The 115,343-nt window shown below is 55.8% G+C and carries 104 protein-coding genes and 1 tRNA gene (2 of these 105 running past the window's edge); 47 read left to right on the plus strand and 58 right to left on the minus strand.

Features of this window, described 5'->3' with window-relative positions; all coding sequences use genetic code 11:
* The 36 genes from RB2501_RS13715 to RB2501_RS13880 form a co-directional block, all read right to left on the minus strand.
* Window positions 1-1,719, minus strand: partial view of a hypothetical protein gene (locus RB2501_RS13715; protein WP_015755453.1) — the 5' portion only. 429 nt of this gene lie to the left of the window's left edge; 1,719 of the gene's 2,148 nt are visible here — the first part of the coding sequence; it begins with the start codon at window positions 1,717-1,719; its stop codon lies beyond the left edge, outside the window.
* Entirely contained in the window at window positions 1,716-2,267 is a 552-nt protein-coding gene (locus tag RB2501_RS13720) for a hypothetical protein (protein WP_015755454.1), read from the minus strand. Before RB2501_RS13720 ends, RB2501_RS13715 begins: the two co-directional genes overlap by 4 nt.
* Window positions 2,264-3,862, minus strand: a complete 1,599-nt coding sequence (locus RB2501_RS13725) for a hypothetical protein (RefSeq protein WP_015755455.1) — start codon at window positions 3,860-3,862, stop codon at window positions 2,264-2,266. The genes RB2501_RS13720 and RB2501_RS13725 overlap by 4 nt, the downstream gene beginning before the upstream one ends.
* A 2-nt stretch (window positions 3,863-3,864) precedes the next feature.
* Window positions 3,865-4,182, minus strand: coding sequence for a hypothetical protein (locus RB2501_RS13730; RefSeq protein WP_015755456.1), 318 nt, complete (start codon window positions 4,180-4,182; stop codon window positions 3,865-3,867).
* Window positions 4,183-4,438: 256 nt separating this feature from the next.
* On the minus strand, window positions 4,439-6,610 hold the full coding sequence (locus tag RB2501_RS13735; protein ID WP_015755457.1) for a hypothetical protein: 2,172 nt from the start codon (window positions 6,608-6,610) through the stop codon (window positions 4,439-4,441).
* 4 nt (window positions 6,611-6,614) lie between these two features.
* Window positions 6,615-8,777 (minus strand): hypothetical protein, encoded by a 2,163-nt coding sequence (locus RB2501_RS13740; protein WP_015755458.1) that lies wholly within the window; start codon window positions 8,775-8,777, stop codon window positions 6,615-6,617.
* Window positions 8,777-11,647, minus strand: a complete 2,871-nt coding sequence (locus RB2501_RS13745) for a coiled-coil domain-containing protein (protein WP_015755459.1) — start codon at window positions 11,645-11,647, stop codon at window positions 8,777-8,779. Before RB2501_RS13745 ends, RB2501_RS13740 begins: the two co-directional genes overlap by 1 nt.
* A complete protein-coding gene (locus RB2501_RS13750) occupies window positions 11,640-12,230 on the minus strand; it encodes a hypothetical protein (RefSeq protein ID WP_015755460.1) in 591 nt (196 codons plus the stop codon). Before RB2501_RS13750 ends, RB2501_RS13745 begins: the two co-directional genes overlap by 8 nt.
* A complete protein-coding gene (locus RB2501_RS13755) occupies window positions 12,196-12,657 on the minus strand; it encodes a hypothetical protein (RefSeq protein WP_015755461.1) in 462 nt (153 codons plus the stop codon). Before RB2501_RS13755 ends, RB2501_RS13750 begins: the two co-directional genes overlap by 35 nt.
* Window positions 12,611-12,826 (minus strand): hypothetical protein, encoded by a 216-nt coding sequence (locus RB2501_RS16305; RefSeq protein WP_015755462.1) that lies wholly within the window; start codon window positions 12,824-12,826, stop codon window positions 12,611-12,613. Before RB2501_RS16305 ends, RB2501_RS13755 begins: the two co-directional genes overlap by 47 nt.
* Window positions 12,827-12,836: 10 nt before the next feature.
* Window positions 12,837-13,739 (minus strand): hypothetical protein, encoded by a 903-nt coding sequence (locus RB2501_RS13765; protein WP_015755463.1) that lies wholly within the window; start codon window positions 13,737-13,739, stop codon window positions 12,837-12,839.
* 18 nt (window positions 13,740-13,757) lie between these two features.
* On the minus strand, window positions 13,758-14,291 hold the full coding sequence (locus RB2501_RS13770; RefSeq protein ID WP_015755464.1) for a hypothetical protein: 534 nt from the start codon (window positions 14,289-14,291) through the stop codon (window positions 13,758-13,760).
* Complete coding sequence (locus RB2501_RS13775) at window positions 14,291-14,854, minus strand: hypothetical protein (protein ID WP_015755465.1); 564 nt, start codon at window positions 14,852-14,854, stop codon at window positions 14,291-14,293. Before RB2501_RS13775 ends, RB2501_RS13770 begins: the two co-directional genes overlap by 1 nt.
* Entirely contained in the window at window positions 14,854-15,882 is a 1,029-nt protein-coding gene (locus tag RB2501_RS13780; protein WP_015755466.1) for a hypothetical protein, read from the minus strand. Before RB2501_RS13780 ends, RB2501_RS13775 begins: the two co-directional genes overlap by 1 nt.
* Before the next feature lie 11 nt (window positions 15,883-15,893).
* Window positions 15,894-16,670: a hypothetical protein gene (locus RB2501_RS13785; RefSeq protein WP_041327287.1), complete on the minus strand. Its 777-nt coding sequence runs from the start codon at window positions 16,668-16,670 to the stop codon at window positions 15,894-15,896.
* 367 nt (window positions 16,671-17,037) lie between these two features.
* Entirely contained in the window at window positions 17,038-17,328 is a 291-nt protein-coding gene (locus RB2501_RS13790; RefSeq protein ID WP_015755468.1) for a hypothetical protein, read from the minus strand.
* Complete coding sequence (locus RB2501_RS13795; RefSeq protein WP_148214387.1) at window positions 17,315-18,856, minus strand: CCHC-type zinc finger protein; 1,542 nt, start codon at window positions 18,854-18,856, stop codon at window positions 17,315-17,317. Before RB2501_RS13795 ends, RB2501_RS13790 begins: the two co-directional genes overlap by 14 nt.
* Window positions 18,857-19,151: 295 nt before the next feature.
* On the minus strand, window positions 19,152-19,481 hold the full coding sequence (locus RB2501_RS13800; protein ID WP_015755470.1) for a hypothetical protein: 330 nt from the start codon (window positions 19,479-19,481) through the stop codon (window positions 19,152-19,154).
* Window positions 19,478-20,923, minus strand: a complete 1,446-nt coding sequence (locus RB2501_RS13805; RefSeq protein ID WP_015755471.1) for a phage terminase large subunit — start codon at window positions 20,921-20,923, stop codon at window positions 19,478-19,480. The genes RB2501_RS13800 and RB2501_RS13805 overlap by 4 nt, the downstream gene beginning before the upstream one ends.
* Window positions 20,907-21,434: a DNA-packaging protein gene (locus RB2501_RS13810; protein WP_015755472.1), complete on the minus strand. Its 528-nt coding sequence runs from the start codon at window positions 21,432-21,434 to the stop codon at window positions 20,907-20,909. The genes RB2501_RS13805 and RB2501_RS13810 overlap by 17 nt, the downstream gene beginning before the upstream one ends.
* A gap of 173 nt (window positions 21,435-21,607) precedes the next feature.
* A complete protein-coding gene (locus tag RB2501_RS13815; protein ID WP_015755474.1) occupies window positions 21,608-21,799 on the minus strand; it encodes a hypothetical protein in 192 nt (63 codons plus the stop codon).
* Window positions 21,800-21,801: 2 nt separating this feature from the next.
* Window positions 21,802-22,155 (minus strand): hypothetical protein, encoded by a 354-nt coding sequence (locus RB2501_RS13820; RefSeq protein WP_015755475.1) that lies wholly within the window; start codon window positions 22,153-22,155, stop codon window positions 21,802-21,804.
* Window positions 22,152-22,988, minus strand: coding sequence for a DNA adenine methylase (locus RB2501_RS13825; RefSeq protein WP_049764870.1), 837 nt, complete (start codon window positions 22,986-22,988; stop codon window positions 22,152-22,154). The genes RB2501_RS13820 and RB2501_RS13825 overlap by 4 nt, the downstream gene beginning before the upstream one ends.
* 504 nt (window positions 22,989-23,492) lie before the next feature.
* Window positions 23,493-23,849, minus strand: coding sequence for a VRR-NUC domain-containing protein (locus tag RB2501_RS16515; RefSeq protein ID WP_041327289.1), 357 nt, complete (start codon window positions 23,847-23,849; stop codon window positions 23,493-23,495).
* Between the two features lie 2 nt (window positions 23,850-23,851).
* Window positions 23,852-25,342, minus strand: coding sequence for a DEAD/DEAH box helicase (locus RB2501_RS13840; RefSeq protein ID WP_015755479.1), 1,491 nt, complete (start codon window positions 25,340-25,342; stop codon window positions 23,852-23,854).
* Window positions 25,336-25,503 carry a hypothetical protein gene (locus RB2501_RS16310; protein WP_015755480.1) on the minus strand — a complete coding sequence of 56 codons (168 nt, stop codon included), beginning with the start codon at window positions 25,501-25,503 and terminating at the stop codon, window positions 25,336-25,338. The genes RB2501_RS13840 and RB2501_RS16310 overlap by 7 nt, the downstream gene beginning before the upstream one ends.
* A gap of 260 nt (window positions 25,504-25,763) precedes the next feature.
* Window positions 25,764-28,028 carry a VapE domain-containing protein gene (locus RB2501_RS13845; RefSeq protein WP_015755481.1) on the minus strand — a complete coding sequence of 755 codons (2,265 nt, stop codon included), beginning with the start codon at window positions 28,026-28,028 and terminating at the stop codon, window positions 25,764-25,766.
* Window positions 28,029-28,046: 18 nt separating this feature from the next.
* Complete coding sequence (locus tag RB2501_RS13850) at window positions 28,047-28,805, minus strand: PD-(D/E)XK nuclease family protein (protein ID WP_083760733.1); 759 nt, start codon at window positions 28,803-28,805, stop codon at window positions 28,047-28,049.
* A 65-nt stretch (window positions 28,806-28,870) separates the two neighbouring features.
* Window positions 28,871-29,548, minus strand: a complete 678-nt coding sequence (locus RB2501_RS13855) for a hypothetical protein (protein WP_148214388.1) — start codon at window positions 29,546-29,548, stop codon at window positions 28,871-28,873.
* Window positions 29,549-29,634: 86 nt separating this feature from the next.
* Window positions 29,635-29,895: a hypothetical protein gene (locus tag RB2501_RS16150; protein ID WP_148214389.1), complete on the minus strand. Its 261-nt coding sequence runs from the start codon at window positions 29,893-29,895 to the stop codon at window positions 29,635-29,637.
* Window positions 29,892-30,131, minus strand: a complete 240-nt coding sequence (locus RB2501_RS13860; protein ID WP_148214390.1) for a hypothetical protein — start codon at window positions 30,129-30,131, stop codon at window positions 29,892-29,894. The genes RB2501_RS16150 and RB2501_RS13860 overlap by 4 nt, the downstream gene beginning before the upstream one ends.
* Before the next feature lie 219 nt (window positions 30,132-30,350).
* Window positions 30,351-30,569 carry a hypothetical protein gene (locus RB2501_RS16155; protein ID WP_148214391.1) on the minus strand — a complete coding sequence of 73 codons (219 nt, stop codon included), beginning with the start codon at window positions 30,567-30,569 and terminating at the stop codon, window positions 30,351-30,353.
* Window positions 30,569-30,808, minus strand: coding sequence for a hypothetical protein (locus tag RB2501_RS13870; RefSeq protein ID WP_015755485.1), 240 nt, complete (start codon window positions 30,806-30,808; stop codon window positions 30,569-30,571). Before RB2501_RS13870 ends, RB2501_RS16155 begins: the two co-directional genes overlap by 1 nt.
* 252 nt (window positions 30,809-31,060) lie before the next feature.
* Window positions 31,061-31,198, minus strand: coding sequence for a hypothetical protein (locus RB2501_RS16315; RefSeq protein WP_015755487.1), 138 nt, complete (start codon window positions 31,196-31,198; stop codon window positions 31,061-31,063).
* A complete protein-coding gene (locus RB2501_RS13875; RefSeq protein WP_015755488.1) occupies window positions 31,195-31,446 on the minus strand; it encodes a hypothetical protein in 252 nt (83 codons plus the stop codon). Before RB2501_RS13875 ends, RB2501_RS16315 begins: the two co-directional genes overlap by 4 nt.
* Complete coding sequence (locus RB2501_RS13880) at window positions 31,443-31,802, minus strand: hypothetical protein (protein ID WP_015755489.1); 360 nt, start codon at window positions 31,800-31,802, stop codon at window positions 31,443-31,445. The genes RB2501_RS13875 and RB2501_RS13880 overlap by 4 nt, the downstream gene beginning before the upstream one ends.
* A gap of 90 nt (window positions 31,803-31,892) precedes the next feature.
* On the opposite strand from RB2501_RS13880, the gene RB2501_RS13885 reads away from it, so the two are divergent.
* Window positions 31,893-32,270 (plus strand): helix-turn-helix domain-containing protein, encoded by a 378-nt coding sequence (locus RB2501_RS13885; protein ID WP_015755490.1) that lies wholly within the window; start codon window positions 31,893-31,895, stop codon window positions 32,268-32,270.
* Here the strand turns inward: RB2501_RS13885 and RB2501_RS13890 are convergent.
* The 3 genes from RB2501_RS13890 to RB2501_RS13900 all read right to left on the minus strand — a co-directional run bounded on the left by RB2501_RS13890 (window position 32,256) and on the right by RB2501_RS13900 (window position 33,892).
* Window positions 32,256-32,444, minus strand: coding sequence for a hypothetical protein (locus RB2501_RS13890; protein WP_015755491.1), 189 nt, complete (start codon window positions 32,442-32,444; stop codon window positions 32,256-32,258). The genes RB2501_RS13885 and RB2501_RS13890 overlap by 15 nt on opposite strands.
* On the minus strand, window positions 32,434-33,012 hold the full coding sequence (locus RB2501_RS13895; protein WP_015755492.1) for a hypothetical protein: 579 nt from the start codon (window positions 33,010-33,012) through the stop codon (window positions 32,434-32,436). The genes RB2501_RS13890 and RB2501_RS13895 overlap by 11 nt, the downstream gene beginning before the upstream one ends.
* A 259-nt stretch (window positions 33,013-33,271) precedes the next feature.
* Entirely contained in the window at window positions 33,272-33,892 is a 621-nt protein-coding gene (locus RB2501_RS13900) for a hypothetical protein (protein ID WP_148214392.1), read from the minus strand.
* A gap of 183 nt (window positions 33,893-34,075) precedes the next feature.
* Here RB2501_RS13900 and RB2501_RS16520 point away from each other — a divergent pair, with 183 nt between their 5' ends.
* Both RB2501_RS16520 and RB2501_RS13905 read left to right on the plus strand, forming a co-directional pair.
* On the plus strand, window positions 34,076-34,240 hold the full coding sequence (locus RB2501_RS16520) for a ribbon-helix-helix protein, CopG family (RefSeq protein WP_083760734.1): 165 nt from the start codon (window positions 34,076-34,078) through the stop codon (window positions 34,238-34,240).
* A gap of 42 nt (window positions 34,241-34,282) precedes the next feature.
* Window positions 34,283-34,355, plus strand: a tRNA-Ala gene (locus RB2501_RS13905).
* 146 nt (window positions 34,356-34,501) lie between these two features.
* On the opposite strand, the gene RB2501_RS13910 is transcribed toward RB2501_RS13905, so the two are convergent.
* The 4 genes from RB2501_RS13910 to RB2501_RS13925 form a co-directional block, all read right to left on the minus strand.
* Window positions 34,502-35,743: a site-specific integrase gene (locus tag RB2501_RS13910; RefSeq protein ID WP_238528122.1), complete on the minus strand. Its 1,242-nt coding sequence runs from the start codon at window positions 35,741-35,743 to the stop codon at window positions 34,502-34,504.
* Between the two features lie 408 nt (window positions 35,744-36,151).
* A complete protein-coding gene (locus RB2501_RS13915; RefSeq protein ID WP_015755495.1) occupies window positions 36,152-38,821 on the minus strand; it encodes a DUF7133 domain-containing protein in 2,670 nt (889 codons plus the stop codon).
* Window positions 38,822-38,829: 8 nt separating this feature from the next.
* Entirely contained in the window at window positions 38,830-40,167 is a 1,338-nt protein-coding gene (locus tag RB2501_RS13920; RefSeq protein WP_015755497.1) for a GntP family permease, read from the minus strand.
* A gap of 30 nt (window positions 40,168-40,197) precedes the next feature.
* Entirely contained in the window at window positions 40,198-41,949 is a 1,752-nt protein-coding gene (locus tag RB2501_RS13925; RefSeq protein ID WP_015755498.1) for an IlvD/Edd family dehydratase, read from the minus strand.
* Between the two features lie 190 nt (window positions 41,950-42,139).
* Between RB2501_RS13925 and RB2501_RS13930 the strand changes: the two genes are divergently transcribed.
* Genes RB2501_RS13930 through RB2501_RS13940 form a run of 3 tightly spaced genes read left to right on the plus strand, consistent with a single transcriptional unit; the run spans window position 42,140 to window position 44,830 of the window.
* On the plus strand, window positions 42,140-42,886 hold the full coding sequence (locus tag RB2501_RS13930; protein ID WP_041327293.1) for an SDR family NAD(P)-dependent oxidoreductase: 747 nt from the start codon (window positions 42,140-42,142) through the stop codon (window positions 42,884-42,886).
* A gap of 44 nt (window positions 42,887-42,930) precedes the next feature.
* Entirely contained in the window at window positions 42,931-43,998 is a 1,068-nt protein-coding gene (locus RB2501_RS13935; RefSeq protein ID WP_041327294.1) for a sugar phosphate isomerase/epimerase family protein, read from the plus strand.
* Window positions 43,999-44,044: 46 nt separating this feature from the next.
* On the plus strand, window positions 44,045-44,830 hold the full coding sequence (locus tag RB2501_RS13940; RefSeq protein ID WP_015755501.1) for an SDR family NAD(P)-dependent oxidoreductase: 786 nt from the start codon (window positions 44,045-44,047) through the stop codon (window positions 44,828-44,830).
* A gap of 132 nt (window positions 44,831-44,962) precedes the next feature.
* Here RB2501_RS13940 and RB2501_RS13945 read toward each other — a convergent pair whose 3' ends face one another.
* Window positions 44,963-53,482 (minus strand): T9SS type B sorting domain-containing protein, encoded by an 8,520-nt coding sequence (locus RB2501_RS13945; protein WP_015755503.1) that lies wholly within the window; start codon window positions 53,480-53,482, stop codon window positions 44,963-44,965.
* A gap of 127 nt (window positions 53,483-53,609) precedes the next feature.
* Here RB2501_RS13945 and RB2501_RS13950 point away from each other — a divergent pair, with 127 nt between their 5' ends.
* A complete protein-coding gene (locus RB2501_RS13950) occupies window positions 53,610-54,728 on the plus strand; it encodes a PQQ-dependent sugar dehydrogenase (protein WP_041327296.1) in 1,119 nt (372 codons plus the stop codon).
* 9 nt (window positions 54,729-54,737) lie between these two features.
* Here RB2501_RS13950 and RB2501_RS13955 read toward each other — a convergent pair whose 3' ends face one another.
* Both RB2501_RS13955 and RB2501_RS13960 read right to left on the minus strand, forming a co-directional pair.
* A complete protein-coding gene (locus RB2501_RS13955) occupies window positions 54,738-55,550 on the minus strand; it encodes an N-acetylmuramic acid 6-phosphate etherase (RefSeq protein ID WP_015755505.1) in 813 nt (270 codons plus the stop codon).
* A gap of 32 nt (window positions 55,551-55,582) precedes the next feature.
* Window positions 55,583-56,332 (minus strand): DeoR/GlpR family DNA-binding transcription regulator, encoded by a 750-nt coding sequence (locus tag RB2501_RS13960; RefSeq protein ID WP_041327886.1) that lies wholly within the window; start codon window positions 56,330-56,332, stop codon window positions 55,583-55,585.
* A 169-nt stretch (window positions 56,333-56,501) separates the two neighbouring features.
* On the opposite strand from RB2501_RS13960, the gene nagB reads away from it, so the two are divergent.
* The 4 genes from nagB (at window position 56,502) to RB2501_RS13980 (ending at window position 62,566) form a co-directional block, all read left to right on the plus strand.
* The gene (gene nagB / locus RB2501_RS13965; RefSeq protein ID WP_015755507.1) at window positions 56,502-58,445 is read left to right on the plus strand and encodes a glucosamine-6-phosphate deaminase; all 1,944 of its coding nucleotides are present in this window, start codon (window positions 56,502-56,504) and stop codon (window positions 58,443-58,445) included.
* Window positions 58,446-58,548: 103 nt separating this feature from the next.
* Window positions 58,549-59,814, plus strand: a complete 1,266-nt coding sequence (locus RB2501_RS13970; protein ID WP_015755508.1) for an AmpG family muropeptide MFS transporter — start codon at window positions 58,549-58,551, stop codon at window positions 59,812-59,814.
* Window positions 59,807-61,411: a glycoside hydrolase family 3 protein gene (locus RB2501_RS13975; RefSeq protein WP_015755509.1), complete on the plus strand. Its 1,605-nt coding sequence runs from the start codon at window positions 59,807-59,809 to the stop codon at window positions 61,409-61,411. Before RB2501_RS13970 ends, RB2501_RS13975 begins: the two co-directional genes overlap by 8 nt.
* Window positions 61,412-61,444: 33 nt before the next feature.
* A complete protein-coding gene (locus RB2501_RS13980) occupies window positions 61,445-62,566 on the plus strand; it encodes an anhydro-N-acetylmuramic acid kinase (protein ID WP_049764871.1) in 1,122 nt (373 codons plus the stop codon).
* Here RB2501_RS13980 and RB2501_RS13985 read toward each other — a convergent pair.
* The 3 genes from RB2501_RS13985 to RB2501_RS13995 are packed head-to-tail and all read right to left on the minus strand — an operon-like array spanning window position 62,563 to window position 66,043.
* Window positions 62,563-64,104, minus strand: coding sequence for an acyl-CoA carboxylase subunit beta (locus RB2501_RS13985; protein WP_015755511.1), 1,542 nt, complete (start codon window positions 64,102-64,104; stop codon window positions 62,563-62,565). The two genes, RB2501_RS13980 and RB2501_RS13985, sit on opposite strands and share 4 nt — an antisense overlap.
* Window positions 64,105-64,107: 3 nt before the next feature.
* Window positions 64,108-65,550, minus strand: a complete 1,443-nt coding sequence (gene accC / locus RB2501_RS13990; RefSeq protein ID WP_015755512.1) for an acetyl-CoA carboxylase biotin carboxylase subunit — start codon at window positions 65,548-65,550, stop codon at window positions 64,108-64,110.
* Window positions 65,551-65,557: 7 nt separating this feature from the next.
* Window positions 65,558-66,043 carry an acetyl-CoA carboxylase biotin carboxyl carrier protein subunit gene (locus RB2501_RS13995; protein ID WP_015755513.1) on the minus strand — a complete coding sequence of 162 codons (486 nt, stop codon included), beginning with the start codon at window positions 66,041-66,043 and terminating at the stop codon, window positions 65,558-65,560.
* A 171-nt stretch (window positions 66,044-66,214) separates the two neighbouring features.
* Between RB2501_RS13995 and udk the strand changes: the two genes are divergently transcribed.
* The 11 genes from udk (at window position 66,215) to RB2501_RS14050 (ending at window position 76,652) form a co-directional block, all read left to right on the plus strand.
* The gene (gene udk, locus RB2501_RS14000; protein ID WP_015755514.1) at window positions 66,215-66,829 is read left to right on the plus strand and encodes a uridine kinase; all 615 of its coding nucleotides are present in this window, start codon (window positions 66,215-66,217) and stop codon (window positions 66,827-66,829) included.
* A complete protein-coding gene (locus tag RB2501_RS14005; RefSeq protein ID WP_015755515.1) occupies window positions 66,826-67,158 on the plus strand; it encodes an FtsB family cell division protein in 333 nt (110 codons plus the stop codon). The genes udk and RB2501_RS14005 overlap by 4 nt, the downstream gene beginning before the upstream one ends.
* Complete coding sequence (locus tag RB2501_RS14010) at window positions 67,148-68,515, plus strand: methylmalonyl-CoA mutase family protein (RefSeq protein WP_015755516.1); 1,368 nt, start codon at window positions 67,148-67,150, stop codon at window positions 68,513-68,515. Before RB2501_RS14005 ends, RB2501_RS14010 begins: the two co-directional genes overlap by 11 nt.
* The gene (gene scpA / locus RB2501_RS14015) at window positions 68,502-70,733 is read left to right on the plus strand and encodes a methylmalonyl-CoA mutase (protein ID WP_015755517.1); all 2,232 of its coding nucleotides are present in this window, start codon (window positions 68,502-68,504) and stop codon (window positions 70,731-70,733) included. The genes RB2501_RS14010 and scpA overlap by 14 nt, the downstream gene beginning before the upstream one ends.
* A 150-nt stretch (window positions 70,734-70,883) precedes the next feature.
* Window positions 70,884-71,657: a ParA family protein gene (locus RB2501_RS14020; RefSeq protein ID WP_015755518.1), complete on the plus strand. Its 774-nt coding sequence runs from the start codon at window positions 70,884-70,886 to the stop codon at window positions 71,655-71,657.
* On the plus strand, window positions 71,657-72,553 hold the full coding sequence (locus RB2501_RS14025; protein ID WP_015755519.1) for a ParB/RepB/Spo0J family partition protein: 897 nt from the start codon (window positions 71,657-71,659) through the stop codon (window positions 72,551-72,553). Before RB2501_RS14020 ends, RB2501_RS14025 begins: the two co-directional genes overlap by 1 nt.
* Window positions 72,546-73,235, plus strand: coding sequence for a DUF5683 domain-containing protein (locus RB2501_RS14030; protein ID WP_015755520.1), 690 nt, complete (start codon window positions 72,546-72,548; stop codon window positions 73,233-73,235). The genes RB2501_RS14025 and RB2501_RS14030 overlap by 8 nt, the downstream gene beginning before the upstream one ends.
* Window positions 73,236-73,239: 4 nt before the next feature.
* The gene (gene dapB / locus RB2501_RS14035) at window positions 73,240-73,941 is read left to right on the plus strand and encodes a 4-hydroxy-tetrahydrodipicolinate reductase (protein WP_015755521.1); all 702 of its coding nucleotides are present in this window, start codon (window positions 73,240-73,242) and stop codon (window positions 73,939-73,941) included.
* Between the two features lie 52 nt (window positions 73,942-73,993).
* Window positions 73,994-75,703 (plus strand): signal peptidase I, encoded by a 1,710-nt coding sequence (gene lepB, locus RB2501_RS14040; protein ID WP_015755522.1) that lies wholly within the window; start codon window positions 73,994-73,996, stop codon window positions 75,701-75,703.
* Window positions 75,704-75,709: 6 nt separating this feature from the next.
* Complete coding sequence (locus RB2501_RS14045) at window positions 75,710-76,330, plus strand: WbqC family protein (protein WP_015755523.1); 621 nt, start codon at window positions 75,710-75,712, stop codon at window positions 76,328-76,330.
* Between the two features lies 1 nt (window position 76,331).
* Window positions 76,332-76,652, plus strand: coding sequence for a DUF6122 family protein (locus RB2501_RS14050; RefSeq protein ID WP_015755524.1), 321 nt, complete (start codon window positions 76,332-76,334; stop codon window positions 76,650-76,652).
* On the opposite strand, the gene RB2501_RS15895 is transcribed toward RB2501_RS14050, so the two are convergent.
* The 7 genes from RB2501_RS15895 to RB2501_RS14085 form a co-directional block, all read right to left on the minus strand.
* Complete coding sequence (locus tag RB2501_RS15895) at window positions 76,632-77,630, minus strand: endonuclease/exonuclease/phosphatase family protein (RefSeq protein ID WP_015755525.1); 999 nt, start codon at window positions 77,628-77,630, stop codon at window positions 76,632-76,634. The two genes, RB2501_RS14050 and RB2501_RS15895, sit on opposite strands and share 21 nt — an antisense overlap.
* A gap of 1 nt (window position 77,631) precedes the next feature.
* Complete coding sequence (locus tag RB2501_RS14060) at window positions 77,632-78,507, minus strand: rhomboid family protein (RefSeq protein ID WP_015755526.1); 876 nt, start codon at window positions 78,505-78,507, stop codon at window positions 77,632-77,634.
* Window positions 78,508-79,260, minus strand: coding sequence for a rhomboid family intramembrane serine protease (locus tag RB2501_RS14065; RefSeq protein ID WP_015755527.1), 753 nt, complete (start codon window positions 79,258-79,260; stop codon window positions 78,508-78,510).
* Window positions 79,261-81,132: a DNA mismatch repair endonuclease MutL gene (gene mutL / locus RB2501_RS14070; protein WP_015755528.1), complete on the minus strand. Its 1,872-nt coding sequence runs from the start codon at window positions 81,130-81,132 to the stop codon at window positions 79,261-79,263. It lies immediately after the preceding gene.
* Window positions 81,129-81,422, minus strand: a complete 294-nt coding sequence (locus RB2501_RS14075; RefSeq protein ID WP_041327893.1) for a hypothetical protein — start codon at window positions 81,420-81,422, stop codon at window positions 81,129-81,131. Before RB2501_RS14075 ends, mutL begins: the two co-directional genes overlap by 4 nt.
* 96 nt (window positions 81,423-81,518) lie before the next feature.
* On the minus strand, window positions 81,519-81,995 hold the full coding sequence (gene ribH / locus RB2501_RS14080; RefSeq protein ID WP_015755530.1) for a 6,7-dimethyl-8-ribityllumazine synthase: 477 nt from the start codon (window positions 81,993-81,995) through the stop codon (window positions 81,519-81,521).
* A gap of 1 nt (window position 81,996) precedes the next feature.
* Window positions 81,997-82,764 carry a tetratricopeptide repeat protein gene (locus RB2501_RS14085; RefSeq protein WP_015755531.1) on the minus strand — a complete coding sequence of 256 codons (768 nt, stop codon included), beginning with the start codon at window positions 82,762-82,764 and terminating at the stop codon, window positions 81,997-81,999.
* Window positions 82,765-82,881: 117 nt separating this feature from the next.
* Between RB2501_RS14085 and recF the strand changes: the two genes are divergently transcribed.
* Genes recF through RB2501_RS14100 form a run of 3 tightly spaced genes read left to right on the plus strand, consistent with a single transcriptional unit; the run spans window position 82,882 to window position 84,755 of the window.
* On the plus strand, window positions 82,882-83,961 hold the full coding sequence (recF, locus tag RB2501_RS14090; protein ID WP_015755533.1) for a DNA replication/repair protein RecF: 1,080 nt from the start codon (window positions 82,882-82,884) through the stop codon (window positions 83,959-83,961).
* Window positions 83,942-84,475: a hypothetical protein gene (locus RB2501_RS14095; protein WP_148214393.1), complete on the plus strand. Its 534-nt coding sequence runs from the start codon at window positions 83,942-83,944 to the stop codon at window positions 84,473-84,475. The genes recF and RB2501_RS14095 overlap by 20 nt, the downstream gene beginning before the upstream one ends.
* Window positions 84,462-84,755, plus strand: a complete 294-nt coding sequence (locus RB2501_RS14100; protein WP_015755535.1) for a DUF721 domain-containing protein — start codon at window positions 84,462-84,464, stop codon at window positions 84,753-84,755. The genes RB2501_RS14095 and RB2501_RS14100 overlap by 14 nt, the downstream gene beginning before the upstream one ends.
* Before the next feature lie 297 nt (window positions 84,756-85,052).
* Here the strand turns inward: RB2501_RS14100 and RB2501_RS14105 are convergent, their stop codons facing one another.
* Window positions 85,053-85,475: a nucleoside-diphosphate kinase gene (locus RB2501_RS14105; RefSeq protein WP_041327298.1), complete on the minus strand. Its 423-nt coding sequence runs from the start codon at window positions 85,473-85,475 to the stop codon at window positions 85,053-85,055.
* Window positions 85,476-85,578: 103 nt separating this feature from the next.
* Here RB2501_RS14105 and RB2501_RS14110 point away from each other — a divergent pair, with 103 nt between their 5' ends.
* From RB2501_RS14110 to RB2501_RS14120, 3 genes are read left to right on the plus strand one after another with little or no spacing between them, the layout of a single operon-like run.
* Window positions 85,579-86,598 (plus strand): DHH family phosphoesterase, encoded by a 1,020-nt coding sequence (locus RB2501_RS14110; protein WP_015755538.1) that lies wholly within the window; start codon window positions 85,579-85,581, stop codon window positions 86,596-86,598.
* Window positions 86,595-87,155: a gliding motility-associated peptidyl-prolyl isomerase GldI gene (gldI, locus tag RB2501_RS14115; RefSeq protein WP_015755539.1), complete on the plus strand. Its 561-nt coding sequence runs from the start codon at window positions 86,595-86,597 to the stop codon at window positions 87,153-87,155. Before RB2501_RS14110 ends, gldI begins: the two co-directional genes overlap by 4 nt.
* Window positions 87,156-87,159: 4 nt before the next feature.
* Window positions 87,160-88,281 (plus strand): peptidylprolyl isomerase, encoded by a 1,122-nt coding sequence (locus tag RB2501_RS14120; protein ID WP_015755540.1) that lies wholly within the window; start codon window positions 87,160-87,162, stop codon window positions 88,279-88,281.
* A gap of 48 nt (window positions 88,282-88,329) precedes the next feature.
* On the opposite strand, the gene RB2501_RS14125 is transcribed toward RB2501_RS14120, so the two are convergent.
* Window positions 88,330-89,793, minus strand: coding sequence for an aminoacyl-histidine dipeptidase (locus RB2501_RS14125; RefSeq protein ID WP_015755541.1), 1,464 nt, complete (start codon window positions 89,791-89,793; stop codon window positions 88,330-88,332).
* A 32-nt stretch (window positions 89,794-89,825) separates the two neighbouring features.
* Here RB2501_RS14125 and RB2501_RS14130 point away from each other — a divergent pair, with 32 nt between their 5' ends.
* From RB2501_RS14130 to RB2501_RS14220, 19 genes are all read left to right on the plus strand, one after another.
* Entirely contained in the window at window positions 89,826-90,977 is a 1,152-nt protein-coding gene (locus RB2501_RS14130) for a DUF3810 domain-containing protein (RefSeq protein WP_148214394.1), read from the plus strand.
* Between the two features lie 140 nt (window positions 90,978-91,117).
* Window positions 91,118-94,066, plus strand: a complete 2,949-nt coding sequence (locus tag RB2501_RS14135; protein WP_015755543.1) for an amidohydrolase family protein — start codon at window positions 91,118-91,120, stop codon at window positions 94,064-94,066.
* Window positions 94,067-94,091: 25 nt separating this feature from the next.
* Window positions 94,092-95,378 (plus strand): amidohydrolase family protein, encoded by a 1,287-nt coding sequence (locus RB2501_RS14140; protein WP_015755544.1) that lies wholly within the window; start codon window positions 94,092-94,094, stop codon window positions 95,376-95,378.
* A gap of 140 nt (window positions 95,379-95,518) precedes the next feature.
* Complete coding sequence (locus RB2501_RS14145) at window positions 95,519-96,340, plus strand: TrmH family RNA methyltransferase (RefSeq protein ID WP_015755545.1); 822 nt, start codon at window positions 95,519-95,521, stop codon at window positions 96,338-96,340.
* A 23-nt stretch (window positions 96,341-96,363) separates the two neighbouring features.
* On the plus strand, window positions 96,364-97,611 hold the full coding sequence (locus tag RB2501_RS14150; protein ID WP_015755546.1) for a M48 family metallopeptidase: 1,248 nt from the start codon (window positions 96,364-96,366) through the stop codon (window positions 97,609-97,611).
* A gap of 237 nt (window positions 97,612-97,848) precedes the next feature.
* On the plus strand, window positions 97,849-99,387 hold the full coding sequence (locus RB2501_RS14155; protein WP_015755547.1) for a bifunctional GNAT family N-acetyltransferase/carbon-nitrogen hydrolase family protein: 1,539 nt from the start codon (window positions 97,849-97,851) through the stop codon (window positions 99,385-99,387).
* 81 nt (window positions 99,388-99,468) lie between these two features.
* Window positions 99,469-100,830 (plus strand): ADP-ribosylglycohydrolase family protein, encoded by a 1,362-nt coding sequence (locus tag RB2501_RS14160; RefSeq protein WP_015755548.1) that lies wholly within the window; start codon window positions 99,469-99,471, stop codon window positions 100,828-100,830.
* Between the two features lie 32 nt (window positions 100,831-100,862).
* The gene (locus RB2501_RS14165; protein WP_015755549.1) at window positions 100,863-101,363 is read left to right on the plus strand and encodes a GyrI-like domain-containing protein; all 501 of its coding nucleotides are present in this window, start codon (window positions 100,863-100,865) and stop codon (window positions 101,361-101,363) included.
* 40 nt (window positions 101,364-101,403) lie between these two features.
* A complete protein-coding gene (locus RB2501_RS14170) occupies window positions 101,404-101,811 on the plus strand; it encodes a PH domain-containing protein (RefSeq protein WP_015755550.1) in 408 nt (135 codons plus the stop codon).
* Between the two features lie 149 nt (window positions 101,812-101,960).
* Complete coding sequence (locus RB2501_RS14175; RefSeq protein WP_015755551.1) at window positions 101,961-104,168, plus strand: RelA/SpoT family protein; 2,208 nt, start codon at window positions 101,961-101,963, stop codon at window positions 104,166-104,168.
* A gap of 86 nt (window positions 104,169-104,254) precedes the next feature.
* Complete coding sequence (locus RB2501_RS14180; protein WP_015755552.1) at window positions 104,255-104,713, plus strand: Fur family transcriptional regulator; 459 nt, start codon at window positions 104,255-104,257, stop codon at window positions 104,711-104,713.
* A 7-nt stretch (window positions 104,714-104,720) separates the two neighbouring features.
* Entirely contained in the window at window positions 104,721-105,992 is a 1,272-nt protein-coding gene (locus tag RB2501_RS14185) for an adenylosuccinate synthase (RefSeq protein WP_015755553.1), read from the plus strand.
* 40 nt (window positions 105,993-106,032) lie between these two features.
* A complete protein-coding gene (locus tag RB2501_RS14190) occupies window positions 106,033-107,724 on the plus strand; it encodes an OstA-like protein (RefSeq protein ID WP_041327299.1) in 1,692 nt (563 codons plus the stop codon).
* Window positions 107,725-107,727: 3 nt separating this feature from the next.
* Window positions 107,728-108,921 carry an aspartate aminotransferase family protein gene (locus tag RB2501_RS14195; protein WP_015755555.1) on the plus strand — a complete coding sequence of 398 codons (1,194 nt, stop codon included), beginning with the start codon at window positions 107,728-107,730 and terminating at the stop codon, window positions 108,919-108,921.
* Window positions 108,922-109,007: 86 nt separating this feature from the next.
* Entirely contained in the window at window positions 109,008-110,408 is a 1,401-nt protein-coding gene (locus RB2501_RS14200; protein ID WP_015755556.1) for a tetratricopeptide repeat protein, read from the plus strand.
* A 27-nt stretch (window positions 110,409-110,435) separates the two neighbouring features.
* Window positions 110,436-111,365, plus strand: coding sequence for a DUF368 domain-containing protein (locus RB2501_RS14205; protein ID WP_041327301.1), 930 nt, complete (start codon window positions 110,436-110,438; stop codon window positions 111,363-111,365).
* Complete coding sequence (locus RB2501_RS14210) at window positions 111,365-112,384, plus strand: DUF368 domain-containing protein (RefSeq protein WP_015755558.1); 1,020 nt, start codon at window positions 111,365-111,367, stop codon at window positions 112,382-112,384. The genes RB2501_RS14205 and RB2501_RS14210 overlap by 1 nt, the downstream gene beginning before the upstream one ends.
* The gene (locus RB2501_RS14215) at window positions 112,377-113,129 is read left to right on the plus strand and encodes a shikimate dehydrogenase family protein (RefSeq protein WP_015755559.1); all 753 of its coding nucleotides are present in this window, start codon (window positions 112,377-112,379) and stop codon (window positions 113,127-113,129) included. Before RB2501_RS14210 ends, RB2501_RS14215 begins: the two co-directional genes overlap by 8 nt.
* Window positions 113,130-113,217: 88 nt before the next feature.
* Window positions 113,218-115,343, plus strand: the 5' portion of a protein-coding gene (locus tag RB2501_RS14220) for a DUF349 domain-containing protein (protein ID WP_015755560.1). It continues 31 nt past the right edge of the window; the window shows 2,126 of its 2,157 coding nt (coding positions 1-2,126); it begins with the start codon at window positions 113,218-113,220; its stop codon lies beyond the right edge, outside the window.

Here is a 115,343-nt window from a genome sequence, read left to right on the forward strand (position 1 = left end):
TTGTTCGATCACATAGGCCTCCGGGTGGTTGGTGCTTCCCGAGGTGGGAACAAAAAGGTTTGCAAATACTTTGGTCAGGTCGATGTTCCCGGAGGCAAACGGCCGGGCAATAATTTTCGTCCCTCCGTTATTTGTTTGGCTTGATTTGGTACCTGTCGTGTTGTGGTTGGTCCAGAATCTCACAAGAGCGTTCTCACCCCGATCTTCGCAGCTTTCATCGAGTTGCATCGACCAAATTTTATTGAAAAACCGGGTTTCCTCATTGCCGTTAGGAAACGAGTTGGTGGGCTTTGAAACGTCCATAACCGCCCATCCTTCGTTTAAATAGTGTTGCGCTCCGATATGGGATATTTCTGCGGCATTGGCTATCTGAGAAACCATGTCAATATGAACACCCGCCTTTGGTCCTTCTATGGGGATCATAATTACGTCCCCGCCTTTTCTTCCAATGATTACGCAATTTCCCTGGATTGATATCCCCAAATCAGCATGCCCCATATAGTCTGATGGCGATGTGCCGCCAGCTGTGGATCCTTCAAAATTTCCTAGGTAAGCCCCATCAGAAACCCGATAAACATGGATAGCAGCCCCAGAACCCGAACCCTGGTCGTTATTAAACATCACGTGATCGCCTTTGGGGCAGACATCAAACTGTCCGTTTCCAATAATAAATCCAGTTGGCGGCGTAAAGGTTCGCTCTACCACGTTATCAACCAAATCGTATAGAACACCTAGAGGTTGGTGATTATACGGGTCATTTGCTCCAGAGGAATATGTTTCAAATGCCACATACCGCATATCCCAAGAGAATCGGTTCTCGCCAGTCCTGGTAATTCCTCCTGTTCCGTTCCCGGCTACTCTCGGAGAAGAAGTGTAAATCGAAGTCGCTGATCCGTTGTTGTACCGTTCAAAATTCGGAGAAGGCGAAGTGCCGTAAGTGTCGTAGAAAACCGTATCGGACGGGGTTAAGAGTTCAGTGGGCAGATACACATCGAAAAAGGTGTTATTAATTACACTATAAGAATCATCATCCACTCGCAAAACCACTTTGCCGTCCTGCTCGTGGGGGCGAATAAACTCGTAGCCGTCTGTCATTCTCGCTACTCGCAATTGTTTGGGGTATCCCATTGAAATGCGGCGGTCGTTGCCGTCCCTGGTCCTGGACGTTATCCGCCTTTGGCGGGTTCCCCAGTAGTTTGTGAACCAGTTAAAATCCCCTGGGTCGGAAATCTGAATATCTGCCCAGTTGGTCAGTTCGTAGGTGGTTGTCTCAATCGGATAAAGCCCTGTCCGTACAGGTAGTTGGTAGGAATAGGTGGTGTTGTATGCGGTATTTGTCGCTCCGTTGGCGTGGATACGAATACGGTACCTGGTATCTGCGGTGAGCCCGTAAATAACGGCTGTGGTTCCGGTGATGCACACCTTTGGCGTAGTCGACCCGCCTGCCGGGGTGTCGTTGGTGCAGTCAACCGTAGGAGAAGAAAACCCTGTCGTGTTTGAACTGGGCAGATAGTACCCGAAAGTGTCGGCTACAGATTTTATCTCAACCTCATAGCTAGTAGCACCGGCCACCGATTCCCAGGCAATTTCCACGTGGTTTAGCCGCTCGGCTGTTCTGCGAAGCTGGCTCCATGGACCCGTGTAGACTTTCCCGGTATATCCGCTGCTTTGGGCGGCTGCCGAGAAGGATAAAAGCAATATGGGAACGAGGTACTTCAATTATTTTTTGTTAAAACGATGTTGTCAATTCCGATTTGGTCGTTCAAATTCGCTGCGCTGAGTAATGCCACCCTTAGTTCGGGGTTGTCTACGGTTGCGGTCGCTCGAAGCGAGGTGTCCGTTATCCACCCTCCGCTCGACGTGTTGAAGTTGTCGGTTACGTCCCACCCTAAACCGCTGGGCAGGGCGATGGTAAAGGCGTTGCCAACTATTTCGTTGTAATCAATTGACACTGTGATGTCGTCCCCGGTTAAAACTCCCACTAAAGTGATGGAGGCGTTTTCGGTCCCCAGTCCGCTGGCTGTATTTTTATTGAACAGGAGGTAGTAGGTTCCGTTTGTGGGTGTGGGAGAGGTTTCACTTGTCACTGTCACATCCCCCCCGGCGTTTCCGGTATTGGCCGTTCCGTTGACCTCGTTCACGGGATCGGCGGCGTTCTGTCCGTCAAAAATTGCGGTAGGTGCCCCTTGTTGCAATGAAGCCAAAAGCATCTTGGACTGGCCGGATGCAGTCAAACAGGTAAACAGCAATATGAAAAATATTCTCATCGCTCGAAATAGAAATAGTCAACGGTGGTACCGTCGTGTGAAACTTCAAAGTATATGGCCATCTGAGTGGCCGCCGCGAATGCCGTGGTGTTCGGAAGCTGGTTAAACGTCAACCCGGTTCCGGCCAGGGTCGGAGCGGATGCCCGGTTGATATAAACGGTCAAAGTTTCCCCTGGTTCGCAATCTGACAGGGTGATCGTTGCGGCGTCCGCGGTCTCATCATTATACATTTTCCAGCCGTCCATTGCGATGGTGGCAGAGGTCACAACGGTTGCGGGTATTGGGTTGTCAATAGCGGCCAAAGTGCCCGCTCCAAAAGTTTGACCTGCTGCATTTTGCCTGGAAATCCCGATAATATTTGTTATAACATAGGAACCAGGCGGCTCGCCTGTAATGTCGGAGTTGATTTTTCGTTCCATTTCAGGAAAAAGGTCGCCCTTGCGGACTACTCCGTCATTATTCTCATAGCCCGCCCCATAAACTTCGCCGGGGACTGTGGGTGTGTTTGTGGGAAAGTCAATCCCCCCGGACCCGTCAATGGTCATGGCTGCTACCCCGTTGGCATCAATGTCAAGCTGACCCGAAGCGTCGATGTCAATTGTCCGAACAGCTGCCGGCAGGTTCTGGTCACCGCTGGCCAAGTTCGTGGTGGGAAGCGCGGACACATCCACCCCGTCTACTGTTCCTGGGGTGATTATGTTGCCAAAAATCTCCATGTTCCCGTTGTCCCGATCTAACCGCATGGCATAGCTGGAGAGGTCGCTGGCCCGGCTCCACGAAAACCAATTGTTGGTTCCATCCGCATAACCGCCAAACCAAAATCCAACCGGAGTTCCTGTGGGGTTGTCGGCAAGCATTTGAAGGCGCACATCTTGCCCTGTTTGCTCGTTTTCAAAACGGGCGGCGGCTACGAGTTCCGATGTGGTCTGAAAGGTTTTTTCACCGGTCACATCCTGAGATCCGGCAATCGTAACGTCGTTCGTGCCGTCGGTGTCCAGGTTGGGGTAAAGGGTTGATAGTTGAGCGGAAAGCGAAGCCCAGGTAAATCCGCCACCGGCATCATAGGTTAAATTATATCCTGCTGTTGGTACATTTGTGACACTTAGCCTGTTTTCCAGAATAGCCCCAGGCGTGATGTCCGTGTTTTGAATAGACCCATCTAAAACGTCGGTCCCGGTAATACTGCCGTCCGCTATCTTGGCGCTGTTCACAGCCCCATCCTGGATGTCATTTCCGACAATAGTACCGTCTGCTATCTTGACGGAAGTAACGGCGTCATTGGCTATATTCCCATTCGCTACAGCTCCAGCATCCAGCGTCGCGTTATCCGCATCCACCACGGTAAACGGCCCTACGTCCCGGGCAGTTCCGAGGCCGTCCCCAACATTCACCCATCCAACCGTCACCGGATCCCAGGTGACGTGATTCCCTTTGGTGCGGTCGTAGTAGAGAGAACCGCGGACCTTAATGCTAGAGGGAAGCGCATTGAGTTCTGCGGTTGTCAGGGTGTCCAACAATACAGCGGTTCGCTTTACCACCTGAGCCGAAACTCCCAGGGTAAACAAAAATGCGAGTACAAACAAAATTTTCTTCATGGCTATACAGGTGCAGGTGAATCTTTTGCGTAGCGGTCAAACTTGGTAATGTCGTCGATGTGGCCAGCTCCAGGATCGAAGGGAACCGCGATGACCTCGCCCACCACGTAAAGTTTGGCAGACGTGATGTCGATGATCTGGTCGCCAACCTCCCAGGCCGAGTAATTCGTGCCAGCCCCTTTGCGTACCCGGTAGCCGTCGATTATTGGGTAAAGGGCGTTTTCAAGCTCCTTTCTTTGTGCTCCGGTCAGGTCCGCCGGTGATTTGGCATTCTCGTAGATGCCATTGACCAGCACCGTTAAACTTGCAACATCTGACATTTTCTTAACTTATTGTTTCAAATATAACTATTTGTTCCATACGTCACACTATTTTCCGTGTGGTTTTCAGTTCTTTAGCGTACCTTGTGTCCCTATGGGAATCGTACTTGTCATCCTATTTCTGGCCGTTTGCGGGGCCGCCGGGTATTTTCTCTTTACCGGGATATTTGATGCCGTGGCCGGCAAGCCCAATCCCCCGTACATCGATCGGTCTGTGCATCATCATTATCACGATGAGAGGTCCGTCCACTACCACCTACCCGACGGCGAGGAACGCACCATCCGTAAAGCGCACGAACGTACCATCGGAAAGTCTGAGTAGACTCACCGTGGTTCCCGTGGGTATCTTTCCGGTTCCCCCGCCTCCTACTGTTCCTGTGCTCGGGTTCAGTACCGCCTCACTCGACACTTCATTCAGTCCATCCCCGGTATAGGCGAATTCGCATTCAACGTTTGAATAGTTGGAATCCCCGAGTTCCTCGGCTTCAATTCCACCGAGCCGGACCAGCTCCATATCTTCAATGAGCAAAGTGCCGCCTTCGGCCATTGCCGATACCAATCCAAACTTCACCCACTGTTTGGGGGTCATAAGCGGAATACTCGCTCTTTGATCCGTTCGTTGCTTTTGGGAGAGGGAATACACTTCATCGGTCCCGTCGAAGGTTTTGGATTCCCCGAAAGGTGTAGGCCGGATGCGGCCTTTTACCCACATAATCCCCTGGTAGCCGTCCACAAAGACCATATCCCCCAGGTTTTTAAAGCCGGACCACTGAATTTTCAGGTATTTACTGGTGTCTGTAATCCTTCGGATGGCCTCGGATTGGTAGGTGACCTCAATTTCACTCGAAGAATACCCGGCCTCAATCCTCAGAAAAGCCCTGTTTGATACCTTACTCATCGGGAAATCCACCCGGAACAGGTTGTAGTCGTGCCGGTTGTAGGTGGCCTGAACCGTGTCATCTGCTGCCGCCGCGATACTCGCATCCACGGTAAAGTAGAGAACCCCCAAATCCGTGTCGTAGCCGATTGATTTGATTTCTTTGGTGCCCAATGCCCCGAGGCTCACAAACTGCCCCACCTCGGCCCATGAGGGTAGCCCCGAGCTGTACGGGCTGTCCCCGACTACCGTAAGCGTTCCAGGCTCGTAGAGGTCGCCTCCAATGAAATACACCCCAGTCACCCCCGTTGAAACCGGATAGGTCCGGCAATCCACTTTCTCAGCCACCCCGATATTCTGCTGGATTTCCAGAAAGTTCAAATCCTCTTTGGTGCCGTCGCATTTGAACAGGGTGACCTGGTGGAACGGGAAACTTGACTTGAACTGAGTTTGTATCTGGTCCTCGGCGGTGAAATCGAAAAACACTTTTTTCGGCAACCCCACGGCTTCCTCGAAAGACAAAGCAGTGTCGTAGTTCTTCCGACCGGAGCTGCGCCGGGAGAATGACAACGAATTGAAATCCGATATCCGAAAGTATTTCAGCGTGGAGCCGTTCGCCGCATCCGCATAGCCCACAACCGTGACTGTCTTGGAGATTTCGCAGCCATACACATCCCGGATCCACAGCTTGTAAGTGCCGTCCAGGACCCCTGGGAATACATTGGAGGTTTGATAGGTTCCAGCTGCAACCGCGTCCGAGGCAGTAAGTGAATACTCAATTGGGGTCACACCTGCCACAGGAGCCGGCCAGTTTACTGTCAGGTCCGCAGATCCCGCCGCTGGGGTAAGCACTGTTTCAAAATTCGCAGGGGAGAGTTTTCGCGGCACGTTGACTTTACCGTTGGATTCGACCGTGGGCTGCGATAAATTCCCGTCATTGTCTACAATCCAAATCTTCGCCACGCTATCCCGGGCCAGTGCAATGGTAGTGGTGTTTCCGTTCCACCCGGGTATCTGCTCCACTCCATTGACCACCAATGAGTACGGAGCAACCCCTGCGGTAGCCGTCACGTTGTAGTTGATCACCGAACAGTACCCGGTGCCTTCTTTCACCACGGAGATTACCGGAGTAACCGGGTCAGCAGTATTACTCGGCGGGTCGATATCCACAATAAGAACGTTCCCGTTGTAGATGGACCCGGCCAGGAACGTACCCGTCTGGGCGGTCAGGGTCACCTCATTTCCCACAACACTTGCCTGGATGTTTGCCTGCTGCAACCCGCCGGTGAGCTGAACACCTGTAAAAGACCAATCCCTGTTAAAGGCGTTTGCGTAATTGACGGCCTGCCCGTAGTTGGTTGAACTCTCCAATCCAACCTGGTAAGGAACCTCCTGGAACTTGTAAGCAGATGGCGCTCCCTGCACCAGGTCCTCGAACATATCCACCACCTGGCCTCCTGCGGTTTGAAATTTGATATTCACCCGTCCCCTGGTAAGCGGAGAGAAGTCAAGCTCCTGTACTGTAAACCGTATTTTGATCGTTCCTGCCATTGCTTTATGCTATTCGGGCCTGCACCAGCTGCCACTTGCCCTCGTTATTTGTATTCACGCTCACCAAACGCCCGTACTCCACCCCGTCTTTGGTCAGGTAGGCCACCTGTCCTTCCAGTCTTTCATCGCTTAGTAGCTGTTCGATGATTTCCTGACTCACCGGATGCTCAAACTCTACAGACATCGGGTAGGTAGTTGATTTTGACAGCCGAGAATGCGGTATGTTCTGCCCTTCCTGCAGGGCGTCCTCCCCGGCTTTTTTGGTGATCAGGGATTTGTTGCAATTCGATGCCGCGAATTTTAGAGACTCCGAAAAATATTTCGGCTGGGTCCAGGCCGTGGCAATCTTCCAGGCGTGGCGCTCCAGTATTCGAGCGGGGGTAAATGCCCAGTTGTAATTCGTGGCCGCGGAATAAACGTTCACCGGCAGAGACTCGTAGTAATCACTCCAGTCTTTCAGGGCAAACAGGGACCCGGAGGGTTTGGCATCAAACAAAAACCAGTCTTCGTCATACTCGGCATCTACTCCCGGGTTGTCCTCGTACTGTTTGGAACGTTGCAGTTCGGCATCCTCAGCTCCGGTTCGAATATCGGTAAGGGCCTCATACGGGGAATCACTCCTTTTGTTAATGGTATTCCAGGTGGCATTCCCACAGATACTCACCAGGTTGTTAACCTCCCCGTAGTCGTTTCCGGTCTTATTCGATCCCAGCTGAACCTTGCCGTAGTAATTATCCCCGATCACCTTGCGTACCACCTTACCCACTTGGGTCAGCTCGAAGGTCTCCCGGGTCTCCCCGATGCGCACCCGGACCTCATTGTTTTGGGTTTCAAGCTCTGGGCCCACGTAGAACCTTTGGGTAAGCCCGTCGAGTACTTGTTTGTACCGCATGGGTTCCAGGATAGAGTGCATGGCCTCGAACAGGTTTTTGAGCGACATCTTCGCCTGTATCTCCTGCTGGTCGTCCTCGCCTTCGTTAATGATTTTGGGCATATTCCTAAGCCAGGTGCCGTGCGCAATCAGTATATCGTACCAATCCCCGCTACTTTGGAAGGCCGGGCCGGTGAATAACCCTGGGGTACCGGTAAACCTTGCGATCAGTCGGTCAAATAGATCCCCTAAACGCATGGCCCGGGTGGTGGTGGGCCGGAATAGTTCGTCCTGCTCAATAAAAAGGTGGCTGTCGTTTATGATCTCAGTCAGGATTCCCGCCCCTGGGGAAGTCAGGATTGAAATACAAAGTGTCTCTCCTTCGGCTAAGAATAAGGGTTCATTATTCCAGGTGTAGGTCATGGTGTTTCCGACGCTCGCTGCGGTTGAATCGAGTTGAACCTTGCGGTCGTACACCAGGTCCTCCCCGTCTTTGAAAATTGATATATCCAAAGAAAGCGGGCCGCCTCCAAGGACCACTCCTTTCACCCGGACGGTTATCTGCCCGCGAAGGATGTAATCCGTGTTCTGCTTTACGTTAAAAATGATCGGGGCACCTGAGAATTGCAGGTCCGCATAGTCTCCACCAGAGGAGTTCATAACCGGGCTGACAACCGAAGTGACTTCCGTTTCTGATCGGTAATCAACCTGGAAAGGAATCGCTCGTGCAGTAAGCCCCCCTCCTGAAGTCGGAATAAGTAGTTCGGTTCCGTCTTCAACTTCGAGCCGGGACCTCCTGAATATCTGCCGGGGGGTAAGAGTCAGGGTTTTTGTGTTCAACTCCCCAATCGATTCCCCGTCCAAAGACACATCCGGCATGATATCGATCTCATCATCCCACCGCTTTTCAATGAGTTCCAATAGCCCCCCGGTGATCACCCCTGCATCTACTGTCTGCTCATCGTCATTGAAGTCCAATGTTGCCAGGTCAATCCCTACATTGGAAATGGTCAGAAGTTCCTCCGCGCTGGAGCGGTCGTTTTTCTCCTTGATGATCAGCCGTACATCCGCGTTCACGCCTTCGATGGCGTTGACCTCCCGTAAGTACTCATACCCTTCCCGAAACAAAGTCACCTTCCCGGCCTTTTTGCGTGAGAAGTATTTGCCCTTGTCTTTTTCACGGGAAATGACATCCTTATTCCCGGCCTCGTAATCTTTCAGAGGCGGGATCTCGGTCAGGCCGGAATCACCTTCGCGGAACAGATAGAATCGTATGTTGTCGTTGCGTCCGAGCATCAGTACCTGGTTACACGCGGTTGCGGATCGATTTTATTGATGATGTTGATTTGGTGTTTCACCCCCCGGAAGCCTTTTCTCAGGCCTCGGTCGATAGAATTCTCCAAATTGCGCACATTGTACCCCGGGACGGTGGCCACCCGTTCCCGTCCGGCGGTGTCCTGTTTCCAAGCCCCAGCCACCCGTTTGAACACCTCGGAGTTCGGGTTGTCCATCTGCTGCCGAAACAGCGGGATATTGCGCAGGATCAGGTCATCCTTCTTGACATAGGTGGGCGTGGTGGTATCCGGGGAAACTTCCACCCGGCCGTCTTTCGATACCCGGACCTCTCGGCCGCGCTCCCCCCAAGTGGCCAGACCCTCGTAATCATCCATCAACCCTTTACCGGTAAAGAATGCGGGGAGGGATTGGGCCAGTACCGTTGCCAAGGCGATTCCGGTCTGGGTGGAGATAATTGCCATAGCCCTCGGCAAGTAGGATGGGTCTAATGACAGTGGAAATATATAACTGCTGGCGGTGGCGTTTGCCCTGGCCTGAGCATCAGCTAAGAAGATTCGCGCCACTTCAATAGCCTGCTGCAATAAAAACTCTTGTTTCTGTCTTTTTTCCCTTTCTTGCTGACGCTTCTTTTCATTCTCAGCCCGCTTCTTTTCAGCGATTTCGATTTGCTCCTCAGTGGCGTTCTTGGAGTTGATTATGGCATCAAACGCCTCGTTTTGGAGTTCTACCTCCCGCTCGGCGCGTTGCTCGGCAATCTCAAAAAGTGAGGAACCTAAATCGGATATTCCGCTTAAAGCATCTTGAGCCAATTCAAGCCTAGCCTCTTTTTCTTCTTGAGCTATTTCTATTTTGGCTTTTGAGAATCGAAGGAAGGCTTGGAAATCCTGCTCATACCCCTGCTCGAACTGAGCGTTTAATTCATCCTGATCCTCTTTTAATAACTCGGCCAGGTTTTCCATACCTTGGCGAATGCCCTCGGTGTTTAAAAACTGATCTACGTCCGCAGCTATTTGCGGCAACTGGTCATCATCTGCCTGATCGAAAAAGTCAAACACCTCGGAGAGCTGTATCTTCTCCGGGTTGGCAATAAAGCTGTCTTCAAAGGCACCCTGCAGTTCCAGAATCTTGGCCTTGCCGATTTCGATTTGACGGTTGAACGCTGCAAATTCTTCTGCGGTCGTGGCCGTGGCGTCCCGGAGTTGCTCCTGACGGCTGACAAAATCCTGATAGAACCCAATAGATCCTTGCAGGTTTTTAAGGCGGCGTTCCTCAGTCTCCACAATTCCCAGGGTGGCATTGAGTTCGTCCTCCTTCGCTTTGATCTGATCCTGAATCGCCTGGGCCGATGCCCGGTCGCCGACGGCTACCTTGTCCAGGTCCTCCTGGAGGCCTTTGATTTCTTCTCGCAGGTCGGCCACGGTCTGCGAGGCTGCGTTGTTGAACAGGATAGACCCTCCCCCACCGGAAAGCACTTCGTCCTGCCCGGCGGGGCCGATTTCATCCTTCAACCGTCGGTAGGCTTTTATTTGGGCCTGGATTTCTTTTTCTACCTGCCCCCGAAGCCTGATTTCTTCTGCAAGAATGAAATTGTTTACTTGGCCCTGACCAGAAGCTAGATTGAAGACTGAAATAAATTTCTGCCATGTACTCACATTGCTTGCGGTAATGGTTTGGAGGTTTTGAAGTGCAAAATTTGAGGCTTCAATTTGTCCTACCGTAGAATCAAGTCCTTTGATCTGGTTGACCAATTGACCCACGGTGACTGTCAAATCCTCCATTGCAGCATTGAAACGGTCCCCTCCATTGGCAGCATCGTCAAGAATTCCCCCGGCCTGACCAAGTTCCCGACGAGCAATGTTTGCTACCGCTTGCACGAAATCGGGTGTTTGAGCAAGCTCCTGGTTTAATTCCTGAGCCGATATCCCTAAGTTGTCAATTCGGAGCTTGGATTCCTTGGAAAGTCCCTCCACCAACGAATCCCTGAGTTTGTCAATATTCTGTCCGGTTTGCGCTGCCCGGACTGCTAAGAATTCAAAAAGCGTGGCGCTTTCCTCCAACGAAATGTTGAAGTTGTCGAACTCAACCAGGGAGCGTTTAATTTCCAGGTTCGACACAAGCCCACGAGTTGCAGCCTGAACTTTTTCAAAAGCTTGCTCGCCCGAATCACCAAGCCGCTCAAAGGCAAACTGAACTCCTCTTGCCTGACGTTCAACCGCTGCTGCATCGCGAAGAAAGCGGAATCCAATTCGTATTCCTTCTATCAACCCCAAACCGCCAACCAATTGTCGAATAGTAGGAAGCAACCCGGCAATCCCCGACTTATAATTCCCAACATTCCTTTGGAAATCCCCCACGGCCTGATCCGCTCCCCGAACCCTACGCTGCAGGACCTCAATCTCCCGGGCCAGCTTGCGCCCCTCGGCGGTGCTCTGCCGCTCCTCTACCGCTAAATCCTTGTACCGCTCTTTGAGGATGTTTAGCTGGGCAGATTGCTGCCGGTACGCTCCTACAATCGCATTGCGGGCGGTTTCCTCGCGTTTCAGGTTCCTTGTGGTGGCCTGAATCTCTACCCGCTGTTTAATGATTTCCCGGTTGGTCTGGGAGGTGGTCTGCCGGTTGCGCTCCTGCAGGCGAATAAGGGCCCTTTCCAGACGCTCCCGCTCCCGGATGATTTCATTGGCCTGGGAATTTACCTGGTTAGCCTGGCGGGACTGCTCATTGAGCTGGCCGGTGTTGAAAGCCCCTTTGGCCGCACCTTCGATGTTGTTCAGTTGTAAAATGAGTTTGCCCAGGGCCTCGTCGAGTTTCGAGATCCGGGCGAATACATCATCCGCAATCAGTTCGGGTCCGGTAATTTGTCCTTCAGCCATTTTCTTTAGCTTCTTTTTGAGCGTCCAGGCGTTTGCGGGCTACTGAATTGATAGCTTCATAGCGCCCCAGGGGAATGGTTTTGTAATCCTCGACATGAAACCCCATCAGTTCTAGGGAGGCCATAGACCGGTCGTAATCGTCCATGGTGAACTTCGGTTCTTCTCCTTCTTCCTCTGGTTTCTCCAAAGCCTCTAGTTGCCGCTTTGCTTTTTTGACAAGCTCCTTGTGCTTGTTTAGGAGTTTTTTGAGTTGCTGTCCCCGGGCTTTTTTGTCATCACTCCACGAAATCCGCAGCGCCTCAAATAGTTCCTTTTGTTTGTCCTCGGGGGCGGAAGTCACCCAGCGAATGAGGAGTTGCACTTTGCCGTGCTTGCAGGATTCCAGTAGGTACCTCCTGCGGGCTTCCAGAAGTTGGTCGCCTTTTTCATCTTCGCGACTCGCCAGCCAGCGCTCTTTGATTCGCCTCCATGCTCCGGCCCCTACCACCCGGTGTGCTACCGCTTCGTCCCGCTGCAAAAGCCTGATAAACAGGTGCGCCGGGATGGTCTCATAGTTGTAGCCTTTTTCGGATTTCCTCGGCAAAGGCGGGGTAGATTCTTGTCTGAACCGCTTCTGCGAGGTGCTCCGGCGTAAGGCCGAAAATATCGCCGTACTTCTCAACGAGTAAGGGTGTTTTAGAATCTGTGCTTGTGAACGTTGCGGTATTGTTTTCCACGACGAGCCGCATCCCGTCAAACAGACCACCGGTCCATTGAAAATTGTAAGGCTCCCCCTCGACTTTGGGTCGGATCGGGCGGGGGCCGTCTCCGAGTAATGCCTCTATCTCAGTAGCCCGGGAATAGGTCCCGAGCAGTTCGTTTCGGATGTTCCTGCCCGCTTCGAGCTGGATAAGGTTGAAGTCTATGAGATACGCCTCGAATCGTTTAACGACCTCGAATAGTATCCCATAGACAACTTCCTTGCTATTTAGAGCCTGAACCCTTTGACGTACTTGCAGCAGATTTGCCACTTTCCTCCAATTTTTCAGCGCCCTCGTCCTTCCCGTAGTGTTTCTCCACCAAGGAACTCACGTCCTTTTCGGAAAGCTTCGGGTAGCGGTCCTTCACAAAGGTTTTGAAATCCCCCGCGCTCTTTTTGAGGACCGACTTTCCAAATTGGTATTTGCTTGTGTCACTCATGTCTCAAAAATTACGTGGTTGAAATTCTCACCTGGTCCAGATAGTACAGGACTCCCGCACTGGCCACATCGATAATGCCGGTAAATCGGACATAGGCAAGCGTCAACGCCGTGGTGATGTTGATGGTGTACACTCCGGAGCTGTATGTCAGCGAGGCGATGGTGAGGGTGTTTCCATCCTCATCGTAGGCCTCCATGTTCCCAGCTACAATACCGGTCAGCACTTCGCTTCCGCAGTCCTTGGTGATGGTCAGCTCGGCGGTCAGGGTGGATCCGTTGGTGGATTCATTCCCTACCGTTGCCACCGCTGAATACACCTGGTCCACCTCGGAGAACAAAAAGTCCACTTTCACCTCGGCCGGGTTCTTTTCATCCCCCTCGTTGTCGGAGAAGGTGAAGTCAACTGCTGTGTACTCCACCGGGGTTTCCGTGGTGGGCACGCTGCGGTTGCCGACAAAAATTTGTGAAAGGGCCCGGCCCCGGATGGCACCATCGTCCATCGAGCGACCAATCACGAAACCGTTTTTGGTGCGGATAAACAGGCGACCGGTCTTCCCGGACATCTTTTTCACCTCGGCATGGGAACAGGCGCAAATCACACTCTCGGATCGTATCACCTTGGTTGCAGCCGTGGTTTCCTCGCGGATGTCCAGGGCCTGGTCCTCAAAGAACTGGGCCTCGGCAGACTGGTCGGAGAATTTCCCCTTGCCCAGGTAGATGAGATTGCCGGCCGCTACACCTGCATCCCAGTTGGCCTGGTCCTTGAGTGCCGCCGGTGAGGCGAACTCAAAGCCGTCTGCTGCCCAGAATAGTTCAGAATACGCCCCGGTGATCCCTTTTTTATCGATCCCACCAGTTGCGACGATGCTGCTGTTTACAGCGGAATCCCCGCAGGCGTCAGTATATTTACTCATTTTGTTTTCGTATTAACGTTAACATTCATTATTGATCACGCCGTAGCGCACCTTGAGGCGGACAGCAAAAACATGGTAGGGGTGTATGTCTCCGGCCTTGAAGTTGGCAAACACGGAACCTCCGACAACTATTTTTTTAAGGTTGTCAAGCCCGTATTCAATTCCCTCAATGTCTTCCAGGTTTACAACCTTGGAGATTTCGGAGACAAGGTCTAAATGGACCTCCTCATCACTTCGATGCGTTCGGGCCTTGACCTGGTCCAGGTTCAGAGCTGCAACAACCCAAAGGCTGTTTTCCGCCTCCCCTAACACCACCTTCGGGCTTTGACCTTGAACGAAGAACAGCTTATTGCCTTCGCTGAACATCAAATCTTCATACTCCCCTTCCCCAATGTATCTTTGCAGGCTAAACCCGTCGTGGTCCTGATTTCGGTAAACCCGATCATAAAGGTCTATTACTCCCCAGCTAGCAGTAAGCGGATCGTAGATATTCCTTTGAATCTGGTCCACCACCAAATCAATTCCGGTTGGATTTGTTCTGCGGTAATTCATCAGCTTAGGGTGTCATAAACATGGCCCAAATAATTGCCGTATGCCCCGGCTGTAACGGTGGGGATTCTTTCCTGCTTAAAAAGCAACTTTTGAACCCTCTCCACTTCCTTCCAGTAGGTGGCCTTGACCCCCGCCTGTTTGGCGTTCACATCGACAAAAAGCTGCTCAACAAATGCTTTTGTGAGCTTCTCAATGCGGTTGGAACGTGTGGAGGTGATAATGAGTTCTGAAACCCGTATCACCATGCGAAGGGATATTGCGTTGTCAAAAATCCCCACGTTACAGTTGATCTCGCGATCGGTCACATTGTTCTCGGCTCCAAACACATCAGCCAAGACCTGGAGGATTGCCGCTCCCCGAAGCTCAGTCAGATACGTATTAAAATCCGCATCGTTCATATCGCTATCAGGCTGGCAAGCCAGGATGTTCTCCAGCGTTACGGCGCTGTGCTCATCCTGAAAGTAACGGCCGCTTTCCGTGGTCTTGTTGGCCACGGTAAGGGTTCCATTATCACGCCAGTTGACGCGTTGATCCAATATGTCCTTAGCCTCTGCGAAAGTCATTACGAGGCGAGTTGACCAAATGCGACAATCGGGCTTGCATTTGCCGTGGAGTCATACCCGTGGTCTTCTGCGAAGATGATCGCGGCTTCGTACTCGTCCACTACATCCTGCTCGTGACCATTGGCCCCCGAGGTATCCGCGATACCGCGCTTGACGTGCAGATCGTAGATAATCCCGAGTGCAGGATCCTGAACGGTTGTGAACAGACCTTGGTTGTCTCCGACGTCTCCTTCTCCGCGCCGGTTGATCGGCTCGTTCCAGAAGGTCATGCCCGCGAGACCGGACTGCATCCCGTAGCCGTATCCTCCGTTGGCATAAGCCGCCGGAGTGGCCAGGGTTTCTTCTTCCAGAATGGTGACGTTTCCAAACTGAAAGCCCAGGTTCGTGGAGTTTCCACCTCCTTGGGCCTCGCTCTTGGTGAGTTGGGCGTACAGGAGCTGGTCAGCCAGGAACTGGTAAGGACCTGCGTAGTTGTTCTTACGCAGCGCAGCCTTGAAGTTCATCATGGCGTTGTCCTTCTGAGCCAGGGGGTTTTCAAAGGCGTCATTGGTCACCTCGTCAAAGGCGATGATGGAGTCCGTTGCCACCTGCGTTTTTTTGGCCGCAAGTTGGGCCAGTAGGTAGGCATTGACATCCTGACGCAGGTTTTGCAGGGCGTTCTGCATCCCGTGCATCATCTGCTCATCGTACCCGAACTGGTTGTTCTCCGCGATCTTGTAGGAGACTTTCCAGGTTTGGGTCCGGCGCACATAGGTAATGGCTTTCACGAATGAATCCTCGAACCCGGCAGCTGCGTGAGCGGCAGCCTTCGCGGTTCCGGACGCCCGGTAATTGCGCGCCAGGACAACCGCCTCGGTGGGCTGTTTATCGCTGGCCTTCAAGGCTTTTACATTGCGGAAAACCTGGGATTCATTGGCGAGCATCAGCCGCAGGGTAGAATTTTGCCCCTCCCGCATTTCATTGGCTCCCCATGATCCATTGGCTTTTGCAATGGCCTTGAGAATCTGTGTATTGCTGTAATTCGGCATTTTTTACGTTTTTAATCGTTGAAAAACTCGGGGTTGTCCTTGGCATAATCAGCCATGAGCTTATTTGCCTCGGCAGACCCCACTTGAATTTTCTTCGACTCGCAGTACTGCACAAAATCGTCATAGGTTTTCGGGGTTCCTCCCTGGTAAGTGGGTTGCGGGCCGCGGCCGGTAGGCTTGGCGTTCCATCCCCGCTTTTCGGAAAAATCCTTGATCACCTGATCGAATTTCATGGGATTCTGCAAATCGTCTCGCAGAACCTCGCCGTTTTGGTAAACCTCCCCGTCCTTCAACTCAAAGTTGTTGGATACAATCAGGGTGGCGTCTTCCCGGGTCAGCCCGGCCGGCAACTCAGCAGGTAAGTGCTTTGCGATTTCAGTAAGGGTTCGCATTTTTGTGATCTGACTTTCCAGTCCACTTGTTTTGCTTTCCCATTCCCCTTTATCGGCATTGTACTTCTCCTGGAGTGCTTTTAGGGCTTGCTCCTTTTCGGCGATTTTCTTGCTTGGCTCCAACTTTGCCTCATCCAGAACAGACTTTTTGAATTCCTCCAAAAAGGAATCTTTGTCTTTCCCTTCAAAAACATCTTTTAGAGCCTTGGATTTGCCTTCGTCGTACTTTCTCTTTCCGTGATTGTCCAGGAGTTGTTCTTCCTGTTCCTTGGAAAGAAATCGCCCCTCGGGCAGTTCCAATTCTTTTTCCTGTTCATCGGAAATTGCTTGTGCCAGTGCATCGGCTTTGACACCGCTCATTGCAGCGAGGGCGTCCAGTGTTTTTTTTGATAGCATATTTTTATCTTAACATATTAACTCCAACTGAGTACGTTATTGAGTCCGCGTCGGCATGTGTCGCTACGACCCTCCAATTAATAGGTATCCCGTTATTTGCCGAGACATTGGCCGTTGCGGCCGCTCCTGGCATAATGGTCAAAACAACTGTTGACACACTTGTAATGGCCGCACTTGCGAGCAATTCATACCATTTCCCGCTTGCCGGATCCTTACCTTGTACGCTAAAGGTCACGGAAGGGGTAAGGGTGACGGCGGTTACGTCAATAATTACTTGCGCTCCTCTGTGAAATGGGTTTTCCACCTCCAGGGGTGTCGGGCTGGCGGTTCGCGCCTCACTAGGATACAGTATCTTTGTAAACATTTTTTATCGGTTGGATTCAATCCATTCGGATACAATTGCTTTCACATCGTCTTTTTTTGTGGCCTCACCCAGGTCGATGGAGTTTTCTTCGGCATAGGCTTTCAAGTCGTCCAGCTTTGCCGTTTTGACGTTGAATTCTTCCTTTTTGGTCTCAACGGGCTCATATTTGATCCCCGTGCGCTTACTATCCATATTCAGGACTTCGGCGTTTTCTTCGGTGATGGTGACGGTACGAACCTTCTCCCATTCTCCCCGGCGGTTTTTCTCCAGCCGGTCATACTTACTGTAACTCATTGCTTAACTGTTTTTGTTGAACATATTGCCGCAGATCGTCGGTAAGCTCCGACACATCCATCAGCATTATTTTGGCATTGTCAAGGGTCAGGGCCCACTGAGAATGGTATATTTTCATAAGTAGCTCCTCACCGGTGATTCCAAGCTCGCGCACCTCCTGGGCCGTGAGGTCTGGAAACGGATCGGTTTTGAGCATTTTCAGCCTCTTGGTAAGCTCAATCGGGTCGTTTGCATACTCAGCCTGGTAATACTTCATCTGCAGGTCGCCGATGATGGCAGAACTGATTTGCTTGTCCGTAGCGTCGATGATTGTTTTAAGCAGAACCTCCGGGCTTTCGTCGTTGTATTTGGTCCCGTAGCTTACTGATGATTCATAGGACGGCGAGGACAGCGCAATTTTTCCATAGCAGTCCAGGATGAACTTATGGAGTCTGCCAAAGTTTTTTGAAAGGTCTTTGCGCCGGGCATTTTTGATCTGGGAATTGACAAAGGTTTCCGTTGCCGTCTTCTCAGCTTGTGGATCGCGAGAGAAATACGATCCCCAAAGGCATTCGTACATATAGTCCCCGATTTCCTTAATGTCCTCCTTGTACTGCTTCCAGATTTCGATAGAAGGGTTGACATACCCTGCAGGAGGATCCAGCTTGTTTTCACCCTCCCGGGGAATCGGCAGCAGCATCATGTCGGATGCGTCTTTGCGCGTCTTGGTGCCGGATCCGTTGCAGGTATAACAAGCGTAGGTTTCAGTTGTCTGTTCGTCGCCGTCCGCACAGTTGCGTTTCAGCTCGCCGGTGCCTCCACACGTAGTGCAATTCTCTGGATATGACCAGTATTTTGCATAGCCGTGGGCCAGCTTGTGGACCAGATGGGTGTTGACATCGTGCAGTCGGTCCTTGGCATCCTCCAAGACTTCATCGAGAAAGGAGACAAAGATTGGTTTGTTTAAGTCGTAGATATCACCCACAACCTGGGCAGGAACAAACCCAAAATAATTCGGAAGCATTTCATCCTCCAGGAGTTCGATAGAATCGCCGTTCTTTGCGTAGATGTTATCCGACTTATCGTCAATTACCCGGAAAAACTGGCGGTCATCGTTTTGGTCCTCCGACTTGAACGGCTCAAAGATGATGGCCTCCACCTGGTTGCCGCGCCGAGCATACCAGTAGACTTGCTCAGTCCCGTAGAAGCTGGTTTGCAGCATTCCATCCCGGTCGATATCCACCATGATAAGTCCATTGGGGTCAGCCACATACTTCTTGAATACCCGTTTACGTAGAAAATCCTTGATGTTCAGCCCTTCGCTGACATCAGATACTTCTGTCTTGATGCGGGTAATTTGGGAGTCTGAGGCGTTGTACTGGATGCTCCCTCCATTTGCTGAAAAGACCTGGTCTGCCGGGCGAAGAAGAAAAGAAATAAGGGATTTGTTGGACTTAAGGAGCTTCTCTTTGAGTTGACGCTGGGCCTCGTTTTCGTAGTTGTCGAGCTTCTCCAGGTAGTCTTTAGCGCCTTCACCAGTAAGATGCATGGTGATTTCTTTGGCTTTTTTGCGAGCCAGAATAAGCCAATCCGGAGTTCCGGACTCGATAATTTCTTTGACTTGAAACGGCAGTAGCTCCATGAAAAAACCCCTTATCTGGGGGACAAGGGGCCTGTTCAATCAACCTGGAAAAGCCCATCATCCCGAATTACAGGATGATGAACGAGACAATATTAGTCAATTATTGTTTCATTTACAACAAAATGTTATAATTTTACAGCGCAGCCCAACTCCGGGCTGATTAAATATTTGTAGCTATGCGGAGTTTTCAGTAGACACCGTCTCAGAAATGGGGCGGTGTTTTTGATTCCTGCATGGCCGCACGGATTAACTCCTTCTGCTCCTCCCACCCGTAAATAGATTTAAGCTTCAGCATAGGCATGGGCTGGTAGCTGTGAAGCGGGCCGGGAGGCTCATCACTCACTCCGTTGTAGGTGTCGGCATATAGTACGGTTCCCGAATCAGGGCAATAGACTCGCAAAACGCAATGATCGACATTGTACAAAATCTCTCCCCCGAACTCGGATTGCAACAGTAAGGCGGCCAGATAACATTGCATGTCTGGGAATTCTTCCAGAAGCAGGCTGAGCTTGTTTTCCAGGCGATTTTTCATACCCTCCCCCTCGCCTGGCTTCCCAAGGCTTTTCTTGGCCGGTCGTTCCAGGCCATGTGCCCGTACCTTCCGGCGGTGAAAATGTGATCGTATCCGTCAATGGGCTGATTTATAAGAATCCCGTTGACCTCTTTGAACTTGTAGTTCTCCTGCTCCTTTTTGACTTCTTTGAAAAGGTGATTCTTTACAACGTGAATCTTCTTTTTCTTCATGGATAGAATCCAAAACATGATTCCCTTTTTCTTGGAAACTTTAAAGGCGTTGCGGTAGCCCCGGTCCTGGAGGCCTTGGACCATTTCAACAGTTCCCTTATTCTCACCAGTGTACTTGTCCGAAGAATCGCAGGGGATGGGCTTTCGCTTCTCAACCCCTAAAGCTTCAAATGCTGCTGCTAGTTCGTCTGGGGTTTCAATGGGTTTGTAAATCAGTGGCTCAATGTAGATATTGTTGGCATCCTCTGAATACCTTACCAGTGCATTAGGGTCTGCGGTAAACCCGAAGTCGTTGGCGTAAATGTAATCCATGTTTGGAAACGCATCGATCCAGGTTATATTCGGGAAGATGGTTCCTTTCATCGCTCCACGAAGGCCTAAGCCGTAAACCTTCCAGTTAAACTCATCAGCCGTCCCTTGCTCTACATTGCGGATGTGTGGCGGCGGCTGGTTGGTTTCTGTAATTGGTTTGCCTTTGTAGAACACACCTTCCTCGGTTACTTGGTAGGTTCCGGGCTCCCAAGGTTCGTACGACAGTATTTTGTTCAACTCGCTTGGAGAAATGAACGGATTGTCTTTGAACGTGGTGCGAAGAAAGGCTGTATCTGAACGAGGCACCACCGAATCAAATACCCAGTGATCGGTGAAAGAAGGGTTGTAATCGCACCACCAAAATATGCGACAGCGCATCTCCACCTGATCAAAAACTTCCCGGCGCTGCATCATTATCTCATTGAAGAACGCGTAATCACAGCCGCCGCCATGCTTGCCGTCTCCAAGGAAGAAAATTCGGGATTTGCCGATTTTAAAGCTTTTGACCTCTTTGGCATCGTGAAAGGGATTTGGCAGGTCAAAATCATCGAGTCGCCTTTTAAAGTCGTCGTAGAGGGTTGTCTTGAACTCATTGTAAGTCTCCCGGTAAATGTTTATCGTGCAGCCGTCTTCTTTGTGGTGGTCTGTTGCAAGCCAGATTATAAAGTCTATTCCCGACCATGTTTTTCTTGACCGGCTGGATCCCTCCAGGACTACCCCGGCATATCCCGATTTTAGATAGGGCTGCCCTTTTTCATTGTAGCCCCAATCCTGCGAGTTCAGAGCATCGTGAAGCAGTTTGTAATTGGGTGAAGTATCCGGCCCGGGATCGGCCAGGGATTCGTGAAGCTCCAGAATTTTGAGCCTTGCCTTTAGCTGCCTGTATCTACGAAGCTTATGTTCAAGACTCGTCTGCAATTTCCTTCTTGATTTGAGCCAGTTCTTGCCGGAGTTCTTCCGCAGTCATGGCGTCGTCGTCCCTTCCAACCTTTTGGTGATCTGCCAGACCTAATTTGCGGGCTATAATGCTGGGGTTCAGGAATCCAGAAGCCGCGCCCTCAAATTGTTGATTGTCGATTATTTGTCGGGCCCGCGTTGTGACCCACGAAAAATCTTTTCTTTTCTCGTAATCCTTAAAGGTTGAAACCCCGATGTCAATGTAGTTGCAAAGTCCCTCCAGGGTAAACGGCCGCATCTTTGGAACCTCGACCATCTCATGGTTCTTTGTGACCTTTACCACCTCCCCGTCCCGCTCATCTTCTTCAATAACGCGCCCTTTGATCACCTGGGCTTCCATGAGAGGGTTGAGTAAACACCATTGGAAATATTCGTTGATTTGCTCGGCCATATCTTCCGGCGAGTCAAATATCCGATCACGCCCGTCTTTCGACCTGAGCAAATAATATTGATTTCCAACCGGTGCAGCCATCACAAAATATTTTTCTTCCAAATGATAATGACCTGTCGCATCATGGGGTTGTCAAGATTTGACATTGGTATAGAATCAACGTAATCCCAGCCCTGATCTACCCGCTCCTGCAGACCCATTACAGAATGGTTCTCAATGTTGTGAACTGATGAAACAATCTGAACTGGCATATCTTATCCATTATAGTCCTTGATGTAATCGGAGATGATCATCCTTGCCTGGTCCTCGGGCCGGCGGAATTCTTTCTCGCAGATTCTTTTGAAAGCATCTGCCTCATGTTCTGTCAACCTGAGCCGGATCTTGGTTGGGTCCAGGTCGAGCACTGGGTAGAACTTCGGTTCGGGCTTACTCCACGGCCATCTCATATTCAAAAATATAACATTTTGTTGGATTTGCAACTAATCAGTAGTGTCATCTTGTTTATTAATATTAGGGCGTAGGTGAGCCCCGCCGACTTGCGAAGGGTGTCAAGATCCTGCCACTCGTGGGTCAGATGCTGTTTTAAGGCATTCGGGTTGCTTCGGCGTTTCTTCTTCGGCCTCTGAGCTTTTGGATTTTCCGGCACCGAAACGTCCAACCCGGGGAAATGCTCCACTTGCGGCCCCCGCGCCTTCAAGAGCGCATCGGCTATGTCATACGCCCGCTCTGCTATCCAATCTGCATCCACGGCAGTAGATGCCATTGCCCCCGCTACCTGGGTGGCTATTTCGTCTCTGGTCATAGTGCAATTGCTGTTTGTAGGTTTGGTTTCATTCGGTTGGTCCACAGCACTTCCATTCGGGCTTTCGCCCCGTCTGCAAAAGCTTTTCGGTAGTATTTATGCCATCCGGTGAGCAAATCATTGTATATCTCATTGTCGTATCCGGAAACAACCACCGCTCCCTGTAGTCCCTGAATTGCCTGGCAAAGATTTTCGTGATCCTGGTCCATCATTTCCTCGGCATAAATCCGTGTGCTCTGACCTTTGAATCGGGTGTTTAGCACGTAAGGGGGATCTATATAGTGGAGAGTATCCGGGGTGTCGTGCTGGCTAATAACATCCAAAGCGTCCCGGTTTTCAATCACCACTCCCTGGAGCCTTTCAATTATCCCTTCCAGGGCATCCGGATAATTCACCCAATCGCGAGCTGGCGTGGTACCAGATCGATTGGAACAGCTTCTGAATCCGGTTCGCTGATGACTTTGGAGTCCGGATGCAAAACCCATAAAAGAGCGGATTACCGTACGTCTGGCTTGTTCTATCGGATCAACGGAGGTGTTATAAGAAAGGTTGAATTCATCCCGGGAAAACGGTGTCATGCGTAAGACATCCAAAAGATCCCGGCCGCAGTCACGGACCACACGAAAAAGATTCACCACCTCCCCGTCCAGGTCATTGTACACCTCCGAATAGGATCTAGACTTCTGCAGCAATACCGAAGCAGCTCCCCCGAATGGTTCTACATATATCCGATGCCTGGGAAAGTGTGAGATAATCCATTGAGCTAACAACCACTTTCCCCCGTGGTATCGGAGAATAGGCCTTGAAACATTTTTTGATTCAACCCGGTTCATCTACATACTCTTTTTTTCATCCCCGCAGCGAGTGCAGCGCCAGGTGGGGATGCGGTTCAACTATTCCTAAAAACTTCAAACTCCCCCTCACTCATCTCCCGGACCTCCCCGGTAATCAGTGATCGTACCCGGTCCGTCGTCTCCCAGCCAGGCCACCCCAAGCATGTTCGACCAACCCAGATGTAAGCAGCTCCTGATTTTCGAGTGAAGACTAGGTTTTCTGAGATCCAGCTTTCTCTTCCACAGGGGTCTTTTTGGATCCACCCTCCGGCCACTCGCTTATAAGATGGTTGGCGTCCCGGGCTATCACCTGCCTGATCCTTTGCCGCATTTGATATTCCAAGTTGAAGTCTTTCCATTTTATTTGTTTGTTCCCGTCATCTTTGGTTTCGATGACGCATTCCGATTCAATTCCCGTTTTGGTTATAAATACCCATGTGTTGGCCCGATGCAGTGACGGAAGTAGGTATCCCTCTCCGACCTGGACAGCTTCTGGGTAATACTCTACCCTGTTTTCCATCCACATATTTCCTTCATTTCATCCAACGACCTAACCACGTAATACCGATATCCGTTTGCAACTACTCGGGCCTGCCAGGCGACTTGCTTGGGTGATTGGGTGCCGCGCATAGTTTTGATCTCAATCAGAAGTGGCCTCCCGCCGGGTTTTAGGTAAATCATGTCCGACACGCCCGGCACCATGCCCATGGTCTTCAATCTTGCCCCGTTGATCCGGCTGCTGGCTGAGTTGTGCACCATGAAAAGAAGCCCTCGCTCATTGGGGTAAGTATTCCAGTGATGCGTGAAGATTTCTTGCTGCAGTCTATTCTCAGATACTGCCCTAGTCACTCGCTGCCCCATATTTATCCAACCTTTATCATTCGACTTCCGTTACTGACTTCTTCCAGGTAGTGGTCTTTCCACCAGAACCTTTCATAGTTGTAGCTGAACCAGTACGGGGACCAGCCCATGCCGCTTACGAATCGCTTTACTTCTTCCCAGGCATCCTCCCCGCCTCCTGATCGCCCGAGCTGATGGATTACCCAGAAAGGTTTTACCAGCCCTTTTTTCGCCATTTCAATCTTGCCTTCCATGGTCATCACCTCCGCCCTACGGCGAAGCTCCCGGGGATCGAGTAATTGCAGCCTGGCAAATTGTTGCTCCTCTTTTTCCTTCACGTCCTCGTACCCACAATGCGGACAGATCACGGTGGCGGTGGGGATAAATGCCTCGCACTGTTTACAGTTTTTGAGCACCGCCTCTCCAATCTGCCTATCCTGCATGGGCATCACCTCCAGGGACCAGGGCCGCACATCATGCCAGAATCCATGCCGGGCAATGTTGCCCCCGAAGTCCAGGATGTTAAAACTTGTCTTCCCATGTGCCATCCGCGATCCGCGCCCACACATTTGCAGGTATAGCGGCACCGACTTGGTGGCCCGGTAGAGGATGACGGTACGGATGTCAGGCTGATCAAAACCTTTGGTAAGAATCCCGACGTTGCAGAGCACCGCTCCCGGGGTCCGGTCGAACCAGGCAAGTGTATTCCGCCTATCCAGATCCGACACGGTTGCATCCAAGTGCCGGGCATCTACCCCTTGCTGCGTGAACTCCGTGATCAGCTCCTGGCTGCTGGCAATATTGGATGCAAAAACTAGTGTCTTCTCCCCGGGGCTTATCCGCTTCCAGTTTTCCACCACGCCGCGGTATAGCTTGGTCTTACTAAATCGGTCGGCTACCTCATTGGCGTCATACTCGCCCCGCACAGTGCGGACCCCAGATAAATCCGATTCCACCCCGTAATAGTTTGGCTCGGCCAGAAATCCGTTATCCACCAGGTATTCGATCTCGACCCCCACTTCCAGGTGATGGTAGTATTCGCCCAGTTGATTCTTGCGACCCATCCGCCTGGGGGTTGCCGTGAATCCCAATACCCGGGCATCTGCGGAGAAGTATGGGAAGAGTTTGTCAAAGCTCCTCATGTGTGCCTCATCAATGATCACCACCTGCATCTTCTGGAGGAAGTGTTGGTAGTCTTTCTTTTTTACGCGCCGGGCCAGCGTTTCCACCATAGCGGTGTAAAGCACTCCGCCCAAGTAAGGCTTGCGGCCGGCTTTAATTTCAATCGGATCCAGGCCATACACTTGCAAGGCCCCTCCGGCCTGCCGCAGCAGTTCAATCCGGTCCGTCAGTATAAGAACACGCCTACCCTTGTCCACAGCGCCCTTTACGATATGGGTGAAGGTGAAAGTCTTTCCTCCCCCCGTGGGTAGCACCGCAATGATGCGGCGGTTGCCCTGGCGGATGGCCAGGCGAAGGCGGGAGATTAAATCTTTTTGGTAGGATCTTAGCATGGTTTCCTTTTTGGATCGTTAATCCATTTTTCTTTTCCTCCTCGATGCACCTCAATAACTTTTTTGATGTCCTCCAAAAATTCTAATTCAAATGGATATAGAGCGGTGTTTTCAAATTCGCTTAACTGCTCCTCCAGCTTCTTAATCATGTATTCCAGCATATCAACACTTTTTCGTGGTCAACCACATAGTCACTTGATTTCAGAGATCGACCACACTCCAATCCCTTTATCTTAAAGGCCTTCAACTGCTTTTGTGGTACTGTGGTCACTTATTTCTTTTATAAGTATTATTTATATATAGAAAGGGAGGCACCTGACGCCGCCCACCAGGGAGACCTGTGGCCTGTAAAAGAGATACAAAGTTTGAGGACACCCAAGTGACCACACTTTTTGTTAACCTATTTTTATGCTTAAACATCCTAAAAATCAAGTGTTTGCGAATCTAAATTTGTGGTCGGACTCTCATCGACCACATTAGGCGCAGAAGTATATTTTTCAATTACCAGCCACTTTTTGCTAGTCGTGCCTCCATCTCGAACAGATCGTTTTTCAAATCCAAGGGCTTTAAGGGCAGCGCCCAGTTTGTGGATAATTAACCTCTCTTTTGTTTTCTCATCTAAGTAAATTTTGATTTCGGTGGTGGTTCTGGGGATGCAATTGCCGCCAAGGGAGTCTGTTGGCTCGAAATATTTTTGAACCATGTCCATCTCAAAGTTTTCCGACTCATGAATCCCAGTGCATTTATTGAGGTAGATGCGTTCTTTTTTACCAAGCATCCACTTGTCACCCAGGTCGCGCCACATCCAGTAGAGTTCCATGAACAGCTCCGTTTTATCAATCTCTGCCATGCGGTCGTGATCAATACTGCGGATCTTAACGGGAATTATCCTGCGGTTCCCGGTCATGTCGTACAGCACTCGGTCGTCGTTTGACGTTCCGCAGAGGACAGCATATCGGGTGAGGTCTTCCCAAACTTTACCGTAAGGCTTTCTTACTGAAAACTTCTCCTTCGATACCAGTTCTTTAAATTCGTCGGCCTGCCTCTTATTTTTCCCTGAAAACTCATCGTCGCAAATAATCAACTTCTTGGTCATCAGCGGGGCTATATCATTTTCCTTGTTAAGCTTGTTTTCCGTTTGATAAGAGGACAGTGACTCAGGCAGAAGGTTTCTAAAAAACTTTGTTTTACCGGTCCCTTGTTCTCCGGTAAGTACAAGGACTAGTAGGGAAAAAGTGCCATTCATTGCAGAGATGATACCGAGCAGCCAACGGGTGAGGAATACCTCCAGATAATCGGCCGCCTCCTCGTCCTCAGTAAGGGCCACCCCATCCAGGTCCGGCTTCTCGTAGTCGAAACAAGCCAGCAATTCCTCCAGGCATCCCGTTGGTTTCAGGTGCTTATTGTCTCGGAAGAAACTCGTGAACGGGTTGTATGAAGTAATCAGGTCAGAGTCCATAAGCGCGAACAGCTTGGATTGGGAGACATTGAAGCCAACTGCGTGCATTGCTTTTCGGTACAGGCTATTGTAATCTCGGTCCTCCAGCTGTTCCCCTTCCCCACTCTCGTAGTACCGCGTTATTTCATTGAACCGCAAGCCCAAGGACTTAATGAAAGTCTCCAGCTCCAAAACCTTATCATTGACCTGGACCGTTTGAAACTGGTGAACGGGGATGTCCTTTATTTTCTCCAAAGCTTCCCGGGTTCGCTCTGGCTCTACACCGCGCATCTGCAAATATTCTTCGGTGCTACGAATAGCTTCTTTGCGATCTATCCCGGGTTCAGACTTTAGGCGCTGAGCGTAGTAAATTTCAGCCTCGATAGTGGCGGGTGTGCGGGTCTCAATTCCCGCTTGCTGGCAGTAGTAAAAAAATGTGCCTATCCCGACGCCCCCGGTGTGATCCCGGCGTAGGGCTATGTCGTATTGTTTATCGCATTTTCCCCGTTCGTATTTGCTGGACTGAGCGGAAACGATATGGAAATAATCCCGACCCCCTTCTCCAAATTCGGATGCTAAGGCAAAACTGGTATGAAGCCAGGAGTGATAGTCCTCCGCGATGTTCACCCCCCGATTCTGGATCTGCTCCAGGATATGCCTGATGTCTTCGTCATGATAAGCAATAGCCCTGGCCGGAGCCTCCCGAAACTCTCGCTGCTTTTTATTGAGGTACTTGGACCACTTCTTACTGCCTCGATTCAGGTAAAGATGCGGGTCGTACGAGATAAACCGTAGCCGGGATACATCTTTCCCGGAAGGATCTACCACAACACCGTACTGGTTTGCCAAATATCGTTCGATAGCCTGAAAAGCCTCCAGGTGCTTCTCTGGCGAAACTTTTACGTACCACACCAGGCCAAACCCCCTGATGGATGTGTGGCAGGCATAGCAATGCGGGTCTTGCTCCAGGCGGGCCCTGTTTGCTAGCAGATCCGCGTTATCCTCTGCATCCAAGTCGATCCCTATTATTCCGGAGTGTTCAGCCAGGTTGTCCCGCCTGCGGCGATCCTCAAAGCGCCCTGAGACAGTAACAGAAGGGACGCCGGTTTTATCCGACTTCCCGTTGCGAACCGCCAAAACCTTGTCTTGCCAGCGGCCGTCACGGACGTATTCGAGGTAATCATCCAGTTCAACATCTCCACCTACTTTGCTGAACTCTCCGGAATTGAAATAAGAAATTTTGGTCATGCTGCTTTTTAGGGGCGTTTAAACTTCGGCTAGCTGCTCTTGCGGCTGGATGCTAATTGTGTTCGGATAACTCAGGTTCTTCGGTGCATAATTGGGGTTTTCACAATCCCATAGCGCCCGGGTATGGTAATAGAGCTGCAGGTTGTACTCATGGCTATCGGTGAACTCCTTGAGTTGCCAGTCTACGCCTTGAAACTGTCGCTTGGTCCGATGATTTGAATTGAGCCAAAGGATGCCATACCGATCAATCTTCGGTGAATTATGTTCATCCCACATTTCTTTGTATGCGGCCAGCTGAATCTCATGCGTCTTATACAGCCCATTAGAGGTCTTGAAATCGATCATCCAGGTCTCCCCGTTGATCTTAGCAACCATATCGCAAGTCCCCCCGAGTTTCATTTTCTTACTGAATAATTGGGTTTCTGTAGCCACTTGCTCTCCGGACTGGATGTAGTCCTGATAAAATTCCATGAACCGGCAAATCATTTGCCATTCATCCAGGGAGTAATGCTGCTTTCCTTCTGTGATCCATTGCAATTCACGGCCGAGCAGGATCTGCTCAATGGCATTGTGAACGTTGCTTCCTCGGTCGGCGGCCTCCCGGAGGATACGCTCGGCTTCGCCTCCGACATTTTTGAGCCATTCCTGGAAGCCATACCCCTTTGGATATGCGGAGAGTACGGTGGTCACTGAAGGGTAGTATTCATCCCCCACCTGGTAGAATCTTTCATCGAGCACGTCGATCCGGTTCAAATTCTCGTGTGCAAATATTTTCATGTTATTGGTGGTTTTAAACCCCCAACCGAAGCCGGGGGTGTTTTGATTGGACTAAGTTTCGGGGCCTAAAAGTCATCCTGCGGCCCGGCAGTTGCGGGGGCGGGTTCAGGCGCTGCCTGGGGTTGGGGATCGGGCTGCTCCTGGTCGCCATCCGAAAACAAAGAGCAAAACTCCAGGAACTTCTTTTCCAGGAAAGCAAGCTGCTTGGTGTTGTCCCAGGTCTCTTTTCCCTTAAATGTCACCTTCTCCAGCGGAGGGACCCCGCCCGGGTTCTTCTTGGTTCCGTAAGCCCAAGGCAATTGCTCCCCGTGCTGGATGATGGAAAGCCCAGTGGCATCCCGGCCCTTCTTCTTGGAGAAATACTGATACGGCTCAAATTCCACCGGGCTGTCAAGCTCGATGCCAGGAGCGGCGTACAGGAAACCCCGGCCGTATGCAGAATCGAAAGGCACCTGCAAAACGCACTGTGCACCATTTTCCGCCTCGATACGGAACTCCATGGTCTTGCCGTACTCGGGGTGCTCATCCGGCGGCAACTTCAAGTCGGCTCCTTTGATGAAGCCCCGGAGGTAATCCAGCTGCAGCTCGTAGACCCGGTCCCCGTTTTTGTTGATGCGGGTAGTGACCCCTTCCATTTCGGCGGGCTCTTCCTTGCCCAGGGATTTGACCACTTTTCCCATGGTCACGTTAAAGTAGTGGCCCACGCGCTCGCGCTTACCACCAAAATCATTTACATTCGACATAACTATTTATTTGTGTTTCACTTTTTTGTCCAACTGAGTCAGGGGTTGGACTTCCCCGTTTTCTAACCGGCCCAGGCAGCACCCCACTACCGCCTGGGGGATCCGGTTGCTTCTTCTTTGGATACTCCGTGTATCCGTTTGTATTCTTCCCTAAGGGATGAAAGGATGTACTTGCCGTGCACCTTTGAGGGGCGTATGCGCGATTCGGGGTGACGCAGCAGCTCTTTGAAATAGGATTCGCTGATCTCCAAAAACTCCAGAGCTTCTGAGCGGGTGCAGATTCCTTTTCGAGAATGGTGGCTGCTGAGTAGCATTTCAAGGGCCCCTACCGTGATTGTGTGGCTCATATCTGGACGGCTTTTCTCGCCCGGCGGCTGGACTTCTCCTGCTCGGCCAGGGCATCGTCAAATATCTCAACCACTATCGGCTGTTTTTCCTCGGGCATTCTCTCCCCCCAGAGGTAGACGTTTTTGAATGTCTTTTGGTCAACCCCACAGGCTGTGGCCGAAGCCTCGACGACTTGCTTTCGCGTCTTGGAGGTCATCTCGTCCCACATCGTTCGGATAAATTCCATTGTTTCCATTACTTCATCCTTTTTTGGTGAGCAAGCCTACGCTTGCGTTTTGCTTTTTGTGATCGAGTGGGGAAATACATCGGGCTTCCCATTCCGGGGTATCTGTATTTCCGTATTGGGTTTTCTAATTTCATTGTCACATCCGAATGCTCTCCAGAGTTGCCCACCTCACCCATCATTGCTGCAGCCATCATAGCTAAGTGTCTCATTCCTTTCATTACTCTCCTTTTAATCAATAAATCCGTTAACTGTTAATGTTCCCGGACTGCAAAGCAAATTTCCTTTGTCGGTGTACACCCGAATTTTTCCTTTTATTGGCTTCTCATGGGAGTAGGTGCGCCCAATCAATCCGCTCTTGGTAGTAACCAAAGTCCCGGCTCTTTTTGAAGGGCTGCCTGCCAGACGTTGGGCGCACTCAAATTCCCATTGCATTTCCTCGGCAGTCATCACTCTCCTTTTAGTAGTTCACACACTTCCTTACACGGTGTTTCCAGTTTGCTGCAATCGGTGTTTAAATCGATGTAGCAGTTTTCTGTTTTGCGTTGGATTTTGTTATTGGCGCCATAGAGGTATTCGTCCATTGTGGGCTTCTCGCAGGAGGCCGCTATGAGCATGGCCAGGGTCAGCACAAAGAAGAACAGGGCCGCTCTTAGGTTCCATTTTGGGTTTTGGTATTCTGAGTTCATAACAGTTTTATTTGGTTTCTTATCCACTCTAAAAAGAGTTCCAGGTATCCCCTAAAGGGGCTGTGGTAGATCATTACAAGGCCAATAGCGCAGCCCAGTAGAAAGCATCCTAATAGCCAAACCGGGTTCATATCCTGGGATATTCTTCGTCCATTTTTTCAAGCATCCTCTTGTATGCTCGATCGTACCGCTCGGCTTCAATGCATTTCTTTTCGTCGGCGATATATTCTTCGCGGGTATAAATGGGCTGTTTCATGTCTTGTCGTTAAGAAATTCGTCAATCGTTTTTGTTGGTTTCCCGGTTGCGTCTGCGAAATCGTCGCATATTTCAGCAAAGGCATATCCTATGTTCGCAAACAGCTCTGCTAGTGTTTGGTGTTGATCTTTCATATCGCCAGGAGTTTTCCGGGGGACTTTGTAAGAAGTACACCCCAACGGGCCTCGGCATCTGCTATCAGTCTTTTCATGGCCTCGCAGACCCCTTCATCTTCCCAGATAACCGCGACCGTGAAGTCCGCTTTTATCCACTCCCCGGAAGGGAGGCACACCTCGAAGTATGCGTAGATGAACTTGTCTTTTTCCTCAGTACGGATGCGCCAGTCAGTCTGGCCACGGAAGTTGTTGGCTATTAGTTTCATGGTATATAATTAGGTGCGTTAGTATAAGGGTGGTAAGGCTCCTCCCATTCTTCCAGTTCCTCGGCTTTCAGCAGGGCTTCTACAAGCTCGGCCTCTCGGTTGAGCTTCTCCCGCAGGATTTGCTTTTGGGCATCGGTAAGGGTGGGTTCAAACCACTTGCCCCGAACTCGTGCCGATATGTCAAATATGTACTCCCCGTCTTCGGTAAGACGCAGGCCCATTTCCAGGTTCCTGCTTATGTAGTCCAATCCAATATCCAGGTCCAGCGCAGTGGTCCGGCGTAGTTTTAAAACCGCCTCGCAGAATTGGCTCGCCGGGAGGGTTGGTGATTCCTGTAAATTTGCTACCTTGTTCATCGCTTGATTGTTTTGTACAAGACAAATATCGAAGTTTAGTTTGTATTATCCAAAGCAAATGTGTTAAATTTACGAAGTTTTCTTTGCTATATGAATAAAATCGGCCAACGATTTGAGGAGATAATGAACGACAATAGCCTGAATTACAGGACTTTTGCGGAAGTTTTGGGCGTTTCAGATGTTGCTGTGAGAAATATTATAAAAGGGAAGTCAAATCCTAAGTTTGATTTGCTTAGTGCCTTGGTTGGTAAATATCCGAAGATCAATTCGCATTGGCTTTTAACCGGCAAAGGGGAGAAATACACCACAATTAAAGGGCACACCCTGTCTAATGCCTCGGTGCAAGAACTGGCAGAGTACGTGGTGGGAAATCAAAAGATATTTTTAGAAGACCCGCTATTTAATCAGTTCGTGGAAAAGCTGACATATAAACGGATGTGGGAAATCGATAAGTCAGATAAGCAATGAAAGCAAAGGTTTTCCTGACTTTTTACGCAGATCGTTTATTTTCTCGATGAAGCTATTGGTTTCAGCCTCCTCTTTTTCAAATAACTCTTTATACAACTTATCATTGGCCGGGGAGCTTACCAGATCCCGCCCCTTCAGTTTGTCCAATATTTCTTTCTTTCTATCAGAGTTCATCCGCAACTTCATTTAGGACAGGCCACATAACTTCGTCATAATACACCTCGACATCCTTAACGTGATTCGGCGTCTCAAGTATAATAGTATTGTTGAGTCGACGTATGATTCTTTTTAGCGAACTTATATGATTTGTAAAGAATTTCCTAAGTTTAGTTTGTACGAAAACTGCTACTATAGCAAAGCAAATAGAGAATGCTATTTCCACGTTGTCTCCGAAGATTGAAGCATCAATGAAGATCCAGAACATAAAAAAGAAACCTACTCCTTGGATTGCCCATCCGAAAAATCGAAACGGATTAACCGCATCTTTAGTCATAAAATTTGTTGAGTAATTGATGACCATTCCCACAGTTATAAAGGCTATTTCAATCCCGAAAGAATACAAAAACGAGGATAGCCACCTAAAGCCCATGAAGTCGCCCTCGATGTCCCTATCCCCGTTGTATAAAATGTAGCCAACCCTGGCAATTATAGCTATAGCAGCCGCACCACTAACCGTTGCCGCCGTTATCCCCGGGCGGGTCGATTTTATCTTTGTCAGGACTCTGGATATGAAGATCATCATTTCCTACTGTTGTCTCAGGATCGCAGGAGTAGAAAGAACTTAAACCCACGATAATCATCAAAGCAAATAAAACTTTTTTCATTGTGAAATAATTTTAAGGTTACAGCCTTAAATTAATCCGCAATGACCTGGAATCTAGGAAATCGGGGGAAGAATTATTCAATACTTTTTAACGACCCAGGACTGGCAATATACGAATTTTACTTTGGATTCAAATTGCATATAACCCGTATTATTTCTATGGGAAATATTGTTAAAATCACCAATCATCATCTGAATGGTCTTGCTTCATGTAGGCTAAAAGTGATTGGTTTATCTTTTCAATTTGCACTGTAATTGGAATAACCATCGACCTGCCGTACTTCTGAATGTTAGTGTACAGTTCATCATACTTGCGGTCATTTTCGATTAGCCTTGTCATAGACTTCAATTCCGCCCCACTTTCTGGACCATAATGTCTCCGCAAGTGATTTCGGTATTCCTCCTTACCTAAAAAATAATCTTGGAGCCTATCCGGGTACGATGGATGCTGTTCCAGAGCAACGTCTGTTATATCAATTTTGTATCTACCTTCTTTAAATTGAACATTGAGCGTGTAATTTATTCGACGACCTTGCGTGAATTCTTTACCATTAATAGTTTGAATAGCTGGAACCTCAAAAGACCCTTTGGTTAATATTTGGTCGTCGTCATTAATGCGGGTAACGTAATTCGAGTTATTATATGTTTTCGCCGCCCATTCGGTCGCCCACTTCTGTAGATCACTTCTGGATCCATTGACTTCATGGACCTGGCTTAATGAAAAATTACCTTTTCCATCGAATTCCACTTGCCCCCAGGCCACCCCGCAGCACATCAAAAAAACCAGTAACGTCCTCATAATTTGAATTTTCCCCAATGTAAGAAATAACTCCTGTTCCCCGCAAGGTAGTTCATCGAGGGAATACGGCGGGTTGTCGGTTGATAACTGGTTGATAAATACGGGCGGCCCGCCTACCATCGCCCACCCATATTTTGTACTTTTATCGGTAGGGAACACCCCACAAACTAAAAACACGATGTTATGAACGCTAAATCCAAAAATCTGAGTGAAAGGAGAACTATTCGGCTAAACCCCAAAGTCGCAAAATCGATTGACGAACTGGCAGAAAAAGACAATCGATCGTTCAGCAATATGCTGGAAACCATGTTAATCAGACAATTAGAACAACATGGAAGGTTTGTATAATACTAAAGCCCTCCGGGTAGGGAGGGCTTTTAAACTTACGGTGGCCATGTGGTAGAATGGTAAATACTCTTCCTTGGCAAGGGATGATTTTCGGGTTCGATTCCCGACATGGCCTCTGAGACTGGGTCGGCGAAAGCCGGCCCTTTCTCTTTACCGTTAACTCAATATAAAGCAAATATATTGTATTTCCTAGTGCTATTCCTAGTGCTCATGCTGATTTAACACCACTTTTTGATGCTCCCTGTGGTGCTGGAAGTATTGTTAAACGTCCTCCTGGAGCACCTGTTGCAGAACCTGATCGACGATTCTATTGGGCACGCGCCCCTGGTACTTAAAAGTTTCTTCCTTTGGTTTATGGCCTTGAATCTGCATTGTATGGATGATATTGGCCCCTGAATCTCCCGCCCACGTCCTGAAAATATACCTTGGACTTTTGGTTTTAAGTGGCGGGGTAATTTCCAGCTTTTCAGACATCTGCTTTAAAGCCTTCCAGTAATACCGGCGGTAGTATTCATACTGCTCGGTTCCATGTGGCGGAATGAAGGAAAACACCCTCTTTGCCTTTGGCGTTCCGTGCCTATTTATGATATCCTGAGCCTGGGGCAATAGAATGTTGTCAACCTGAACCGGAACCCCGCGCTTTATTTTCTTCCGCATAAATGAAACCCGGCCGCCAGACACATCATCCCAGGTAAGTCCGGCGACATCTACCAGGTCATGCCCTCCAATGTAAATCTGAAACAAGAAAATTGCGATCCTTTGCTCGATGGCTTTTCCGCGAGCCGCCCCCGCATATTTGCTGGGCGAATAATTGGCAATTCGCAGCAAGTCAGATTTTGACAAACGCACTTTTTTCTTCCGGCTTACCGACTGAGGGATAAGTCCATTGAATGGCTTTTGATCTTCAATGAGTTTGCGCCGGGCCGCAGCATAATAAACCGTTCGGATGGTCACCAGGTAAAAGTGTACCCCTGGATCCCCGCAACCTTCCGAATATTTGAAGGCTTTGAACCCCTCTATCCACCCGGGAGTGATATCGGATATCGGAATGTCATCGGTGAATTTGCGTATTTGGGAGAGGGTTTGATCAAATGCTCGGGTAGATTTGGAGGCGAGCTTACGCTCATGTGTGATTTGCTGCCAAAAATCAAATAGACTTACCGTGGGTTGTCCCCGAAGCTCCCGCAGTCGTTTTTCCAACATTTCGATTTCGTCCTGGGGACTGGACTTCCCTTTGATGTATTGGACCGCTTCCCTCAGGGTGTATCCGTGCTCATTGCAATAATTGAGCTGTTGCTGTAATTCAAATTCACGCCTTTTAATCCACGTGCTCAGGTGGCTATAGTTAGGATGCTTTCTAGTAACACCATCCCTCCAATGCTCCTGCATAGAAAAATACCCGGTGGAAATATATTTTTTACTTCCATTCCCCGAGATGTATATCTTTATAGGATGACCCTTTTTACCCTTACTGCGAGTGTCGAGTAGTATTTTTCCTTGCACCAATTTTGCGAAAATTTAGCCCTAAATGGGTCTAAATATAGCCAAATAAACCTATTCGCAAAACAAGTTTAAGGCCTGGTAATTCGCTGCAATCCCCCGGAGGGCCGGTATTGTAAGGTAAAATTGGAAAGTTCTTTGGAGGTGGGTGAATATGAACCCCATGCGTGTATTCTACCAGGCTGAACTACATCCCGGACCGGGGCCGAGCGAAAAGAAAAAGTCCAGTGGACATTTTCCGCGAGGAGCCAGCCGGCGCGCGGCCTTTGGCTTCTCAAAAACTCAGACCTCGTTGGTAAAAAACGAAAGAAAACCAGCCTGGGATTTCTTTCGGCTTGCAAATATAAAATAATCTTAAGATTTCCCCGGCGTAATCCGGGGTAAAAATATGCGCGCCACATGCGGCCCGCTTCAATCGGAAAGGGAAAATTGCAAGGTGTCCAGTTCCCCGGCCGTCCAGGGCCGGATCTTCCCCTGGGTCCGGAAGCGGATCCCGGTGACCCTCCCCCGGCTGACAGGTTGGTTACTGTGTCCCCAGGCATTGCGGATATAGGTGGCGATTGCCGCGATATCCCGGTCCTGAAGGGTGGAAAAAGAAGGCATACTCGGGAGGATGTCCGGGATGTCATATCGTTTGCCGCCTACCTCAACGGGCCCCTCCATCCCGTGCAACAGGATCATGGCCAATTTATAATCCTCCCCGTTGACCCATTCGGAATCCTTCAGGGGCGGCGCAAACCGGCGCATCCCCTCCCCTTTGGTCCCGTGGCAATTGGCGCACAGGTTCAGGTATTGTTGCCGGCCCAGGGCCATTTGCTCCGGGTCGATTTCAAAGGAAGCGCCGGAGGGTTCGGGTTCAATATCCGGTTTCCCGGGCCAGGTAAACCGATGCTGTAAGGCGGCCACCAGTGGGTCGGTATCCGCGGCTTCAAACAGGGTCGGTTTTTCTGGCAGGGCGATGGCCGGCAGGGAATCGTGCTCCCGGGCATTGAGCATCCCCTGGACCACGGTGCTGCGGAGCCAGTCTCCGGGGGCATCGCGGGCAACGGCCAGCAAATGTCGGATATCCCGGGTTTTTCGGGAATTGACGATTGCGGTGACCAGCATTTCGGCAAATATCTCCTCGTGCTGGACCCCCGGGGAATCGCCCTGGTTGGCGAGCAGTTGTTCGTACAATTCCATTTCCCTTCCTTCCAGGCTGCTCATGGCGACATCCCGGGCCACCGGCAGCTCCCCGTAGTCCTCCAGGAAATGGCGGGTGGCCGGCAGCGCCACATCCGCGGCAAGCGCATCGCCTGCCAGGACCATCTGCATTTGAACGAGGGGCGAAGCCCCGGCGAATTCGGATTGGACAAATCGCCCGACCGCCTCCCGGACGGTGCGGTCTTCCCGGCAAATCGGTTCCAGGATTCGCAGGGCAGCCTGTACCACCACCGGGTGGTTCGAATTAAGCGCCTCCAGGTACACCTCCGGATCGCGCCAGCCCATCCCTTCCAGCGTCCAGAGGGCGTGCAGTTGCCCCAGGGATGACCCCTGATTGGCCATCTCCCTGAGAGCCGTTGCAACCGGGGTTGCGCCTTCAGATAATTTCTTATTCCCGCCACGGGCCTGATTGGCTCCATCCCCGCCCCCGGGAGAATGACCCCAGGCCACCAGCAGCCGCTGGGCCGTATCGCGGGTCCAGCCGTCCGGGCTGTCCAGCATGCCCACCAGGGCAACGGGATCCAGTTGATCCAGCGGAACTTTCGCCCGATTGATTCCCGCGGCACTTTCCCATTCGCTGCCACCCCCGGAATTTTCGCGGGTTATCCGCCAGATCCTGCCCATGTGGATGGGTTGGTCCAGTTTCCGATCCAGGGTGACTTCCCGCAGGTACTCCGTCATATAGGGCCCGTGCTGGATAATCCCCTTGTACATATCCACGACGTACAGGGCACCGTCCGGGCCCGGGGCCAGGGAAATGGGCCGGAACCGCTCGTCCGTGGAGGCCAGGAATTCCCGGTCCGGATAGGTGGGCTGCGCCTCCAGCATAAAGCCGTTTTGGACGATATCATTTTGTTTGATCAGGTTGGCCGTGGGTTCGCAAACAAAGGCATCCCCCCGGTAGGATTCCGGGAGTGCATCCCCCCGGTAGATCAGCGGGCCGCAGGCCGAGGCAAATTCCAGCAGCCTGCCTTCCGCGTCCAGCGTCCCGGGCACATAGCCCCTGTTTACCGCCGTATTGCTCCGGATCGGGAAAATGGTCCGGTCCAGGGTCAGGCCGTGGTCGATGCCGCTGCCCGGTATGTGGTTCGGGTTGTCGTCCAGGCTGTTGGGCGGTACCAGGTCTGCGTGCAGTTGCGACCAGTTGTAATTATATACCAGGCGGCCCGCATTGTCGTGGGCAATGCCCCATTGCCCGCGGAATTCCGTTTCGTCCTTGATCCACTCCCCGCCTTCGCGGCGGTAGCGGTACTGGGATTTTGCGTTGTAGATCCAGTTATCCATACCGCGCCACAACCCGTTGGCGGAGTGTTCGGGCATGCCGCTCCCCCCATAGGCGGAATCCACCAGGGTTTTCCGGTCGGCCACAAAATCCCCATCCAAATCCTCTGCAAACCACAGGGGGATGCTTTCGGCAACCAGTACGCCACCGTCTACCAGGCCCACCGCCCGGGGCAGTACCAGGCTGTCCAGGAATATCGTCCGCCGGTCCATCTGCCCGTCCCTGTCGTCATCGAATAGCACGGATACGCGTCCCACCGGGTCCTGCTCCCCCGTTCCTTCAATATCCTGCATAAAACCCAGCATTTCCACCACCCAGAGGCGGCCCCCGGCGTCGAAGGTGATGGCTACCGGATCCTGCACCAGGGGCTCCGAGGCCACCAGCTCCACGCGGAGCCCCGGGTCTGCGAGCTCAAAGCTTTCCATGGCCTCTTCGGGGCTGAGCGGGGGCGATGGTTCCACCCCCTCCGGATCCGAAGCGCAGGATGTCATTGCCAGGAAAATGCAGGCGCCCGCCAAAACCCACCCGGTTGCCCGGCCCCGGGAGGTGGGCGGGAATTTTACGAGTCGGCTTCCGGGCGGGTTACAAGGCATCATCCATCGGGTTATAAAATAAAAGAAGCTGCAAATACGAGCAGGGCCGCAAAAGTCCCTACCACCAGGGTTCCGAATGTGTACACCCGGTAACCGGTCTTTACGTCAATGCCGGAGAACTGGGTGAGGATCCAGAACCCGCTGTCGTTGGCATGGGACACCACCATGGCACCCGCCCCGATGGCGGAGACCACAAGCGCCTTGTCGATGGCTGTCTCGAAGCCCAGGGACCCGAGCATGGGCGCGATGATGGAGGCTGTGGTAATCAGGGCCACCGTGGAGGAGCCCTGGGCCGTCTTAATGGCGGCGCAGAGCAGGAAGGGCAGCCAGATCCCCAGGTTGGCGGTGGAGAGCGAATCCGCCAGCGTACCGGCTATCCCGCTGTTTTGCAGGATGGTGCCGAAGATCCCGCCGGCGCCCGTAATGAGGATAATATTTGACGCGTCCCCCATGGCCTTGCCGACCCACCCGGAGGTGGAGAGTAGCTTGCGGTCGAATTTTTTGGGCAACAGGAAGGAGATGAGCATCCCGATTAACAAGGCCACCACGGGTTCCCCGATAAAGAGCATCAGGCGTACCCAGGCGGCTCCCTCCTGGCCTTCCGGCAGGTTGAACTCGAGCAGGGACTTGCCCACGATGAGCACAATCGGGACCAGTATCGGCAGGAAGGATTTCAGGGCAGAAGGCGCCTGCTTGATTTTCTCCTGGATTTCCGCCTCGTCTATATCCGGATTTGGATCGATGTAATAGCGTTCGCCCAGTTTTTTGCATAAGATAACCGCCAGTACCAGGGCCAATGCGCCGATTATCAGGCCAACGAGCATCACCAGGCCCACGTCGGCCCCAATAATCCCGGCTGCTGCAATGGGGCCAGGGGTGGGCGGCACCAGTACGTGCGAAATCATCAGCCCGAGGATCAGGGCGGTGGCAGTCCCGACAATGGAGAGTTTAGCCCGCTTGGTCAGGCTCTTGTTCAGCGGGTTCAGGATGATAAAGCCGCTGTCCGCAAATACGGGGATGGAGACGATGAACCCGACGATCCCCATGGCAGCATGTACCCGCTTGCGGCCGATGATCTTCAGGATGATCTCAGCGAGTTTAAAGGCGCCCCCGGAGTGTTCCAAAAAGGCACCGATGATCACCCCCAGCACGATGACGATCCCGATTTTCCCCAGGGTGCCCCCGAACCCGTCATTGATGGACTGGATGACCATTTGCAGGGACATGTCCGAGAACAGGCCGAAAAACAGGGCCGCCCCCAGCAGGGCCAGGAAGGGGTGGACATTGAACTTGGCGGTCATCAGGATGATCAGCACGACGCTGAGCAGCAACAGGAGGATGGCTATCATGTGGTTTGGTATCGTTTGTTATCTATTGGTTTAATGGGATTCCCGGTTGACCTTGTCCCCGGATTTCCCGACGAGGAAATCCAGGTCGGCACCCAGGTGGGCCTGTTGCACGGTGGAGGTATACAATTTGACGTAACCCCGGTCCGTATGGGGTTTCGGGGGCTTCCAGGCCTGCCGGCGTTTCTCCAGTTCCGCGTCGTCCACCTCCAGGTGGAGCGTCCGGTTGGGCACGTCCAGCACAATCGTATCCCCGGTTTCCACCAGGCCCAGCACGCCGCCAATGGAGGATTCGGGCGATACGTGGAGGACCACCGTCCCGTAGGCCGTGCCGCTCATGCGGCCGTCGGAAATGCGCACCATGTCGGTGACGCCTTTCTTGAGGAGTTTGACGGGCAGGTCCATATTGCCCACCTCGGCCATCCCGGGGTAGCCCACCGGGCCGACGCCCTTGAGGACCATGATGCTGTTTTCGTCTATCTCCAGATCCGGGTCGTCTACCCGGGCGTGATACTCTTCAATAGTCTCAAATACCACGGCCCGGCCTTTGTGGGTCATCAGTTTGGGTGTGGCTGCGGAAGGCTTAATCACGGCGCCGTCTTTGCAGAGGTTCCCGTACAACACGGCAATACCCGCGTTCTCCAGGAAGGGTTCCTCCAGGGGGGCGATGACCTCCCGATTGTAGCACTCGGCGTGCTGGTTGTTCTCCCCTAGGGGGTTCCCGTTTACCGTCAGTGCATCCGCGTGCAACTGGTCCCGCAGCTGGTTGATGACCACCGGCAGCCCGCCGGCATCGAAGAAGTCCTCCATCAGGAATTTGCCCGAGGGCATCAAATTCACCAGCAGGGGGATATTGCGGCCCAGGGTATCGAAATCCTTGAGTTCGAGTTTTACCCCGATCCGGTTGGCGATGGCCGTGAGGTGGATGATGAAATTGGTGGAACCGCCGATGGCGGCGTTTAGTTTGATGGCGTTTTCAAAGGCTTCCCGGGTCAGGATTTTTGACAGCCGGAGGTCTTCCCGAACCATCCCGACAATGCGTCGGCCGGACAGTTGGGCAAGGGTGCGTTTCCGGGCATCCACAGCGGGGATTGCAGCGGCCCCCGGCAGGGTGAGCCCCAGGGACTCCACCATACACGCCATGGTCGAGGCCGTCCCCATGGTCATGCAGTGCCCGGCGGAGCGGGCCGAGCAAATCTCTGCCTCTATCTGGTCTTCCTCGGTAAATCCCTGGTTTTTAAACCGGTCTTTTAACGACCACAAAAAGGTGCCGGATCCGATCCGCTCCCCCTTGTATTTCCCGTTGAGCATCGGGCCGCCCGGGACCACTATTGTGGGAAGGTCCACGCTGCAGGCCCCCATTACGGTGGAGGGGGTGGTCTTGTCGCAGCCGGTGAGCAGCACCACCCCGTCCAGCGGGTTGGCCCGGATGGTCTCCTCGGTATCCATACTCGCCAGGTTGCGGAACAACATGGCGGTGGGCCGCATGAGCGTCTCTCCCATACTGGTTACGGGAAACTCAAAGGGTACGCCCCCGGCCTCCAGGATGCCCCGCTTCACATACTCCGCAAATTCCCGCAGGTGGCCGTTGCAGGGGGTCAGTTCCGACCAGGTATTGCAGATCCCGATAACGGGCCGCTTGCGGAAATAATCGTCCGGGTAGCCCTTGTTGCGCAGCCAGGATCGGTGGATGAACCCCTGGATTTCATCTTCGGGGGTAAACCAGTCTTCGCTCCTCAGGGGCTTGCCGGAGGCGTTTTTTTTCTCGTCGGAATCTTTTGCCATTTGCTCGTAATTGGAATTGGTCCGGACGCCATGTCCGATTTGTTTTTTCGTAAATTTTAAACAGTTAAAGTATCATCTTTTTAAAATCCATCAAAATTCTCAACGATATTTGTTATCAACACACTTAAAACTGCGGATTCCACAATGGGGATTTTCTTTTTGTATATTCGGAATCGCACAATTGCTGAACATGGAAACAAAATGGGAGACCAAGCGGGCCCTGATTACGGGGGCCGCCAGCGGCCTCGGGCTCGCACTCGCCAGACGCCTCCTGAACGAGGGGACACACCTGGGTTTGATAGACCATAACCCGGAAGGGCTCACCGCGGAATACCGGGAGACTGCCGGGCGTTTCAAAACGTATGCCCTGGATGTTACTGAGCCCGGGGAGGTTCAAAAGGCCGTGGAGGATTTTGCCGGGCAGGCCGGTGGGATTGACATCCTGGTGAATTGCGCCGGGATTACGGGAAGGACCGGGATAAAAAGCCACGAGGTGGACTTCGGGGATTTTAACCGCGTCCTGGGAGTCAATGTCCTGGGGTCCTTCAATACCTTTAAGGCAGTTGCCCCCTGGATGTTGAAACAGGGTGCGGGCCGGGTGCTGCACGTGGCCAGTATTGCTGGCAAGGACGGGAATGCAGGCATGCTTGCCTATTCGGCTGCGAAGGCGGCCGTCATCGGGATGATCAAGGTACAGGGGAAAGAGTATGCGGAATCGGGAATCCTGATCAACGGCATTGCCCCGGCCGTAATCCGGACGCCCATATTGGAGAGGCAACCCGAGGAGCAGATTCGGTACATGACGGATAAAATCCCGATGAAGCGCTGCGGTACCCTGGAGGAATTTGTGGAAGCCGCCTGCTATATCATCTCGGACCAAAACAGTTTCAGTACCGGGTTTACCTTTGACCTCAGCGGGGGCCGGGCGTTGTATTAACCGCGGCCAAAACCTAACGCGCCGGGCAATTAATTAAACAAACTATGGAACGCAGGACATTTTTAAAACGTACAGCCACTACCGGGATCGCCCTTTCGATGCCCGTTTTCCCGTCGTTTCTGACGGCGGGGTCCGACAACCGGTTTGGGGTGGCCGAGGCGGGCTACTATATGCGCTGGTACCGGGACCTGCCGAGCACGGCCTTCCCGCCATTTGAATCCGCCCTGGAAATGATGGACCACTGCCATGCCCTGGGTTTTGGGGGCGTACAGGTAAACGTCCGGGGCTGGGACCGGGAGATGGTCCGCGAGGTCCGAAACCGGCAGGAGTCCCTGGGGATGTTTGTGGAAGGACAGATCCGCCTGCCCCGGGACGATGCAGATGCGGATCGGTTTGAAAAAGAAATCAGGGCCGGCAAGGACGCCGGGGTGCGAATTTTTCGCACGGTTTGCCTCTCGGGGCGGCGATACGAAAACTTCAGCGACCTGGAGAGCTTTGAAAAGTTTCGCAGGGAATCCCGGGAAGCTATCCGGAGGGCGGAGCCCATTGCGGCGAAGCACCGGGTGAAACTGGCGGTGGAGAACCACAAGGACTGGCGCGCCGGGGAAATGCTGAACCTGCTGTCGGAATTCGACAGCGAATGGATTGGGGTAACCCTGGATACGGGCAACAACATCGCCCTGTTGGAACGGCCGATGGAAGTGGTCGATGCCCTGGCCCCGTATACTTTCTCCGTCCATTTAAAGGATATGGGGGTGGAGGAATACCCGGATGGCTTCCTGCTGTCCGAAGTCCCCCTCGGGGAAGGGTACCTGGATCTCCAGGGGATGATCAACCGGATCCGGAAGGAAAACCCCTCCGTCCGCTTCAACCTTGAAATGATAACGCGCGACCCGCTGGAAGTCCCCTGCCTGACCCCGGGATACTGGGCCACTTTTAACCAGATCGGCCCGGCGGAACTGGCAGAATTCCTGCACCATATCCGCGAGCACGACACGGGCCAACCGCTCCCGCGGGTTTCCGGCTTTTCGGACGACGTCCAACTGGCCCTGGAAGTGGCCAACAACCGGGAATCCCTGGTGAAGGCCCGGGAACTTTACGGCTTTAGCTGAAATACGAAATACACATTTATCAACCCAATTAAATTCAACAACACCAATGGCAGAAACATCCCTACCCGGAATTAAATTATTCGAAATGCACGGCAAGGTCGCACTGATCACCGGAGGTTCCAAAGGCCTGGGGTATGCGATGGGTGCCGGCTTTGCTTCGGCAGGCGCCCATGTGATGCTCGTCAACCGGAACCTGGAAGACGGGCGGGAATCCGCCAGGGAGCTTTCTGAAACCTACGGGGTAACCGCCACGGCCTATTCGGCAGACGTCACAGATCTGCCGGCCCTGGAAAAAGTGGTGGCAGATATTGTCAAAACACACGGCCGCCTGGATGTGCTGGTCAACAGCGCCGGGATCAATATCCGGGGCGCCATCGACGAACTGAGCCCGGAGGAATTCAGTAAGGTGATGCGCGTGAATGTGGACGGTACCTGGAACGCCTCCCGGGCCGTCACCGCGCAAATGAAAAAGCAGGGAAGCGGGAAAATCATCAACATGGCCAGTACGCTGGGCCTGGTAGGCCTGGCCAACCGGACGCCCTATGCCACCAGCAAGGGGGCAGTGGTGCAGATGACGCGCGCCCTCGGGCTGGAGCTCGCCCCGTTCAACATCAATGTGAACGCCATCTGCCCGGGACCCTTCCTCACCGAGATGAACATCCCGATCGCCGAAACCGAGGAGGCGAAAAAATTTATCGTCGGGGCCACGGCCCTCGGCCGCTGGGGGGAGCTGAAGGAAATCCAGGGCGCGGCCCTGTTTTTGGCCAGCGACGCGGCCACCTATATGGTGGGGTCCATGCTTACCGTAGACGGCGGGTGGACCGCAAAATAAACGCCTGCCTGGCCCAGGGCTAAAAAACAGGCCCAATCCAGGTGGCGGCCCCGCCGGGACGGATCCAAAATAAAACCGGCACCCGGGGAAATCCCCCGGATGCCGGCACCAACATGCTCCACATATCGCTGGTTATCTGTACAGGGTAAAATGCCCTACATATTGTTGTTTTTCATTGTCGTTGGCGTTCACCACATACCAGTAATCGCCGGTGGGTAATTCGGTCCCCTCGTAGGTGCCGTCCCAGTTCTTCACCTGATCCAGGATGGCCACCACGCGGCCGTACCGGTCGTAGATCTTGATTTCGATATTCGGGAAGAATTCCCGGTTGCCCGGCGACCATTCGTCATTCATGCCGTCCCCGTCCGGGGTAAAGTAATTCGGCAATTCCACCATGCCCTCAAAGTCGAAAGGGAAACTGATTTCCACCATACAACCCATCTGGTCCACCACCCGGATCCGGACATTCGCGTCGTAATTGATCGTAAACACGTTGTCGCTGCCAAACGAATCCCCGTTAAAGTAGAATTCGTATCCGCCAAACCCGCCGCTGGCTGTAGCCGTGATCTCGTTCGGACCCGTCTGCATGGCATCCAGGGTCAGGGGCTGGTAGTCGTCGATGGTAAATTCCTCAAAGATCGTACACCCGTTTTCGTGGTAGATATACACCGTGTGGTCGCCGGCGGGCAGGTCGCCCCAGCTGCGGACATCCGTGGCCTCTGCCGTGATGGCATCCGTGGGGTCTGCAGGATCCAGCGCAATGAGTACCTCGTCGTACAACCCGCTGTCTGTCAGGGTTACCTCCACGGAATTGTTCGGGAAGATGCCGTCGCAGCCGTAGCGCACGTCCACATTGGCCGTCAGGTCCACCCCAATTTCAATGGGGATGACGATGTTGGCGGTACAGCCGTTGGCGTCCCTCACAAAGACCACATAGGATTCCCCGCCCAGCAGGTTGTCGTAGAACAGCGCATCGTTGCGCACGTAATCCACATCTGCGGAGGAATTCAGGCTGGTCTCGTAGTACGGGATGCCCGATCCGTCCACAAAAGGCGTCCCCCCGGCGATGGTGAGTTGGGCAGAGCCGTCTGCGGCCCCGATACAGGTCTCGTCCGTTGCGGTAAAACTCAGTTCAATAGGCTGGGGTTCCACCACGGAAATGCTCGTGAGCTCACTGCACCCCTCGGCATCCTGTATCAGGATATCGTAAGACCGGCCCGCGCCGGGGGCTCCTTCAAGGTCCGTGAAGGTATATACGCCCGGGGTAGCCGGGTCGCTGAAGAATTCGTTGAAATTCGGGGCGATCGCGAATTGGATCAGGCCTTCCCCCCCGCTGGTCACCTCGATGGTGATGCTGCCGTCTTCTTCTCCGGCACAGGAAACCGGGGTAGCCGAAGCCGAATACACGATGGGTGCCGGCCGCATGATAGTGAGCGGACCCTCCACGTCCCCGCAGGTATTCCCGCTGGTAACCGTTACGTAGTAATCGTTTCCGTCTGTGAGTTGCTCAAAAGTCCCGTCGGGTTGCGGTCCGCGGACTACCACGGCGCCCGGCAGCGGGTTAAACGGATCCGGGCCCGGGTCCCCGCTATACAGGATAAAGCTGTTGTCCCCTACCCCGCCGCTGGCGAAGGATTCAATCCGGCCGTCTATCTCGTTGGCGCAGGAAATGTCGTCCGGCAGGTTCACCACCAGGTCCAGATCCTGGGCGTCGATGAGCGTCAGGCCATTGGCGCGCACCACGTCGCAGACATTGGAGGCATTGACCTTGCGCACGTCGAACTGGTAGAAACCAGGGCCCCCGGAAATCAATACCGAGGTGTTGCCCACCCCCATCGAAATAAACGGGTCGGAAGGCAGGGCCGTCACCGAGCGGTATTCGTATTCAAAGCCCGGTTCCGGGTTCTGGACGCTCAGGCGCATCTCGCCGAGGCCACCGCAACCCGGGGCCCGCACCTGTACCAGGCTCGGGATAATCGGGGGCGGGGGATTTACGAAATAGGGTTCGGTAATACCCACGCAATCGTAGGTGGACGATACTTCAATAGCATACCAGCCCGTGCTGATATACCCTTCGCCCCCTGCACCTGCAAATACCGGGGAATCCTGCAGGCCGCTGCGGGAGAGCTCGTCCAAGATGTCGTTGCTGCCCAGGTAGATGAGCTGGTATTTGTAACCCGCTCCCGGAACGCCCCCTGAAGCACCGGTAAGGGCCGTAAGGGCATCGCCCGTTGCCGGGTCATAGGCTTCGAGGATGGCATTGTTCCCGCCCGGGCAGATCAGTGCCTGGGGTTCCCGGATGCCCACCTGGATGGGCGGAATCGGATTTAGGGTGATATCCACGGTGGCCGTACATCCCTCAACGTCCCGGACTTCCACGCGATAGTCCCCGCTGCCCAGGTTTTCGAAACGGTCCGAAGCGGAATAGGGCGCAACCTCCGCATAGCCGCTCCCGTCGTCGCGGAGCAGGCGGTACTCATACGGGGCAATATCCCAACCGCCGGTTGCAGAAGCCACGATGATGCCCAGGTTGTCGTTACAGGACACGTTGCCTTCCTCCACCGCCACGGGAAGCAGGGGCCCGTTCGGGGCCCGTACGGTGGCCACATTGGATTCGGCCGGGCAGCCCGGGGTATCCTGGGAAACGATGTCCACGATAAAATTGCCCCCCGGCAGGCCGGTGATCCGGGCGGGATCGCCGCTGACATCCGGGAAGTTATTCGTGTCAAAGCTGCCGCTGGCCAGGGCCGGCATGATGCGGTTGCCGCCGCTGTCCACCTGGTAGACCTGGTAATCGTACACCCCGGTGTAGTCCGCAACCTCGATAAAGAGCGCCCCGTCATTTCCGGGCACTGCACAGCGCACCGGGTTTGCCTCGCTGATGGTCACCGCCGGGTAGGTGGGCTCAAAGACCTCGTGGAGGGGGAGCGGATAAGAACAGCCGCCGATATTGTCCGTGATCTCGAGCAGGTACCCGCCGGCCAGGGGCAGGTCCATCAGCACAAAGGAGTCTCCCGGGTTGTTCGTCACCGCAGCCGGGCTGGCCGGACCGCTGACCACGGAAAGGGTGAAATCCGTACTTCCCACCACATCCACGCGGATCCGCTCGTCCGTGGTACACGTCAGGGCTGCCTGCAGGGACAGGGTCGGCACCACATCGGTGGGCGGGTTCAGGGTGGGCAGATCAAAGGTGGCCTGGCACCCGTTGGCGTCGATGGCGTAAATTGTAATATCCTGGGGGGAGCCGTTGTCGACAACCTCAAAGGTCGGGGAACTCTGATAGTTTCCAAACCCGGTAATACTGTACTGGTATCCCGGGGTGCCCGGGTCCACCACGTTGACCGTTACAATCGTCGAACTGTAGCGGTTGGCACCCGGTTCGCAGGCAAAATCCGGGGCGCTGGCCGTGATGGAAAATGCCGGGGGCTCGGAGATTTCGATGTCGTCCTGGCGGGTCTCGCAATTCCGGCTGGTCACCACGGTAACGTCATAGAAGCCGGGTACCAGGCCGGTAAACGACCCGGAACCGTTTTGCTGGACGATGGTGGAAGTCCCCGCCTCGTAAAGCGTATAGGTAATCGGGCTGTCGGCATCCGTGCCCGCCTGCAGGAAGACGTCGATGGCCCCGTCGTTGGCCCCGTTACAGGAAATATCCGTGTCGATCACCGCGCTGATCACGGGCGGGATGGCCGCATCCAGGGTAATCCCGTCCACCAGGAAGAAACAATTGATCACCCCGTCATTCACGATATTGTCTGTAACGAGCACCTCGTAATCGCCCGGGGCATAGCCGGTAAAGACCCCCGTGGTATTGTCGTCAATATAGGCCCCGGCCCCCGTGCGCAGCTCAAAGGTAAAGTCCCCGCTACCGCCCAGGGTGGAAATGGAGATTTCCCCGTCGGCCGCGTTACAGGTCGGTTCCGTGGTAAAGCCGCCGGAGGCGCTCAGGAACTCGTAGACGGTGGCGGTGCCCTGGCTCGTACAGCCGTTGGCGTCTACCACGTCAACCACATAGTCCCCGGGGGTCCCTACCGTATAGGTGTATTCCCACACCCCGCCGTTGAGTACCGGGAACTGCTCGTCCCCGTTAAGCGTAAAACGCGGCGTATCTACCGTCGAAGGGATCTGTACCAGGATATCGAAGGAGGTGACCGTGTTGTCGCACTGGTTCTCCACCACAAAGGTGGGTACGGGCAGGTCCGGTTCCAGGTTGATGATCTGGGCGATGGCAAATGAGGTACATCCCGTAATATCGCGCACATAGACGTCGTAATTCCCAGCCGGCCCGATAAAGGTGGTTGCCGTATCGAAATCTCCCGGCGTGGGCGGTACGCCGGCATCCATGAAAGCAAATTCATAGGGGCCGCCGCCACCCCCGGATCCCTGGACCGTAAACTGGCCAAAGGCATTACAGTTGGCGGGCTCCTGGGCGATGATATCGATATTGGGCGTATTCTGGTCGATGACCACGGCAGTGGCATCTGTACAATTATCGGTAGATTCGGTAACGATCACCTGGTAATTCCCCGGCAGGGTTTCATAGGCTCCGGAATACGTGGGACTTACGTTGGTCGGCGAATCAATGGTGATCCGCGTCCCGTCGTCCGTGTTCAGAAGTTCAATCAGCAGGTCAGAGCCCGGGGTAAACCCGGTAACGTCGTATAATATCTGGCCAAAGCGGTTGGCGTCACAATAACCCGGGGTGCTCGTGGCGGTCACCTCCAGCGGGTTGGGTCCGTCCACGGGCGGGATTTCGTCCAGGTACACACAGCCGGTGCCCAGGTCGGTGACCTCAACGGTGTACGTTACGCCAAATTGCAGGCCGTTGAAGGTATGCCGTCGAGGCGGGCTGTTTACCGGGACCGGCGGGTTCGGGTCGGTAGCCAGGCGGATCTCGAAGGGGCCCACGCCCCCCACGATTTCCACTGTATTGGTAAATCCGCCAGCGGCGCAAACCGGTGCTGCCACCGGATCCGGGACCACATCTACGGTGGTCTGGTCCACGGTCACCGTATCCTCATCCCGGCAACCCAGGGCGTCCAGGGTTACCACCGTATAGATACCCGGGACGATATTCGTAAACGTTTCCGCGGTACTGGAAGTGGGCCCGATCCGGTCCAGTTCCACGCCGAACTGGTCCTGCAGGATATATGTGTAATCGGCGGTTCCCCCGGCCACAGAGGTTACCTGGATATTGCCTTCCACAAGGCCGGCCGAACAGGTAGCCGTCACCGGCGCAACCGTTGCATCCGGCGGGGGCGTGCCGTCCAGGGGAATGGTTACGTCCTGGGGCACGGTTTCGCACCCGCGGGCATCCCGGACGATTACCGTATAGGTCTGGCCGGCGTTCAGGTTGGAAAAGACGGACTGGGAACCGAAGGCCCCGCCGTCAAAGCTGATTTCGTAAGGCGGGATGCCGCTGGTGGCATCCGGGGTAACGGTGACAATGCCGTTGTTGGTCTGCCCGCAGCTCGCAGGAGTCACCGCGATGCTGGCCGGGTCAATATTTACAGGCGGGTTCAGCGTAATCGGGCTGGACACGGCCACGCAACCCCGGTTATCCGTTACCCGGAACACATAATCCCCGGGTACATTCGTGTTGTATACAAAGTTGTTGCTCGCCAGGGGTACCGGGGCGCCGTAGGTAGCCCCGCCATTAGCGCTTACCTCGTACTGCTTGGGCCCGGCCCCGGCCAGGTACCCGCCCGTCACCTGCACGCGGATCCCCCCGTCGGCACCGCCACACGGGATTTCCGCATCGATACTCGTGTTCACCCGCAACTGGGAATTAATCGTCGCGGTGACCGCATCCGTACAATTGTTCCCGTCCACCACTTCGATGGTGTAATTTCCGGGGTTCAGTCCGGTAAATACAGGGCTGGCCTGCAGGGGGCCTCCGTTGATCCGGTACTGGTGGGAAGCCAGGGGGGCCGTCCCCGCTGAGGAGCTCACCGCCAGGGTGGCGCCGGTACCCGGCACATAACAATAATCCGAAGCGCCGGCGTCCAGGGTAAGCGTCGGGGCGTCGATGGGCGTCAGGCTGAAGTTGAAGGTAGCCGTACATCCTTCGGCATCTTCCACCGTGAGGATGTAGTTGCCGCTCTGGGTCAGGTTTCCAAACGTCCGCCCGCTTTTCGGGCCGCTGACAAAGCCGTTGGGCATCTCCAGGCTGTAGCGGTAGGTACCCCAACCGCCACCGGCCGTTGCCACCACCCGTCCCGTATTCCCGTTGGCACAGGTCATGGCGGTTACATTCCCCGACAGGGTCAGCGGGCTGGCCGGCTCCTCGATGGTAATGCTTGCAGTGTCCGTACATCCCGTATCCGCATCCGTAACGGTAATGGTGTAGGTACCGGCCCCGGAAAGCGGCAGGTCTACTTCCGCGTCGTTCTGGGGTGCGCTCTCCGGCCCCCCGTTGATATTATAGGTATAGTTGTTCGTAAACCCGTCGATCAGGAAGGTCCCTGTACCGTCCGCTGCACCGGTACATACGCGGGTATCCCCGCCGGATTTAACCCGGGCGCGGATGGTGCTGATGACTGCGGGGGTAAAGCTCTCCGTATACGTACATCCATTGGCATCCGTAATGCGGAAGGTATAGGCTGTGTTGACGCTCAGACCGGAAAACGTATCGCTCCCGCCGTTATTGACCGAAATGGGGCTGATGACCTCGTAAAGGACAATCGGGGCGTTGCTCGTGGGGGTGAGCTGCACGTCCGAAGTGCCGGCCGCGCAATTGATGGCGCTCTGGGCAAAGGCCAGGTCGGTAGGGGGATCCACATCGGCAATGGTGATGGCCGTCAGTTCCAGGCGGCAGCCGCCGGCATCCCGGATGATGGGCGTATAGGTGCCCGGCGCCAGGTTCGAATAGGTTTCCTGGGTACTGAAATTCACCCCGTCGATACTGAACTCATAGCCGCTCCCGGAACCCCCGGAATACGGTCCCTGGAATTCGATGATCCCCCCGTCCACGCCGCCGGCCCCGTCGCAGAGCCGATCCTGGATCTTGACGGCATTGCCGGTGATGGCCCCTACATTGGTCACCGAGATGGAAGTCGGGATCGTATAGATACAGCTGAAGGCCGCCTGCTGGTACTGCACCTGGATCTGGTTGTAGGTCCCCGTCGGCACGGTGAGTACCGGATTGGCCGACCAGGGGTCGGCGGGATCGGCGCGGAACAAGAGGTTGTACCCCTTGGCGTCGATGATGTTGATGTCGATGCGGGCACCGTTGTTGCAGTCGCCGTCCGTCCCGGAAGCGGTTACGTCCGGGGGGGTGAGTTCCTCCACGCTGGCCGTTGCCGTAGTGGTACAGCCGTTAGCGTCCGTGATAAAGAATTCATAGGTCCCCGCTGCCGTGACGTTGTAGGTAGTCTGCCCGGTGTATGTGCCTCCGGAATTCCCCCCGTCGCTCACCGTAAACGTATACGGGCCGGCCCCGCCGGATGTCCGCACGATGATATCCGCATCGTTGGCCCCGCAAACGGGGTCCGAACTCAGGCTTTCATTCACCTCCGTTGAAGCTGAAAGGGCCACCAGGCCGTCCCCGATAACAATGGGGTTGCCGTTAATGTCCGTGGACTGGCGGGGGGGCGGGATACCGTTCCCCGGGTCGCCCGTACACTGCTGGGTTTCCACCTGTACGCTGTAGGTACCGAAACCAACGGCGGCAAATGTATAGGGGTTGTTCGGGATAAAGGTGGTGAACTCCTGGGGCACGCCTGAAGCGTCCAGGAGCGTGTATTTGAAAGGGCCCGGCACGTTGTTCACCGTTACGGTGATGCTGCCGGTCTCCCCGAAGCACTGGGCATCGGTGAATTCCACATCGATGTCGATCTCCTGTTCCTCGATGACAATGGGTTCGTACGGGTATTCACAGGTGTTCGAAGTATTCTGCAAACGCGCCTTCACCACGTAGGTTCCCGGGTCCAGGCTGCCGAAGATCGGGGAGGTTTGCCAGGGGCCGAACCCCGTGCCGTTGTCGATGCTGAATTCGTAGGCACTCGAGAGGTTGGTGATCTGGATCCGCCCGGGCACCCCGCAGATAAAATCCCGCTTCACATAGGTCTGGGTAATGGTACTTTTCTTAACCTTGAAGTAGTAATAGGAACCCCCGTTGACCCGCACGCGAAATTCCGCCCCGCTGGAGGCCGGAATGGAAGCGGCATTCAGGGTAAGGGTGGAAGCCCCGGAAATCGTCTGCCAGTACGGGTTGCACTCGCTCCCGATAATGGGCGGGCAGTCTTCGTTGACGTCAAAGGTACAGCTCCCACCGGGTACCAGTTGTTGCCATTGATAACTGCTGTGGCTTCCGCTTACCGAAATAATCCGGTCGTCGTAGTCCCCGCAAAGGTTAAACCGCGCAATGGTAAACCCGTTGTCCGCACAGGTAACTTCCTCGTCTGCATTCTGGATAATCGTAGAGAAGAGTGCCGGGGCGGCCGGAGCAGGGAAATCCGTGGTTCCTATTGCAATACTTGCCGCAGGGTCGATGCCGACAACCCCCTGGGGCTGCTGGCTATCGGAAATTACGCTGTCGATACGGGACAAAAATCCTCCCAGGGTACCGCCAGCAATGGCTGAAGAGCTGATGATAGTGGCCACTAGCATCAACAGGGCATACCAGAGATGCCTGTTCTTTTTTGGGAGCATAGGTTAAGTCTTGTGGTCGATACCCGCGATTTGGGAAACGAATAGCGGCCGGGGTAATTATTTATCTTATAAAATCTCTTTAACTTAGGCGATAAGCCTATACTTCTTTATTTCCTAACGACACAACATGCGAAATAGTATTGTTTTATCCGCTTTTTTGGTCATTTTATCGATGAACTCCTGTGCGCAGGACCCGGAAAACCAGGCAACTGTCCCGGAAACCGTTTCGTTCACCCCCGAATTGGTGGTGGAGGACCTGGACATCCCCTGGGGAATGGCCTTCCTGCCCGACGGCTCCCTGCTGATAACCGAAAAAAGCGGGGAAATCCTTCTTTTCCGCGGGGGGTCAAAAACGGAAATTTCCGGCGTCCCGGAGGTATACAACCGCGGTCAGGGCGGCCTGCTGGACATTGCCCTGGACCCTGACTACCCGGACAATGGCTGGATATACCTGACGTATGCGTCCGAAGAGGGCCCGGGGTCCGGCGGGCACACGGCCCTGGCCCGATGCAAGCTCAGCGGCACCACCCTGACGGACCTGGAAGTACTCTACAAAGCAAGCCCGAATACCACGGCGGGGCAGCACTTCGGGTCCCGGATCGAATTCGACCGGGACGGCTACCTGTATTTCAGCATCGGGGAACGGGGCGAGCGGGACGTGAACCCCCAGGATACGGGGCGGGACGGCGGCAAGGTTTACCGGTTGAACCCGGACGGCAGCATCCCCCCGGACAACCCGTTTGTCGGCTCGGACGGCCTGGACGCCATCTATTCCTACGGACACCGCAACCCCCAGGGCATGGCACGCCATCCGGATACCGGGGAAATTTGGGTACATGAACACGGCCCCCGGGGCGGTGACGAAATCAATGTGGTAAAAAAAGGCGCCAATTACGGCTGGCCCGTAATCACTTACGGGATCAATTACAGCGGGACCCCCATCACGGACCAGACCGAGATGGAAGGCATGGAACAACCCATCCACTACTGGGTCCCCTCCATCGCGCCCAGCGGTATGGCCTTTGTGACTTCCGACCACTACCCCGGATGGGAAGGCAGCCTGCTGGTGGGTTCCCTGTCTTTCCAGTACCTGGAGCGCCTGGAAATGGAGGGTAAAACCGTATTGAAAAGGGAAAAACTCATGGAGGATGTAGGCCGGGTGCGGAATGTCCGCCAGGGCCCCGACGGACTGGTCTACGTGGCTGTCGAGGGCGAGGGAATCTACCGGCTCAACCCGGATCGATAACGACTGATCCTATTTCAGTGCTTCCAGCGCTTTCTGCACGGAACCATAGCGTTTGAGGGCTTCCCCGGCCGCTTCGTATTCCAGGCCAAGGCTTTCCATCAGGTACCGGGTCCCCCGGTCTATCAATTTGTTATTGCTCAATTGCATGTGGACCATCTTGTTCCCCCTGACCCGCCCGACACGTACCATCAGTGCCGTGGAGATCATATTGAGAACGAGTTTCTGGGATGTGCCGCTTTTCATCCGGGTACTCCCCGTGATAAATTCGGGGCCCACGTCAACAGCTATCGGTATTTCCGCCGCTTCCGCCAGGGGCGACCCGGGGTTGTTGGTAATCCCCGCAGTAAGCAGCCCTTCCGAGCGCGCTTTGCGTATGCCCCCCAGGACATAGGGGGTGGTCCCGGAAGCTGCGATCCCCACCACAGTATCCGTGGGCCCGATTTCGTATTCCCCTAGGTCTTTCCAGGCCTGCTGCGTGTCGTCTTCTGCGTGCTCCACCGCTTTTCGAATGGCCCGGTCGCCGCCGGCTATCAGCCCGATGACCCGGTCGTGGGGCATGCCATAGGTAGGGGGGATTTCCGAGGCGTCCAGGATGCCCAGCCGCCCACTCGTGCCGGCTCCGATATAGAACAAGCGGCCGCCACTTAGAAAACGGGGTTCCAGGGCCTTCACCAGCCGGGAAATTTCCGGAATACAGGCTGCTACGGCCGGGGCCACCTTTTGGTCTTCCTCGTTTATTTTCTGCAGGAGGGAGACGGCGTCCAGGTCCTCCAGGTTATCGTGCAGGGAGGCCTGCTCCGTGATTTTCTTGAATTGCGACATATTATGCGATATACTATTTGATAGGTGAGCTTCTATAAAAGATGAATTTCCCGGTCGCGGAACGGGTTGAGCCGGTTGTGGTCCGGCGGTAATTCGGTGACCAGGGTATTGATCGCACTGATATCGCAGGTGCGATACCGGTGCTGTGAATTCAGTTTCTCGGAAATACAGAGCAGAATGGCCTTCCGGGAGGAGGCGATTACGGATTTTTTGACCTGCACCACCTCCCAGTCAAACTCAGTAAGCCCGTGGAGGGCATCCACATACCCGGTTCCGATAAAGCCGTAGTCCACACGGATATCCGACAGGGCGTGGATGGCGCTGGCCCCGGTGGCAATCTGTGCCTCCCGCGAAATTTTCCCGCCGATCAACACCACCTCCACCCGTGGCTTGGCCAATAGTTGCAAGGCCACCGGCAGGCTCAGGGTAAAACAGGTCAGGTTCAGGTTCTCGGGCAGTTCCCGGGCGAGTTCCAGGCAGGTGGTCCCCCCGTCGATAAAGATGACCGAACCGTCCCGGAGGAGGCTCGTCGCTTTCCGGGCGATGGTGCGCTTTTCCTCCAGGGCGTAGGTATTTCCACTGCCCGTGGCCGGACTTACAAATCCCAGGGAAACGGCACCGCCGTGTACTTTGCGCAATTTCTGGTCCGCATCGAGTTCCTTGACATCCCGCCGTACGGTATCGATGGATACCTCGAGCATTTCGGCCATATCCGTAAGCTGGACCCGGTTGTGGAGGTCCACTTCACTGAGGATGATGCGCTGTCGTTCTTCCTTGAGCACGTAAGGCGGTTTTCCGGCAAAGATAGTAAAATCCTGAACCTGCTGTTTTTTGTTGCAGATATTTAATAAATAGTTAAATATTGCATTTAACAGCATAATAAACTGCAAGAAACTGCAATTATTGGAATTTTTTCTTATTTTTGTCCCCGCAAACAACATAAAACTACCCATGACTGAAATTGCAAGCACCGCACCCCACGGCACCATCCCGACGGATGACGAATCCCGGAAATTCGAAAAAATCCCCACCCGGATCTACGACAATTCCGATACGGCCTCCTTCCAGGTAGCCACGGAAATTTCCCAGCTTATCCGGCAACGCCAGAAGCAGGGCAAAAAAGCCGTCATTGGCCTGGCCACCGGGTCTACCCCCACCAAGGTGTACGATTTCCTGGTACAATTCCACCGGGAGGAAGGCCTGAGCTTTAAAAATGTGGTCACCTTTAACCTGGACGAATACTACCCGATGCAACCGGACTCCATCCACAGCTATGTCCGGTTCATGAACGAACACCTTTTTGACCACATCGACATCAAAAAGGAAAATGTCCATATCCCCGACGGCCAACTCGACAAGGAAGACGTCCGGGATTTTTGCCGGGATTACGAGGAGCAAATCCGCAAGGCAGGGGGGCTGGACATCCAGGTGCTGGGTATCGGACGGACCGGACATATCGGTTTTAACGAGCCGGGATCCTCCCTGAAGAGTGTTACGCGGATGGTCCGCCTGGACCGGGTAACCCGCCTGGATGCGGCCAGCGATTTCTTCGGCCTGGAAAACGTACCCACCAAAGCGATTACCATGGGGGTTGGGACCATCATGAAGGCCCGGCGCATTGTCCTGATGGCCTGGGGGGAAGGCAAAGCGGGCATTATCCGGCAGGCCGTGGAAGGAAAGATCCGGGAATCCGTGCCGGCCACCTTCCTCCAGCACCACCCGAATTGCGAGGTAATCGTGGACCAGGCGGCAGGGTCAGCCCTCACCCGGATGGCGACGCCCTGGCTGGTTTCGGAATGCGAATGGAACGACGCCCTGATCAAACGGGCCGTGCTCTGGCTGTCCGAAAAGCTGGATATCGCCATCCTGAAGCTCACCAACGAGCACTACAACGAATACGGCATGGGGAACCTGGTGGCGGAGATCGGTTCGGCCGAACATATCAACCTGCAGGTATTCAATGCCCTGCAGCGCACTATTACCGGATGGCCGGGCGGGAAGCCGAATGCAGACGACAGCAACCGGCCGGAGCGCCGGGAGCCCTATCCCAAGCGATCGCTGATCTTCAGCCCGCACCCGGACGACGACGTCATCTCCATGGGCGGGACGCTGTTGCGGCTGGTAGACCAGGGGCACGAAGTTCACGTGGCCTACCAGACATCGGGAAATATCGCCGTGTTTGACGACGAGGTGATCCGCTTCCTGGACTTTGCCACCGACGTCCAGAAAGACAACCAGGCACTCATGCAGCAGTTTAAAGAGGTACGGGAGTTCCTGGCCAACAAGGAGCCGGGGGCAGTGGACAGCCGGGAAATCCAGGAGTTCAAAGGGCTCATCCGAAAAGGGGAGGCACTGGCCGCCTGCCGCTACTGCGGGGTGGACGAGGCCAACGCCCACTTCCAGAACCTGCCGTTTTACGAAACGGGCACGGTTAAGAAAAAACCGCATTCCGAAGCGGATATTCAAATCACCTACGACCTGCTGCAACAGATAAAACCCCACCAGATCTTTGCGGCCGGGGACCTCTCGGACCCGCACGGGACGCACCGGGTTTGCCTGCAAATTATCTTCCAGGCCCTGGAGCGCCTGAAGCAGGAAGGGGCGGAATGGTTGTCGGACTGCTATGTCTGGCTCTACCGGGGCGCCTGGCAGGAATGGGATATTGCAGATATGGAAATGGCTGTCCCCATCGGGCCCAAAGACATGGAGCGGAAAAAGAATGCCATCTTCAAGCACCAGTCGCAAAAGGACAGTGCCATGTTCCCCGGCAATGACGAGCGGGAATTCTGGCAACGGGCCGAACAGCGGAACAAGGAGACTGCCCGGAAATACAATGCGCTCGGGATGGCCGAGTACGAGGCGATGGAAGGGTTTGTCCGCTACCATTTCATGTAACCGAACCGGGATATTCCCCCAACTGAGCCCCGGGCCTTCAGGGTCCGGGGCTATTTTTTTATGCAACCCGGGACATGTCGGACATTTCAATTAAATTCGGGCCATGACGCCAAAAGACAAACGGGCCTGGCTATGGGTCCCCACCTTGTATTTTACACAGGGCCTCCCCTACGTCCTGGTAGTCACCGTCTCGGTGATCCTCTATAAAAACCTCGGGGTCAGCAACGCGGATATTGGCCTGTATACCAGCTGGCTCTACCTGCCCTGGGTGCTGAAGCCGCTTTGGAGCCCCTTTGTGGATTTGCGCGGTACCAAACGGAAATGGTTTCTCTCCATGCAGCTCATCATTTCGGCAGCCTTGCTGGCTGCGGGGCTCAGCCTCCCCACCAACCAGTTCCTGGTAACCTCCCTGGCCTGTTTCTGGATTGCTGCCTTTGCCTCAGCCACCAACGACATCGCCTCGGACGGTTACTACATGATTGCCCTGAGCCAGAAAAAACAATCGTTTTTCGTCGGGATGCGGAGTACTTTTTACCGCCTGGCGATGATCACCGGCCAGGGCCTGATTGTTATCCTGGCGGGATTCCTGGAAAACTATTACGGGGATAATTCCAGGGCCTGGTCCGTTACCCTGACGGCCACGGCCGGGCTGATGCTGCTGATGACCCTCTCCAACTATTTTGCCACCCCGGCCTACGAAACCGCCCAGCCCGCCGAGGGCGACCGCAGCTTCTGGGCCATTTTCAGGAGTTTTTTCGAAAAGCCGCATATCGGGTGGGCGCTGGCCTTTATCCTCACCTACCGGCTCGGGGAGTCCCAGCTGGTTAAAATGGCCGCGCCTTTCCTGTTGGACGACCCGGATTCCGGGGGGCTGGCGTATTCCACGGAAGCCGTGGGAACCATCTACGGAACCGTCGGGGTGATCTGCCTCTCGGCAGGGGGCATCCTGGGGGGGATCCTGATTTCCCGGGACGGGCTCAGGCGCTGGATGCTGCCAATGATCCTCTCCCTGAACCTGCCCAATGTGCTCTATGCTATTCTCGCCATTACCCAGTCCGACCAGACCTGGGCAGTTGTCGGGACGGTGGTTGCCGAACAATTCGGATACGGATTTGGGTTTGCCGCCTTTCTGATCTACCTGATCTACCTGGCGGACGGACCGTTTAAGACCGCGCATTACGCCATTGCCACGGGTTTTATGGCCCTGGGCATGATGCTCCCCGGCATGATCAGCGGCTACATGCAGCAGTGGCTCGGGTACGGGGGGTTCTTTGTCTGGGTGGTGATCGCCGCCCTGCCGGCCCTGCTGATGCTTTCAAAAATTCGTTACCCCGCCGACTACGGCAAAAAATCCGCTTCCGATGCCTGACACCCGCCCGGTAGAACACATGCTGCGCCACACTACCCGGGAAGAACAGGTGGGCCAGCTCTTTATGCCCGCGGCCTTTATCAACGATACGGAGGAGGCCATAGTGCGCCTGGAGGAGTTGATCCGGGAATTCCACATCGGCGGCCTTTGCTTTTTCCACAGCCCGGCCAGCGCCGCCACCAATTTTGAGGGAAAAAAGGAAATCCCCCACAACCCGGACAGCCTGGGGACCCTGAAAGAACTGATCCGCCGCTACCAGCGGGCTGCCCGATACCCGCTGCTGATCGCCATGGATGCGGAATGGGGCCTGGCCATGCGGGTCGAAAACGGGGAGCCTTACCCGTACGCCCTCTGCCTGGGGGCCCTGTCGGATCGGGACCCGCTGCTCTACCAGGTAGGACTGCGAATGGCCGCCGACTGCCGGGATGCCGGCATCCACTGGAACCTGGCCCCGGTTGCTGACGTGAATTGCAACCCGGGGAACCCGGTGATTGGCTACCGGGCCTTCGGGACCACCCCGGAGGGGGTCGCCCGCCGCGCCTCGCTTTTTTACCGGGGCCTCAAAGACGGGGGCATCCTGGGTTGTGGGAAACACTTCCCGGGCCATGGGGATACCGCCGTAGATTCCCACCTGGCGCTTCCTGCTATCGATAAAGGAGCGGCGGAACTGGAATCCACGGAATTCGTCCCGTTCCGACGACTTGTGGCGGAAGGGGTTGACGCCATTATGACCGGGCACCTGGCCGTGCCCGCCCTGGACCCGGAAGGCCTGCCGGCCAGTTTATCCCCCGCCGTCATCGGCCAGGGCATCCGGCAAAATCTGGGGTTTGACGGGGCAGTTATCAGCGATGCCCTGAATATGCACGCGGTGAGCAAAAATTATCCGGGTCCCGGGGAGGTGGCCTGGCGGGCCTTTGCCGCCGGGAACGACATGCTCTGCTTTGCCGAAGACATCCCGGAGGCCCACCGGCGGATATGCCGGGAAGGGGAAACCGACCAGATTGAAGCTTCCTTCCGTCGGGTCTGGCAATTGAAAGAACGCGTCCGGGAAGTCGGATCCAAGCCGGTACAACCGGCCCATTCCCCGGCCGGACTCCGCCGGGAACTCGCCGCAAAATGCCTGACGGAGGCTCGCGCAGATGGGGAACCTGCCGCCTTCCTCGGCGAAGGCCCGGTCACTGTCGTACTTGCAGGCAGGGACCTGCTGCCTTTTCATGCGGGGATCCGGGATCAATTCCAGGCGGATTTCCTGGAATGGGACCTGGCCGCAGACCGGCCGGAAGCCCTCCCCATGCCGGGCACCCAAAAAATCCTGATCGCCCTGCAACCCCCTGCCCTGAAACCTGCAGGAAATTTTGGCATCTCGGCTGCCGCCCTCCGGGCCCTCGATGCATTGATGGAGAATCACCGGGTCTGGCTCTGCCACTTCGGGAATCCGTATGCCCTGAATCTGTTGCAAACAGACCGGGTTGCAGGGATCCTGGTAGCCTACCTGCCGTTGGCGGAATTTCAACAGCAGGCCCTTGCTTATTTTCGGGGGGAGGCACGCCCGGCAGGCGAGCTGCCCATCCAACTGAAACCGTCCCGGAACGGTTAAACAACACGGCGTAAACCAATTAAATGAACTGGCATGAATGACTTTCGCATACTTGGCATGATGTCCGGGACCTCCCTGGACGGCCTGGACCTGGTCCTTGCACACCTGACCGAATCGGAAGGCGCCTGGGGGTACAAAATCCTGGCGTCCGGCTGCCTGGATTACGAACCAAAAATGCGGCAACGGCTCCAGGCTGCCATTGAAATGGACGTGGGCGGGCTCCTGGCTTTCCACACGGAATACGGTAAGTGGTTGGGGGATCAGGCAGCGAAATTCCTGGCAGCGCAGCACGAACCGGCCGATGCGGTGGCGAGCCATGGGCATACGGTACACCACCGACCGGAAGCCGGTTTTACCTTCCAACTGGGCTGCCCCCAGGAGGTGGCCCTGCGCACCGGGGTTCCGTGTATCGGGGATTTCCGTTCCCTGGATATCCGGCTCGGCGGGCAGGGGGCACCCCTGGTACCCATTGGCGACCGGTTGCTATTCGGGTCGTACGACTTCTGCCTGAACCTGGGGGGCATCAGCAATATTTCCTTTGAACGCATGGGCAAACGCACCGCTTTTGACATCGGGATTGCGAACATGCTGCTCAACCACCTGAGTAGTGAATCTGGCCGGGCCTATGACGCCGGCGGGGCCCTGGCCCGGAGCGGAAAGGTGCTTCCCGACCTGCTAAAGGCCCTGGACAACCTGCCCTATTACCGCCAACCCTTCCCAAAATCCACAGGTTACGAGTGGTTCCGGGACCAGATCATCCCGCTATTGAATGCGCACCCGGGCTCACCGGAAGACCGCTTGCGTACAGCGACCGTCCACGTTGCCGGCACGGTGGCCCGGCAAATAGACGAACTGGCCGGGGGAAGCCCCGCTACGGTATTGGTCACCGGCGGTGGGGCGTACAACGATTTTCTCATGGAACAGATCCGGGAGGGAATGCACCCGGATATCCGGGTACATATACCCCACGACGGCCTGGTCGAAAACAAGGAGGCGCTGGTTTTTGCCCTGCTTGGGGCGCTGCGGCTCAGCGGTTCGGTAAATGTCCTTTCGTCCGTAACGGGTGCCCGCAAGGATTCCTGCTCGGGGATACTTTACCTGCCGGAGGTGTCCGGCGGCCAGCGACCGCCCGGATCCGGTATTTTGGGGGGCTAGAGCGGGATGTTCCCGTGTTTGCGTTTTGGGGCGTCCACCTGCTTGTTTTCCAGGGAAGCAAATCCCCGGATGAGTTTACGGCGGGTCTCCCCGGGCAGGATGACCTCATCGATAAACCCGCGGCCTGCGGCCCGGTAGGGGTTTGCAAATTTTTCCGCGTATTCCGCTTCCTTCTCAGCCAGCTTTTTCTCAGGGTCTTCCGCCTTGGCGATTTCCTTCCGGAAGATGATCTCACTGGCACCCTTGGCCCCCATCACAGCTATTTCGGCCCCCGGCCAGGCGTAATTCAGGTCGGCCCCTATGTGTTTGGAGTTCATCACATCGTAGGCCCCGCCGTACGCCTTCCGGGTGATCAGCGTAATCCGGGGGACGGTGGCCTCGCTCAGGGCATAGAGCAACTTGGCGCCGTGCACAATGATGCCGTTCCATTCCTGGTCGGTCCCTGGCAGGAAGCCCGGCACATCCACCAGGACCAGGAGCGGGATGTTGAAGCAATCGCAAAACCGCGTAAAGCGGGCTGCCTTGCGGGAACTGTCCCGGTCCAGGACACCGGCCAGGGAGAGGGGCTGGTTGGCGACAATCCCCACGGTCTTCCCGGCCAGGCGCGCGAACCCCGTAAGGATGTTGTCTGCGTATTCCGCATGGATTTCATAAAAGGATTCCGCATCGACAATCCCTTCGATCACCGCCCGCATATCATAAGGCTGGTTCGGGTTGTCCGGCACCAGGTTCCCCAGGTCCTCCCGCCATTCCGACCCGAGTTCAAAGGGAACGGACGGCGGGAGTTCCCGGTTGTTCTGGGGCAGGTAGGTGAGTAATTTTTTCAGGTCCTGCAGGCAGGCCGCGTCGTTGGGAGCCGTGCGGTGTGCCACCCCGGATTTCGAGGCATGGGTACGCGCCCCGCCCAACTCTTCGGAATCCACTTCTTCGTTGGTGACGGTACGGACCACGTTGGGACCGGTGACAAACATGTAGCTGGTCTGCTCCACCATCACGATGAAATCCGTGAGGGCCGGGGAATACACCGCCCCCCCGGCGCAGGGGCCCATAATAGCGGATAGTTGCGGCACCACCCCGGAGGCCTGCACATTCCGGTAAAAGATATCGGCGTACCCCGCCAGCGAACGGACGCCCTCCTGGATTCGTGCTCCCCCGGAATCGTTGAGCCCAATCACCGGGGCCCCGGCTTTTACGGCCAGGTCCATGAGCTTACAGATCTTCTCCGCGTGGGTTTCCGACAGGGAGCCGCCAAAAATGGTGAAATCCTGGGCGTAGACGTACGCCAGCCGGCCGTTGATGGTCCCGTACCCGGTCACCACGCCGTCTCCATAGTACTGTTGGTCGGCCATGCCGAAGTCCGTGGTCCGATGCGTCACCAGGCTGCCGAGTTCCTCGAACGACCCGGCATCCAGCAGATAGCGGATGCGCTCCCGGGCGGTAAGTTTCTTTTTCTCGTGTTGCTTTTCAATCCGTTTTTCACCCCCTCCTTTCAGGGCCTCCGCCCGGCGGCGGTTCAATTCCTCATGGCTTTCTTTCATCGGTCAGTGCGTATTGGTGCTTAAGTGGTCGAGGTGTTTCAGATAGGCGTTCAGGGCCACGCGCGCGGCAACGGATGCCTCCCGGTCCAGGTCGGCTTCCAGGGCTTCCGGGGAATAGTGTTCCTTGACAAAATGCGTGGTGAAATCCCCGCTCGTAAAGGCGGGGTGCCTGCACACGAAATCCCCGAAAGGCAGGGTGGTGGCTACCCCGGCCACCCGGTAATCCGCAATGGCTTCCCGCATCCGCCGGATCGCGGCCGGCCGGTCGGCCCCGTAGGTAATCAGTTTCGCGAGCATCGGGTCGTAGTAGATCGGCACCTGCATGCCCTCTCGGTATCCGTCGTCCACCCGGATGCCGGGGCCGGATGGGGGACGGTAAATCTCCAACAGGCCCACGCTCGGCATAAAATCCTGCAGGGGGTCCTCTGCGTATACCCGGAGTTCCAGGGCATGTCCGCTGATCTGAAGCTCCTCCTGCCGGACGGGCAGCGGCTCCCCCCGGGCCACGCGGATCTGCAATTCCACCAGGTCGAGCCCCGTGATCAGTTCGGTAACCGGGTGTTCTACCTGCAGGCGCGTATTCATTTCCAGGAAGTAGAAATTGTGGTCGGCATCCAGCAGGAATTCCACGGTGCCGGCCCCCAGGTAGTTGCAGGCCCGCGCTACATCCACGGCTGCCCGCCCCATGCGTTCCCGCAGTTCCGGGGTCAGCACCGCAGACGGGGCCTCCTCCACCACCTTCTGATGCCGTCGCTGGATGCTGCATTCCCGTTCAAAGAGGTGGATGGCATTGCCGTGCGTATCGCAGAGTACCTGGATTTCAATATGCCGGGGGGCGGCTACGTATTTTTCAATAAATACGGAACCGTCCCCGAAAGCCGATTTCGCCTCGCTGGTTGCCCGTTCTATCTGGGCGTGCAAATCGGCCTCCCGCTCCACCACGCGCATGCCCTTTCCGCCGCCGCCTGCAGCCGCCTTGATCAGGATCGGGTAGCCGATTTCCGCGGCGATCTCCCGAATCCTGTCCGCGTCGCTGACGGGTTCATCCGTCCCGGGCACCAGGGGGATGTCGTAGGGTTGGACCGATTTTTTTGCGGCGAGTTTATCCCCCATGGTTTGGATGGCGTCTGGTTTCGGGCCGATAAATACGAGCCCGGCTGCCTCGACGGCCCGCGCAAATGCCGCATTTTCACTGAGGAACCCGTAACCGGGATGAATGGCATCTGCCCCGGTTTCCCGGGCTGCTGCCAGGATTTTTTCCTCCTGCAGATAGGACTCGGACGACGGGGCGGGGCCGATACATACCGCCTGGTCCGCGGCCAGTACGTGCGGGGCGTCCCGGTCGGCTTCCGAATAGACGGCTACCGTGGCAATGCCCATTCGGTGGGCCGTGCGCATTACCCGCAGGGCGATTTCGCCCCGGTTGGCAATCAAAATTTTCTCCATGGTGCAATTATTCAAATTCGACAAGTACAGCCTTCTTTTCCACCGCGTCCCCTTCCCGCACGGCCACATGGCCGATAACCCCGTCTGCCGGGGCCAGGATGGCATTCTCCATCTTCATCGCCTCCAGGACGAGCAGGGGGTCCCCCTCGGACACCCGGTCCCCCTCGGACACCTGTACCGAGAGGATCAGCCCGGGCATCGGTGCTTCGATCCGCGAGACCCGCTGGGCGGATTGCAGTTCAAAACCCATCCGGTCTATCTGCAAGTCCAGGTCGTCTGCCAGTCGGACATCAAAAATGCGGTTGTTGACGCCGATGCGGTAGTACTTCTCACCCGGTCGGGATGCCAGGATCCGGATGCGGCTGGAATGGTGGTCCTCGAGCAGGTGCCACTCCCCACTGCCGGCCGGGACCAAATCCAGGCGGCGCGCTTCTTCGGCGTCCAGTTCAAAGGAACGGGACCCGTCGACGGTGGCGCGAAAGGCATTTGTCATAGCAGTTCAATAAATGGTTCCCGCTAAAAATAAGCTTTCATTGGCAAATCAGCAGGCCGCATTGGGAATTTTCCCCGCTGTTGCAGGCCTTCGGGGTACCTGCGCCAGATCCTGCCGGGTTCATGGGTCGAAAACCGTGTAAATTCCTAATTTTGTGCAAAACCAAGCACCATGCTGACGATCGGAATTGCGGGGGGTACCGGGTGCGGCAAAACGACCGTGGTCAATCAGATTACCGGCCAGTTGTCCGATTCCGAGGTCGGTGTCATTTCCCAGGATTCCTACTACCGGGACCTGTCGGAACTGAGTTACGAGGAGCGCTGCAAGATCAACTTCGACCACCCCAGGGCCATTGATTTCGAGCTGATGCGCAGCCACCTGGAAGCCCTCCGGGATGGCCGGCCCATCGAACAGCCCGTGTACTCCTTTAAAGAGCACAACCGCACGGACGAAACCATTCGCACCGAGCCCCGCAAGGTGATGATCATCGAGGGCATCCTGATATTCACCCACCCGGAAATCCGCGACCTTTTCGATATCAAAATTTTTGTACACGCGGATTCGGACGAACGGCTCATCCGCCGCCTCCGCAGGGACATCACCGAACGGGGGCGGGACCTGGACGAGGTGATCCGCCGGTACCAGGACACGCTTAAGCCCATGCACGACCAGTTTATAGAACCCACCAAGGAATTCGCCGACATCATCATCCCGAACAACAAATACAATACGGTTGCCATCGATATCGTCCGGACGATCATCGCCGAAAAAATCGCCTTGCCATGAACTGGAAGGAATTGCGACAAAAACCCTGGTTCCGGTTGGCCGGCAATATCTATGTGCTCGTGCTGACCGTCTTTGTAATCTGGATGGTGTTTTTTGACCAGAATTCCCTGTTGATCCACCTGGAACTCCGACGGGAAATCCGCAAACTGGAAAAACAGCAGGAGTTCCTTAAGGAACAGATTGCCAGCGACCGGGAAATCATCGAAAAACTCTCGGACCCGAAGGAACTGGAAAAATTTGCCCGGGAACAGTACCTGCTCAAAAAGAAAAACGAGGAAATCTTCCTCATCGAATTCGACAGCCTCAACGAAAAGAACGATGACCACTAACGACCTCTTCCGGGATTTTGCACCCGTATCTGCCGCCGAGTGGAAACTCCGGATTCAGGCAGACCTGAAGGGCGCGGATTACAACGAGAAAATGACTTCCGACACCCCGGAAGGCATCCGGATCAAGCCGTTTTACACGGCGGAGGACGTACCGGATACAGGTGTCCCTGCCCCCGCCCTGCCGGGTGGTTGGGAACCGGGTATGTACCTGGATGCGGCCGAGGGCGGCGAACCCGCCACACGCGGTCGGAAAGCCCTGGGGGGAGGCGTCACGCGCCTGGTCGCCCCCATCCGGGAGGCCTCCGGCTGGCTGGAAGCTACCGGGGCGGAGCCGGGATCCGTTTGGCTGGAATGGCCGGATGTCCGCCTGGAACCCGGGGAAGTCCTGCCGGGAGACTTCGCCTCGGCATCGCCGATCCTTCCAGACCCCATCGGGAACCTGGCGGCTACCGGGAACTGGGCAGCGGGCCGGGCCGAAGATATGAAACGCCTGGAGGCCCTGTGCCGCACGTTTCCTGAGCGCGTTTCCCTAACTGTGCGCGCCGACCTGTACCAACAGGCCGGCGCGCATGCCGTACAGCAACTGGCCTATGCCGTATGCCACATGCAGGAATATTTACTGGCCACTGACCAGCACCCGGGCCTGCTACCCGCCCTGGAGCGACCCGTGTTCCGCATTGCCGTCGGCAGCGATTACTTTATGGAAATTGCCAAGATCCGGGCCCTGAGGCGTCTCTGGCACCTGGTTGCCAACGCTTACGGACAGTCCGGAGAATGCCGTGTGCTGGCCATGCCCGGGCTGCGGAATAAAACACTCTACGATTACAATACGAACCTGCTGCGCAGCAGCCTGGAGTGCATGGCTGCGGCCGTTGGCGGGGCCGACCTGATCTGCAACCAGCCCTACGACGGACTCTACCACAAACCAAACGATTTTGCCGACCGGATTGGGCGAAACCAATTGCTCGTATTGCGGGACGAAGCCCACATGGCACGGGTGGCCAACCCGGCCGACGGGGCTTATTACCTGGAAAGCCTTACCGATCAGCTCGGGCGCAAAGCCCTGGCATTACTCAAATCCCTGGAAAAAGGGGGCGGCCTGCTGGCCCAGCTGAAATCGCACAAGATCCAGACGAAAATCCGGGAGGCAGACCGGCGGGAACAGGCTGCATTTGACTCCGGGGAGCTCCAGCTGGTGGGCAGCAATGTGTTCCCGAACCCGGACGACCGGATGGCCGGGGAAATCCAGAAGGAATTACAACCCGGGCGGCCGGTGAAGACGCTCATTGAGCCGCTGCCCCTGCGAAGGCTGTCGGCCCGTCAGGAACTCAAAAGACTCAGGGATGAAGCGAAATAAGGTTCAGGAACTGGAATGGCCGGGCAAACCATCGACTTCAACCGGGCAGAAACCGGGGGCGGGCCACCCGGCGACTCCGACCAGCCGGGAAACGGGGGCAGACCCGGAACGCGAAACCGGGAACGACCGGCAGGCAGGGTACCGCACCGTGGAAGGCATCCGCCTGAAACCCCGGTACAGCCGGGAAGATTCCGGTGACCTCAGGCACCCGGGCTTCGGGGCCGGCGTCCCCCCCTACCTGCGGGGTCCCTACAGCAGCATGTACGTGCAACGGCCCTGGACCATCCGGCAGTATGCCGGTTTTTCCACGGCCGAAGAGAGCAACGCATTCTACAAGCGAAACCTGGAAGCCGGGCAAAAAGGGCTTTCTGTAGCTTTTGACCTCCCCACGCACCGCGGTTACGACAGCGACCACGAGCGGGTGCCCGGGGATGTGGGCAAAGCAGGCGTCGCTATCGACACCGTTGAGGATATGAAACGGCTCTTCGACGGCATCCCCCTGGACCGCATGTCGGTTTCCATGACAATGAACGGGGCCGTTATCCCGGTAATGGCATTCTATATCGTCGCTGCCGAGGAACAGGGCGTCTCCCCCGCCGCCCTTTCCGGGACCATCCAGAACGATATCCTCAAGGAATTCATGGTCCGGAACACCTATATCTATCCCCCGGCACCTTCCATGCAGCTGGTGGCGGATATTTTCGAGTATACGAGCCGGGAGATGCCCAAATTCAACAGCATCAGTATTTCGGGCTACCACATGCACGAGGCCGGCGCCCCGGCACATATGGAGCTGGCCTACACGCTGGCCGACGGGTTGGAATACATCCGCACCGGCCTCGAGGCCGGTTTGGGGGTAGACGAATTTGCCCCCCGCCTGTCCTTCTTCTGGGGGATCGGGATGAACCATTTTATGGAAATTGCCAAAATGCGGGCCGGCCGCATGCTCTGGGCGCGGCTCGTCCAGCCTTTCGGCCCGGAAAACCCCAAGTCGATGGCCTTGCGGACGCACTGCCAGACAAGCGGTTGGAGCCTGACCGAACAGGACCCGTTCAACAACGTGGCCCGGACCATGGTAGAGGCCGCCGCCGCGGTATTCGGGGGAACCCAGAGCCTCCATACCAATGCCCTGGATGAGGCCATTGCACTGCCCACGGACTTTTCGGCCCGGATCGCCCGGAACACCCAACTGGTCCTGCAACGGGAAGCCGGCGTAACCCGGACGGTAGACCCCTGGGGGGGCAGCCACTATGTGGAACGCCTGACCGCGGAACTGGTCGGGAAGGCCTGGGAGCTCATTCAGGAAGTGGAGGAGCACGGGGGCATGACGGGTGCCATCGAAGCGGGTATCCCCAAGATGCGCATCGAGGAGGCAGCAGCCAGAAAACAGGCGCGGATCGATTCGGGGCGGGATATCATTGTCGGGCTCAACCGGTATCCGAGCCCGGAAGACGACATGCTTCAGATCCTCGAAGTAGACAATACCCGGGTACGCCGGCAACAGATTGAGCGGCTGGAGGCAGTACGTGCAGGGCGTGACGGGGCGGCCGCAGAACGGGCGCTGCAGGAACTCACCGCCGCCGCCCGCAGGAAACAGGCCGGGGAATCCCGGGGAGCAGCCGATAATTTATTAGCTTTAGCCGTCTCGGCAGCCCGCGCGCGGGCCAGCCTGGGAGAAATCAGCAAGGCGCTGGAGGAAGCTTATGGCCGCCATCGCGCCAGCGTTCAATCCATATCCGGGGTGTATTCAGAAGAAATCCAGCAGGACCCGGCCTTTGAAAAGGCGCGGAAGATGACCGATGCGTTCGCCGCCAGCGAAGGTCGCAGGCCGCGCATTATGATTGCAAAAATGGGCCAGGACGGCCACGACCGCGGGGCCCGAATCGTTGCGACAGCCTACGCGGATATTGGGTTCGACGTGGACATCGGCCCGCTGTTCCAGACCCCGGAGGAGGCCGCCAGGCAGGCCGTGGAAAACGATGTACACATCCTGGGGGTATCCTCCCTGGCCGCCGGGCATAAGACCCTCGTGCCGGCAGTCATCAAGGCCCTGGCTGAAATGGGCCGGGAAGACATCCTGGTGATTGTCGGAGGCGTCATCCCCAAACAGGATTACGAATTCCTTAAACAGGCCGGGGCAGCAGGGATTTACGGCCCCGGTACCCGTGTGAGCGAAGCGGCGATAGAAATTCTCGGATTGCTGAACAGGGGGGAATAGGACCCCGGCGGCAGGACCTGCCGGGTGGTTCCCGACCAACTGCACCTCCGCAATGCCCCGGTAACCGGAAAGTTATCCACGCCATGTTAACAATTTCCGTTTTCCCGGTACCCAAATAATCGTATTTTTAACCCCTAACTCAAGTTGCAGATGGGCAAGACTATTGCTATAGCGAATCAGAAGGGCGGCGTCGGAAAAACGACCACTACGGTAAACCTGGCCGCCGCGTTGGGCGTGCTGGAAAAGAAGGTGTTGCTCATCGATGCGGATCCACAGGCAAATGCCACCTCGGGCCTCGGCATCGACGCGGACAACATTTCCCTGGGGAGTTACCAGTTACTGGAGCACACCCGGGCCGCCTCGGAGTGCATCATCCCGACGAATTCCCCGAACGTCGACCTGATACCCGCACATATCGACCTGGTCGCCATCGAGATAGAGCTCGTAGACCAGGACCGCCGGGAGTCCATGCTGAAGGTCGCGCTGGAAGAGGTACGTCACCAGTACGATTACGTGCTGATCGATTGCGCACCGTCCCTGGGGCTGCTGACCCTGAATGCCCTCACAGCTGCCGACTCGGTGATCATCCCGATCCAGTGCGAATACTTTGCGCTCGAAGGCCTCGGCAAGCTCCTCAATACGATTAAGAGCGTCCAGCGCATCCACAACCCGGACCTGGACATCGAAGGCATGCTGCTCACCATGTACGACGCCCGCCTCCGCCTGTCGAACCAGGTGGTGGAAGAGGTCAAAAAACACTTTGGCGACATGGTCTTCGACACGATCATCCAGCGGAATGTCCGCCTGGGCGAGGCGCCGAGTTACGGGGAGAGCATCATCAAATACGACGCGAGCAGCAAAGGGGCTGCCAACTACCTGAATATGGCCCACGAATTGCTGCAGAAAAACAGGCAAACCGTCTAATGGCAAAAGCGACCAAAAAACAGGCACTCGGCCGCGGCCTTTCCGCCCTGCTGAAAGATCCGGAAAACGACATCCAGTCGGTATCGGACAAGCACGCCGACAAGGTGGTGGGCAGCATCGTGGAACTCGACATCCGCAGTATCGAGGTGAACCCTTTCCAACCCCGTTCCAATTTCAACGACGAGGCCCTGGACGAGCTGGCCTCTTCCATTAAGGAACTCGGGGTTATACAGCCCATCACGGTGCGCAAGCTCGGGTTCGACAAATACCAACTCGTTTCCGGGGAGCGGCGCTACCGGGCCTCCCAACGTATCGGGCTGGAGAGTATCCCAGCCTATATCCGCATCGCCAACGACCAGGAAACCCTGGAAATGGCGCTGGTGGAGAACATCCAGCGACAAGACCTGGACCCGGTGGAAATTGCACTTTCCTACCAACGGCTGATCGACGAGATCGGGCTCACCCAGGAAAAACTCAGCGACCGGGTGGGGAAAAAGCGCAGTACGGTAACCAATTACCTGCGTCTGCTGAAACTCGACCCCATCGTCCAGACCGGGATGCGGGACGGGTTTATCAGCATGGGGCACGGCCGCTGCCTGGTAAATGTGGACGACCGGGGGGAACAACTTCGCATCTACGAAAAAATCCTGGCAGACAACCTTTCCGTCCGGCAGACGGAAGCGCTGGTGCGCTCCCTGGGCAACAAGCCGGCATCCAAAACGGCCGCAAGGAAAGAATTGCCCGAATTTGCATCCGACGGTTTGTCCGTCCTGAAATCCTACCTGGATGCCCCGGTAAGCGTACAGGCCTCCGGGAAAGGCAAGGGCAAAATCACCATCCCCTTCCACAGCAAAGAAGAATTCAGAAGGCTGAAAAAACGCATTACCGGTGACTAGAAACCTCCTGATCGGCCTGCTCCTGGCCTGGGGGTCCTTTGGCGCCAGCGCCCAGGAAACGGATTCCACAGCCCTGCAGGCCTCTCCTGAGGCACAACGGGCCAACGATTCGCTGCAGCGGCAGGATGAACAAGCCGTACAGCGCCAGATGGCCGAAGGCGGTGTGCGCTTCGAGCAGGTGGAAAAGCGGGAAATCAACCCGCTGGCCCCCTCCAAGGCCGCATTTTATTCGGCCGTACTCCCCGGGTTGGGCCAGATCTACAACCGCAGGTACTGGAAAGCCCCCATCGTCTGGGCGGCCATCGGGACGGGTACCTACGTCTACATCTATAACGACGATCTCTACGACCGTTTCCGGACCGCTTTCAAGCGGCGCCTGGCCGGCTTTACGGACGATGAATTTTACGACCTCAACCCAAACGACGACATCACCCCTGCAACCCCGGACCTGTCCGACGAGGCCCTGCAGGACGCCCAGGAACGCTATCAGCGAGACCGGGACCTGGCCCTGCTGATCACCATCGGACTGTACGCGCTGAACATCATCGACGCCAACGTGGATGCCCACCTGAAGCAATACAATGTGGACGAAGACCTCAGCATGGAAGTACAGCCCTACCTGGAAAACAACCCCATCGACGGCAGCCCGCATTACGGCCTGGCGGTTAACATCAAATTTTAAGCCCATGAAAATAGGATTGTTCGGATACGGCAAAATGGGAAAAATGATCGAAGGGCTGGCTCCCGGACGGGGCCATGAAATCCGCGCGCGCATCGACGCGCCCGGCGACCCTGCCCCTTTTGACCAGCTGGATGTCGCCATCGACTTCAGCAGCCCGGAGGCCGCCTTCGACAATATTGCGCGCTGCCTGGAAGCCGGGGTCCCGGTGGTATCCGGCACCACCGGTTGGCTCCACCGGTACGACGCCATCTGCCGGCAATGCGAGGAGACCGGGGGCGCCTTTATCTACGCTTCGAATTTCAGCCTGGGGGTGAACCTGTTTTTCAGCCTGAATGAGTATCTGGCAGACCTGATGTCCGGCCAGGACGCCTACAGCGCTTCCATCGACGAGACCCACCACACCGAGAAAGTGGACGCCCCGAGCGGTACGGCTATTACCCTGGCGGAAGGCATTCTGGAGCGGACCCCCTATACCGGATGGAGCAGCGGTTCCGGGAATGCAGGGGAATTGCCTGTACATTCCCATCGGGAAGGGACCGTGCCGGGCACCCACCTGGTTACCTATGCATCTGCCGTAGACCAAATCGAGATCCGGCATACGGCCCACAACCGGGAAGGGTTTGCCCTGGGCGCGCTGGTGGCAGCGGAATGGCTGATTGGAAAAAAGGGGGTTTTCACGATGAAAGATGTGTTAAACCTCCGTTAACCGTTATATGAGATCGCCTGTATTGGGCGTTATTTGAAGTCAAAAGACACCTATGGATTATACCCAGTGGATCCTGTTTATTCTTCTCGTCCAGGTGATTCATTTCCTCGGAACCTGGAAATTGTACCAAAAAGCCGGCCGGAAGGCATGGGAAGCCGCAGTACCCGTCTATAATGCCATTGTGCTGATGCAGATCATCGGCAGGCCCCGCTGGTGGGTACTCTTGTTGTTTATACCGATTATCAACCTTTTGATGTTCCCGGTCATCTGGGTGGAAACCATCCGGAGTTTCGGGAAGACCCGCCTGGCGGATACCTGGCTTGTTTTGCTTACCCTGGGCTTTTACATCGGCTACATCAACTATACCCAGGAGGTCACTTACCGGCCAAACCGGGACCTGCACCCAAAATCCGCTTCCGGGGAATGGGTGAGTTCCATCGTATTCGCCGTGGTGGCAGCCACCCTGGTCCATACGTACTTTATCCAGCCGTACGTCATCCCCACCGGGTCCCTGGAGCGGACCTTGCGGGTGGGCGACCTGCTTTTTGTGAGCAAGTTCCATTATGGGGCCCGGATACCCATGACCACCGTGGCAGCCCCCATGGTGCACGATACGCTGCCCGTACTCGGGGTTCGTTCCTACCTGAAAAAGCCCCAACTCCCCTATATGCGGCTCCCCGGTTTTCAAAAAGTCTCCCGCAACGACCTGGTGGTTTTCAGCTGGCCGGCAGACACGGTCCGGCAATTTTTCCGGGCTGAACGCGGGGTCGATAAACCCATCGACAAGAAATCGAATTACGTCAAACGCTGCGTGGGTGTGCCGGGGGATTCCCTGAAGGTGGTGGACGGCTACGTATATATCGGGGGGGAGCGCCTCCGCCTATCCGACCGGGCGCGACCCATGTACGACTACACGGTCTACGGCCAAAAAGGGGTTTCCAGCCGCTGGCTGGAAGAGGTGGGCGCCGACGAATTCCTGCGTACCTATGTGTCCCAGGGGCTCAGCGGCCCCCAGCTCAACGCGCTGCGGCCCTACATCTACAACTTTGACAACCAAAACGGGCAAACCGTCCTGTTGACCCCCGCGGAAGGCCTGCCCCTGGATGCGGTCCGGCAGGCGGGAATTACGCAGATTCGCGAAGTGCCCGCCAGGGAGCGGACCGTGGCCCTGACGGATGCGATGGCCGAAAAGCTCCGGGACTACTCGGGGGTCGATTCCCTGGTCCGGATAGTGGAACCGGCCGGGAAAGCCGGGGGGAATATCTTTCCGCAAAGCCCGCTTTACCCCTGGAACAACGACAACTTTGGCCCCATCTACATCCCCGGTGCCGGCGACCAGGTAGCCCTGACCCCTGAGACCCTGCCGCTGTACAAAAAGATCATCCGGGATTACGAGGGGAATACGGTACGTGTCTCCGGTAACCAGGTGCTGGTAAACGGGGAGCCTGCCGCGACCTATACCTTCCGCCAGAATTATTACTGGATGATGGGGGACAACCGGGACCATTCGGAAGACAGCCGGGCCTGGGGTTACGTACCCGAGAACCACATTGTGGGGAAACCCGTATTCATCTGGATGAGCTTCGACAACTTCAACCAGGGGATCGCCAACTGGAAACCCCGCTGGGACCGGATTTTTACCACGGTAGGCGGATCCGGGGAGCCCCGCTCCTATTTCCGGTATTTCCTCCTGGCGCTGGCGGCGTATTTTGTCATCGACTTTGTGGTACGCAGGCGCAGGAAGAACCGCAAAAAAGCCTGACGCGCGATGGGCAGCCTGCTGCATCCCGTATATTTCCCGAATATCCGCACCATGGCGCATCTTGCCCGGGGCCCGGTGACCTGGGAAGTATGGGACAATTACCAAAAACAAACGTATCGCAACCGCTGTTACATCTGTGCCGACCGGGGCCGGCAGATGCTCAACATCCCGATCCGACATACAGGGAAGCAAAACGGGCGTCAATTGTACCGGGAAGTCTGCCCGGACAACAGCTACCCCTGGCAGCGTCAACACTGGCGTGGCCTGCAAACCGCGTACCGGTCCGCCCCCTTCTTTGAATTCTACGAAGCGGACCTGGAGCCCCTGTTCACCACCCGCTTTGAGTCCTTGCTGGAACTGAACCTGGCCTCCACTGCGTTGCTTTGCGACCTTCTGGGCCTCGGGATGCCGCAGGAGCAGACCGAAAGCTACCGGGAAGAACCGGAGGGCCTGACCGACCGACGACGCCTGGTGGATGCCAAATCCGATACCGGGTCCGGGCTGCGGCCATACCCCCAGGTCTTTGGCGAGCGTCACGGATTTATCGGGAATGTCAGCTGTCTGGACCTGTTGTTTAACGAAGGCCCGTCTGCCCGCGAATACTTGTTGCAACTACCAATTTCCTGATATGGCCCGGGAACTCGTGCATTACGGCATTCACCTGGGGCTCCCCGTCCTGGTGGCATTCCTCGCCTACCCCGGCAAGAAATGGTTTGCTTTGGCCATCCTGCTGGCCGGGATGGCCATCGACCTGGACCACTTGCTGGCCAGCCCGGTCTTTGACCCGAACCGGTGCAGCATTGGCTTCCACCCCCTGCACTCCTACCCCGCAATTGCCGGCTACCTGCTTTTTTTGTTCTTCCGCAAAACCCGACTGGTAGCGCTGGGGTTGGTAATCCATATACTGGCCGATGGGGCGGACTGCCTGTTACTCGCCATGGAGGCGTAGGGTCGCCATTACGGGCCGGTGGTCGGACAGGTGGATGTCAAAAATTTTGTGGTGCAGGACTTCCATCCGGGAATCTGCCAGGATATAGTCGATGCGATAGGGAAGGCCGCGAAGGCTGTAGGTAGCCCCGATGCCGGAGCCCGCCTGCCCGAAACTGTCTTCCAGGCCGGCCGAGAGGATGCGGTAGGTGTGGGAAAACGGCGTGGCGTTGAAATCCCCGCAGATAATGGTGGGGTACGGGGCCTCCTGCTGATGGGCCTTTACCAGCCGGGCCTGACTGACGTGCTGCCCGGCCACCGCGCGGAACCGCCTGAGGAACCACCCCCCGTATTCGCGGTACAATATGCGTTCGCTGCGAATCCGGTACGATTCCAGGTGGACGTTGTAAATCCGGATGGTGTCCCCTTTCACGGCCACATCGGCAAAGATCGCGTTGTTGCTCGTGTCCGGGAAGTCGATGGACCCCGAACGGACGATGGGGTATTCGGAGAAAATGGCCTGGGTGGATTTGCCGATGATTTCCGGGGAGAAGGCCCGGTACGGGTAGCGACTGACATCGAACGAACCGTATCTTTCGAGTTCCTGAAAGCAGAGGATATCCGCATTGATGTCTTCCATGGCCGTTCGAAGGCCGGCCGGGTTATCAGCTTCCGCAAGCACGTTGCCCGAGTTGAAACTGGCAATCCGCAGGCCTTCTGTTCCTATGCGTTCCCCGGGACCGGCCATCCGGAAATACGGCCCGAAGCTCAAAATGGAGGCAATTAAGGCAAGACCCGGAAACACGGCTTTCCGGCGATTGAAAAGCAGCAGCAGCACGGCCAGGGCATTGGCTATCACCATATAACGAGCTGCAATACTCAACAGGTCCAACAGCGGACTGAACAGGTGGAAATAAGAGATACAAGCCAGCAAAACGAGCAGGGCGTTGACCCCGATCAGGGCGTGCGCCGTCCAGCGCAGTAGTTTCCGCCGGCCCATCTTAGTCTTCTTTACCGGCTTTAAAAAGGAAGTCCTTTTCCGCCTGGGTCAGGCTCTCGTATCCGGATTTACTGATTTTATCGAGGATCGTATCGATTTTCCGCTGGCGCGCCTCCTTGTCGTAATCCACTTTTTTCGCCTTGCGGCCTGCCTGCTTCCTGTACACCGTCTTCAAGGGCGCTTTCCTTTCCCTTTTCTCAAAAAGCCCTGCAAACCAGTCGAGCATGCGGGAAAAACCCGCGCCCAAATCGCCGCCCTGGGCCGAACGGCGGGCATACAGGTAACCGAGCAATGCCCCGCCCAGGTGGGCGATCCGTCCCCCCGGGTTATCGCCGGTGGGGATCAGCACCAGGTCCAGGAGTACAAAGAATGCCCCGATGTACCACAGCTTCAGGTTGAAAAAAAACAGCCGGACCTCCTGCTGCGGCAGGTAGGTGCAAACAAAGATCAGTACGGCCATTACCCCGGCCGAGGCGCCGATCAGGGGCGACTGGCTCTGGTAAAAGACCGGGAAGATGTTGTAGGCGGCCAGGAAAAATGCCCCGCCCAGGATCACCCCGAGGAAATACACGTTGATAAACCTTCGCGGCCCGTAGAAATTCAGGAATATCCGCCCAACATAGTACAGCATGAGCATATTGAAAAAGATGTGGAACAGCCCCCCGTGCAAAAACGAATACGTCACCAGCGACCAGGGCTGGACCAGGAAGTCAAAAAAGTCCTTGGGGAGTTCAAACCACTGCTCCAGACTCCGGCCGGGCAGGTTCAGGAGGAACCCGGCGAGGCCAAAGACAATGAATACCGCCAGGTTTATGACGATCAGCTTCTCGGCGATGCTCAGCCGGGCAAATTGGTATTTGAGGTTGCCGTTATTCATCTATAGATCCCATCGGTTATTGTTAAATTGATTCTGCTTCCAGTACCACATCATCAGGAAGCCGAAAATGGCGCCGCCCACGTGGGCAAAATGGGCGATCCCGGCCCCGAATATGGAATAGCCGGTCAGGCCTGAGAACAGGTCTATGGCAATCAATACCGGGATAAAATATTTCGCCTTGATCGGGATCGGCAGGAAGATCAGGAAGAGTTCGCTATTGGGGAAGGACATGCCAAAGGCCACCAGGATCCCGTAGATGGCCCCCGAAGCCCCCACGGCAGGTGTAAAATAAGATTCCAGCATGCGACTGACCACGTCTCCGGGAGCCATCTGTGCCCATCCTTCATTGTATTTGCCCTGTGCGAGCAGGTTCATGATTTCCGATTCGCTGGCCCCTGCGCTGACCAGCGCTTCCACTCCCTGGTGCACGTGGTAGTAATTGACCCCCGAATGGATCAGGGCGGCCCCCAGACCGGCGGAAAAGTAGAAGAACAGGAACTTCCGGGTGCCCCACATCCGTTCCAGGGGCGAGCCGAAAGCCCAGAGCGCATACATATTGAACAGGATATGCATGAACGTCTGGTTGCTGTGCATAAACATGTGGGAGACGATCTGCCAGATCGAAAAATTCGGGTTTTCCGGATACCACAGGGCCAGCCAGTCGTACAATTGCTCCCCATAGAGCATTGCGGCCACATAGAGGATGATGTTGATGACCAACAGGTGCTTGATGCCTTCGGTGATTCTTCCCATTTAGCTGAGTTTTTTTTCGAGTTCCTCCATGGAGAGGGTCACATAGGTGGGCTTGCCAAACGGGCTCGTCCCGGGTTCCTTGCAACCGAACAGGTCGTTGACCAGCCCGAGTTGCTCTTCTTGTTCCAGGGCCGTGCCATGCCGGACGGCCAGGGACTGTGCCAGCGCCTTTGCAATGCGGTCGCTTTGGGAAAAGTGCACCCCGTCCTCGTGACGCTGCCAGTCCGAAACGATCCCGTCCAGGATGGACTCCGCCTCGGATTCCGGGACCCCGACGGGCAATCCGGTAATTTCCACAAAATCCTCCCCGGTACGCCCAAATCCGAATCCCATGGCCTCGAGGGCCTCCTTCAAGCCTTCGAGGATATGGATCTCGGAAGGGTTCAGCGATGGTTTCAGGGGAAACAGCAAGGCCTGGGTGGCCGGCTCCCGCTGGGTAGTGCTCCGCAGGAAGCGCTCGTAGATGACCCGCTGGTGTGCCCGGCGCTGGTCAATCAGCAACAATCCGGATTTGATGTGCGACAACAGGTATTTGCGGCCCACCTGGAAGACCCCGGCCTGTTCTGGAATTTCCGCGGCATTCGCCCGGAACAGCGCTCCCTCGCTTCCCCCGGAAGCCACCGTCCAACCTTCCCGGGTCTCCTCGGAAACCGCCTCCGGGTTGCCCCCGTCGTAGAGGACTTCCCAGCCGGGGCGCTTTTCGCGTGGGGCGGCCGGTTGGGCATGGCGCGCTGCCGGTTGGGAATCGCGCAGGGCGTGTTCCTCTGCAAACGGATTGAACGTCCGGTCTACGCTCACTTTCGGCACAGCCGCGTCTCTTTGCTGGTAGGCATAGGGCGTTTCCAGGTTCGGGTCCCGCTCAAAATCCAGCACCGGGCTGATACTGAACTGCCCCAGGCTGTGCTTCACCGCAGACCGAAGGATGGCGTACAGGCTCTGCTCATCCTCGAATTTAACCTCGGTTTTGGTAGGGTGGATATTGATGTCGATGGCCCCGGCGGGCACCTGGAGGTACAGGAAATACCCCGGATAGGTGTCGGGCTTTAGCAGTCCCTCAAAGGCCGTCAGGATGGCGTGGTGCAGATAAGCGCTCCGGATAAACCGGTCGTTCACAAAAAAGTACTGTTCCCCCCGGCTCTTCTTGGCGAATTCCGGCTTGCAGATAAACCCGTCTATTTCGGCCAGCTGGGTTTCCTCCCGGACCGGGACCAGGCGCGTGTTCATCCGGGAACCAAACAGGTGGACGATCCGCTGCCGGAGGTTCGCTTCGGGGAGCTGGTGGACTTCGCTGTCGTTGTGTACCATGGAAAATGCAACTCCGGGATGGGCCAGTGCCACCCGCTGGAATTCCTCCAGGACGTGACGGTACTCCACCTTATCGGACTTCAGGAAATTTCGGCGGGCCGGGATATTGAAAAACAGGTTCTTGACGCTAATGGAAGTCCCTACAGGGGCCACGGCTTCTTCCCGGGATTGAACGGTATCTCCCGCAATACGGATCCGGGTGGCCAGTTCGGCCCCATCCTCCCGGGTCTGCATTTCCACCTGGGCAATGGCCGCAATGGAAGCGAGGGCCTCCCCGCGAAAACCCTTGGTGTGCAGCCGGAACAGGTCGGAGGCTTCCGAGATTTTGGAGGTCGCGTGCCGGCGAAAACTGAGCAGGGCATCGGCCGGGCTCATGCCGCACCCGTCATCCACCACCTGGACGAGTGCCTTGCCGCCGTCTTTTACAATGAGCTGCACCCTGGAGGCGCCGGCGTCCACGGCGTTCTCCAGGAGTTCTTTCACGACGGATGCCGGACGCTGGACCACCTCGCCAGCCGCAATCTGGTTGGCTACGTGTTCCGGTAACAATTTAATACGATCGGTCATTCGCTCGGAAAAAATATCGAAAGGTCAAAATCGAAAATGTACAGGACGATCAAGAGCAATACTGCAAGAATGATCCAGAAACGCAGGCGCAGGTTCCGGTCGCCCTGCTGCTTGATATCGCTAATGGCGTTGTTCCAGCGGGTCTTCAGGCCGCCGGGCCCCTGGGCCGTGGTGCGGTATTTGTCGAGCTTGTGCTGAATTTTAAAGGGGTTTCCCTCGCCTTTGTCGTCGTAATACCGGGGCCTGTAACTGTACTTTTTATTCTTGCGAAGTTTTGAAAATCGTCCCATAACCCGAAACTCAAAAGTACAGAAAAAGCGAAACCCGGCCGCGGGCAGCATGCCAAAAATTGTTAACAGAAAGTGGGGCTCCGGATCGGGGAATTCTTATAGGGCAGCCATTTTCAGGGCAGCGATTGCCGCCTCGGCACCCTTGTTGCCGTGCCGCCCCCCGCTCCGGTCACGCGCCTGTTGGATGGTATCGTCCGTCAGGACGCAAAAGACAACCGGGACATCCTGCCGGACATTCAGGTCTTTGATGCCCGCAGCCGCCGCCTGGCAGACAAAATCAAAATGGGATGTTTCCCCCCGGATCACGCTCCCGATGGCGATGACTGCGTCGGGGCGCTCCCGTTCAATCATCCGCTTGCAGCCAAAGGTCAGCTCAAAACTTCCCGGGACATTCCATCGCAGGATACGGTCGTCCGCCAGGCCGCAATCGATAAGTGTTTCATAAGCCCCTTTAAAAAGAGCTTCAGTAATTTCTTCGTTCCATTCGGAAACCACAAGGCCAATACGCATCCCCCCCGTATCGGGAAGCTGCTCCTTGTCGTAGTGGGAAAGGTTCTTCCCGGAGGTCGCCATCTCAGCTGCCTTTTTTGGCCATCCCGATCAGGGCTTCCACCCCGGACGCCTGTGCGGATTGCGGATATTCGTCCCGGATTTGGCTGAAATAGCCGAGGGCCGTATCGTATTCCTGCATCTCCAGGGCAGTGATCCCGGCTTTCTGCAGGTAGAGGGGCGTGGTAAAATTGTTCGTGTCGTGCGCCAGGGCTTTCTCGTAATAGCTCAGCGCTTCGCCCGATTGCCCGAGTTCCAGGAAGGCATCGCCGATGGACCCCAGGCTTACCGCTCCGAGGATGGCATCTTCAGAAGTGTATCCCTCCAGATAACTTATGGCCTGCTCGTATTGGTCGAGCTGCAAATAGGACACCCCGGCGGCATAGCGCGCCAGATTGGCGGCTTCCGTCCCGGAATATTCATCGATAATATCCACGAGCCCGTATTTGCCGTCGGCTCCGTTGAGAGCCAGCGTATACAGGGAATCCGCAGCCGTATCGGTTTGCTGCGCCTGGCGGAAATACTGCAGGGGGTAGAACAATTCATTGCTGGCGGCTTCTTCGCGCGGTTGCTGGATAAATTGCTGGTACCCGAGATACCCCAGCACACCCACGGCAATTACCCCGATAACCCCCAGGATATAATTCTGGTTCCGGGCCACCCATTGCTCGGTTCTCGAAGCGCTGCTGTCCAGCGTACTGAATACCTCAGCGGTGGTACTGTCGTGATGCTCCTGCCCGGCTTCCTCGCCCTTGTTTTTGGGCTTGTATCCGCGCTTTTTGTATGTCGCCATTTTTTGTATTATTGGTCGCGCAAAAATACGAGTTTTATCCAAAACCGAAAGGCAAATTATTCCTTATTTTTGAATAATTTCCCCTGAACCTCCCACCCGGGTACCGAGCCGAATACCATGCATTTAAACCGCTTGTCCTTATTGAATTACAAGAATTTCGAGTCCCGGGATTTCAGCTTCGACTCCAAGATCAACTGCCTGGTCGGGCCCAATGGCATCGGCAAGACCAATGTTCTGGATGCCATTTACCACCTGGCATTCGGCAAGAGCTACTTCAACCCGGTTACCACCCAGAACATCCGCCACGGGGAGGATTTTTTTGTGATCGACGGGGTATTCGACAAGGAAGGGGAAGCGGAGCACATCGTCTGCAGTTTTAAAAAAGGGGTTCGAAAAGTACTCAAGCGGAACGACAAGGCCTATGACCGGATTTCCGACCATATCGGGACTGTGCCCCTGGTCATCGTCTCCCCGGCCGACCGGGACCTGATCCTCGAGGGGAGCGAAACCCGCAGGAAGTTCCTGGACGGGGTGATTTCCCAATCGGACCGCGGCTATCTGCAGGATGTGCTGGATTACCAGAAGGTACTTTCCCAGCGAAACGCGCTGCTCAAATATTTTGCAGCCAACCACCGTTTCGACAGCGAAACCCTGGAAGTGTACAACATGCAAATGGCAGCCCTCGGTAGCAGGATCCATGGGAAACGCGCAGCTTTTATGGAGGAATTCCAGCCGATATTCAGCGAGCAATACCAGGCGATTTCCGGGGGGGACGAAACCGTGGGCCTGGCCTATGAAAGCCAGTTGGCAGATGCTCCCCTGGAGGAACTGCTGAGGCGGAGCCTGGAAAAGGACCGCGTACTCCAGTACACCACACAGGGCATCCACAAGGACGACCTCAGCATGACCATCGAAGGGCACCCGATCAAGAAGTTCGGCAGCCAGGGACAACAGAAATCCTTTCTGATCGGGCTGAAATTTGCCCAGTTCCAGTTTATGAAAGCCCGGCGCCCGGGCACCCCCATCCTGTTGCTGGACGATATCTTTGACAAGCTGGATGAAAACCGCGTGGCCCACATCATCAGCCTGGTGAACCGGGATCTTTTCGGGCAGATATTCATCAGCGACACCCATGCCGACCGCACCGAAGCGGTGGTTAAAAAAATCCACCAGAGCTATGCGTTTATCGAATTATAGAAAAATTGAGGCAACCCGCTCCGGGCCGGGGATGGCCTTCTCCGGGGAATGGTCGTTTCCAGGGAGACTCCCGGGGGGGACGGTACGCGCCCTGCTCGGGATAGGGTTACTGCTTCTGGCATTTTCCTGTTCCGGCGTCTCAAAGGCAGACCTGCACCACCTGGAAGGTTACTGGGAAATCCGGGAGGTTGAATTTCCGGACGGCAACAACAAGGAGTTCCCGGCGAGTCCCATGGTGGATTACTTCTCGATGCAGGGACGCAGCGGGTACCGCAAAAAACTGCAACCCCGGATGGACGGCACCTTTGAAACCTCGGACGACGCCCTGCCCCTGGAAGTCCTGGAAAGGGAAGGGCTTTGGCTGCTGCGGTATACCGGGGAGGAAGGCGACTGGGAAGAAACCCTCGTCGATCTCGGCCCCCAAAACCTGGCGTTGCGCGATCCGGCAGGGGTGGTGTACCGGTATGTGAGATATCAACCCTTAACAAACACCATTCCCGATGGCACGCAATGACGACAAACAGTCCCTGGGGGACGCCCTCCGGGATTTCCTCAAACAACGCGGCCTGCAAAAAGGCATCGACCAGGTAAACATCGCCGAGGCGTGGAACGAGGTCCTGGGGCCGGGAGTGGCCGGGTATACGCTCCGGGTACAACTGCGGGGCTCCACCCTGTATGTCTCCCTCGGTTCTTCCGTCCTCCGGGAAGAACTCAGCCTGGGAAGTTCCCGGATTATCGGTATGTTGAACGAGCGGATGGGCCGGGAGGTGGTTGAAAAACTCGTGCTCCGCTAATTTTTTCCTGCCGCCTCTGTTTCTCCCTTTGCGGCAGCCATTTTTAACTGCTGCAATTCCGCTCTCCGTGGCGACTTGTTGTCCCTGCTGCCTGCGCGCGCAGCACCTGCCCCCATCCGGCATCACACTCCATAGAAGTGGCAGCATGGAAAATTGAGTTGGCGGTGGGAAATATACAGGTCGCGGAAGGGAAAATAGAGGTCGCGGAAGGGAAATAAAAAAACCCCGGTCAGGGCCGGGGTTTTAGGCAAGGGCTATTGCCCCTCCCAATAGGGTTGTGCTGTTAGGGTTGTGCTGTCAGGAATAGATTTCCCTTCCTGAGAAGTGGAAAGCCCCTTCGATCTCCGCGTTGGCATCACTGTCCGAACCGTGGATGGCGTTCTCGGCTATATCGGAGGCAAAGAGTTTGCGGATGGTTCCCTCGGCAGCCTCGGCGGGGTTTGTGGCCCCGATCAGCGCCCGGAAGTCCTCTACGGCATTGTCCTTCTCCAGGATGGCCGAAACGATCGGTCCCCGGGTCATAAAATCCACGAGCTCGCCAAAAAATGGCCGCTCCTTATGGATGGCGTAGAACTCCTCGGCATCCCGGCGGCTCAGCTGCGTGTACTTCATGGCGACGATACGGAATCCCGCGGCGGTTATCTTTTCCAGGATCGGGCCAATATGCCCGTTTTCCACCGCATCCGGCTTAATCATCGTGAATGTTCTGTTTCCGGTCATTTTTAGAAATTTTGGGCAAAAGTACATTTTCTTGTTGCAACCACCAACATAAAAGCAACCGACCCGCCCGGTCTTCTCTTTATTTAATTATATCTTTGCACGCATGAATACCGAAGATGCCCGAACGCTGCGGCACTGGTTGTCTACCCCCCAGCGCATCCTGCTGATACCCCATAAAAACCCGGATGGCGACGCCATGGGCGCATGCCTCGGTTTACAGCAATTTCTATTGGGATTCCAGGATGACGTGGTGGTTGCCTGCCCGAACGAATTCCCGGCATTCCTGAAATGGATGCCCGGTGCAGCGGACGTAATCCTGCATACCAAAGACCCCGAAGGCGTGGCGCGTCAAATCCGCGAAGCCGACCTGATATTCACCCTCGATTTCAACTCCCTGGACCGGACGGGTGCCATGGCGGAGGCGCTGGAAACCACCCGGGCCCGGCTGGTCATGATTGACCACCACCAGAGCCCGGGAGACTATGCACACCTGACGTATTCGGATCCAAAAATGAGCTCCACCTGCGAGATGGTGTACCGCACCATCCAGGCGCTGGAGGGTGAAGGGAAGCTGTCTGCGGACGGGGCATCCTGCCTCTATGCAGGGATCCTTACGGATACCGGGTCGTTTAAGTTTGCATCCACCACCCCGGAAACCCTCCGGGTGGCTGCCAGACTCATGGACTGCGGGGCAGACCATGTGGAGATCCACCGCCAGATCTTCGACACAAACCGTCCCGAGCGACTCCGCCTCCTGGGCATTGCCCTGAATAACCTGAAAATCCTCCCTTCCTTCCGTACGGCCTATATCACGCTGTCCCAGGAAGAACTGGATCAATGCGATTTCCGAAAGGGGGATACCGAAGGCTTTGTCAATTACGGGCTGTCCGTAGACGGGGTTGTACTGGCGGCGATATTTATCGAGAACCGGGAGGAAGGGATCGTTAAGATATCCCTGCGCTCCCGGGGTGCATTCTCCGTCAATAAGATGGCGCGGGCCCATTTTGAAGGCGGGGGCCACATCAATGCCGCAGGGGGACGAAGCGCGGAAAGCCTGGAGGAAACCGCAGCCCGGTTTGAGTCCCTCCTGCCCGATTACAAACCCGAACTACTCGCTGTATGAAGACGCGGTTTGCCGTTATCGCCTTGCTGCTACTCGCCCTCGGTTGCGGAGAACCCGAAGTCCGTTGGCCCGTGTCCCGTCAGGGCGGCTCCTTCCTGAAGCTTTCGGCCGAGCGGAACAAACGGCTCCTGGAACAGGAGCAGGCACTCCTGGACCGGATCATCGAAGCGGACAGCCAGCATACCTACCTCACCAGCCAAAGCGGATCCCGGTACTACTACCTGCAACAGGCCCCGGGGGATGGGTACACCCCACAACCCGACGACCTGGTGACCCTTACCTACGATATCCGGACATGGGACAACGATTCCATCTACCCGGAAACCGAAATCGGGTTGGTCCGGTATAAAGTGGACAAACAGGAATTGTTCCCGGGGCTGCGCAACAGCGTGAAACTTTTACAGGAAGGAGAAAGCGCCGTGTTCTTCTTTCCTTCCTCCCTGGCCTTCGGGTACCACGGGGACCAGGAACGAATCGGGCCGAACCTGCCCGTCCAGAGTACCCTAACAATTGTAAAAATCGAAAAACAATCGGATTCCGAATCATCCAATCCCTAATTCTATGAAACAGACATTCTCATTACTCCTGCTGATCGGCCTGCTGGCCACGGGCTGTAAATCCAATCAATATGCCGATCTGGGCGACGGGCTCTACGCCGAAATGCAGACCAACCAGGGGGAAATTATCCTCCGGCTGGAATACGAGCAGACTCCGGTTACCGTAGCGAACTTCGTGACCCTGGCCGAAGGGACCAGCCCGTTTGTCAGCGAGGAATTCAAGGGAAAGCCCTATTACGATGGGGTTACGTTTCACCGCGTGATGAAGGATTTTATGATCCAGGGGGGAGACCCCACGGGCACCGGCCGGGGTACGCCCGGGTACCGGTTTTCCAATGAAATCGTGGATTCCCTGGTCCACGACCGAAAAGGCATCCTCTCCATGGCCAATTCCGGGGGAACCAAAACAAACGGCAGCCAGTTTTTCATCACCCATGCCCCGACGCCCTGGCTGGACGGCATCCACACGGTATTCGGGGAGGTGGTCCAGGGGATCGAGGTGGTGGATTCCATTGCAGCCGTCCCTGTAGACCCCGCCAGCAACAAACCCCTGGATTCCGTGGTGATGGAGACCGTTGAAATTGTACGCAAAGGCCGGGACGCGAAGGACTTCGACGCCGTGGAGGTGATGCGCAACTACTTTGCCCAGGAGGAGGCTGCCGAAGCGGCCCGCCGGCAAAGATTACAGGACTATGTAGCGGAATTCGCAGACCAGAAAGCCCGGGCCGAATCCCTGCCCTCCGGGCTGCAATACCTGGTCCTGAACGAAGGGGAAGGTCCCAAACCGTCCATCGGGCAACGGGTACTTGTCAATTATTCCGGCTGGCTCGAAGACGGGACGCTGATCGACAGTTCGGATGAATCGGTGGCACGGGAATTCGGGGAACTCGACCGTCTGATGCAGATGCACCGGGGCTCACTGACCCCCTACCCGATGCCCTACAGCCCGGATACGCAACTGATCGCGGGCTTTAAGGAAGCCCTGCTGCTGATGGAAGTGGGCGACAAATGGCGGGTGTTTATCCCCTCCCACCTGGCGTATGGGGACCAGGGCAACGGCCCCGTGCCTCCTGGGGCCGACATGATTTTTGACCTGGAAATAATCGAAATCGAGGGTAGCGAATAACCGCAGAACGGACAGGGCTTTAATCCCTATCAGGGAGCGGACAGGGCGTTAGTTCCTTTCAGGAATATGCGCCAGTACGTCCGTGAGCAGCTTCCAGAATTTGGAGGTTGAAGGGATGCTGGCCCGCTCATCCGGGCTGTGGGCTCCCCGGATGGTCGGCCCAAAGCTGATCATGTCCAGGTCGGGATACTTGTCTTTGATAATTCCGCATTCCAGGCCGCCGTGCCCCGCCAGAATCCGAGGGGGTTCCCCGAAAAGATCCCGGTATCGCTTTGTCACGAGTTCCAGGATGGCTGAATCCGGAGCGGGTTCCCACCCGGGATATTCCCCGCTGGTTTCCGTCCGGAAACCCGCCAGGGTAAATACGGCCTCCAGCTGCCGCACCAGCGCCTCCTTGGCGCCTTCACGGGAAGACCTGGCCAGGCAACCTATTTGGATTTCGCCCGATCCGGCGGCCACCCGGGCCACATTGTTGGACGTTTCCGTCTGACCGGGGAATTCCGCACTCATCGCGACCACCCCGTTGTGCAATCCCAACAGGCAGCGCAACAGGCGGCCGGCATCGTCTTCGGGCAGCAGGCCCCCGGTTACATCTGCCGGGGACATGGTAATCTCCAGCCCGGGTTCCAACTGCCGGTTTTCCTCCAACAGGGCGGTCCGTTCCCTCTCAAAAGCTTCGCGGAATGCACTTTCCCGGTCCGGGTTCAGGGAAAGGACTGCACGGGCTTCTCGGGGGATGGCGTTGCGCAGGGTCCCCCCGGTAAGGAGGTGTAGCCCGCAGGCCCCGGCATCATAGCAGGCGTACAAAAGCCGGGCCAGCAATTTGTTGGCGTTTCCAGGACCCTTGTGGATGTCCATGCCGCTGTGCCCGCCCTGCAGGCCCAGGAGTTGAATTTCATATCCCCTCCAACCTGCGGGAACCGCTGCTGCCTCATATCGGGAGGTCCCGGTGACGTCCACGCCCCCGGCACAGCCCACACTGAGCTCGTCGTCCTCCTCGGTATCCAGGTTCAGAAGGATTTTTCCCTTGAGCCATCCGGGTTGAAGGCCTTTGGCCCCGGTCATCCCGGTTTCCTCATCGATGGTGAACAGGGCTTCCAGGGGCGGGTGGGCCAGGTCGTCGGACTCCAGGACCGCCATGATGGCGGCAACCCCCAGGCCGTTGTCTGCCCCCAGGGTTGTTCCGCGTGCACGCACCCAGTCGCCATCCCGGTACATCCGGATACCTTCATTATCAAAATCGAATTCCGTGGCGTCGTTCTTCTGGTGCACCATATCCAGGTGGGCCTGCAAGACCACGGGCGTACGGCCTTCCATGCCCTTGCTGGCCGGCTTGCGGATCACCACGTTGCCCACGGCATCCCGCCGGGTCTCCAGCTCCAGGTTCGCCCCGAAATCGAGGATAAACCGGATCACCCGGTCTTCCTTCTTGGACGGGCGCGGGACGGCGCTCAGGGATTCAAAGTGTTTCCAAACCGTTCGGGGCTCCGCCCGAATAACCAACTCTTCCATAGGGTATCGTTTCAATCCGCCAAAAATACGGAATGCCCCACAGCCTCACGAGCGAATTGGCTATTTTTGCGGGCATGCGCAACCGGATCAAAAATATCCTGGCCCTATCCCTCCTCCTGCAATGGGTGCTGGTGCGCTTTGCAGCCAGCTCCCCCCAATGGGTGGAAAAGTGGTACAGCCGGGGGCTCTACCCCTACCTCTCCGGGTTCTTCCGCCGAATCTACGGGTGGATTCCCTTCTCCGTGGGCGACCTGGTCTACCTCGGATTACTGGCGTTCCTGTTCTGGTGGCTCTTTCGCAAGCTGAAAACTGTCCGCAGGCGTATCCCGGGATTTCTGCGGGACCTCCTTGCGGGGTTTGCCATCCTGCACGGCACTTTCTACCTGCTTTGGGGGCTGAATTATTTTCGGGAGCCCCTGGGGGCGGCCCTGGGGATGTCCGAGGAATACTCCCGGGAGGAACTCCTGCAGACAGCCGAGTGGCTTGCCGCCCGGTCGAATGCCCTGCAGGAGACGCTTGCCGGGGATACCCTCACCCCGGTACGCCTGCCCTATTCGCAAGGGGAAATACGGGAAATGACCGTGGCGGCTTACCAAAACATCTCCGGGGATTTCCCGGAATTTACCTACCGCCATCCCAGCCTGAAAAACTCCCTGATCAGCACCGCACTTACCTATATGGGATACGGGGGGTACCTGAACCCTTTTACCGGGGAGGCACAGGTCAACGGGCGCCTGCCGCTGTTTCGCTACCCGGTGGTCTGCGGGCATGAAGTGGGCCACCAACTGGGCTATTCAGCAGAAAACGAAACCAATTTTATCGGATACCTGGTCACCCAGAAGAATCCGGACCCGTACTTCCAGTATGCGGCATCCGCCTACGGACTGGGGTACTGCCTGGCGGAAATCAACCGCGTGGACAGCCTGGAGCGCAAACGGATTACCCGCGGGCTCCATCCCGGGGTCCGCGCCAACTACGCCGAAATGCAGGAATTTTGGGGGGCGTACGAAAATCCGTTGGAGCCGGTCTTTAAAGCCGTGTTCAGCAAATACCTGGAGGCAAACCGTCAGGCCGACGGGATCGCCAGCTACAACCGCGTGGTTTCCCTGCTGGTGGCTTACCACAGGCGGGAGCTGGAGGTATTGCCGGGGCCGCCGCCATCGGCCCCGGCTCCTGAAGATTAAAGCCCGCTCTGCCTCGCACGGGCAGGCATTCCTTAACCCGGGCGGGTATTCCTTAAATAATTGTTAAAGTCCCGCGGGCATCCGGGGGGGCCGGCCGATTGTCCTATTTTTAGTCCGCTAATTCAAAACTACCGCACCACATGAAATGGAAATTAACCCTCCTGGCCTTTCTGGGGCTGGGGATGTTCGCTTTTGCCCAGGAATACTTCCCAAAAAACGACGGCGTTAAAGCGACCAATGACAACTACACGGCCCTGACCAATGCCCGGATTTATACGGCACCCGGTCAGGTAATCGAAAACGGCACCCTTTTGGTCCAAAACGGCAAGGTGGTCCAGGCCGGCACTTCCGTGCAAATTCCGGACAACAGCGTGGTAATCGACCTGAAAGGACATTCAATCTACCCCTCCTTTATAGACGTTTTTTCAGGCTTTGGGATGGAAAAGCCCAAACGGGCCCAGGGGTCCGGCCGGACCGCCCAGTACGACGCCAGCCGGGACGGCTTCTATTGGAACGACCATATCCGTCCGGAACAACAGGCCATTGCAGCCTATTCCTTTGACAAGGGCAAGGCCGCTTCCCTGCGCAAAGCCGGGTTCGGGGTGGTGAACAGCCATGTGCAGGACGGTATCGCCCGGGGTACGGGGGTACTGCTCACACTGAGCGAATCGGACGACGATGCACGCCGGGTCCTGGACGACGAATCGGGCCAGTATTTCTCCTTTGAGAAAAGCGTGACCTCCCGCCAGTCCTACCCGACGTCCCTGATGGGCGCCATGGCACTGCTGCGGCAGATGTACCACGATGCCGACTGGTATGCCCGGGGGAATACCTCGAATACAGACCGGTCTTTGGAAGCGTTAATAGCCAACAAAGGGCTTGTACAGTTCTTTGCGGCGGGCGACAAGGACAACGTCCTCAGGGCGGATGGGATCGGCGACGCCTTCGGGGTCTCCTATGTGCTGCTCGCCGGCGGACAGGAATACGAGAATATCGAACAGATCAAGGCCACCGGGGCTTCCCTGGTCGTGCCGCTGGATTTCCCGGAAGCCTTTGACGTCTCCAACCCGTACGAAGCCCAACTGGTGAGCCTGGAAGATATGAAGCACTGGAACCAGGCCCCGACCAACCCGAGGGTACTCGCGGAGAACGGGGTTTCCTTTGCCTTCACCCTGCACGGGTTAAAAAACGAATCGGACATTTTCAAAAAAGTCCGCAAGGCCATGGCCCACGGCCTTACCGAACAACAGGCCCTGGAAGCACTCACTACCGTGCCGGCGCGCCTGTTGGGTAAATCCGCCGAAATCGGGTCGCTGCAGCCGGGCAGGCTGGCAAATTTCCTGGTTACCTCCGGACCCGTTTTTGACGAAAATACTACCCTGTACGAAAACTGGGTGCGCGGGAAGCGCGAGGTGCTGGAGGATATGAGCCGGAAAGATATCCGGGGTACCTATTCCCTGGCCGCCGGGGGCAAAACGTATTCCCTTGAGATCTCCGGGAAGGCGGCTGCCCCGAAACTCAAAGTGATGCGGGACACGGCCCAACTCAAATCCAGCCTGAGCTACTCGGGCGACTGGGTGGACCTCAGTTTCAACGACTCGGGCGAACGCTACCGGATGACGGCCCGGGTGGCAGCAGGCTCCGACCATCTTCAGGGGAAAGGTGTTCTGCCCAACGGGAATTCCACCCGAATGACCGCCCGGATGACCCAGGCCTTTGAGCCGGAGGTAGCCGAAAAGTCCTCCGCAGAGGAGGATGCCCCGGAGGTACTTCCCCTGACCTATCCGAATGTCGGATATGGCTTCACCAGCCTCCCGACACAGGAAGATGTCCTCTTCCGGAATGCCACGGTATGGACGAGCGAGGATGCAGGCGTATTGGAAAATACGGACGTACTGATCCGCAAAGGGAAGATTGCCCGTATCGGCCAGGGCCTCAATGCCGGAAGCGCCCGCGTAATCGACGCCACCGGCAAACACCTGACAGCCGGGATCATTGACGAACACAGCCATATTGCCGGCGTGTCCATCAACGAAGCGGGCCACAATTCCTCGGCCGAAGTCCGTATGGCCGACGTTCTGGACCCGGAAGATGTGGATATCTACCGGAACCTGGCCGGAGGGGTTACCTCCATCCAGCTCCTGCACGGATCGGCCAACCCAATCGGGGGCCAGTCGGCCATTTTCAAACTGAAGTGGGGCCGGCCTGCCGATGAGATGCTCTACGAGGACATGCCGAAATTTATCAAATTCGCCCTGGGTGAAAATGTCAAACAGAGCAACTGGCAGAGTTTTGACCGGTTCCCGCAAACGCGGATGGGCGTGGAGCAGGTCTTCCTGAATTACTTCCAGCGGGCCAAAGAATACCAGGCCAAAAAGGATTCCGGGGAGCCCTACCGGCACGATGAGGAAATGGAGACCCTGGCGGAAATCCTCCGGGGGGAGCGATTTATTTCCTGCCACTCCTACGTTCAGAGCGAAATCAACATGCTGATGAAGGTAGCCGAAAAAATGGGCTTCCGGGTCAATACCTTCACGCACATTCTGGAAGGATACAAGGTGGCCGACAAGATGGCCGAACACGGCGTGGGCGGTTCCACTTTCAGCGACTGGTGGGCCTATAAGTTCGAAGTAAACGACGCGATTCCCTACAACGCCGCCATCATGACCCGTGCCGGCGTAACCACCGCCATCAACAGCGACGATGCCGAGATGTCCCGCCGACTGAACCAGGAGGCCGCCAAGACAGTCAAATACGGTGGGATGAGCGAGGAGGAAGCCTGGAAGATGGTGACCATCAACCCGGCCAAACTGCTGCACCTGGACCACCGGACAGGCAGTATTGCCGAAGGCAAGGACGCCGATGTGGTCCTGTGGTCGGGACACCCGCTTTCGGTCTATTCCCGCGCGGAAAAGACCTACATCGAAGGGATCCCGTACTTTGACCTGGAACGGGACAAGCAAATCCGGCAACGCATCGACCGGGAGCGCAATACGCTCATCAACATGATGCTGCAGGAAAAGGACGGGGGTACCAAGCGGACCCCCCGTCAAAACCGCAGGGAACGCTTCCACTGCGACAGCCTGTAATCCTCCAACTCAAAAAATGACACGTATGCAACGTATTCAATTCATAGTAAGTTTACTGCTACTGGCCACAGGGAGCCTGGTTGCCCAGCAAACCCCGGCCCCTGCCCAGAGCGAGACCATCAGTATTACCGGGGCTACCCTGCACCTGGGCGACGGCACCACCGTTGAAAATGGCACCGTCGTTTTCGAAGCGGGCGTTATCACAGCCATCGGGGCTGGAGTAACCCCCACGGGCCGGGTCATCGACGCCGACGGGAAACACGTCTATCCCGGCATCATCGCCCCGGTGAAATCCCTGGGCCTCGTGGAAATCGACGCAGTGCGCCCCTCGGATGACGAGGATGAAATAGGGGGAATGATTCCCCATGTACGCAGCCTGATTGCCTACAACGCCGAATCCAAGGTGGTGGAGAGCATGCGGCCCAACGGGGTGCTGCTCGGCCAGGCGACGCCTCAGGGGGGGACGATCTCCGGCACCTCCTCCATTGTACAGTTCGATGCATGGAACTGGGAGGACGCCGTGGTACAGGCCGATGACGGTATTCATATGCACTGGCCGCGTTCCTTCCGCAGGGGCCGTTGGTGGCTCGGGGAACCCCGTGGCCTCCGACCGAACAAGGATTACGAAAGCGACCAGCAAGAAATCCTTGAATTTATCCGGAATGCCCACGCGTATGGCAAAGGGGGCTCCGCCCCGCTCAACCCGGCATTCGAGGCGATGCAAGGCCTTTTTGACGGTACCCAGCGCCTGTATGTCTACGCCAACGGGGAACGCGAAATCATTGACGGCGTGAGCGCCCTGAAGGAGGCCGGGGTGGCCAAAATAGTCCTGGTAGGGGGCTATCAGGCACACCAGGTAACCGAATTCCTCAAAGAGCACGACATCCCGGTCCTGGTCAACCAGCCCCACATGCTCCCGGAACTGGACGACGACGATTACGATTTGCCCTACAAACTCCCGAAGATCCTGGCCGATGCGGGGATACTGGTGGGCCTGCAAAATGAAGACATGGCCAATTTCCAAACCCGGAACCTGCCCTTTTACGCCGGACATGTGGCCGGATTTGGCCTAGACCGGGAAAAGGCCCTCCAGCTCATTACCGGGAATACCGCCAAAATCCTCGGGATCGACGACCGGTACGGGACCCTGGCAGAGGGCAAGAGTGCTACCCTGTTTATTTCCGAAGGGGATGCCCTGGACATGCGGACCAACCAGCTGACCCACGCCTTTATCGACGGGCGGGAAATCTCCCTGGAAACCCACCAGACGGAACTCTGGAAACGGTATGCCGGGAAGTACGGGCAGCGGTAAGCTGGGCGGCCATCGTTACGGGACAACCTGAGGGACCCCGTCTCCGGCAGGAGCCCCGGCGACCCTCCGATGTCAGACGCCGAATTAACCCTATATTTGAAACGGAACACCCCAGGGTCGTTCCGTTTTTTTGTTCAGCTATGGACGCAATAAAACATATCAGCAGTATCCAGAACCCGGAAATCCGGCAACTGCAACACTGGAGCCAGAAGTCCAGGGACCGTCGTAAATCCGGGGTATTCGTCCTGGAAGGATACCGGGAACTCGGGCTGGCGCTGCAGGGCGGATACCGCATCCGGACCCTGTACTACTGCCCGGAAATCCTGGGCGATGAGCGGCGGCAGGCCCTGAGCGACCGGGCCGGCTGTTCGTGGGTGAGTCTGTCTCCGGAGGTATACAGCCACCTGGCCTACCGGGGCAAGACGGAAGGGGTAATCGGCCTGGTGGAAGCCCGGGAGCACCGTTTGCAGGACCTGGAACTCGAAGGGAAAAACCCGCTGATCCTGGTTGCCCAGGCCCCGGAAAAACCGGGTAACCTGGGGGCCCTGTTGCGGACGGCAGACGCTGCGTCCCTCGATGCCGTTATTGTGGCCGACCTGAAGGGGGACCTCTATAACCCGAATGTCATCCGGTCGAGCGTCGGTTGCCTGTTTACCGTCCCGGTGGCCCAGGCCTCCACAGAGGAAGCCCTGTCTTACCTGAAGGCCCGGGATATTGCCGTATACGCTGCCAGCCTCGGCGGTTCGGTGCGGTACGACCAGGCAGACTACCTGGGGGCGTCCGCTATCGCCGTAGGAACGGAAGCCACCGGCCTGACGGAGGCATGGACCCGGCAGGCGGAGGCCTGTGTGGAAATCCCGATGGCCGGGGCCATCGATTCCATGAATGTATCCGTGGCAGCCGCCGTTTTGCTGTTTGAGGCACGCCGGCAACGCGGATTTGAAAATATTACCAATCCCTGATTTCATTGCCAACCCCTGAATCTATGACCTCAGAAGCGCTGTATTACCTGATCATCGGCATACTCATCCTGGATTACCTGGCAGATACGCTCCTGGAGTATCTGAATGCCCGGCGGTTCGGGAACCCACCCCCGGAAGAAGTGGCCGACCTGTACAACCGGGAGGCCTATGAGAAAACCCAGTCTTACAACCGGGCGAATTACCGCTTCGGGTTCGCCGCTTCGACAGCTTCGCTCCTGGCTACCCTGGGATTCCTGGTATTTGGCGGTTTTGGCTGGCTGGATACCCTGGCGATATCCATAAGCCAGGACCCTATCGGACAGGCGCTCGTGTTTTTCGGGTTGCTGTTCCTGGGAGGGGAACTCATCGGGCTGCCTTTTTCCTGGTACCGGACCTTTGTCATCGAGGAGCGGTTTGGTTTCAACAAGCAAACGGTTGCCCTTTTCTGGGCGGACAAGCTCAAAGGCTGGGCGCTCGCGATGATACTGGGGGGCGGTTTGCTCGCCCTGGTCATGGTATTCTACCGGTGGGCCGGGCCGGGTTTCTGGATCTATGCCTGGCTGCTTATCGGGGTGTTCACGGTCCTGACAAACCTGTTGTACAGCCGGGTGTTCGTCCCGCTCTTCAACCGGCAGGAACCCCTGGAGGACGGGCCGCTGAAAGACCGGATTCACGAATATGCACGCCGGGTTGGGTTTGAACTGAAAAAGATCTTCGTCATCGACGGGTCGCGCCGCTCCACCAAGGCCAATGCCTATTTTTCGGGGTTCGGGACCCAAAAGCGGGTGACCCTGTACGATACGCTGATCGGGGACCTCGACGAAGAAGAGGTGGTGGCAGTCCTCGCACATGAGGTGGGGCACTACAAACGCAACCATATCCTGTTCAATCTGGCGGCCTCCCTCGCCCTGACGGGCCTTACCCTGTATATCCTGTCCCTCTTTATCAACCACCCGGGTCTGTCCCTGGCCATCGGGGTGGACCGGCCCAGTTTCCACGCCACCCTGCTGAGTTTTGCTTTGCTGTACAGTCCGATATCTGAAATTACCGGCCTGGCGATGAATTTTATTTCCAGAAAATTCGAATTCCAGGCAGATGCCTTTGCCCGGGAAACCTACGCGGCAGAACCCCTGGTTACTTCCCTGAAAAAACTCTCCGAAAACCACCTCAGCAACCTCACCCCCCACCCGGCCTATGTTTTTGTGCGCTATTCCCACCCACCCCTGGCCGAGCGGATCCGAAAGCTGCAGCAGGAGGATCGGAAGGAGTAACCGGACGCGACGAGCGGGACAGTATCGGGCGGGACGGTGAGGCGGGATGCGATGGGCTGGACGGTAAAGAGGAATGCGACGGGCCGGACAGTAAGGCGGGATTCGCCTGCAAGACCTGATCCTCGTGCGGGTGCGCCCTGTTGAGATCCCTCTGCAAAGTCCGAACCAAGTATCCCGCGAACACCTTACCTTTGCGCAGGATTCCACGGCGAACGGCCCTAATAGATCCTCCCATATATGAAAACGAACATCGAGAACATCGAATTGCAATACCTGACCCTGAAGGACTATCAGGAGCTCAAAGAGGCGATGATCGAGGCCTACCCGAGCATGCAGGAAGATTACTGGCAAAAGGCCGACATCCGATCGCTCATCCGCAAATTCCCGGAAGGCCAGGTGGTGATCAAGATCAACAACTCCCTGGCGGGCTGCGCCCTGTCCATCATCGTCGACAGCGGCGTCCTCGACGGGGCCCACACTTACGAGGACATCACCGGCAACGATTCGTTCAACACGCATACGCCGGAAGGGGACGTGCTCTACGGCATCGATATCTTTATCAAACCCGAATTCCGGGGGCTGCGTCTGGGGCGACGCCTGTACGACTACCGGAAGGAACTCACGGAAAAGCTGAACCTCAAGGGAATTGCCTTCGGGGGCCGGATGCCCAACTACCACCTCCACAGCGGGGAACTTACCCCCAAGCAATACATTGACAAGGTCCGGAGGCGGGAACTCGACGACCCGGTGCTAAATTTCCAGATTGCCAACGACTTCCACCCGTCAAAAATCATGAAGGGGTACCTGAAAGGCGACAACGACAGCAACGGGTTTGCCGTGCTGATGGAGTGGGACAATATCTACTACGAAAAGCCCACCCGGAAGGCGGCGAGCAGGAAGAAAGTGGTCCGCCTCGGGCTGGTGCAGTGGCAGATGCGGCACTACAAGGATCTGGACGGGGTGATGCAGCAAGCCGAATACTTCCTGGATTCCGTATCGGAGTACCGGTCGGACTTTGCGCTTTTCCCGGAATTCTTCAACGCGCCACTAATGGCGGCCTACAACCACCTGCCGGAATCCGAAGCCATCCGGATGCTGGCCCAGCAAACCCCGGAAGTGGTCCGTCGGTTTTCGGAGCTCGCCATCTCCTACAACATCAACGTGATTACCGGGAGCACGCCGGAAATCCGGGACGGGCTGCTCTTCAACGCCGGTTACCTGTGCCGTCGGGACGGTACCACAGAGCGCTACGACAAGCTGCACATGACCCCGGACGAAGCCCGTTTGTGGGGGATGCAGGGAGGCGATACGCTCCGGTCTTTTGACACGGACTGCGGAAAGGTGGGGGTATTGATCTGCTATGATGTAGAATTTCCCGAACTCAGCCGCCTGTTGGCGGACGAGGGCCTGGACATCCTGTTCGTCCCTTTCCTGACCGATACCCAGAACGGGTATTCCCGGGTGCGGAATTGCGCCCAGGCCCGTGCCATCGAGAACGAATGCTACGTGGCCATTGCCGGCAGCGTGGGGAACCTGCCCAAGGTCCACAACATGGACATCCAGTATGCCCAGTCTGCCGTGCTCACCCCGTGCGACTTTGCCTTTCCCTCAGACGGGGTTAAGGCCGAGGCGACACCGAATACGGAGATGATCCTCATTGCCGACCTGGACATGGACCTGCTTTTGGAACTCAACCAGCTTGGGAGCGTCCGCAACCTGAAGGACCGGCGCCTGGACCTTTTTGAACTAAAAAGGAAACGGTCGCGCCGCCGGTAGGCCGGGAACATCGGTGCGGCAGGCTGCGAACATAAGTGCGGCCGTCTGGGAACATCATCTTAGATCGCCTATATTTACGCTATGATGCATTCATTGAAACCTGCCGTGTTTCCAGCCATCGCCTGTATGCTGATACTCGCAGGGCCATTGCATTCTCAAATTGGCAAGGCGGCCCCTTCGGACACCCTGGCCCTGGACAAAGCGGCCTATGCCAATCAGCTGGAAGGCTTCTGGCTCGGGGCCTGCATCGCCAACTGGACGGGCCTGGTCACCGAGATGGATAAAATCGGGAACATCGGGGCGATCCAAACGGGACGCTTCTACACCCGGGAGGACTGGGGGCAACCCGATCAACCCAGTATTTTTACCCCGGATACCCCCAGTGCGTTGTCCCGGACCATCGACTTTGTATTCCGGGGGCCCGACAGCCTCTGGGGGGCGGACGACGATACGGACATCGAATACATGTACCAGCATTTGCTGGCTACCCACCAAACCGCCATCCTGACCCCGGAACAAATCCGCGACGGCTGGCTCAGGCATATCCGGAAGGAAGAGGAGAACTACCTCTGGGTTTCCAACCAGCAGGCCTTTGACCTCATGCAGGAAGGGGTTTTGCCTCCCCGGACAAGCGACCCGGACCTGAACGAACACTGGGAAATGATCGATGCCCAGCTCACCACCGAACTGTTCGGGCTCCTCGCCCCGGGCAGACCCGACATTGCCCTGAAAATGGCCTACCTGCCCGTGCGCACTTCGGCCGGGGGGCAGGCAGCCCTGATCTCGGAATTCTATATCGTCATGCACGCCCTTGCACCCCTGATCAATACGGAAAAGCCCCTCGGCCCCCAGTTGGTCCAGGTTGCCGATTCGGCCAGGGCCCACCTCCCGGATACGGGCTACGCTGCCCGGATGTACGATTTTGTCAAGGCGAAATACGCTTCGGGTATCCCCTGGGAACAGGCGCGGGATTCCATTTATCAACGCTACCAGGTGGAACAGCGGGACGGGTATGAAATTACCTCCCAGGACCTGTATTGCAACGGATGTTTTGCCGCCGGGATCAATTTCGCCTCCAGCCTGGTGAGCCTGTTTTACGGGGAGGGCGACCTCAGGGAAACCATTAAAATCGGCGTGTTGTGCGGCTGGGATTCGGACAACCCGACGGCAACCTGGGGCGGATTATTGGGTTTTATCCTGGGTAAAAAGGATGTTGAAAAAACCTTTGGCCGGACGTTCTCCAACCGGTTCCACATCCACAGGACCCGGCAAAATTTTCCAAACCAGGGCATCGACACATTTGGCCGAATGGCGCAGACCGGATTGGATATCGTAGACCGTGTGGTTACCCGGGAGATGGATGGCCGAATCGGCCATGCGGATTCGACCTGGTATATCCCCCTGAAACCAAATCTCATAAAAGCAACCTCAAAAACACACTGACTATTTTTAACAAAACTGCCAACCAACCGCTATTGCCCCGAATAGAAACCCTGCCCGAAACGCTCCTGGCGGGCCTGGGCCGTGAAATGTCGGTAATCGGGAACCGCACCCGGGAACTCTGGCAGGAGTTTATGCCGCTGACCCGGAAAATCCCGACACGGCAGGGCGGCGACCTCTACTCCGTCGAAATCTACCCCGGACTGGATTATTTCAAGGCGTTTGACCCTAAACGGCCCTTTGTTAAATGGGCCGCTGTCCCGGTACAGTCCTGGCAAGATATGCCCGGGGAACTCGATAAATTGGTCCTGCCTACCGGATTGTATGCCGTTTTCCGCTACAAAGGCACACCCCAGGCAGTGGCCCCTTTTTACAGGAGGATCCTCGAAGAATGGCTGGCGTCCTCCGTTTACCAGCTCGACAACCGGCCGCATTTTGCGGTGATGGGCCCGGAGTACAAGGGGAACCACCCGGAATCCGAAGAAGACCTCTGGATACCTGTTCGGCCCAACGGGACCATGGGCAGTATTTCGTAAATTTATCCCGGTTAATAGCTTCGCAAATCAAAAAATAGCCATGGAGAAACGCTACGCCTCCCGCATCAGCCCGGTACTTGTTCTCATACTGGCTGCAGTCTTTATCCCCACCACGTATCTGATGGTTCGGGAAGGTGCCCTAGCGGGCCTGGTTATCAACCTGGCTACTGTCGCTTTTATCGCCGTGTTGTTTGCCGGTATCCGCTACGAGCTCCGGGAAGAAACCCTGCATGTGCACGGAAGTTTCCTGGTAAAACTGCATATCCCCGTGCGGGAAATCCGGAGCATCCGGCGCTCCTACAATCCGCTCGCGTCACCGGCGGGCTCCCTCAAGCGGCTGGCCGTGCGATACGGGGACAGCGGCATGACGCTGATCTCCCCTAAGGACGAGGCCGATTTTATCAGCACCCTCAAAGCGCTCAACCCGCGTATCGAGGTGGAGTTGTAGCCATTTCTGCCGCCCGGAGCCGGGAGATCGGCGGCCAACCGGTTACAATGGGCCGGCATCACGATATCTTTTCGGCCTGAGACCCCTATTGCCGGACGTCGGGCACAATTTTTGTTGTGATCCTATTGAATTTGCACTACTTTTAAAATATGGCTTCCCAGACCCTGATACAGAAAGAAAACAAGGAGATCGCCAAGCAGTACAAGGAACTGCTTCGCATCAGCTACCAGACGCTCTCCGATGAGGACAAGCGCCTGATCCGGCAGGCCTTTGACGTGGCTGTGGACGCCCATAAGGATCAGCGGCGCAAATCCGGGGAGGCCTATGTGTTCCACCCCATCGCCGTGCCCAAGATCGTCGCCTCGGAAATTGGTCTGGATGCCGTGAGCATCGCTTCGGCCCTGCTGCACGACGTGGTGGAGGACACCCCGTACACGCTGAACGACATCGAGCGGATGTTCGGGGAAACCGTGGCGCGAATCGTAGACGGGCTCACCAAGATCGCCCACCTGAAAAAGGATACGAATATTTCCCAGCAGGCGGAGAATTTCCGCAAAATGTTGCTGACCCTGCACGACGACGTGCGCGTGATCATTATCAAGATTGCCGACCGCTACCACAACCTGCTGACCATGGATGCCATGCCGGAGCACAAGCAGGTCAAGATCGCCTCGGAAACCCTCTATATCTACGCCCCCCTGGCCCACCGTATCGGGCTGTACAACATCAAGACGGAACTCGAGGACCTCAGCCTGAAATACACCGAACCGGAGGTCTACAACGACATCCTCAGCAAGATTGAAGACACCAAGGAAGAACAGGGCAAGTACATTGAGGACTTTACCGCCATCATCCAGGATTCCCTGGACCGTGAGGGGTTGAATTACCATATCAAGGGACGGATGAAGTCCATCTATTCCATCCGGCGGAAAATGCAGGCCCAAAATGTGGGCTTCGACCAGATCTACGACAAGTTCGCCATCCGGATTATCTATAAATCGGACCGGAAGAACGAGAAATTCCTCGCCTGGAAGATCTACTCAATTGTAACGGACCACTTTACGCCCAATCCGGTGCGGCTGCGCGATTGGATTTCCTCCCCGAAAAGCACCGGGTACGAAGCGCTTCACATTACCGTGATGGGACCCAAGGGGCGCTGGGTGGAGGTGCAGATCCGTTCGGAGCGGATGCATGAGATTGCCGAAAAAGGCTACGCGGCTCACTTTAAATACAAGCACGGCGACCAGAAGGAACAGGGTATCGAAATCTGGCTGAACCGGCTGCAGGAAGCCCTGGAAAGTTCCAACGGGAATGCAGTGGATTTTGTGGAGGAGTTCAAGCTCAACCTGTATTCCAAGGAAATTTTCGTCTTTACCCCTACCGGCGATCTGAAATCCCTGCCGAAAGGGGCCACGCCCCTGGATTTTGCCTTCCACATCCATACGGAGGTGGGGTTGAAAACGCGGGGGGCCAAGGTGAACGGCAAACTGGTCCCGCTAAACACGGTTTTGAAAAGCGGGGACCAGGTGGAGATTATTACCTCGGAAAGCGCCAAGCCCAACCAGAACTGGCTGGATTACGCCACAACCGGCCGGGCCCGCTCCAAGATTCGTTCCTCCCTGCGCGAAGAGAAGAAAGAGCTCGCAATGGAGGGCAAGGAAATGCTGCGCCGGAAATTGAAATCCCAGAAAGTCACGCTGAACGAGGACGTGGTCAATAAAATGGTCACTTACTTTAAGTTGCAGACCAGCCTGGACCTGTTCTACCGGGTCGGAAACGGCGCCATCGACAATCAGCAAATCCGGGATTTTGCCGCCTCCTACAACAACGCCTTCATCAGCTTTTTCAAAAACAAGATCCGACGGAAGGAACCGCCCAAGGACATCGACCGGGAAGAGATCACCTCCAAATACGACATGCTCGTTTTCGGCAAGGAGGAGGAGAAGCTGGAATACACGCTGTCCAAGTGCTGCAACCCGATCCCGGGAGACGACGTCTTTGGTTTTGTCAGCGTCAACGAGGGGATCAAGGTGCACAAAAAGAATTGCCCGAATGCCATTTCGCTGCAGTCCAATTACGCCTACCGGATCATTTCGGCCAAATGGGTGGATTCCACCCAGCAGGAGTTCACCGCGCAGATCCGCATGAGCGGGATCGACAATATGGGGCTGATCAACGACATCACCGACCTCATATCCGACGAGATGCACGTAAACATGCGCAACATCAATTTCAGTACGGACGGGGGTACTTTTGAAGGGAAAATCACCGTGGTGGTGAAAAACAAGGCCATCCTGAAGAAACTCGTGTCCAACCTCAAGGAAATCAACGGGATCGACAAAGTGGTGCGCACCTGACGCCCCCCGGCCCTAAAATCAGTTGCATCGTGCGGCTATTCCTAATTTTAAGCGTATTTTTGTAGGCGGATGTAGCACCACTGCCCATGGCCGACAAGAATCAGGAAATCGTCAAAAATGTCTTCACCACCTTCCTGGAAGAGAACGGACACCGCAAGACCCCCGAGCGGTATGCCATCCTCCAGGAAATCTACGACAGCGACGACCATTTTGATATCGAATCGCTCTATATCAAGATGAAAAACAAGAACTACCGGGTTAGCCGGGCTACGCTCTACAATACGATCGAGCTGCTCCTGGAGTGCAAACTCGTGAGGAAGCACCAGTTCGGCAAAAACCAGGCGCAGTACGAGAAATCCTATTTTGACCGGCAGCACGACCACGTCATCCTGACCGATACGGGGGAAGTCGTGGAGTTCTGCGACCCGCGCATCCAATCCATCAAGAAGACCATCGAAGAGGTCTTTGACATTAAAATCAACAATCACTCGCTCTACTTCTACGGAACCCGTAACCCAAGCGAGGAAACCGCCAAAGATTCATAAACGACCCATGCCTGTAGATCTGCTGCTCGGCCTCCAGTGGGGGGACGAGGGAAAAGGAAAAATCGTCGATGTACTCACCGCCGATTACGATATTATCGCGCGCTTCCAGGGAGGGCCCAATGCCGGGCACACGCTGGAATTCGACGGTATCAAGCACGTGCTCCATACCATCCCCTCCGGGATATTCCACCCCAAAGCAGTCAACGTGGTGGGCAACGGGGTGGTGATCGACCCGGTCATCTTCCGGGGGGAGTTGGAAAAACTTGCCGATTTCCCCGTAGACCCGGTAAAAAGCCTGCTGATTTCGCGCAAAGCCCATCTGATCCTGCCGACGCACCGCCTGTTGGACGCCGCTTCCGAAGCGGCCAAGGGCAAGGCGAAAATTGGCAGCACCCTCAAGGGGATCGGGCCGGCCTATATGGATAAGACGGGCCGGAACGGCTTGCGGGTGGGCGACCTGGAATTACCCGACTGGCGGGACAAATACCGGGCGCTTGCCGATAAGCACGAGGCGATGATCCATTTTTACGACGTGGACATCCAGTACAACCTGCAGGAGCTCGAAGCCGACTTCCTCCAGGCGGTGGAATCGCTCAGAAAACTGACATTCATCGACAGCGAAGAGTACCTTTTCCAGGCGCTGGATAGCGGGAAACGCATCCTGGCCGAAGGAGCCCAGGGCTCCCTGCTGGACATCGATTTCGGCACCTATCCGTACGTCACCTCCTCCAACACAACAGCTGCAGGGGCCTGTACCGGACTGGGGATAGCCCCCGGGACCATCGGGGATGTATTCGGGATTTTCAAAGCCTATACCACCCGCGTGGGCAGCGGCCCCTTCCCTACCGAACTCTTTGACCAGGACGGGGAAACCATGGGCCGGGTGGGCAACGAATTCGGCGCAACCACGGGCCGGGCCCGCCGGTGCGGCTGGCTGGACCTGGTGGCCCTGAAGTACGCTGTCCGGATTAACGGGGTTACCCAGTTGATGATGATGAAGGCCGATGTACTGAGCGGGTTTGAAACCATCAAGGTATGTACGGCTTACAAATACAAAGGGGAAACCATCGACCACCTCCCCTATACACTCGAGGCCGAACACCTGACGCCCGTCTACACGGAAATGCCCGGCTGGAAGGAAGACCTGACCGCCATGGGATCGGCCTCCGAACTGCCCGAAGCCCTGAACGATTACATCGCTTTTTTGGAGGATGCCCTGCAAACCCCGATAAAAATCGTTTCCGTAGGCCCGGACCGCGTCCAGACCATTCGCCGCTGAGGCGGTTGAAATTGTGCTATTTTTGGACAAATTAACCCCGATGCGAATTCTTGTTCTCATATTGGCCTGCCTGTTGTCCATCCCTATAGCCCGGGCCCAGGCCGATAGTACCCAAAACCGGAAGATCAACATCGTCTACGGGGGGAACTTTACCAAGGATGAATCCCTGCGGCCGGGAGCCTCTATATTCAGCCGGGATACCCGGCAGGTCCAGTTCGAACACCAGGGGGCCGACCTCTGGTGCGACTACGCCTTCCTCTACCAGAAGGACAACCGCCTGGAAGCCATCGGGAATGTCCGCCTGGAGCAGGGCGACTCGGTGCTGATGACCAGCGGGCGGGTGGAATACAACGGGAACCTCCGCCTGGCGAAGGCATACGAATCCGTCCGCCTCGAGAATCAGTCGATGACGCTGACCACGGATACGCTCTATTTTGATCGGGAGCGCCAGGAAGCTTATTACAGGGACTTCGGACGGATAGTGGACTCCGTCAATACGCTTACCAGCGAGGTGGGGCGTTACTTTATGGTTCCCAAGAAATACCAGTTCCAGGACTCCGTTCTGATCAAGAACCCGGACTACACCCTGGAGTCTACCCGCCTGGACTACTACACGAATTCCAAGAACGCATATATGTACGGGCCGTCCACGATTACCGGGGAGGATTATACGCTCTATTGCGAGCGGGGTTTCTACGACACGCGTGTGGAACAGGGCTACGGGATCCGCAATACGGAGATTCATTACAACGACCGCATCATCGAGGGGGACAGCGTGTATTTCGACAAGGCCTCCGAATTCGCCTCGGCCACCAACAACATCGTCATCACGGATACCATCAACAAGGGCGTTATCCGGGCGCACTACGCCGAGGTGCACCGGGCCAGGGACTCCGTCTTCGCCACGCGGCGGGCCGTCTCCATCAGCCTGGTGGAGCAGGATTCCCTCTATATGCACGGGGATACCCTGATGGTCACCGGAGCGCCTGACGCCCGGATCCTGCGGGCCTACCGGAACGCAAAATTCTTTAAAACCGACCTGAGCGGCAAGTGCGATTCCATCCATTTCGAGGAACGGACCGGGATTACCCAACTCATCCGGGAGCCGGTAATCTGGAATCTGGAAAACCAGATGACCGGCGACAGCATCTACCTGCTCAGCGACCTGGAAACCCAGAAACCCGATTCCCTGAAAGTCCTCGGCAATGCCTTCCTTATTTCGGAAGACACCATCGGGCACCGGGGGTACAACCAGGCCAAGGGCAAGGATCTGTTCGGCAAATTCATCGAGGACCAGCTAAAGATCGTCGACCTGGTAGGCAATACTGAAGTGGTCTATTTCATGTATGACGACGACAACGAGCTGATCGGCATCGACAAGACGGTCTGCAGCCGCATCCGCCTGCTGATGGAAGCGAGCGAGATACAGGATATCACCTTCTTCATTGACCCGGACGGGGTGATCTATCCCGAGGCGGACCTGCCCGAGGAAAGCCGTATCCTGGAAGGTTTTATCTGGCGCGGGGACGAGCGGATGTACCGTTGGCAGGACGTATTCGACGAGGACGACAACAACCTGGAACTACCGGTGATCCGGGGCCTGAGCGAACCCATCGACCTGGAATCCAAACCCGTGCCCCCCGACCCGGACGGGCCCCGGTTCCCCAAAGACGACAAGGGCCGGCCGGCGCTCCGCCGCAGCGGGACCAAGACCGATTCCCAAAAATCCTGAGCCGTGGATGACGATTTCCTCAAATACCAGGCACAGACTACGCCGCACCCCCTGGGCCTCAATATCCTGCGCGCCTCCGGCAGTTATGTCTACGACGACCGGGAGAAGGAGTACCTGGACCTGATCGCCGGGGTGTCGGCCTGCACGCTCGGGCATTGCCATCCCGAAGTGGTCCGCGCCATACGCGAACAGGCCGGGAAATACCTGCACGTAATGGTTTACGGGGAGTTTGCCATGGAACCCGCCGTGGCTTTCTGCCGGGAACTGGCCGCGGCCCTGCCGGCCCCGCTCGAAACCACCTACCTGGTAAATTCCGGAACCGAAGCCATGGAGGGGGCCATCAAACTCGCCAGACGGGTAACCGGCCGGTCCGAAATCCTCGCCGCCCGGGACGCCTACCACGGGAATACCCTGGGCAGCCTGAGCCTGATGAGCCTGGAATCCCGCAAGGCCCCTTTCCGCCCGCTCCTACCGGATGTCCGGCACATCCGCTTCGGCCATGCCGGGGACCTGGACAAAATTACCGGGAAAACGGCAGCCGTGGTTCTGGAAACCATCCAGGGCGGTGCCGGATTCCTGCTACCCCCGGAAGGTTACCTGCAGCAGGTTCGGGAACGGTGCAGCCAAACCGGGACGCTGCTCATCCTGGATGAAATCCAGCCGGGATTCGGGCGGACAGGCAAGCTCTTCGCTTTTGAACACTATCGATGTATCCCGGATATTTTGGTCATGGGGAAAGGTATGGCTTCGGGATTGCCCGTGGGTGCCTTTACCGCTTCGAGAGAGCACATGACTGCCCTGAGTAACCGCCCCAAGCTCGGGCATATCACGACATTCGGGGGCAACCCCGTGGTGGCTGCGGCAGCCCTGGCTACCCTGCGGGTACTCCGGGAGGGAACGCTGATGGAAGCGATCACCCGCAAAGAAATGCTTTTCCGGGAATTGCTGAGACACCCGCGCATCCAGGAAATTCGCGGCCGGGGGCTGATGCTTGCGCTCATCCTCAGCGACCCGGCCGAAGCGGACCATGTTATCCTTCGGGGCATGGAACGGGGGCTGCTGCTTTTCTGGCTCCTTTTCGAGCCCCGGGCCGTCCGGATTACGCCCCCGCTGACCATCTCGGAGGAGGAAATCCGGAAGGGGTGCCAGATGCTGCTGGAGTTGCTCGACACCTGTCCCAAGGCGCCTGTTAACTAATTTGTTGATAACAAAGCCCGCCGTTACCCCATTACAAGCCCTCAAAAAAATATTTTTAAATCCATACGGAACCCAAACGGATATTTATGACGCTCGATCCGAATGAACAACCCAGCCACTCCATCTTGAAATTTGAATCCATGCTGAAGACCGACGAGGTCTACTTCTTTGATTCTGAAGATTTTGAGGAGATTATCCACCACTATCTGAACAACGGAAAAATCGCCCTGGCCAAGAAGGCGATCCGCATGGGGCTGGAGCAGCACCCGGACTCCCTGGAATTGCAATTGCTCCAGGTGGAGGTACTGGTTTTCGAGAATAAACTGGACCGGGCGGAATTCATCCTGGACCAGTTGCAACTCCTGGATTCCCGCAATGAGGAGATTTTTATCCAACGTGCCAATATCTGCTCCAAGAAAGACAACCACCGGGGTGCCATCGAGCTCCTCCGGCAGGCACTGGAGCTATCCGAGAATGATTTTGAGGTGTACTCCCTGCTGGGGATGGAATACCTCTTCCTGGATGAATACGGGAAAGCGCAATCCTGCTTTATGAAATGCCTGGAGGCAGACCCCGAAGACTACGCCTCCCTGTACAACGTGGTCTATTGTTTCGAGTTCCAGGAAGATTACGAAGGAGCCATCCGGTACCTGAACAATTACCTGGAATCCAGTCCGTATTGCCAGGTTGCCTGGCACCAGCTCGGAAAGCAGTACGACGCCATCGACCTCCTGGAGGAGTCCCTGGCGGCTTTCGACTTTGCAATCATATCCGACGACAGCTTTTTGGGGGCGTACTTTGAAAAAGGCAAGGTCCTGGAAAAACTCGGACGTTACCAGGAGGCAATCGAAAATTACCTGGTAACCACTCGGATGGACGACCCTACCTCCCACGCCTACCTGCGTATCGGCCGTTGCCACGAAAAGCTGGGGATGGAGGAACAAGCCCGGGATTACTACTACCTTACGGTGCACGAAGATCCGCTGCTCGACAAGGGGTGGTTGGCGATCACGGATTACTATTTCCGGAAGAAAAATTACACCAAGGCCCGCGAGTACATCAACAAGGCCATCAATATCGACGGGGAAAACGCCGCGTACTGGACGCGTTGCGGCCGGATCCATCAGGCCCTGGGCGAACTGGACCAGGCCGATTTCGCCTACAAGCAGGCCGTGGACCTGGGCAATTACGAACTGGGTACCTGGCTGCAGTGGGCCCGGGTACTGCTCGCCAACCAGGAAGTGGCCGCCGCCGCCGAAGTCCTTAAACAGGGGGCGGAATTCCACCCGGAAGCCGCCGAACTGAAATATTTGATGGCCGGGGTTTGCCGGATACTCGGCAAGGACCGTATGGCTTGCATCCACCTGCGTACCGCAATGGAGCAGGCCCCGGGAAAACTCAGGCAATTCCGCAAACAATACCCGGATTTATACGGGGCTTCATGGGCCCAGCGGATCATCGGCGAATGCCGGAAAGCTTCCAAATAAAAAAGCTACTTTTGCTTTTTTATTGCTATGGAAAACCGCAGTAGGCTTCATTATTTCTGGGTAATGCTCAAAGGCATGGCCATGGGCGCTGCCGACGTGGTTCCGGGGGTATCAGGCGGCACGATTGCCTTTATATCAGGCATCTACGAGGAACTGATCACCTCCATCGACAATATACGTCCGAACTTGCTGCGCGTCTGGTCGTCCGACGGGTTCGGCGCCTTCTGGAAAGCCCTGAACGGGAATTTCCTGCTCGCCCTTTTTGCCGGGATCGTCATCAGTGTCCTGTCGCTATCCCGCCTGCTCAGCTACCTGCTGGCAGAACACCCCGTATTGCTCTGGGCATTTTTTTTCGGCCTGGTACTGGCCAGCATCCTATACGTCGCCCGGCAAATCGACCGCTGGCGACTGGCCGTCTGGGTCATGCTCCTGGCGGGCATTGCCCTGGCCACCCTGGTGGTTTCCCTCCCGGCCGCCGATCCGGAATTCGGCCTCGCCTACCTCTTCCTCTGCGGGGCACTGGCCATCTGTGCGATGATTCTGCCGGGAATCTCCGGTGCCTTTATCCTGGTGCTCCTCGGGGGGTATAAAACCGCTCTCGACGCGATCCACGAGCGCGACCTGGCCGTTCTCCTGGCCCTGGGCCTGGGAGCCGTGTTCGGGTTGCTGAGTTTTGCCCGGCTGCTCAAATGGATGTTCGTGCGGTTCCGCAACGGGACGCTGGCCCTGCTGACTGGTTTTATCATCGGTTCCCTGCAGAAAATCTGGCCCTGGAAACAGGTGCTCGAAACCCGGATGTTTGACGATAAAGCCGTGGTTATCCGGGAGGCGAACGTAGCGCCCTGGAACTTTGAAGGCAACCCGATGCTCTGGCAGGCCGTCCTGCTGGCCATCCTGGGGTTCGCCCTGATCTTCCTGCTGGAACGGGTTGCCGACCGGAAAAACGATACCGCCTGATGCACCAGCCCAGAACCATATCGGATAAGTTCCTGCTTTTTATCAAAGGACTCGCCATGGGAGCCGCCAACAAGGTCCCCGGGGTTTCCGGGGGGATTGTCGCCTTCGTGGTCGGGTTCTACGAGGAGTTTATCTATTCCCTGCAAAAATTCAACGTAAAGGCAATTAAACTGATCATCGGCGGCAGGTTCCGCAGTTTTTACCGGTACGTAAACGGGCCGTTCCTCTCCCTGCTGATACTCGGGATGCTCTTTAGCTATTTCAGCGTTTCCCAGCTGCTCGATTACTTCCTTGAACGGAAAGAACTCTACGTCTGGTCTGCCTTTTTCGGGATGATCATTGGATCGATCTATTTTATTTCCAAGGACTACGAGCATTGGAATCGGCGCACCGTGCCGGCCGGGGTGCTCGGCTTGCTCATCGGGATATCCATCAGCTTCCTGAGCCCGGCCCGGGAAAACGACAATCTTTGGTTTATATTTTTCTGCGGCATCATCAGCGTATCCGGGATGACCCTTCCGGGGCTCTCCGGGTCGTTTATACTGATTCTCCTGGGGAATTACGTATTGTTGCTGGTGGACTCGGTCAATGCGCTTTACGACACGCTGATCGAAGTATTCCAGGGGGATTTCAGTTTTATCAGCAACAGCGACCGACTGAACACCTTGCGTATCCTGGCGGTTTTCACAGCCGGTTCGGCTGCCGGCCTGGTAACCCTGTCGCACCTGCTGGGCTATGTACTCAAGCATTACAAACACCTGACCACCGCCGTGATTATCGGCTTTATTACCGGTTCGCTCGGGGTGGTATGGCCGTGGAAGCGAACAATCTTCCTTACCGGACCTGACGGGCAGCCCCTGCTCGATTCCAACGGGGATAAAATCATCAGCAACTACGAGCGCTACCTGCCAGACACGGGGAATCCGGAAAACCTCTGGGCCCTGGTGTTTATCGGGGTCGGTATCGGTATCCTGGTCTTACTGGAGTGGTACGGCAAAAACCGCAAACGCAATGCATAGGTTCGGGCTTATCGGGAAAGACATCTCCTATTCGTTTTCGCCGGGATACTTTGGCGAGAAATTCCGCAAACTGGGGCTGGAGGATTATACCTACCAGATATTCGATTTGGCCGACATTTCTGAATTTCCGGCCTTATTCGGGGAATACCCGGACCTGAAGGGCCTGAATGTAACCATCCCCTATAAACAGGTTGTCATGCCCTTTCTGGACCATATTGCCCCGGAAGCGGCCCGGATCGGGGCGGTAAACACCATTTGCCTGCAGGGTTCAATCACCACCGGGCACAACACGGATGTCACCGGTTTCCGCGAGTCGCTCAGGCCCCTGCTGCTGCCCGCCGACCGGGAAGCATTGATCCTCGGTACCGGCGGGGCCTCCCGGGCGGTGGCCCATGCCCTGGAACAACTCGGGATCCATTTCCGATATGTCTCCCGGAACCCCGGGCCCGGACAACTGAGCTATACCGGGCTCGACGCCCCGACCCTCCGGGAGGTGCAGATTGTGGTAAATACCACGCCCCTGGGTACGCATCCCAATACAGACGCCCGCCCGGAAATCCCCTATGAAGCCCTGGGGCCCGAACACTTGTTGTTCGACCTGATATACAACCCGGGGCAAACCGCTTTCCTCTCCGAAGGCCGCTCCCGGGGCAGCCGGATCAAAAACGGCCTGGAAATGCTGGAGATCCAGGCCGAACATGCCTGGAAGCTCTGGAATGCACCAGCAGCAACACCCGGCAACTAAGCCAAAAGAAGGCAGGAATACTTTTGTTTCTCGGCCGCTTGTTAGTATCTTAGAAAGGCATCCGAGCAGGCACTGAAAAATCTATCGCATGTCCGAAGAGGAAAACAAAGAACTGCACGAAGCTGCAGGGGGGGAAGAAACACCAGGTAAACCGGATCCGTCCGGAAGTCCGGCTACAGGCTCGTCGGGCGAAGCGGGTGAAGCGGGTGAAGTGGATAAAAAGGGTAAAACGGGGGAGGCCGAGAACCCCGTAACCGGGACCGGGGAAAAGGTTGAAGGGCCGGAAGCAGGGCCTGCCGACGCAGATGACTCGGAAAAGGAAATAGACGATTCCAACGCTGAGGACGCCGAGGATTCGGAAAACGAACGCCGCCACCAGATTCCCTTCCTGGATTACCACGCCCTTTCTATGGAAAACCTCGTGGGCGAACTCCAGCGATTGCTCAGGACAGAAAAGGTACAGGCCATCCGGCGCCATGTAGACGGGATCAAACAGGAGTTCGACCAGAAATTCCAGGAATTTATCGAGCAGAAAAAGGAGGAATTCGTAGATCGTGGCGGAAACGAAGCGGATTTTCGGTATAACTCGGTAACCAAAAGGCAATTCAACGAACTCTACGCGGAATACCGGGAAAAACGAAACCAGTACTACAAAGAACTGGAACAAAACCTCCGGAAAAACCTGACCATCCGCCAGGAAATTATCGAAGAGCTCAAAGGCCTGGTGAATATGGAGGAGGACATGAACACCACCTACCAGCACTTCAAGGACCTGCAGGAGCGCTGGAGGCAGGCAGGCCCGGTACCCCGCACCCAGTACAACGACGTCTGGCGGACCTATCACCACCATGTGGAAATCTTCTACGACTTCCTCCACCTGAATCGGGAATTGCGGGACCTGGACTTCAAACACAACCTGGAGGAAAAGCTAAAATTGATTGAACGGGCCGAAGCACTTGCCGGGGAACCGGACCTCAACAAGGCATTCAGGGAATTACAGACACTGCACAAAATCTGGAAAGAAGAGGTGGGGCCGGTAGCCAAGGATCAACGGGAAGCAATCTGGGATCGTTTCAGCGCCGCAACCAAGACCATCCACCAACGCCGGCAGGACCATTTCCGGGAACTGGAGAAACGGCACGAGGCGAATCTCGAGACCAAAAAGCAACTCATTGCCGAAATCGCCGAAATTGCGGATAACGTCGCTTCCAGCCATCGGGCCATCCAAAAACAGATCCGCCAGGTGGAGGCCCTGCGCGAGAAATTTTTCCAGGCGGGGAAAGTCCCCCAGCAGGACAATGAGGCTACCTGGTCGGCATTCAAGGGGGCTGTGCGGAAATTCAACCGCACCAAGAATGCCTATTACAAGAACCTGAAAAAAGAGCAACAGGAGAACCTGGAGAAAAAGCGCGCCCTGCTCGCCCGCGCGGTGGAGCTCAAGGACAGCGAGGACTGGGATGCGGCTACCCCGGAAATGAAACGAATCCAGCAGGAGTGGAAGCAGATTGGGCATGTCCCCCGCAAATATTCGGACAAAATCTGGAAGGAGTTCAAAACAGCCTGTAACCACTACTTCGACCGGCTCCACGCCCGGAGGAATTCATCCAATGCATCGGAACGTCAAAACCTGGAGCAGAAAGAAAAAATTCTCGACGAGCTGAAAGGCTTCAACCTGAGCGGAAAGCGGGAAGCGGACCTGAAAAACATCCAGGAATTCCTGAGCCGATGGAAGGGTGTCGGCCGGATACCGGGCAACAAGAAACACCTGAATGCCAAATTCTACAAGATCCTGGATGCGCTCTTCCGGAAAATGGGAGTCAGCAAGGCGGAAGCGGATATCCTGAAATACGGCAACAAGATCCAGAAGCTGTCCGACGAAGAAGATTCCCGCGCCATTGAGCAGGAACGCCAATTTGTCCGAAAGAAAATCGAGGAAAACAAAAGCGCCATCCGCCAGCTGGAGAATAACCTGGAATTCTTCTCGGATCCCTCCGAGGACAACCCGCTGGTGAAGGATGTGATCGCCAACATCGACCGGCAAAAGAAAACGCTGGCCAACTGGAAGGCCAAGTTGAAAAAGCTGAACATCCTGCGCAACGAGCGCAACCGGGCCGAAGAGGCCGGGGATTCGGAGGATACGGAAGGGGAAACGGATACCGACGGACAGGATTCAGAAAACCAGGATTCAGAAAACCAGGATTCCGGCAACTCGGA

This window comes from Robiginitalea biformata HTCC2501 (assembly GCF_000024125.1).
In the GTDB taxonomy this organism is placed as follows: domain Bacteria; phylum Bacteroidota; class Bacteroidia; order Flavobacteriales; family Flavobacteriaceae; genus Robiginitalea; species Robiginitalea biformata.

Bases quoted from the DNA above. Each gene is read 5' to 3' on its own strand.
- RB2501_RS13735 (WP_015755457.1), bottom strand. From the start codon at position 6,610: ATGGCAGGAACGATCAAAATACGGTTTACAGTACAGGAGCTTGACTTC.
- RB2501_RS13975 (WP_015755509.1), top strand. From the start codon at position 59,807: ATGCCTGACACCCGCCCGGTAGAACACATGCTGCGCCACACTACCCGG.
- RB2501_RS13915 (WP_015755495.1), bottom strand. From the start codon at position 38,821: ATGATGCCTTGTAACCCGCCCGGAAGCCGACTCGTAAAATTCCCGCCC.
- RB2501_RS14085 (WP_015755531.1), bottom strand. From the start codon at position 82,764: ATGGCGACATACAAAAAGCGCGGATACAAGCCCAAAAACAAGGGCGAG.
- RB2501_RS13745 (WP_015755459.1), bottom strand. From the start codon at position 11,647: ATGGCTGAAGGACAAATTACCGGACCCGAACTGATTGCGGATGATGTA.
- gldI (WP_015755539.1), top strand. From the start codon at position 86,595: ATGAAGACGCGGTTTGCCGTTATCGCCTTGCTGCTACTCGCCCTCGGT.
- RB2501_RS13940 (WP_015755501.1), top strand. From the start codon at position 44,045: ATGGCAGAAACATCCCTACCCGGAATTAAATTATTCGAAATGCACGGC.
- RB2501_RS14180 (WP_015755552.1), top strand. From the start codon at position 104,255: ATGGCCGACAAGAATCAGGAAATCGTCAAAAATGTCTTCACCACCTTC.
- RB2501_RS14185 (WP_015755553.1), top strand. From the start codon at position 104,721: ATGCCTGTAGATCTGCTGCTCGGCCTCCAGTGGGGGGACGAGGGAAAA.
- RB2501_RS13780 (WP_015755466.1), bottom strand. From the start codon at position 15,882: ATGCCGAATTACAGCAATACACAGATTCTCAAGGCCATTGCAAAAGCC.
- RB2501_RS14110 (WP_015755538.1), top strand. From the start codon at position 85,579: ATGAATACCGAAGATGCCCGAACGCTGCGGCACTGGTTGTCTACCCCC.
- lepB (WP_015755522.1), top strand. From the start codon at position 73,994: ATGGATTATACCCAGTGGATCCTGTTTATTCTTCTCGTCCAGGTGATT.
- RB2501_RS13870 (WP_015755485.1), bottom strand. From the start codon at position 30,808: ATGAACTCAGAATACCAAAACCCAAAATGGAACCTAAGAGCGGCCCTG.
- RB2501_RS13900 (WP_148214392.1), bottom strand. From the start codon at position 33,892: ATGAGGACGTTACTGGTTTTTTTGATGTGCTGCGGGGTGGCCTGGGGG.
- RB2501_RS14065 (WP_015755527.1), bottom strand. From the start codon at position 79,260: ATGGGAAGAATCACCGAAGGCATCAAGCACCTGTTGGTCATCAACATC.
- RB2501_RS14210 (WP_015755558.1), top strand. From the start codon at position 111,365: ATGCACCAGCCCAGAACCATATCGGATAAGTTCCTGCTTTTTATCAAA.
- RB2501_RS13810 (WP_015755472.1), bottom strand. From the start codon at position 21,434: ATGGCTGCACCGGTTGGAAATCAATATTATTTGCTCAGGTCGAAAGAC.
- RB2501_RS13845 (WP_015755481.1), bottom strand. From the start codon at position 28,028: ATGACCAAAATTTCTTATTTCAATTCCGGAGAGTTCAGCAAAGTAGGT.
- RB2501_RS14060 (WP_015755526.1), bottom strand. From the start codon at position 78,507: ATGAATAACGGCAACCTCAAATACCAATTTGCCCGGCTGAGCATCGCC.
- mutL (WP_015755528.1), bottom strand. From the start codon at position 81,132: ATGACCGATCGTATTAAATTGTTACCGGAACACGTAGCCAACCAGATT.
- RB2501_RS16155 (WP_148214391.1), bottom strand. From the start codon at position 30,569: ATGACTGCCGAGGAAATGCAATGGGAATTTGAGTGCGCCCAACGTCTG.
- udk (WP_015755514.1), top strand. From the start codon at position 66,215: ATGCTGACGATCGGAATTGCGGGGGGTACCGGGTGCGGCAAAACGACC.
- RB2501_RS13730 (WP_015755456.1), bottom strand. From the start codon at position 4,182: ATGTCAGATGTTGCAAGTTTAACGGTGCTGGTCAATGGCATCTACGAG.
- RB2501_RS14130 (WP_148214394.1), top strand. From the start codon at position 89,826: ATGCCCCACAGCCTCACGAGCGAATTGGCTATTTTTGCGGGCATGCGC.
- RB2501_RS14205 (WP_041327301.1), top strand. From the start codon at position 110,436: ATGGAAAACCGCAGTAGGCTTCATTATTTCTGGGTAATGCTCAAAGGC.
- RB2501_RS13815 (WP_015755474.1), bottom strand. From the start codon at position 21,799: ATGAGATGGCCGTGGAGTAAGCCCGAACCGAAGTTCTACCCAGTGCTC.
- RB2501_RS13770 (WP_015755464.1), bottom strand. From the start codon at position 14,291: ATGAATTACCGCAGAACAAATCCAACCGGAATTGATTTGGTGGTGGAC.
- RB2501_RS13855 (WP_148214388.1), bottom strand. From the start codon at position 29,548: ATGTCGAATGTAAATGATTTTGGTGGTAAGCGCGAGCGCGTGGGCCAC.
- RB2501_RS14145 (WP_015755545.1), top strand. From the start codon at position 95,519: ATGGACGCAATAAAACATATCAGCAGTATCCAGAACCCGGAAATCCGG.
- RB2501_RS13880 (WP_015755489.1), bottom strand. From the start codon at position 31,802: ATGAACAAGGTAGCAAATTTACAGGAATCACCAACCCTCCCGGCGAGC.
- RB2501_RS14150 (WP_015755546.1), top strand. From the start codon at position 96,364: ATGACCTCAGAAGCGCTGTATTACCTGATCATCGGCATACTCATCCTG.
- RB2501_RS13740 (WP_015755458.1), bottom strand. From the start codon at position 8,777: ATGCTCGGACGCAACGACAACATACGATTCTATCTGTTCCGCGAAGGT.
- RB2501_RS13890 (WP_015755491.1), bottom strand. From the start codon at position 32,444: ATGAACTCTGATAGAAAGAAAGAAATATTGGACAAACTGAAGGGGCGG.
- accC (WP_015755512.1), bottom strand. From the start codon at position 65,550: ATGGAGAAAATTTTGATTGCCAACCGGGGCGAAATCGCCCTGCGGGTA.
- RB2501_RS14075 (WP_041327893.1), bottom strand. From the start codon at position 81,422: ATGGGACGATTTTCAAAACTTCGCAAGAATAAAAAGTACAGTTACAGG.
- RB2501_RS13875 (WP_015755488.1), bottom strand. From the start codon at position 31,446: ATGAAACTAATAGCCAACAACTTCCGTGGCCAGACTGACTGGCGCATC.
- RB2501_RS15895 (WP_015755525.1), bottom strand. From the start codon at position 77,630: ATGGGCCGGCGGAAACTACTGCGCTGGACGGCGCACGCCCTGATCGGG.
- dapB (WP_015755521.1), top strand. From the start codon at position 73,240: ATGAAAATAGGATTGTTCGGATACGGCAAAATGGGAAAAATGATCGAA.
- RB2501_RS14160 (WP_015755548.1), top strand. From the start codon at position 99,469: ATGATGCATTCATTGAAACCTGCCGTGTTTCCAGCCATCGCCTGTATG.
- ribH (WP_015755530.1), bottom strand. From the start codon at position 81,995: ATGGCGACCTCCGGGAAGAACCTTTCCCACTACGACAAGGAGCAGCTT.
- scpA (WP_015755517.1), top strand. From the start codon at position 68,502: ATGAAGCGAAATAAGGTTCAGGAACTGGAATGGCCGGGCAAACCATCG.
- RB2501_RS16520 (WP_083760734.1), top strand. From the start codon at position 34,076: ATGAACGCTAAATCCAAAAATCTGAGTGAAAGGAGAACTATTCGGCTA.
- RB2501_RS13985 (WP_015755511.1), bottom strand. From the start codon at position 64,104: ATGAAAGAAAGCCATGAGGAATTGAACCGCCGCCGGGCGGAGGCCCTG.
- RB2501_RS13725 (WP_015755455.1), bottom strand. From the start codon at position 3,862: ATGAAGAAAATTTTGTTTGTACTCGCATTTTTGTTTACCCTGGGAGTT.
- RB2501_RS14020 (WP_015755518.1), top strand. From the start codon at position 70,884: ATGGGCAAGACTATTGCTATAGCGAATCAGAAGGGCGGCGTCGGAAAA.
- RB2501_RS13825 (WP_049764870.1), bottom strand. From the start codon at position 22,988: ATGAACCGGGTTGAATCAAAAAATGTTTCAAGGCCTATTCTCCGATAC.
- RB2501_RS13860 (WP_148214390.1), bottom strand. From the start codon at position 30,131: ATGGAAACAATGGAATTTATCCGAACGATGTGGGACGAGATGACCTCC.
- RB2501_RS13720 (WP_015755454.1), bottom strand. From the start codon at position 2,267: ATGAGAATATTTTTCATATTGCTGTTTACCTGTTTGACTGCATCCGGC.
- RB2501_RS14005 (WP_015755515.1), top strand. From the start codon at position 66,826: ATGAACTGGAAGGAATTGCGACAAAAACCCTGGTTCCGGTTGGCCGGC.
- RB2501_RS13945 (WP_015755503.1), bottom strand. From the start codon at position 53,482: ATGCTCCCAAAAAAGAACAGGCATCTCTGGTATGCCCTGTTGATGCTA.
- RB2501_RS13930 (WP_041327293.1), top strand. From the start codon at position 42,140: ATGGAAACAAAATGGGAGACCAAGCGGGCCCTGATTACGGGGGCCGCC.
- RB2501_RS14175 (WP_015755551.1), top strand. From the start codon at position 101,961: ATGGCTTCCCAGACCCTGATACAGAAAGAAAACAAGGAGATCGCCAAG.
- RB2501_RS14125 (WP_015755541.1), bottom strand. From the start codon at position 89,793: ATGGAAGAGTTGGTTATTCGGGCGGAGCCCCGAACGGTTTGGAAACAC.
- RB2501_RS14010 (WP_015755516.1), top strand. From the start codon at position 67,148: ATGACCACTAACGACCTCTTCCGGGATTTTGCACCCGTATCTGCCGCC.
- RB2501_RS13980 (WP_049764871.1), top strand. From the start codon at position 61,445: ATGAATGACTTTCGCATACTTGGCATGATGTCCGGGACCTCCCTGGAC.
- RB2501_RS16305 (WP_015755462.1), bottom strand. From the start codon at position 12,826: ATGAGTGACACAAGCAAATACCAATTTGGAAAGTCGGTCCTCAAAAAG.
- RB2501_RS13925 (WP_015755498.1), bottom strand. From the start codon at position 41,949: ATGGCAAAAGATTCCGACGAGAAAAAAAACGCCTCCGGCAAGCCCCTG.
- RB2501_RS14155 (WP_015755547.1), top strand. From the start codon at position 97,849: ATGAAAACGAACATCGAGAACATCGAATTGCAATACCTGACCCTGAAG.
- RB2501_RS14045 (WP_015755523.1), top strand. From the start codon at position 75,710: ATGGGCAGCCTGCTGCATCCCGTATATTTCCCGAATATCCGCACCATG.
- RB2501_RS13800 (WP_015755470.1), bottom strand. From the start codon at position 19,481: ATGAAAAATCGCCTGGAAAACAAGCTCAGCCTGCTTCTGGAAGAATTC.
- RB2501_RS13885 (WP_015755490.1), top strand. From the start codon at position 31,893: ATGAATAAAATCGGCCAACGATTTGAGGAGATAATGAACGACAATAGC.
- RB2501_RS14025 (WP_015755519.1), top strand. From the start codon at position 71,657: ATGGCAAAAGCGACCAAAAAACAGGCACTCGGCCGCGGCCTTTCCGCC.
- RB2501_RS13820 (WP_015755475.1), bottom strand. From the start codon at position 22,155: ATGACCAGAGACGAAATAGCCACCCAGGTAGCGGGGGCAATGGCATCT.
- RB2501_RS16310 (WP_015755480.1), bottom strand. From the start codon at position 25,503: ATGCTGGAATACATGATTAAGAAGCTGGAGGAGCAGTTAAGCGAATTT.
- RB2501_RS14190 (WP_041327299.1), top strand. From the start codon at position 106,033: ATGCGAATTCTTGTTCTCATATTGGCCTGCCTGTTGTCCATCCCTATA.
- RB2501_RS13775 (WP_015755465.1), bottom strand. From the start codon at position 14,854: ATGACTTTCGCAGAGGCTAAGGACATATTGGATCAACGCGTCAACTGG.
- nagB (WP_015755507.1), top strand. From the start codon at position 56,502: ATGACTGAAATTGCAAGCACCGCACCCCACGGCACCATCCCGACGGAT.
- RB2501_RS14095 (WP_148214393.1), top strand. From the start codon at position 83,942: ATGCGTTTATCGAATTATAGAAAAATTGAGGCAACCCGCTCCGGGCCG.
- RB2501_RS14170 (WP_015755550.1), top strand. From the start codon at position 101,404: ATGGAGAAACGCTACGCCTCCCGCATCAGCCCGGTACTTGTTCTCATA.
- recF (WP_015755533.1), top strand. From the start codon at position 82,882: ATGCATTTAAACCGCTTGTCCTTATTGAATTACAAGAATTTCGAGTCC.
- RB2501_RS13950 (WP_041327296.1), top strand. From the start codon at position 53,610: ATGCGAAATAGTATTGTTTTATCCGCTTTTTTGGTCATTTTATCGATG.
- RB2501_RS14105 (WP_041327298.1), bottom strand. From the start codon at position 85,475: ATGACCGGAAACAGAACATTCACGATGATTAAGCCGGATGCGGTGGAA.
- RB2501_RS14215 (WP_015755559.1), top strand. From the start codon at position 112,377: ATGCATAGGTTCGGGCTTATCGGGAAAGACATCTCCTATTCGTTTTCG.
- RB2501_RS16515 (WP_041327289.1), bottom strand. From the start codon at position 23,849: ATGGGGCAGCGAGTGACTAGGGCAGTATCTGAGAATAGACTGCAGCAA.
- RB2501_RS13970 (WP_015755508.1), top strand. From the start codon at position 58,549: ATGACGCCAAAAGACAAACGGGCCTGGCTATGGGTCCCCACCTTGTAT.
- RB2501_RS14120 (WP_015755540.1), top strand. From the start codon at position 87,160: ATGAAACAGACATTCTCATTACTCCTGCTGATCGGCCTGCTGGCCACG.
- RB2501_RS14135 (WP_015755543.1), top strand. From the start codon at position 91,118: ATGAAATGGAAATTAACCCTCCTGGCCTTTCTGGGGCTGGGGATGTTC.
- RB2501_RS16150 (WP_148214389.1), bottom strand. From the start codon at position 29,895: ATGAGCCACACAATCACGGTAGGGGCCCTTGAAATGCTACTCAGCAGC.
- RB2501_RS14050 (WP_015755524.1), top strand. From the start codon at position 76,332: ATGGCCCGGGAACTCGTGCATTACGGCATTCACCTGGGGCTCCCCGTC.
- RB2501_RS13895 (WP_015755492.1), bottom strand. From the start codon at position 33,012: ATGATGATCTTCATATCCAGAGTCCTGACAAAGATAAAATCGACCCGC.
- RB2501_RS13995 (WP_015755513.1), bottom strand. From the start codon at position 66,043: ATGACAAATGCCTTTCGCGCCACCGTCGACGGGTCCCGTTCCTTTGAA.
- RB2501_RS13920 (WP_015755497.1), bottom strand. From the start codon at position 40,167: ATGATAGCCATCCTCCTGTTGCTGCTCAGCGTCGTGCTGATCATCCTG.
- RB2501_RS13765 (WP_015755463.1), bottom strand. From the start codon at position 13,739: ATGAGTAAATATACTGACGCCTGCGGGGATTCCGCTGTAAACAGCAGC.
- RB2501_RS13955 (WP_015755505.1), bottom strand. From the start codon at position 55,550: ATGTCGCAATTCAAGAAAATCACGGAGCAGGCCTCCCTGCACGATAAC.
- RB2501_RS13795 (WP_148214387.1), bottom strand. From the start codon at position 18,856: ATGCATCTTACTGGTGAAGGCGCTAAAGACTACCTGGAGAAGCTCGAC.
- RB2501_RS14140 (WP_015755544.1), top strand. From the start codon at position 94,092: ATGCAACGTATTCAATTCATAGTAAGTTTACTGCTACTGGCCACAGGG.
- RB2501_RS13935 (WP_041327294.1), top strand. From the start codon at position 42,931: ATGGAACGCAGGACATTTTTAAAACGTACAGCCACTACCGGGATCGCC.
- RB2501_RS13840 (WP_015755479.1), bottom strand. From the start codon at position 25,342: ATGCTAAGATCCTACCAAAAAGATTTAATCTCCCGCCTTCGCCTGGCC.
- RB2501_RS13850 (WP_083760733.1), bottom strand. From the start codon at position 28,805: ATGAAAATATTTGCACACGAGAATTTGAACCGGATCGACGTGCTCGAT.
- RB2501_RS16315 (WP_015755487.1), bottom strand. From the start codon at position 31,198: ATGAAAGATCAACACCAAACACTAGCAGAGCTGTTTGCGAACATAGGA.
- RB2501_RS14200 (WP_015755556.1), top strand. From the start codon at position 109,008: ATGACGCTCGATCCGAATGAACAACCCAGCCACTCCATCTTGAAATTT.
- RB2501_RS14100 (WP_015755535.1), top strand. From the start codon at position 84,462: ATGGCACGCAATGACGACAAACAGTCCCTGGGGGACGCCCTCCGGGAT.
- RB2501_RS13790 (WP_015755468.1), bottom strand. From the start codon at position 17,328: ATGAGTTACAGTAAGTATGACCGGCTGGAGAAAAACCGCCGGGGAGAA.
- RB2501_RS13785 (WP_041327287.1), bottom strand. From the start codon at position 16,670: ATGCTATCAAAAAAAACACTGGACGCCCTCGCTGCAATGAGCGGTGTC.